This is a genomic window from Clostridium pasteurianum BC1 (genome assembly GCF_000389635.1).
Lineage (GTDB): Bacteria > Bacillota > Clostridia > Clostridiales > Clostridiaceae > Clostridium_I > Clostridium_I pasteurianum_A.
The window spans coordinates 2,766,539-2,881,881 of record NC_021182.1 but is presented as its reverse complement, the minus strand read 5'-3'; the positions used below and the strand labels follow the sequence as shown (position 1 = coordinate 2,881,881).

General features: G+C 28.8%; 133 protein-coding genes (2 of these 133 running past the window's edge). 124 read left to right on the top strand and 9 right to left on the bottom strand.

Features of this window, described 5'->3' with window-relative positions; all coding sequences use genetic code 11:
- The 7 genes from CLOPA_RS13680 to CLOPA_RS13650 form a co-directional block, all read left to right on the top strand.
- Positions 1 to 284, top strand: the 3' end of a protein-coding gene (locus CLOPA_RS13680; RefSeq protein ID WP_015616042.1) for a circularly permuted type 2 ATP-grasp protein. The gene continues 1,027 nt to the left of window position 1, outside the view; 284 of the gene's 1,311 nt are visible here — the last part of the coding sequence; its start codon lies off the left edge, out of view; the stop codon is at positions 282 to 284.
- The gene (locus CLOPA_RS13675) at positions 266 to 943 is read left to right on the top strand and encodes an alpha-E domain-containing protein (protein ID WP_015616041.1); all 678 of its coding nucleotides are present in this window, start codon (positions 266 to 268) and stop codon (positions 941 to 943) included. The genes CLOPA_RS13680 and CLOPA_RS13675 overlap by 19 nt, the downstream gene beginning before the upstream one ends.
- Positions 940 to 1,722: a transglutaminase-like domain-containing protein gene (locus tag CLOPA_RS13670; RefSeq protein WP_015616040.1), complete on the top strand. Its 783-nt coding sequence runs from the start codon at positions 940 to 942 to the stop codon at positions 1,720 to 1,722. The genes CLOPA_RS13675 and CLOPA_RS13670 overlap by 4 nt, the downstream gene beginning before the upstream one ends.
- A gap of 13 nt (positions 1,723 to 1,735) precedes the next feature.
- On the top strand, positions 1,736 to 2,728 hold the full coding sequence (locus CLOPA_RS13665) for a M14 family metallopeptidase (RefSeq protein ID WP_041711488.1): 993 nt from the start codon (positions 1,736 to 1,738) through the stop codon (positions 2,726 to 2,728).
- On the top strand, positions 2,706 to 3,653 hold the full coding sequence (locus tag CLOPA_RS13660) for a M14 family metallopeptidase (RefSeq protein WP_015616038.1): 948 nt from the start codon (positions 2,706 to 2,708) through the stop codon (positions 3,651 to 3,653). Before CLOPA_RS13665 ends, CLOPA_RS13660 begins: the two co-directional genes overlap by 23 nt.
- A gap of 431 nt (positions 3,654 to 4,084) precedes the next feature.
- Positions 4,085 to 6,385 (top strand): AAA family ATPase, encoded by a 2,301-nt coding sequence (locus CLOPA_RS13655; RefSeq protein WP_015616037.1) that lies wholly within the window; start codon positions 4,085 to 4,087, stop codon positions 6,383 to 6,385.
- Positions 6,386 to 6,447: 62 nt separating this feature from the next.
- On the top strand, positions 6,448 to 7,353 hold the full coding sequence (locus CLOPA_RS13650) for a fused DSP-PTPase phosphatase/NAD kinase-like protein (RefSeq protein WP_015616036.1): 906 nt from the start codon (positions 6,448 to 6,450) through the stop codon (positions 7,351 to 7,353).
- A 129-nt stretch (positions 7,354 to 7,482) separates the two neighbouring features.
- Here CLOPA_RS13650 and CLOPA_RS25650 read toward each other — a convergent pair whose 3' ends face one another.
- From CLOPA_RS25650 to ychF, 3 genes are all read right to left on the bottom strand, one after another.
- The gene (locus CLOPA_RS25650; RefSeq protein WP_015616035.1) at positions 7,483 to 7,650 is read right to left on the bottom strand and encodes a hypothetical protein; all 168 of its coding nucleotides are present in this window, start codon (positions 7,648 to 7,650) and stop codon (positions 7,483 to 7,485) included.
- A gap of 33 nt (positions 7,651 to 7,683) precedes the next feature.
- On the bottom strand, positions 7,684 to 7,815 hold the full coding sequence (locus CLOPA_RS26500; protein WP_015616034.1) for a hypothetical protein: 132 nt from the start codon (positions 7,813 to 7,815) through the stop codon (positions 7,684 to 7,686).
- Positions 7,816 to 8,214: 399 nt separating this feature from the next.
- On the bottom strand, positions 8,215 to 9,312 hold the full coding sequence (ychF, locus tag CLOPA_RS13645) for a redox-regulated ATPase YchF (protein ID WP_015616033.1): 1,098 nt from the start codon (positions 9,310 to 9,312) through the stop codon (positions 8,215 to 8,217).
- 233 nt (positions 9,313 to 9,545) lie between these two features.
- Between ychF and mraZ the strand changes: the two genes are divergently transcribed.
- The 21 genes from mraZ (at position 9,546) to pyrR (ending at position 29,303) form a co-directional block, all read left to right on the top strand.
- Entirely contained in the window at positions 9,546 to 9,974 is a 429-nt protein-coding gene (gene mraZ / locus CLOPA_RS13640; RefSeq protein WP_015616032.1) for a division/cell wall cluster transcriptional repressor MraZ, read from the top strand.
- 34 nt (positions 9,975 to 10,008) lie between these two features.
- A complete protein-coding gene (gene rsmH / locus CLOPA_RS13635) occupies positions 10,009 to 10,941 on the top strand; it encodes a 16S rRNA (cytosine(1402)-N(4))-methyltransferase RsmH (protein ID WP_015616031.1) in 933 nt (310 codons plus the stop codon).
- Between the two features lie 64 nt (positions 10,942 to 11,005).
- A complete protein-coding gene (locus CLOPA_RS13630; protein ID WP_015616030.1) occupies positions 11,006 to 11,494 on the top strand; it encodes a hypothetical protein in 489 nt (162 codons plus the stop codon).
- A gap of 216 nt (positions 11,495 to 11,710) precedes the next feature.
- Positions 11,711 to 13,903, top strand: a complete 2,193-nt coding sequence (locus tag CLOPA_RS13625) for a stage V sporulation protein D (RefSeq protein ID WP_015616029.1) — start codon at positions 11,711 to 11,713, stop codon at positions 13,901 to 13,903.
- Positions 13,904 to 14,281: 378 nt separating this feature from the next.
- Positions 14,282 to 15,730: a UDP-N-acetylmuramoyl-L-alanyl-D-glutamate--2,6-diaminopimelate ligase gene (locus CLOPA_RS13620; protein WP_015616028.1), complete on the top strand. Its 1,449-nt coding sequence runs from the start codon at positions 14,282 to 14,284 to the stop codon at positions 15,728 to 15,730.
- On the top strand, positions 15,731 to 17,128 hold the full coding sequence (locus CLOPA_RS13615; protein WP_015616027.1) for a UDP-N-acetylmuramoyl-tripeptide--D-alanyl-D-alanine ligase: 1,398 nt from the start codon (positions 15,731 to 15,733) through the stop codon (positions 17,126 to 17,128).
- A gap of 98 nt (positions 17,129 to 17,226) precedes the next feature.
- On the top strand, positions 17,227 to 18,183 hold the full coding sequence (mraY, locus tag CLOPA_RS13610; protein ID WP_015616026.1) for a phospho-N-acetylmuramoyl-pentapeptide-transferase: 957 nt from the start codon (positions 17,227 to 17,229) through the stop codon (positions 18,181 to 18,183).
- Positions 18,184 to 18,357: 174 nt separating this feature from the next.
- Positions 18,358 to 19,470, top strand: a complete 1,113-nt coding sequence (gene ftsW / locus CLOPA_RS13605; protein WP_015616025.1) for a putative lipid II flippase FtsW — start codon at positions 18,358 to 18,360, stop codon at positions 19,468 to 19,470.
- A 181-nt stretch (positions 19,471 to 19,651) separates the two neighbouring features.
- Positions 19,652 to 20,410, top strand: coding sequence for a cell division protein FtsQ/DivIB (locus CLOPA_RS13600; RefSeq protein WP_015616024.1), 759 nt, complete (start codon positions 19,652 to 19,654; stop codon positions 20,408 to 20,410).
- An 11-nt stretch (positions 20,411 to 20,421) separates the two neighbouring features.
- Positions 20,422 to 21,183, top strand: a complete 762-nt coding sequence (locus tag CLOPA_RS13595) for a DUF881 domain-containing protein (protein WP_015616023.1) — start codon at positions 20,422 to 20,424, stop codon at positions 21,181 to 21,183.
- Between the two features lie 61 nt (positions 21,184 to 21,244).
- The gene (locus CLOPA_RS13590) at positions 21,245 to 21,583 is read left to right on the top strand and encodes a small basic family protein (protein ID WP_015616022.1); all 339 of its coding nucleotides are present in this window, start codon (positions 21,245 to 21,247) and stop codon (positions 21,581 to 21,583) included.
- Positions 21,584 to 21,596: 13 nt separating this feature from the next.
- Positions 21,597 to 22,322: a DUF881 domain-containing protein gene (locus tag CLOPA_RS13585; protein ID WP_015616021.1), complete on the top strand. Its 726-nt coding sequence runs from the start codon at positions 21,597 to 21,599 to the stop codon at positions 22,320 to 22,322.
- A 172-nt stretch (positions 22,323 to 22,494) separates the two neighbouring features.
- Complete coding sequence (locus CLOPA_RS13580; RefSeq protein ID WP_015616020.1) at positions 22,495 to 23,160, top strand: YggS family pyridoxal phosphate-dependent enzyme; 666 nt, start codon at positions 22,495 to 22,497, stop codon at positions 23,158 to 23,160.
- Between the two features lie 16 nt (positions 23,161 to 23,176).
- On the top strand, positions 23,177 to 23,635 hold the full coding sequence (locus tag CLOPA_RS13575) for a cell division protein SepF (protein WP_015616019.1): 459 nt from the start codon (positions 23,177 to 23,179) through the stop codon (positions 23,633 to 23,635).
- Between the two features lie 179 nt (positions 23,636 to 23,814).
- A complete protein-coding gene (locus CLOPA_RS13570; RefSeq protein ID WP_015616018.1) occupies positions 23,815 to 24,585 on the top strand; it encodes an RNA-binding protein in 771 nt (256 codons plus the stop codon).
- Between the two features lie 14 nt (positions 24,586 to 24,599).
- Entirely contained in the window at positions 24,600 to 25,211 is a 612-nt protein-coding gene (locus tag CLOPA_RS13565) for a DivIVA domain-containing protein (protein ID WP_015616017.1), read from the top strand.
- A gap of 53 nt (positions 25,212 to 25,264) precedes the next feature.
- On the top strand, positions 25,265 to 25,954 hold the full coding sequence (locus CLOPA_RS13560; protein WP_015616016.1) for a 5'-methylthioadenosine/adenosylhomocysteine nucleosidase: 690 nt from the start codon (positions 25,265 to 25,267) through the stop codon (positions 25,952 to 25,954).
- Between the two features lie 150 nt (positions 25,955 to 26,104).
- Complete coding sequence (locus tag CLOPA_RS13555; RefSeq protein ID WP_015616015.1) at positions 26,105 to 26,716, top strand: TraR/DksA C4-type zinc finger protein; 612 nt, start codon at positions 26,105 to 26,107, stop codon at positions 26,714 to 26,716.
- Between the two features lie 385 nt (positions 26,717 to 27,101).
- Positions 27,102 to 27,560: a signal peptidase II gene (gene lspA, locus CLOPA_RS13550; protein WP_015616014.1), complete on the top strand. Its 459-nt coding sequence runs from the start codon at positions 27,102 to 27,104 to the stop codon at positions 27,558 to 27,560.
- Positions 27,547 to 28,464, top strand: a complete 918-nt coding sequence (locus CLOPA_RS13545) for an RluA family pseudouridine synthase (RefSeq protein ID WP_015616013.1) — start codon at positions 27,547 to 27,549, stop codon at positions 28,462 to 28,464. The genes lspA and CLOPA_RS13545 overlap by 14 nt, the downstream gene beginning before the upstream one ends.
- 305 nt (positions 28,465 to 28,769) lie before the next feature.
- Positions 28,770 to 29,303 carry a bifunctional pyr operon transcriptional regulator/uracil phosphoribosyltransferase PyrR gene (gene pyrR / locus CLOPA_RS13540; protein ID WP_015616012.1) on the top strand — a complete coding sequence of 178 codons (534 nt, stop codon included), beginning with the start codon at positions 28,770 to 28,772 and terminating at the stop codon, positions 29,301 to 29,303.
- 294 nt (positions 29,304 to 29,597) lie between these two features.
- Here the strand turns inward: pyrR and CLOPA_RS13535 are convergent, their stop codons facing one another.
- Positions 29,598 to 31,328, bottom strand: a complete 1,731-nt coding sequence (locus CLOPA_RS13535; protein WP_015616011.1) for an Rqc2 family fibronectin-binding protein — start codon at positions 31,326 to 31,328, stop codon at positions 29,598 to 29,600.
- A gap of 571 nt (positions 31,329 to 31,899) precedes the next feature.
- On the opposite strand from CLOPA_RS13535, the gene CLOPA_RS13530 reads away from it, so the two are divergent.
- The 4 genes from CLOPA_RS13530 (at position 31,900) to CLOPA_RS13515 (ending at position 36,381) form a co-directional block, all read left to right on the top strand.
- On the top strand, positions 31,900 to 32,985 hold the full coding sequence (locus tag CLOPA_RS13530; RefSeq protein ID WP_015616010.1) for a hypothetical protein: 1,086 nt from the start codon (positions 31,900 to 31,902) through the stop codon (positions 32,983 to 32,985).
- Positions 32,986 to 33,374: 389 nt separating this feature from the next.
- Complete coding sequence (locus CLOPA_RS13525; RefSeq protein WP_015616009.1) at positions 33,375 to 33,965, top strand: anthranilate synthase component II; 591 nt, start codon at positions 33,375 to 33,377, stop codon at positions 33,963 to 33,965.
- Positions 33,966 to 34,244: 279 nt separating this feature from the next.
- Positions 34,245 to 35,600 (top strand): aminodeoxychorismate synthase component I, encoded by a 1,356-nt coding sequence (pabB, locus tag CLOPA_RS13520; RefSeq protein WP_015616008.1) that lies wholly within the window; start codon positions 34,245 to 34,247, stop codon positions 35,598 to 35,600.
- A gap of 25 nt (positions 35,601 to 35,625) precedes the next feature.
- Positions 35,626 to 36,381 (top strand): aminotransferase class IV, encoded by a 756-nt coding sequence (locus tag CLOPA_RS13515; protein ID WP_015616007.1) that lies wholly within the window; start codon positions 35,626 to 35,628, stop codon positions 36,379 to 36,381.
- Between the two features lie 125 nt (positions 36,382 to 36,506).
- Here the strand turns inward: CLOPA_RS13515 and CLOPA_RS13510 are convergent, their stop codons facing one another.
- On the bottom strand, positions 36,507 to 37,670 hold the full coding sequence (locus CLOPA_RS13510; protein WP_015616006.1) for an iron-containing alcohol dehydrogenase: 1,164 nt from the start codon (positions 37,668 to 37,670) through the stop codon (positions 36,507 to 36,509).
- A 246-nt stretch (positions 37,671 to 37,916) separates the two neighbouring features.
- On the opposite strand from CLOPA_RS13510, the gene CLOPA_RS13505 reads away from it, so the two are divergent.
- The 12 genes from CLOPA_RS13505 (at position 37,917) to CLOPA_RS23840 (ending at position 48,297) form a co-directional block, all read left to right on the top strand.
- Entirely contained in the window at positions 37,917 to 39,476 is a 1,560-nt protein-coding gene (locus CLOPA_RS13505) for a GspE/PulE family protein (protein WP_015616005.1), read from the top strand.
- On the top strand, positions 39,463 to 39,867 hold the full coding sequence (locus CLOPA_RS13500; RefSeq protein ID WP_015616004.1) for a type II secretion system F family protein: 405 nt from the start codon (positions 39,463 to 39,465) through the stop codon (positions 39,865 to 39,867). Before CLOPA_RS13505 ends, CLOPA_RS13500 begins: the two co-directional genes overlap by 14 nt.
- Positions 39,868 to 40,013: 146 nt before the next feature.
- A complete protein-coding gene (locus CLOPA_RS13495; protein WP_015616003.1) occupies positions 40,014 to 41,144 on the top strand; it encodes a tyrosine-type recombinase/integrase in 1,131 nt (376 codons plus the stop codon).
- Complete coding sequence (locus CLOPA_RS13490) at positions 41,141 to 43,111, top strand: tyrosine-type recombinase/integrase (RefSeq protein WP_015616002.1); 1,971 nt, start codon at positions 41,141 to 41,143, stop codon at positions 43,109 to 43,111. Before CLOPA_RS13495 ends, CLOPA_RS13490 begins: the two co-directional genes overlap by 4 nt.
- The gene (locus CLOPA_RS13485) at positions 43,111 to 43,485 is read left to right on the top strand and encodes a DUF6262 family protein (RefSeq protein WP_015616001.1); all 375 of its coding nucleotides are present in this window, start codon (positions 43,111 to 43,113) and stop codon (positions 43,483 to 43,485) included. Before CLOPA_RS13490 ends, CLOPA_RS13485 begins: the two co-directional genes overlap by 1 nt.
- An 18-nt stretch (positions 43,486 to 43,503) precedes the next feature.
- On the top strand, positions 43,504 to 43,689 hold the full coding sequence (locus CLOPA_RS13480) for a hypothetical protein (protein WP_015616000.1): 186 nt from the start codon (positions 43,504 to 43,506) through the stop codon (positions 43,687 to 43,689).
- A 59-nt stretch (positions 43,690 to 43,748) separates the two neighbouring features.
- Positions 43,749 to 44,720: a DUF2971 domain-containing protein gene (locus CLOPA_RS23845; RefSeq protein WP_015615999.1), complete on the top strand. Its 972-nt coding sequence runs from the start codon at positions 43,749 to 43,751 to the stop codon at positions 44,718 to 44,720.
- 58 nt (positions 44,721 to 44,778) lie between these two features.
- A complete protein-coding gene (locus CLOPA_RS13470) occupies positions 44,779 to 45,693 on the top strand; it encodes a P63C domain-containing protein (protein WP_242834196.1) in 915 nt (304 codons plus the stop codon).
- A 27-nt stretch (positions 45,694 to 45,720) separates the two neighbouring features.
- A complete protein-coding gene (locus CLOPA_RS13465; protein ID WP_041710891.1) occupies positions 45,721 to 46,269 on the top strand; it encodes a hypothetical protein in 549 nt (182 codons plus the stop codon).
- A 103-nt stretch (positions 46,270 to 46,372) separates the two neighbouring features.
- Entirely contained in the window at positions 46,373 to 47,518 is a 1,146-nt protein-coding gene (locus CLOPA_RS13460; protein WP_015615996.1) for a hypothetical protein, read from the top strand.
- Positions 47,519 to 47,555: 37 nt separating this feature from the next.
- Positions 47,556 to 47,732: a hypothetical protein gene (locus CLOPA_RS25155; RefSeq protein ID WP_015615995.1), complete on the top strand. Its 177-nt coding sequence runs from the start codon at positions 47,556 to 47,558 to the stop codon at positions 47,730 to 47,732.
- A gap of 154 nt (positions 47,733 to 47,886) precedes the next feature.
- Entirely contained in the window at positions 47,887 to 48,297 is a 411-nt protein-coding gene (locus CLOPA_RS23840) for a hypothetical protein (RefSeq protein ID WP_015615994.1), read from the top strand.
- Positions 48,298 to 48,360: 63 nt separating this feature from the next.
- On the opposite strand, the gene CLOPA_RS13450 is transcribed toward CLOPA_RS23840, so the two are convergent.
- On the bottom strand, positions 48,361 to 48,876 hold the full coding sequence (locus CLOPA_RS13450) for a hypothetical protein (RefSeq protein ID WP_015615993.1): 516 nt from the start codon (positions 48,874 to 48,876) through the stop codon (positions 48,361 to 48,363).
- A 210-nt stretch (positions 48,877 to 49,086) separates the two neighbouring features.
- Between CLOPA_RS13450 and CLOPA_RS13445 the strand changes: the two genes are divergently transcribed.
- The 6 genes from CLOPA_RS13445 to CLOPA_RS25150 all read left to right on the top strand — a co-directional run bounded on the left by CLOPA_RS13445 (position 49,087) and on the right by CLOPA_RS25150 (position 52,801).
- Positions 49,087 to 49,371, top strand: coding sequence for a hypothetical protein (locus CLOPA_RS13445; protein WP_015615992.1), 285 nt, complete (start codon positions 49,087 to 49,089; stop codon positions 49,369 to 49,371).
- Between the two features lie 258 nt (positions 49,372 to 49,629).
- Entirely contained in the window at positions 49,630 to 50,178 is a 549-nt protein-coding gene (locus tag CLOPA_RS24435) for a type II toxin-antitoxin system PemK/MazF family toxin (protein WP_015615991.1), read from the top strand.
- A gap of 340 nt (positions 50,179 to 50,518) precedes the next feature.
- A complete protein-coding gene (locus CLOPA_RS13435; protein ID WP_015615990.1) occupies positions 50,519 to 51,232 on the top strand; it encodes an isoprenyl transferase in 714 nt (237 codons plus the stop codon).
- Between the two features lie 296 nt (positions 51,233 to 51,528).
- Complete coding sequence (locus CLOPA_RS13430) at positions 51,529 to 51,729, top strand: hypothetical protein (RefSeq protein WP_015615989.1); 201 nt, start codon at positions 51,529 to 51,531, stop codon at positions 51,727 to 51,729.
- Positions 51,730 to 51,762: 33 nt separating this feature from the next.
- The gene (locus CLOPA_RS13425) at positions 51,763 to 52,428 is read left to right on the top strand and encodes a hypothetical protein (protein WP_015615988.1); all 666 of its coding nucleotides are present in this window, start codon (positions 51,763 to 51,765) and stop codon (positions 52,426 to 52,428) included.
- A 223-nt stretch (positions 52,429 to 52,651) separates the two neighbouring features.
- Positions 52,652 to 52,801 carry a hypothetical protein gene (locus CLOPA_RS25150; RefSeq protein ID WP_015615987.1) on the top strand — a complete coding sequence of 50 codons (150 nt, stop codon included), beginning with the start codon at positions 52,652 to 52,654 and terminating at the stop codon, positions 52,799 to 52,801.
- 40 nt (positions 52,802 to 52,841) lie between these two features.
- Here CLOPA_RS25150 and CLOPA_RS13420 read toward each other — a convergent pair whose 3' ends face one another.
- Positions 52,842 to 53,066, bottom strand: a complete 225-nt coding sequence (locus CLOPA_RS13420; protein ID WP_431602555.1) for a hypothetical protein — start codon at positions 53,064 to 53,066, stop codon at positions 52,842 to 52,844.
- Between the two features lie 242 nt (positions 53,067 to 53,308).
- Between CLOPA_RS13420 and CLOPA_RS13415 the strand changes: the two genes are divergently transcribed.
- The 36 genes from CLOPA_RS13415 (at position 53,309) to CLOPA_RS25645 (ending at position 82,375) form a co-directional block, all read left to right on the top strand.
- A complete protein-coding gene (locus tag CLOPA_RS13415; protein WP_347460079.1) occupies positions 53,309 to 54,118 on the top strand; it encodes a type II secretion system F family protein in 810 nt (269 codons plus the stop codon).
- 155 nt (positions 54,119 to 54,273) lie between these two features.
- On the top strand, positions 54,274 to 54,657 hold the full coding sequence (locus CLOPA_RS13410) for a prepilin-type N-terminal cleavage/methylation domain-containing protein (RefSeq protein ID WP_015615984.1): 384 nt from the start codon (positions 54,274 to 54,276) through the stop codon (positions 54,655 to 54,657).
- 58 nt (positions 54,658 to 54,715) lie between these two features.
- A complete protein-coding gene (locus CLOPA_RS13405) occupies positions 54,716 to 55,177 on the top strand; it encodes a prepilin-type N-terminal cleavage/methylation domain-containing protein (protein ID WP_015615983.1) in 462 nt (153 codons plus the stop codon).
- The gene (locus tag CLOPA_RS13400; RefSeq protein ID WP_015615982.1) at positions 55,158 to 55,607 is read left to right on the top strand and encodes a pilus assembly FimT family protein; all 450 of its coding nucleotides are present in this window, start codon (positions 55,158 to 55,160) and stop codon (positions 55,605 to 55,607) included. The genes CLOPA_RS13405 and CLOPA_RS13400 overlap by 20 nt, the downstream gene beginning before the upstream one ends.
- Positions 55,608 to 55,707: 100 nt before the next feature.
- Positions 55,708 to 56,166, top strand: a complete 459-nt coding sequence (locus tag CLOPA_RS13395; RefSeq protein ID WP_015615981.1) for a prepilin-type N-terminal cleavage/methylation domain-containing protein — start codon at positions 55,708 to 55,710, stop codon at positions 56,164 to 56,166.
- Positions 56,139 to 56,582, top strand: a complete 444-nt coding sequence (locus CLOPA_RS13390) for a hypothetical protein (RefSeq protein WP_041710889.1) — start codon at positions 56,139 to 56,141, stop codon at positions 56,580 to 56,582. Before CLOPA_RS13395 ends, CLOPA_RS13390 begins: the two co-directional genes overlap by 28 nt.
- Positions 56,583 to 56,694: 112 nt before the next feature.
- Positions 56,695 to 57,432 carry a hypothetical protein gene (locus CLOPA_RS13385; protein WP_015615979.1) on the top strand — a complete coding sequence of 246 codons (738 nt, stop codon included), beginning with the start codon at positions 56,695 to 56,697 and terminating at the stop codon, positions 57,430 to 57,432.
- Positions 57,433 to 57,475: 43 nt separating this feature from the next.
- Positions 57,476 to 57,937 carry a hypothetical protein gene (locus CLOPA_RS13380; RefSeq protein ID WP_015615978.1) on the top strand — a complete coding sequence of 154 codons (462 nt, stop codon included), beginning with the start codon at positions 57,476 to 57,478 and terminating at the stop codon, positions 57,935 to 57,937.
- The gene (locus CLOPA_RS13375) at positions 57,934 to 58,356 is read left to right on the top strand and encodes a hypothetical protein (protein WP_015615977.1); all 423 of its coding nucleotides are present in this window, start codon (positions 57,934 to 57,936) and stop codon (positions 58,354 to 58,356) included. The genes CLOPA_RS13380 and CLOPA_RS13375 overlap by 4 nt, the downstream gene beginning before the upstream one ends.
- Before the next feature lie 313 nt (positions 58,357 to 58,669).
- Positions 58,670 to 59,737, top strand: a complete 1,068-nt coding sequence (locus CLOPA_RS13370) for a M24 family metallopeptidase (RefSeq protein WP_015615976.1) — start codon at positions 58,670 to 58,672, stop codon at positions 59,735 to 59,737.
- 76 nt (positions 59,738 to 59,813) lie between these two features.
- A complete protein-coding gene (efp, locus tag CLOPA_RS13365) occupies positions 59,814 to 60,374 on the top strand; it encodes an elongation factor P (protein ID WP_015615975.1) in 561 nt (186 codons plus the stop codon).
- A gap of 297 nt (positions 60,375 to 60,671) precedes the next feature.
- On the top strand, positions 60,672 to 61,601 hold the full coding sequence (gene spoIIIAA / locus CLOPA_RS13360; protein ID WP_015615974.1) for a stage III sporulation protein AA: 930 nt from the start codon (positions 60,672 to 60,674) through the stop codon (positions 61,599 to 61,601).
- The gene (gene spoIIIAB / locus CLOPA_RS13355) at positions 61,594 to 62,109 is read left to right on the top strand and encodes a stage III sporulation protein SpoIIIAB (protein ID WP_015615973.1); all 516 of its coding nucleotides are present in this window, start codon (positions 61,594 to 61,596) and stop codon (positions 62,107 to 62,109) included. The genes spoIIIAA and spoIIIAB overlap by 8 nt, the downstream gene beginning before the upstream one ends.
- 12 nt (positions 62,110 to 62,121) lie before the next feature.
- Positions 62,122 to 62,319 carry a stage III sporulation protein AC gene (gene spoIIIAC, locus CLOPA_RS13350; RefSeq protein ID WP_015615972.1) on the top strand — a complete coding sequence of 66 codons (198 nt, stop codon included), beginning with the start codon at positions 62,122 to 62,124 and terminating at the stop codon, positions 62,317 to 62,319.
- A 9-nt stretch (positions 62,320 to 62,328) separates the two neighbouring features.
- Positions 62,329 to 62,712 carry a stage III sporulation protein AD gene (gene spoIIIAD / locus CLOPA_RS13345; protein WP_015615971.1) on the top strand — a complete coding sequence of 128 codons (384 nt, stop codon included), beginning with the start codon at positions 62,329 to 62,331 and terminating at the stop codon, positions 62,710 to 62,712.
- A gap of 12 nt (positions 62,713 to 62,724) precedes the next feature.
- A complete protein-coding gene (gene spoIIIAE, locus CLOPA_RS13340; RefSeq protein ID WP_041711478.1) occupies positions 62,725 to 63,873 on the top strand; it encodes a stage III sporulation protein AE in 1,149 nt (382 codons plus the stop codon).
- 15 nt (positions 63,874 to 63,888) lie between these two features.
- Positions 63,889 to 64,482 carry a stage III sporulation protein AF gene (gene spoIIIAF / locus CLOPA_RS13335; RefSeq protein WP_015615969.1) on the top strand — a complete coding sequence of 198 codons (594 nt, stop codon included), beginning with the start codon at positions 63,889 to 63,891 and terminating at the stop codon, positions 64,480 to 64,482.
- 158 nt (positions 64,483 to 64,640) lie between these two features.
- A complete protein-coding gene (spoIIIAG, locus tag CLOPA_RS13330) occupies positions 64,641 to 65,258 on the top strand; it encodes a stage III sporulation protein AG (RefSeq protein ID WP_015615968.1) in 618 nt (205 codons plus the stop codon).
- A gap of 216 nt (positions 65,259 to 65,474) precedes the next feature.
- Positions 65,475 to 66,014 carry a SpoIIIAH-like family protein gene (locus tag CLOPA_RS13325; RefSeq protein WP_015615967.1) on the top strand — a complete coding sequence of 180 codons (540 nt, stop codon included), beginning with the start codon at positions 65,475 to 65,477 and terminating at the stop codon, positions 66,012 to 66,014.
- 140 nt (positions 66,015 to 66,154) lie between these two features.
- Entirely contained in the window at positions 66,155 to 66,544 is a 390-nt protein-coding gene (locus CLOPA_RS13320) for an Asp23/Gls24 family envelope stress response protein (protein ID WP_015615966.1), read from the top strand.
- A gap of 152 nt (positions 66,545 to 66,696) precedes the next feature.
- Complete coding sequence (gene nusB / locus CLOPA_RS13315; RefSeq protein WP_015615965.1) at positions 66,697 to 67,098, top strand: transcription antitermination factor NusB; 402 nt, start codon at positions 66,697 to 66,699, stop codon at positions 67,096 to 67,098.
- Positions 67,099 to 67,157: 59 nt separating this feature from the next.
- Entirely contained in the window at positions 67,158 to 68,006 is an 849-nt protein-coding gene (locus CLOPA_RS13310; protein WP_015615964.1) for a bifunctional 5,10-methylenetetrahydrofolate dehydrogenase/5,10-methenyltetrahydrofolate cyclohydrolase, read from the top strand.
- Positions 67,996 to 69,201, top strand: coding sequence for an exodeoxyribonuclease VII large subunit (xseA, locus tag CLOPA_RS13305; protein WP_015615963.1), 1,206 nt, complete (start codon positions 67,996 to 67,998; stop codon positions 69,199 to 69,201). Before CLOPA_RS13310 ends, xseA begins: the two co-directional genes overlap by 11 nt.
- 198 nt (positions 69,202 to 69,399) lie before the next feature.
- Positions 69,400 to 69,621 carry an exodeoxyribonuclease VII small subunit gene (locus CLOPA_RS13300; protein ID WP_015615962.1) on the top strand — a complete coding sequence of 74 codons (222 nt, stop codon included), beginning with the start codon at positions 69,400 to 69,402 and terminating at the stop codon, positions 69,619 to 69,621.
- A 2-nt stretch (positions 69,622 to 69,623) separates the two neighbouring features.
- Entirely contained in the window at positions 69,624 to 70,493 is an 870-nt protein-coding gene (locus tag CLOPA_RS13295) for a polyprenyl synthetase family protein (protein ID WP_015615961.1), read from the top strand.
- 887 nt (positions 70,494 to 71,380) lie between these two features.
- Complete coding sequence (locus CLOPA_RS13290; protein ID WP_015615960.1) at positions 71,381 to 71,938, top strand: CNNM domain-containing protein; 558 nt, start codon at positions 71,381 to 71,383, stop codon at positions 71,936 to 71,938.
- 2 nt (positions 71,939 to 71,940) lie between these two features.
- Entirely contained in the window at positions 71,941 to 73,803 is a 1,863-nt protein-coding gene (gene dxs / locus CLOPA_RS13285; protein ID WP_015615959.1) for a 1-deoxy-D-xylulose-5-phosphate synthase, read from the top strand.
- A 13-nt stretch (positions 73,804 to 73,816) separates the two neighbouring features.
- A complete protein-coding gene (locus CLOPA_RS13280; protein ID WP_015615958.1) occupies positions 73,817 to 74,629 on the top strand; it encodes a TlyA family RNA methyltransferase in 813 nt (270 codons plus the stop codon).
- A 12-nt stretch (positions 74,630 to 74,641) separates the two neighbouring features.
- Complete coding sequence (locus CLOPA_RS13275) at positions 74,642 to 75,496, top strand: NAD(+)/NADH kinase (protein ID WP_015615957.1); 855 nt, start codon at positions 74,642 to 74,644, stop codon at positions 75,494 to 75,496.
- Positions 75,493 to 75,951, top strand: coding sequence for an arginine repressor (locus CLOPA_RS13270; RefSeq protein ID WP_015615956.1), 459 nt, complete (start codon positions 75,493 to 75,495; stop codon positions 75,949 to 75,951). Before CLOPA_RS13275 ends, CLOPA_RS13270 begins: the two co-directional genes overlap by 4 nt.
- Before the next feature lie 11 nt (positions 75,952 to 75,962).
- Complete coding sequence (gene recN, locus CLOPA_RS13265; RefSeq protein ID WP_015615955.1) at positions 75,963 to 77,669, top strand: DNA repair protein RecN; 1,707 nt, start codon at positions 75,963 to 75,965, stop codon at positions 77,667 to 77,669.
- A gap of 162 nt (positions 77,670 to 77,831) precedes the next feature.
- A complete protein-coding gene (spoIVB, locus tag CLOPA_RS13260; RefSeq protein WP_015615954.1) occupies positions 77,832 to 79,055 on the top strand; it encodes a SpoIVB peptidase in 1,224 nt (407 codons plus the stop codon).
- Positions 79,056 to 79,462: 407 nt separating this feature from the next.
- A complete protein-coding gene (gene spo0A / locus CLOPA_RS13255; RefSeq protein ID WP_015615953.1) occupies positions 79,463 to 80,287 on the top strand; it encodes a sporulation transcription factor Spo0A in 825 nt (274 codons plus the stop codon).
- A gap of 126 nt (positions 80,288 to 80,413) precedes the next feature.
- Positions 80,414 to 81,406 (top strand): tyrosine-type recombinase/integrase, encoded by a 993-nt coding sequence (locus CLOPA_RS13250; protein ID WP_015615952.1) that lies wholly within the window; start codon positions 80,414 to 80,416, stop codon positions 81,404 to 81,406.
- A 6-nt stretch (positions 81,407 to 81,412) separates the two neighbouring features.
- Complete coding sequence (locus tag CLOPA_RS13245; RefSeq protein ID WP_015615951.1) at positions 81,413 to 81,595, top strand: hypothetical protein; 183 nt, start codon at positions 81,413 to 81,415, stop codon at positions 81,593 to 81,595.
- A gap of 636 nt (positions 81,596 to 82,231) precedes the next feature.
- Entirely contained in the window at positions 82,232 to 82,375 is a 144-nt protein-coding gene (locus CLOPA_RS25645; RefSeq protein WP_172638593.1) for a hypothetical protein, read from the top strand.
- A 157-nt stretch (positions 82,376 to 82,532) separates the two neighbouring features.
- On the opposite strand, the gene CLOPA_RS23835 is transcribed toward CLOPA_RS25645, so the two are convergent.
- Entirely contained in the window at positions 82,533 to 82,979 is a 447-nt protein-coding gene (locus CLOPA_RS23835; protein WP_015615950.1) for a hypothetical protein, read from the bottom strand.
- 210 nt (positions 82,980 to 83,189) lie between these two features.
- Between CLOPA_RS23835 and CLOPA_RS13235 the strand changes: the two genes are divergently transcribed.
- Together CLOPA_RS13235 and CLOPA_RS13230 are read left to right on the top strand one after the other, a co-directional pair.
- Positions 83,190 to 83,354 carry a hypothetical protein gene (locus CLOPA_RS13235; protein WP_155241915.1) on the top strand — a complete coding sequence of 55 codons (165 nt, stop codon included), beginning with the start codon at positions 83,190 to 83,192 and terminating at the stop codon, positions 83,352 to 83,354.
- A 44-nt stretch (positions 83,355 to 83,398) separates the two neighbouring features.
- Entirely contained in the window at positions 83,399 to 85,303 is a 1,905-nt protein-coding gene (locus CLOPA_RS13230; RefSeq protein ID WP_015615948.1) for an ATP-binding protein, read from the top strand.
- A gap of 32 nt (positions 85,304 to 85,335) precedes the next feature.
- Here the strand turns inward: CLOPA_RS13230 and CLOPA_RS13225 are convergent, their stop codons facing one another.
- Positions 85,336 to 85,548 (bottom strand): helix-turn-helix domain-containing protein, encoded by a 213-nt coding sequence (locus tag CLOPA_RS13225; protein WP_015615947.1) that lies wholly within the window; start codon positions 85,546 to 85,548, stop codon positions 85,336 to 85,338.
- A 186-nt stretch (positions 85,549 to 85,734) separates the two neighbouring features.
- Between CLOPA_RS13225 and CLOPA_RS13220 the strand changes: the two genes are divergently transcribed.
- From CLOPA_RS13220 to CLOPA_RS25640, 36 genes are all read left to right on the top strand, one after another.
- Positions 85,735 to 86,076, top strand: a complete 342-nt coding sequence (locus CLOPA_RS13220; protein ID WP_015615946.1) for a hypothetical protein — start codon at positions 85,735 to 85,737, stop codon at positions 86,074 to 86,076.
- Positions 86,077 to 86,089: 13 nt separating this feature from the next.
- Positions 86,090 to 86,305, top strand: a complete 216-nt coding sequence (locus CLOPA_RS13215; protein WP_015615945.1) for a hypothetical protein — start codon at positions 86,090 to 86,092, stop codon at positions 86,303 to 86,305.
- A 494-nt stretch (positions 86,306 to 86,799) separates the two neighbouring features.
- The gene (locus tag CLOPA_RS13210) at positions 86,800 to 89,373 is read left to right on the top strand and encodes a hypothetical protein (protein ID WP_015615943.1); all 2,574 of its coding nucleotides are present in this window, start codon (positions 86,800 to 86,802) and stop codon (positions 89,371 to 89,373) included.
- A gap of 51 nt (positions 89,374 to 89,424) precedes the next feature.
- A complete protein-coding gene (locus CLOPA_RS13205) occupies positions 89,425 to 89,616 on the top strand; it encodes a hypothetical protein (RefSeq protein WP_015615942.1) in 192 nt (63 codons plus the stop codon).
- Positions 89,617 to 89,870: 254 nt separating this feature from the next.
- Positions 89,871 to 91,325 (top strand): hypothetical protein, encoded by a 1,455-nt coding sequence (locus CLOPA_RS13200; RefSeq protein WP_015615941.1) that lies wholly within the window; start codon positions 89,871 to 89,873, stop codon positions 91,323 to 91,325.
- A 1,612-nt stretch (positions 91,326 to 92,937) separates the two neighbouring features.
- A complete protein-coding gene (locus CLOPA_RS23830) occupies positions 92,938 to 93,696 on the top strand; it encodes a phage regulatory protein/antirepressor Ant (RefSeq protein ID WP_015615940.1) in 759 nt (252 codons plus the stop codon).
- Between the two features lie 13 nt (positions 93,697 to 93,709).
- Positions 93,710 to 94,321 carry a GIY-YIG nuclease family protein gene (locus CLOPA_RS13190; protein ID WP_015615939.1) on the top strand — a complete coding sequence of 204 codons (612 nt, stop codon included), beginning with the start codon at positions 93,710 to 93,712 and terminating at the stop codon, positions 94,319 to 94,321.
- A gap of 113 nt (positions 94,322 to 94,434) precedes the next feature.
- Positions 94,435 to 94,668: a hypothetical protein gene (locus CLOPA_RS13185; protein ID WP_015615938.1), complete on the top strand. Its 234-nt coding sequence runs from the start codon at positions 94,435 to 94,437 to the stop codon at positions 94,666 to 94,668.
- Positions 94,669 to 94,716: 48 nt separating this feature from the next.
- Entirely contained in the window at positions 94,717 to 95,067 is a 351-nt protein-coding gene (locus CLOPA_RS13180) for a hypothetical protein (protein ID WP_015615937.1), read from the top strand.
- Between the two features lie 12 nt (positions 95,068 to 95,079).
- Positions 95,080 to 95,256, top strand: coding sequence for a hypothetical protein (locus CLOPA_RS25145; RefSeq protein WP_015615936.1), 177 nt, complete (start codon positions 95,080 to 95,082; stop codon positions 95,254 to 95,256).
- Positions 95,249 to 95,491, top strand: coding sequence for a hypothetical protein (locus CLOPA_RS13175; protein WP_015615935.1), 243 nt, complete (start codon positions 95,249 to 95,251; stop codon positions 95,489 to 95,491). Before CLOPA_RS25145 ends, CLOPA_RS13175 begins: the two co-directional genes overlap by 8 nt.
- Positions 95,492 to 95,573: 82 nt before the next feature.
- Positions 95,574 to 96,080, top strand: a complete 507-nt coding sequence (locus tag CLOPA_RS23825; protein ID WP_015615934.1) for a DUF4236 domain-containing protein — start codon at positions 95,574 to 95,576, stop codon at positions 96,078 to 96,080.
- 42 nt (positions 96,081 to 96,122) lie between these two features.
- On the top strand, positions 96,123 to 96,506 hold the full coding sequence (locus tag CLOPA_RS13165; protein ID WP_015615933.1) for a hypothetical protein: 384 nt from the start codon (positions 96,123 to 96,125) through the stop codon (positions 96,504 to 96,506).
- Between the two features lie 120 nt (positions 96,507 to 96,626).
- The gene (locus tag CLOPA_RS13160; protein ID WP_015615932.1) at positions 96,627 to 97,037 is read left to right on the top strand and encodes a hypothetical protein; all 411 of its coding nucleotides are present in this window, start codon (positions 96,627 to 96,629) and stop codon (positions 97,035 to 97,037) included.
- A gap of 569 nt (positions 97,038 to 97,606) precedes the next feature.
- A complete protein-coding gene (locus CLOPA_RS13155) occupies positions 97,607 to 99,400 on the top strand; it encodes a hypothetical protein (protein WP_015615931.1) in 1,794 nt (597 codons plus the stop codon).
- A gap of 22 nt (positions 99,401 to 99,422) precedes the next feature.
- On the top strand, positions 99,423 to 100,865 hold the full coding sequence (locus tag CLOPA_RS13150) for a phage portal protein (RefSeq protein ID WP_015615930.1): 1,443 nt from the start codon (positions 99,423 to 99,425) through the stop codon (positions 100,863 to 100,865).
- Positions 100,840 to 101,742, top strand: coding sequence for a minor capsid protein (locus CLOPA_RS13145; protein ID WP_015615929.1), 903 nt, complete (start codon positions 100,840 to 100,842; stop codon positions 101,740 to 101,742). Before CLOPA_RS13150 ends, CLOPA_RS13145 begins: the two co-directional genes overlap by 26 nt.
- A 130-nt stretch (positions 101,743 to 101,872) precedes the next feature.
- Positions 101,873 to 102,466, top strand: a complete 594-nt coding sequence (locus CLOPA_RS13140) for a DUF4355 domain-containing protein (protein WP_015615928.1) — start codon at positions 101,873 to 101,875, stop codon at positions 102,464 to 102,466.
- 81 nt (positions 102,467 to 102,547) lie between these two features.
- Complete coding sequence (locus tag CLOPA_RS13135) at positions 102,548 to 103,480, top strand: hypothetical protein (protein WP_015615927.1); 933 nt, start codon at positions 102,548 to 102,550, stop codon at positions 103,478 to 103,480.
- A 19-nt stretch (positions 103,481 to 103,499) separates the two neighbouring features.
- Complete coding sequence (locus CLOPA_RS25140) at positions 103,500 to 103,664, top strand: hypothetical protein (RefSeq protein ID WP_015615926.1); 165 nt, start codon at positions 103,500 to 103,502, stop codon at positions 103,662 to 103,664.
- 31 nt (positions 103,665 to 103,695) lie between these two features.
- Positions 103,696 to 104,085 carry a phage head-tail connector protein gene (locus CLOPA_RS13130; RefSeq protein WP_015615925.1) on the top strand — a complete coding sequence of 130 codons (390 nt, stop codon included), beginning with the start codon at positions 103,696 to 103,698 and terminating at the stop codon, positions 104,083 to 104,085.
- A complete protein-coding gene (locus CLOPA_RS13125) occupies positions 104,075 to 104,392 on the top strand; it encodes a hypothetical protein (RefSeq protein WP_015615924.1) in 318 nt (105 codons plus the stop codon). Before CLOPA_RS13130 ends, CLOPA_RS13125 begins: the two co-directional genes overlap by 11 nt.
- A gap of 18 nt (positions 104,393 to 104,410) precedes the next feature.
- A complete protein-coding gene (locus CLOPA_RS13120; protein ID WP_015615923.1) occupies positions 104,411 to 104,743 on the top strand; it encodes a hypothetical protein in 333 nt (110 codons plus the stop codon).
- Between the two features lie 3 nt (positions 104,744 to 104,746).
- On the top strand, positions 104,747 to 105,136 hold the full coding sequence (locus CLOPA_RS13115) for a hypothetical protein (protein WP_015615922.1): 390 nt from the start codon (positions 104,747 to 104,749) through the stop codon (positions 105,134 to 105,136).
- Between the two features lie 28 nt (positions 105,137 to 105,164).
- Entirely contained in the window at positions 105,165 to 105,722 is a 558-nt protein-coding gene (locus CLOPA_RS13110) for a hypothetical protein (RefSeq protein WP_015615921.1), read from the top strand.
- Positions 105,723 to 105,789: 67 nt separating this feature from the next.
- Positions 105,790 to 106,134: a hypothetical protein gene (locus CLOPA_RS13105; protein WP_015615920.1), complete on the top strand. Its 345-nt coding sequence runs from the start codon at positions 105,790 to 105,792 to the stop codon at positions 106,132 to 106,134.
- 50 nt (positions 106,135 to 106,184) lie between these two features.
- On the top strand, positions 106,185 to 106,505 hold the full coding sequence (locus CLOPA_RS13100; RefSeq protein ID WP_015615919.1) for a hypothetical protein: 321 nt from the start codon (positions 106,185 to 106,187) through the stop codon (positions 106,503 to 106,505).
- Positions 106,492 to 107,862 (top strand): phage tail length tape measure family protein, encoded by a 1,371-nt coding sequence (locus tag CLOPA_RS13095; RefSeq protein WP_015615918.1) that lies wholly within the window; start codon positions 106,492 to 106,494, stop codon positions 107,860 to 107,862. The genes CLOPA_RS13100 and CLOPA_RS13095 overlap by 14 nt, the downstream gene beginning before the upstream one ends.
- 21 nt (positions 107,863 to 107,883) lie before the next feature.
- Entirely contained in the window at positions 107,884 to 108,759 is an 876-nt protein-coding gene (locus CLOPA_RS25795) for a phage tail protein (RefSeq protein WP_015615917.1), read from the top strand.
- Positions 108,760 to 108,772: 13 nt separating this feature from the next.
- Complete coding sequence (locus tag CLOPA_RS13085) at positions 108,773 to 109,564, top strand: phage distal tail protein (RefSeq protein WP_015615916.1); 792 nt, start codon at positions 108,773 to 108,775, stop codon at positions 109,562 to 109,564.
- Positions 109,565 to 109,577: 13 nt separating this feature from the next.
- The gene (locus tag CLOPA_RS13080) at positions 109,578 to 110,615 is read left to right on the top strand and encodes a hypothetical protein (protein ID WP_015615915.1); all 1,038 of its coding nucleotides are present in this window, start codon (positions 109,578 to 109,580) and stop codon (positions 110,613 to 110,615) included.
- Positions 110,616 to 110,638: 23 nt separating this feature from the next.
- Positions 110,639 to 111,313, top strand: coding sequence for a gp53-like domain-containing protein (locus CLOPA_RS13075; protein WP_015615914.1), 675 nt, complete (start codon positions 110,639 to 110,641; stop codon positions 111,311 to 111,313).
- 84 nt (positions 111,314 to 111,397) lie between these two features.
- Positions 111,398 to 114,055 carry a BppU family phage baseplate upper protein gene (locus CLOPA_RS13070; RefSeq protein WP_015615913.1) on the top strand — a complete coding sequence of 886 codons (2,658 nt, stop codon included), beginning with the start codon at positions 111,398 to 111,400 and terminating at the stop codon, positions 114,053 to 114,055.
- Positions 114,056 to 114,129: 74 nt separating this feature from the next.
- A complete protein-coding gene (locus CLOPA_RS13065) occupies positions 114,130 to 114,354 on the top strand; it encodes a hemolysin XhlA family protein (RefSeq protein WP_015615912.1) in 225 nt (74 codons plus the stop codon).
- Between the two features lie 19 nt (positions 114,355 to 114,373).
- The gene (locus tag CLOPA_RS13060; protein ID WP_015615911.1) at positions 114,374 to 115,213 is read left to right on the top strand and encodes a GH25 family lysozyme; all 840 of its coding nucleotides are present in this window, start codon (positions 114,374 to 114,376) and stop codon (positions 115,211 to 115,213) included.
- An 11-nt stretch (positions 115,214 to 115,224) separates the two neighbouring features.
- Positions 115,225 to 115,343, top strand: the 5' portion of a protein-coding gene (locus CLOPA_RS25640; RefSeq protein WP_015615910.1) for a hypothetical protein. It continues 25 nt past the right edge of the window; 119 of the gene's 144 nt are visible here — the first part of the coding sequence; its start codon is at positions 115,225 to 115,227; its stop codon lies off the right edge, out of view.

The following is a 115,343-nucleotide window of genomic DNA, read 5'->3' as shown; positions in this document are numbered from 1 at the left end:
GACAAGAGCTTTCTAAAGAAGAATTAAATAATTTAAGAAATGTCATAATAGATAACCCAAGAAGATTTATAGCTCAGGAGGTTATAGACTTTTTAGATCTTATGGTTTTAGATGGAGACAAAACTGTTCCACGTAAAGCAGACCTTCGAGCCTTTGTAATCCATGGTAAAGATATTAAGGTATGGAAAAGTGGTTTAACTAGATTTTCACGTAATCCAGATTCTTTTGTAGTTAATTCTTCACAGGGAGGGGGGTTTAAGGATACATGGATAATATCTCAATAAACAAGGCAAATTATCTTTATTGGCTTGGCAGATATGCAGAAAGAGCATATACTACTATTGCATACCTAAGGCGTTTTTATGATGAAATGGTAGATAAGAACCAGGATGCTTATTTAGAATTTTGCAGCAGACTTGGGGTCATCAATAATTATAGAGATAAAAAGGATTTTGTAAAACGTTTTATTTCCGATGAAGAAAGCGAAATGAGCATAGCATATTATATTGGCAAGACTTATGATAATGGGATAGTGCTTAGAGATACACTTACAAGTAAAACTTTATCCTATATACAATTGGCATGTAATGATTTGAAAAAGTGCTATAATAGCCAGGAGTATGTAGTTGTAAACCTACAGCGTGTTACTGATGACTTAATTGCCTTTTGGGGAGCAGTAGATGACTACATATTAGAAAATGATGCCAGAGACCTAATAAAAGCGGGAAAATATATAGAAAGAGTGGAGCTTTACAATCGTTTTGATGAAAGTAAAAATCTTAAAAAAGCAGCGATAGAAAGACTTTGGAGATATGCAATTAATTTAAAAATCAACGAAAATACTTCTAGACAAGTTGATTTTATTAACAGTGAAGATATGTTAGAATATAATTCTATTAAAAATTATATTGATGAATTATCTAAATGGGGGGTAGGGCAATGAAAAGGTATGAATTTTCATTTGTAACTAGATTAAAATTTGAAGATGCTATTACCAATCAACACTTTATGTTAAGATGCCTTCCTGGTAATTATCAATTTCAAAAAATCTATGATGAAAAAATATCTATATTTCCAGAAGTACCTATTATTTTCAGCAAAGATTCTTTTGATAATAGAACTCTATTAGGAAGTATTAATTCTAAACATGAAGTATTTGAGTACGAAGTTTTTGGAAAAGCTTTGATTAGTAAATATAAATCTGCTGAAATACTTGATAGAATATTTCTATATGAAACTGCAATGACAAGTATCACTAGATCAATGGAGGATTTTGCAGCCAGTATTCCAAATGTTGAGAGTTTGAAGCAGCAAGCTGTTTTAGTAAGTCATGCTGTCTATAATAAAATGAAATACGTATCTGGCTCTACAAATACTGAAACTACTGCAGCAGAGGCCTTTAATCAGGGCGAGGGCGTATGTCAGGATTATGCACATATAACCATTGCAATTTTACGAAATTTTAAAATTCCAGCTCGCTATTGTGCTGGTTTAATGGAGGGAGAAGGAGAAACACATGCTTGGGTTGAGTATTATGACCAAGGTACCTGGTATGGAATTGATCCTACAAATGACAGGAGTATTGAATATGGTTATATAAAGATTTCAAATGGCCGTGATTCCTCTGATTGCACTGTAGAGAGAGGATGTTTTATTTCTAGGGACAAAGATGTTAAACAGAATATACAAATATCAGTTAGAGTTAGTGAACTTAATGAGTAAAGTTGGTGAATTAATGAGTAAGAAGGTAGAAACAATTTCCTCTATGCGGCTTCCTGTAGACGAGGTACTTGAAATTAAACGATGTCGTTATACTCCACAAGATACTAATAAAACAAATTCAAAGGTATTACCTAGAATTTGTATTGTTACAGGAACTCATGGGGATGAATTGGAAGGTCAGTATATATGCTATGAACTTTCAAGAAAACTTCAAGAAAATCCACAATATATCAAAGGCATAGTAGATATTTACCCGGCTTTAAATCCACTGGGAATAGATTCTATCTCTAGGGGAATTCCAAACTTTGATCTTGATATGAATCGTATATTTCCAGGAAGTGATGAAGGGTCTATAGTTAGAAAAGTTGCTCACAACATAGTGCAGAGCCTTAAAGATGCAGATCTTGTCATAGACATTCATGCAAGTAATATTTTTCTTCGTGAGATTCCTCAAGCTAGAATTAATGAGAATATGGTTGAGAATTTACTGCCACTTGCGAGTCTTTTAAATTTGGATTTTCTTTGGATTCATCCAGCTGCAACAGTACTGGAATCTACCCTTTGTCATTCTCTTAATGTTATTGGAACTCCATGCATTGTAGTAGAAATGGGTGTAGGTATGCGTATAACAAAAGAATATGGTGATCAATTTTTAACCGGTATTTTTAATGTAATGAAAGAGTTAAGCATATGGTCAGGAGATATTGAGAATACTTCTAAATCACACAAGGCTATTAATTCTATGAAGCATGAAGTATTTTTTATAAATTCAGCTGAGTCAGGTATTTTTGTTCCATCAATAGATCATTGTACTACTGTAAACAAAGGAGATAAAATAGGAGATATATTGGATCCGCTGGAGGGAAGGATAAAGGAACAGATTATTGCTCCCTGCAATGGAATGGTATTTACTTTAAGAGAATATCCAATAGTCTATACGGGGTCTCTTGTAGCTAGATTGATTGGAGAGGAGACTGCAGCAAATGAAAAGGGAAATAATATTTAAATTGGAATCTCCTTATAGGGATACTATGAGAATTTCAGCATTTAAATTTGGAGATTATGAAAATAACACATCAGAAAAGGCTTGTGCCATTGTAGGTGCTACCCGTGGAAATGAAGCACAACAAATATATGTATGTTCTCAACTTGTGGCGGTTCTAAAAAAGTTGGAAAGGTGTGGAAAGATAGTTCCAAACAAACAGATACTAATAATTCCAACTGTAAATAATTATTCCATGAACACTAATAAAAGATTTTGGTCTTTAGACAACACAGATATTAACAGGATGTTCCCAGGATATGGTTTAGGGGAAACTACACAAAGAATTGCCTATAATGTATTTGATAATGTTAAAAACTATACCTATGGCATACAATTTCCAAGTTATTATATGCCTGGTGAATTTGTGCCACATATTAGAATGATGCATACAGGTTATGAAAGGCCAGAGCTTGGCCGTGAATTTGGGCTGCCTTATGTGTATATCCGTGAAAGTAGGCCCTATGACACTACAACTTTAAATTATAACTGGCAATTGTGGAATACTTCGGCTTTTTCACTCTATGCAGGTAAAACTACAGAAATTGATGAGCCTGCTGCAGAAATGGCAATTCGTTCTGTAATTCGATTTTTAACGAAAATGGGTATATGTAATTGCTATATAGAAGAGGGTTTTGTTTCTCAAGTGATTACTTCTAAAGATGTTTCCTCTGTGATTTCAACAAAAGCTGGAATTTTACAGAGGGTAAAGAGAGCTGGACATCATGTAATTTATGGTGAATTACTAGGTAGAGTTCTTGATCCCTATGATGGGTCAGTTAAGGAAGAATTTTTTGCACCTGTAAATGGATTGGTTTTCTTTGTTCACGATAATCCTTTTATCTATGAAAGTACATATGTATATAAGATAATTCCAGGAGAGATATAGCACCACAGTGGTGGAGTGTTGAAATGAGATGAAAATATTTACACTCGTGGTGTAAATATTAGTGTTCATATGAATTGTAACTAATTACATTCCAGGGATGTGATTAGTTACATAAATGTAATTATATTACAATTTTAATTAAAAAAACCCAGGAGTATAATTATGCCACTGGGTTTTTTAATTTTTTGATAAAAATGTTCCTAAATATTAATAAGAAGAATATTAATATAGTATGGAATTTGTAAGCAACAGGTAGCTGATAAACCTATTTTATTGGAAGAAGTGTATTAGTATAATTTTTGTAAAGGACACTAAATAAAAAATCTTAAAATTTAAAATGAGTAAAATTTCAGTTAAATTGAAAATTATATTTTAAAAATTAATTATTAAACAGTTGAAGATTTGTTTATAAATAATGAAAGGGGAGTAGTATGAAGAGAGAATTAACTCCTGGAGAGATAATATATAATATAGATATAGTCAATAGTGATGAGTTTAATAATAGTATCATGCCTCAATATGAAGATATATATAGCAAGTTAACTCAGGTAATTGATATTGATAAATCTGGATATAATATTTATATTGTTGATGATTTTACAAAAGAGAAATTAGAGGATATTATACAATATATAAAAAAACTATATGTAAACAAAATTAATCCTAAGGATATTTGTTATGTGGTTAGTAAGGATGAAAAAGCACCTAAAGCTATTATTATTGACCATGGAAAGGGAAATTTTCTTAAGGAAACTGTTGAGGAAATCAAGAAATTGTATACAGATTTTATATATAATTTTTATAATAATAGTAGTAATGATAAAGAAAAAGAGGTAATAATAGACAGTATTCAGAAAAAGAAAAATGAACTCATAGATAATCTGATTGAAACTAGTCATAATGAGGGCTTTGAAATTAAAACTACTAATGAAGGTTTTAGCTTTATACCAAAGAAAGAAAATGAACTTATGACAGAAAGTGACTATGACGGGCTTAGTGCCTTAGAAAAAGATAATATATTAACTAAAATAAAAAAGCTTAGAGTTGAATCTAAAAATATATTAGATGAGCTTAAAATTATTGAAGATGTAGAAATCGAAAAAATAAAAAGTATATTTAGAGATTATTTTGAAATTAAATTAAAGAGCAAAAAAGAAGAATATGCTGAAAGATTTAAGGACAATAAAGAAGTATATGTATATATAGAAAGTATATTTGAAGATATAGAGAAGAATGTAATAGATAACTATAGTATAAATTATGATGAAGATGAAGAAAATATTATAAATACAATATCTAAATATTATGTAAATGTTATTGTGGATAATAGTAAAAATAGCACTGCACCGGTGATTTATGAAGAAGATCCTACCGTAAATAATCTTGTAGGTACTATTGAATATGAAAATCATAATGGAAATTATATTACAGATGTTAGTCTTATAAATGCAGGTTCAATTTTGAAGGCTAATGAGGGATGTTTAATAGTTAGAATGGATAATCTAGTAAATAATCCTTCAGCCTATTATTATTTAAAAAAGGTATTATTGAATGAAAAAGTTACCTTTGACTATAATAGAGGTTATTTAGAGCTCATATCATTAAATGGTTTAAATCCAGAACCAGTGAATATTAGAGAAAAAATCATTGTAATTGGAGATTATAATACCTATCACATGTTATATAATTATGACAGTGATTTTAAAAATATATTTAAAATTAGAGCAGAATTTAAACCAGATATAAAAATAAACAATAAGAATAAGGCCATTTTTTACAGTTATATAGAAAAATATCTGGAGAATAATAACATTAATTCTATAGCTCCTTCTGCACTTAATAAATTGGCAAAGCTTCTATCTAGAAAGGCTGAAAATAGAAATAAATTATTTATTGATGAGGTGGAGATAGATAAAATATTAATGCTGTCTAACAACAATGCAGAAAAAAATAAAAGAAATGAAATTACGGAAGAAGATATATTGAAGGCTATTAGCAGCTATAGCATAGTTGAAGATGAATTTTTAGAAATGTATAGAGAAAATAAAATATTAATGGACGTGAGAGATAGAAAAATTGGCCAAATAAATGGGTTATCTGTGATTGATACTGGATATATAAGTTTTGGTAAGCCCAATAGAATAACCTGTACCTGTTACAAGGGTGATGGAAATATTATTGATATTCAAAAGGATAGTAATTTAAGCGGAAGTATTCACTCAAAATCCATTAACATACTAAAGGGATGGATAAATAATATTTTGGGAGATTACAGAAAGCTAACTGTGGATTTTCATCTATGTTTTGAACAACTTTATGGAAAAATAGAAGGGGATAGTGCCTCTGTAGCAGAAGCACTGTGTATGGTTTCTTCTCTCAGCAAAATACCAATAAAGCAAAATATAGCAGTTACTGGCTCTATAAATCAATTTGGTGAGATACAGCCAATAGGTGGGGTTAATGAAAAAATTGAAGGCTTTTTTAATGTTTGTAAAATAATTGATACTATTGAAGATAAGGGGATTTTAATACCTGCCCGTAATGCTGATAGTATAATTCTTAAAGATGAAGTGGAAGAGGCAATAAAAAATAATAAATTTCACATTTATACTATGGAAGGCATAAATGATGCTATGGATGTAATGATGGGAAATGATTCCTTAAATTCATATAAAATTATAAAATTTGCAAAAGAGGAGATAGATAAATATAAAATAGGAAATGATGTATAGAGAACTGTAAAATGCTCATAATAGTTGTAAATAAAAATTTACTATGAGCAGAGGGATTGCATATGAAGAAAAGAATAAAATTATCGTGGTTTACTTTTTTTATATTTATTTTTACTTTAGGTTATGTTTTTCAAAATATTAATGTAATGGCATTTGCACCTAATGAATTGAGGCTAACTATAAATGCTAACAATACCGCTACATTGCCTAAAAATTTTAGAAAAACAACAGATAGCGACAAAATAAAAGATATTGATAAATCTGTTAATCTAGAGGGATTAAATAATCTAAATATATCTGGAAGTGCCCAATTTTCTGAAAAGGGATTAGATATTGCAAAGGAAAGTATTGGAGAAAAAATACCAATAACCGTTGTAGATTTAAGAGAAGAATCTCATGGATTTTTAGATGGAAATGCAATAAGTTGGACTGATGATCACAATAAGGCCAATAAAGGATTAAATAAGACTGAAGTTTTAGCAGATGAAAATGAAAGATTAAAAAAGCTTTCGGAACAAAAGACTGTTGATATTAAAAATAAAACTTTAGCTGTTAAAAATGTAGAAAATGAAGAAAGTTTAGTTAAAAGACATGGTATTAATTATGTGAGAATACCTGTAACAGATAAGGAGGCTCCTTCTACGGAAGCGGCAGATAATTTTATGAATTTTGTTAAAACTCTCCCTGAATCCAGTTGGCTCCATTTTCATTGTAGGGCAGGAAAGGGTAGAACTACTACCTTTATGGCTATGTATGACATGATGAAAAATGCAAAAAATGTCTCCTTTGAGGATATAATAAAAAGGCAATTTTTATTAGGTGGAGAAAACTTATTAAAAAATACTACTATAGAAAATATTAGGGGTAAAAGAGCAAAATTTTTAAAAAGTTTTTATGAATACTGCAAAGCAAATAATGATAATTATACTACTACATGGTCACAGTGGATAAAAAATAATCCTAATTAAATATATAAGAATAAATAATAAGTCAAAGATCAATAGCGATAAAAAAAGAGCTTTAACTAAAATCCATTAGGGCATTAGAAAGGGCTCTTTTTTTATATTTGGAGTTATAGAGATTAAATTAATGGGCTATCATTCATTTATTATGCAGATATCATTTTTTTGTGTTGCAACGTAAAGATAACAGGGATTTTGTATACAAAATATATAAGCCACATCTTTATGCATGTATTTAACTACTCCATATAATCCGTTCCATTCATTATTGTCATTTAATCTAACAATACTTCCTATGTTCATAACTATCACACCTTTTGTAAATATTTTAAATTTCTAGTTTTTCTCTTTCTGACTTCTTTCTTGCAGCATAGTTTCTATTCTTTTATCTGCATCACCTGAAGCTTTGCACAATGATAAAATAGTTAGTATAAAAAATGTAAGTACTGATATCAATAAATATTTCATATTATCACTCCTATAAATTGACTAACTATTTATATATATTGCCAGATATTATACTTTTAATACAATAATTTTAGAAAATTGAAATTATGCTGATATATACAGAAAAATTAAAATAAGCCTCTAAATAAATTATTTATCAAAAATAAAATTTTTGATAAATAATATAATTAAAGACTTAGGCATCTTAAATAAATAACTAGTCAGTATGTTAGTCTATTTTGTATCCTACTGTGTCAACAGAACCTTCAGATAGTATGCTATCATCAGAACATGTTTCCTTGTATGATTGAAAATATACGTCGCATCTTTGACTACTATTTATTTTCAGATGCCTTATTTAAAATTCAATTAGCAACTTGTTAATGCAAATTATATAGCTTAAATAGAATTATGCACAGATTATACATTAAATCTAAAGTTTACTACATCTCCATCTTGCATAATGTAATCTTTTCCCTCTAATCTAAATTTCCCTTTTTCCTTTGCAGCTGCTTCCGAACCACAATTAATCAAATCTTCATAGGATACAATTTCCGCTCTTATAAAACCTCTTTCTATATCTGTATGTATTTTACCAGCAGCTTTAGGAGCCTTAGTACCTTTTACTATTGTCCACGCTCTTACTTCATCAGCACCAGCAGTTAAAAAACTCATTAATCCAAGAAGCTTATAGCTGGAGTGGATTAATTTATCTAGACCAGATTCCTCCAAACCGTATTCCTCAAGCATTTCTTTTTCTTCTTCCTCACTTAAAGTGGAGAGTTGTTCTTCAAGGCTGGCACATACAGTAACAACCTCTGATTTTTCTGAAGCGGCTAATTCTTTAACTTTTTTAACAAATTCATTTTCAGAGTTTCCTGATAGTAAATCATCTTCTGAAATATTTGCAGCATATAAAACTGGCTTTGATGTAAGTAAAAATAATTCTTTAACAAATAGTTGCTCATCTTCTGTAAACTCCAAAGTTCTAACTGGTTTTCCTGCCTCCAGATGATTTTTTATTTTCTCCATAATTTCCATTTCTGCTTTAGCTGTTTTATCTCCGGAACGTGCCAATTTTATTGATTTTTCCATTCTTCTTTCTAGTACTTCTATATCAGAAAATACAAGTTCAAGGCTAATGGTTTCAATATCACGCATAGGATCTACGGAACCTTCTACGTGGACAATATTTTCATCTTCAAAACATCTTACCACATGAACTATGGCTGCCGATTCTCTTATATGTGATAAAAATTTATTTCCAAGACCTTCTCCCTTACTGGCACCCTTTACTAAACCTGCTATATCATAAAACTCAATGCTGGCGTGGACCTTACGCTTTGAGTTATACATCTTTTCGAGCATATCAAGCCTTTTGTCGGGAACATCAACTACACCTACATTTGGTTCTATTGTACAGAATGGGTAATTAGCTGATTCAGCACCTGCTTTAGTAATAGCATTAAATAAAGTGCTTTTCCCAACGTTTGGTAATCCAACAATTCCTAATCTCATTTGTGTACATTCCTTTCTCATGTTTATATAATTCTTAATAATTATACTCTACAATACCATACATTTCAATTTATTAATATATGATTAACTCTAATTAATAATATGGGTAAATTAAATAAAAAAATAAAAAATATTTTCATTAAGGAAGGATTTTGCCCTACGATTATAGAATAGTAGAGTAAAGTGGTTTAAAGTGGTTCAAAGTGGAGTAAAATAGCAGAGAGGTGTAAAAGATGTTCATAGGGGAATATCAGCATGCCATTGATAGTAAAAATAGAATTATAATTCCCTCAAAATTTAGGGAAGAACTAGGGGATGCTTTTATTTTAACGAAAGGCTTAGATGGATGTCTTTATGCTTATACTATGGAAGAATGGAAGCTATTAGAAAGTAAACTAAAAAAATTACCACTTACAAATCGCAATGCTAGAGCATTTGTAAGATTTTTCTTTTCAGGAGCTAATGAAGTAACTGTAGATAAGCAGGGTAGATCGCTTGTACCTCAGAATTTATTAGAATATGCTTCTATTAATAAGGAAATAGTAAGCATAGGTGTTTCTACAAGAATTGAAATTTGGAGTAAAGAAAAATGGAAGGAATACAATGAATCTGATATAGATATGGATGGCATTGCAGAGCAGATGAGTGAACTTTTGATTTGATGTTTAGTATGCTTTAGAGACAAGGAGATATAACATGAATTTTAAACATATACCAGTTTTACTAGATGAATGTATAGAGGGTTTAAATATAAAGGAAGATGGTGTTTACGTAGATTGTACATTAGGAGGCGCAGGGCATTCCAGTGAAATAATTAAAAGGCTTTCTAATAAAGGAAGGCTAATTGGAATAGATCAGGATGCAGAGGCAATTAAAGCAGCTTCAGATAAATTAAGTGATTATAATAATGTGACTTATGTTCACAATAATTTTTACAATATAGAAAAGATTCTAGATGAATTACAGATTGAGAAGGTAGATGGTATACTAATGGATTTAGGAGTGTCCAGCTATCAACTTGATGAAGCAGAAAGGGGCTTTAGTTATATGAACGATGCTCCCTTAGATATGAGGATGAATAGACAAAATAGTTTATCCGCCTATGAAATAGTAAACAACTATTCAGAAGATGAGTTATACAGTTTAATTAAAGACTATGGGGAAGAAAAATTTGCAAAGAGGATAGCAGCTTTTATTATGGAAAGAAGAAAAGAGGAGCCTATAAAAACAACTTTTCAGCTGGTAGATATTATTAAGTCAGCTATTCCAGCTAAATTTAGAAGAGAAGGTCCTCACCCTGCAAAGAGAACCTTTCAAGCAATACGTATTGAAGTCAATAGAGAGTTAGAAATACTTGATAAAGCCATAGAGGATGGAGTTAACAAACTAAGGAGTGGTGGAAGAATAGCAATAATTACATTTCATTCTTTAGAAGACAGAATAGTAAAGACAAAATTTAAGAAGCTCCAGAATCCTTGTGAATGTCCAAAGGATTTTCCTATATGTGTTTGTGGTAAAAAACCAAAAATAAATATTATAACGAGAAAGCCAAGAGAAGCTAGTGAGAATGAATTGGAGATAAATCCAAGAAGTAGAAGTGCCAAACTTCGAATAGGTGAAAAAATTTAATTTTATATAAACTAAAATAATAATAAATCAAATATATTTCAAATAATTTATAGGGGTGAATAAAGTGATAGTAACAGAAAAAAACTACATAAGTAATGGAAATACTGCATTGGCACCAGAGAGAAAACCTCACAGAGAAGATGACAGGCGTAGGTTAAAGCAGGAGGAAAATGAAAAGCTAAGAAGATTAAAACAGTCTAAACTTAGAAATCAAGCCAAAGTAATGATTGGTATAGCATTAACCTTTACCATAGGTTTCAGCGTAGTTTATAGGTATTCTACTATATATAATATGGAGAATAAATTATCAATTGCTACTATTCAAAATAACAATGCCGCTAAAGCCAATGAAAGCTTAAAATTACAGCTGATGCAATATAATCAGATACAGAATATAGAGGCTAAAGCCTCTAAAATGAATATGGTACAACCTGATAAAAGTCAGGCGGTTCAGGTGGATTATGATAGGACAACTATTAAAACTGATAAAAATGTAGTTAATGACAAAAAACATGAATCAGTCTTTCAGATAATAAAAGATAAGCTTTTTTAATTTCAACTAGCTTTAGTTGTTTTACAAGTTTCAATTGAAATTATACATTTCAATAATAATAGTTGATAAAATAATATTTAATTAAAATAGATGCTTTAACAGTAAAGATAATTATTGTATACATATAATTAATAAATTTCTAGTTATATTTTACTAGGATATCTAATAATTATTACTAATCATGAAAAATTGTTAGTGTAATGGAGGTATCTTAGTTTGGGTAAAAAAATGTACAGAGATAATGTAATAATAAAGAATAGGTTGTTTTTTGTATTACTTATTTTTATTTTAATATTTTCTTTACTTATTTGCAGATTATTTAAAGTTAATGTTATTTTGTCGCCAAAATACAAGAAAATGGCTATTGATCAGTGGACAAGCGAAGTAAAAATATCTGCTAAAAGAGGAAGAATACTTGATAGAAATGGACAAGAACTAGCGGTTAGTGGAAATGTTTATAGAATTGATTTGGATTTAAGTACTATAAGAACTGATTTAAATAGCACTAAGAAAATGGACATGAATACCTTAGCTCAAAAATTGGCAGAGGACACAGGGATGAAGCCAGAAGATGTAAGCAAATTGTTGAATTATAAACTTCCCAATGGAAGTCCGGCAGGCTCTGCAACTCTAATTAGAAGGGTTGAAAAGAGTGTGGCGGATAAGGTATCTCAATTAAAGGTCAATGGTATTATAGTTTCTCCAGATACAAAAAGATATTATGTAAATAATAATTTTCTGGCTCAGGTGCTGGGACACACTAATTCTGATGGTAAAGGATTAACTGGAGTTGAGCTTGAATATGACAACTATTTATCTGGAACTCCAGGAAAAAGAATTGCTGAAATAGGTAGAAATAGTTCAAATTTACCCTATACCATTTCAGATTATACAAAGCCTGTTAATGGTAAAGATGTAGTACTTACTATTGATGAAAATATTCAAGAATTTGCAGAGAAGAACGCAGAACAGGCACTTAGTGATAATAAAGCAAAAGCGGTTTCCATTGTGGTTGCTAATCCCAAAAATGGAGAAATTTTAGCAATGGTAAACAAGCCAGACTATAATCCAAACGATCCATGGCAAAAGGGTAAAAGTTTTAATGAGCTTCAAAGTGAGTGGAGGAACAGAGCAGTTAATGATGCTTATGAACCAGGATCAATTTTTAAAGTTATAACTGCAACTGCAGCTATGGAAGAAAAGGTAGTGAAAGCAACAGATCAGTTTAATTGTACTGGAAGTATTACCATTGCAAAAAAAATAATACATTGCTGGAAGCGCACAGGTCATGGGCAGGAGAGCTTCGTGGATATAATAAAAAATTCCTGCAACGTAGGTTTTGCCGCATTAGGGCAAAGACTTGGTGCTGCTAACCTTAATAAATGGATAAATGACTTTGGATTTGGACAGAAGACGGGTATTGATTTACCAGGAGAAGCAAAGGGCATAATTAAGCCTACAAATAAAATAAGCCCTGTAGATGTAGCTACTATTGCTTTTGGCCAGGCTAATACAGTTTCCATGGTTCAATATTTAAGTGCCTTTGATGCTGTAGCCAATAATGGAGTATGGGTAAAACCACATGTAATGAAAAAAATAGTTCATTATGATTCAAATAATAAAGAAATTGTCGATAAAAATTACGATGATTATGGTACTAAAAAGATAATGGATGAAAATGTGGCAAAAGAGCTTAGAGGATATCTTGAACAAGTAATATCTGATGGTGGTGGAAAAAAAGCTTTTATAGACGGATATCATATAGCAGGAAAAACTGGAACAGCACAAAAACCTAATCCAAATGGTGGTGGCTATGAGTCAGGGAAATATGTGGCGTCCTTTGCGGGAATGGCACCAGCAAATGATCCACAGGTTACTGTTATGATATCTATTGATGAGCCAGATCCTTCAAATTATTATGCGGGACAAATAGCTACTCCAGTTGCAAAACAGATGTTTAGTGATATATTTAATTATCTCAATATAAAGGCAGATGCACCTAGTGGCGATGTTGAAAAGAGTATGTTAAATGATGTAGTAGTACCAAATGTAAGAGGTATGAAATTGGCGGATGCACAGAAATTGTTAAAGGATAATAATTTGGCTTTTGACGCCGATCAAAATGGTGGCTATGTAACCAATATTACACCTCTGCCAGGTGCAACGGTTAAAGAGGGTACGAAAGTAATACTTTACACTGGAGGTAGTGCAAACTATAATAGTAATGATGTAGAAGTACCAGATTTGGATGGTCTAAGCAAACAAAAGGCTTCACAGATGCTTGAAGCTCTAGGACTTAAGGCAAATTTTGATGGGGATGGTATGGTATCTGACCAGGATATAGTAGAAGGAACTAAGGTTCAAAGGGGAACTACAGTAAATTTGGATTTAGAAAACATAGGAGATTAATGAAGCAGAAAAAATAATAAATTACAGAAATTTTATAAACAGCACAATACTTTAAAAAAGTATTGTGCTTATTTAAGGCATATTCAAATAAATAACTACTTAGTATTTATTTGAATAAGCCTAAATAACTTCAATTTATAATTTTAATTGACATTGTGATTAAACCACAAAAAACTGTAAATTAATTTTCATTAAACATTTATAGTGGTTTCAATGTGAAATTTTTACTATATTATGGTACATTTCTTTTATCAAATATATTTTTTGTGAGATAATTATATTGTAATTAATTGGCAATAATAAAATATAAAGAAATTTGTGATTTAATATTTATATAAATTGCATATTAAAAATTGAAGTTAAAGAGGAAGGGATATTATGGAATTAAAGATCATACTTGAAGGCATTAAATACAAGATTATAAAGGGCGATATTAATTTAGGTGTCAATAAGATAGAATATGATTCTAGGAATATAACTAATAAGGACTTATTTGTTTGTATAGAGGGTTTTAGTACAGATGGCCATAAATATATTGATAGCGCAGTAAATAGTGGGGCATCAGTTATAATTTGCACAAAGGTACCAGAAAGTTTACCAGATTGCACTGTGCTTCAGGTAGAAAACAGCAGAAGGGCATTGGCGCTGGCAGCGGCTAATTTTTATGGTAATACTCATAAAAAATTAAAGATGATTGGGATAACTGGAACTAATGGCAAAACTACATCTACATATATGATTAAAGCTATTTTAGAAGAGTGCGGCTATAAGGTTGGTCTTATAGGTACTATTGCCAATTATATTGGAGATAAAAAAATATTAACTCATAGAACCACACCAGAGTCTTTGGAACTACATCAGCTTTTTAAAGAAATGGTTAGTAGTGGAGTTCAATATTGTGTAATGGAGGTTTCTTCCCATTCCTTATATTTGGATAGAGTTTATGGAATAAAATTTAATGAGGGCATATTCACTAATTTGACAAGAGATCATTTGGATTTTCATAAGACCTTTGAAAATTATTATAATGCTAAGCTTATTCTATTTAAAAATAGTGAGAATTCTATAATAAACATGGACGATGATTATGGAAAAAAGGTTTATGATGATTTAGACGGCAATAAAATAACCTATGGTTTTAAAGAGGCTGAAAACGTAGGGGCAAAAAACATAAAGATGCATTCTAGAGGCATAGATTTCCACTTGAATTATCTACAGGAAAGTGTTCCTGTAAGTTTAAATATTCCAGGAAGATATAATATATCTAACGCACTTGGAAGTGCTGCAGCATGCATTTCAGAAGGATTAACCTTGAAACAGATAAAATTAGGGCTGGAAGCATTAAAGGCAGTACCAGGAAGATGTGAAGCTGTTGAAACAAATTTAAATTTAGGTTTTGATATAATTGTAGATTATGCACATACTCCAGATAGTCTTATGAATATACTTAAAACAGCTAGAGAATTTACAAAAGGAAGACTTATCAGTGTGTTTGGTTGTGGTGGAGACAGAGATAGGACTAAAAGACCTATAATGGGGGATATTGGGGCTAAAATGAGTGATATGGCCATAATAACTTCTGATAATCCTAGAACTGAAGAGCCAATGGCTATAATTAATGAGATAGTTAAGGGTATTAATAAGGAAAATTACATAACTGTGGAAAACAGAAGAGAAGCAATTAAAAAAGCAATTTCCATAGCAAAAAAAGATGATGTAATAGTGATTGCAGGAAAAGGACATGAAGATTACCAGGTTTTAAAAGAAGGTACAATTCACTTCGATGAAAGAGAAATTATTGCTGAAATTATAAAGGAGCTGTTTTAATTGGAATACATATCACTTAATTCTATTGTAAAGGCAGTAGAAGGTAAATTACTTATAAAAGGTTCTAAGGAGTTGTTTAATAGTATAAGTATAGATACTAGAAAAATAGAACCAGAGAGTATTTTTATTGCAATTAAGGGAGAAAAATTTAATGCAAATAATTTTACTGTAGAAGCAAGTAAAAAAGGGGCAGCTCTTTGTATCGTAGATGAAATAAAATTTGAAAAACAGGACATAAATAAAGATACCTCTGTTGTAATTGTAGAAAATACTAAAAAAGCATTACTGAAGCTGGCTGAATTTTATAGAAGTACTCTTAATATAAAAATAGTTGGCATTACAGGGTCTACAGGAAAAACTTCTACTAAAGATATGACTTACGCTATTCTGTCAGAGAAATATAAGGTATTTAAGACACAGGGGAATTTTAATAATGAAATAGGTCTTCCCCTTATGATTTTCAATCTGGACAACAGTTATGATATAGCTGTACTTGAAATGGGAATGAGTAATTTTTTCGAAATTCACAATATGGTAGAGGCTGCAAGACCTGATATTGCACTTATTACTAATATAGGCATATCTCATATAGAAAATTTAAAGACAAGAGAATATATACTTGAAGCCAAATTGGAGATAGCTGATTATTTTAATGATCATTCCACACTTATTTTAAATGTAGATAATGATATGCTTTCCACTGTAACTAGAGAAGATAAAATATATAAAATTATAAAAACCGGTATAGAATCATCCTGTGATGTTAAAGCTGAGAATGCAAGGTTGGAAGAAACATCGGTTATATTTGATATATTTAAGAATGATAAACTTATGTTTAAAGATTTTAAAATTGATTTGCCTGGAAAACATAATATATCCAATGCTCTTTTAGTAATTGCCTGTGGTGAATTGTTTGGACTAACCTATGAGGAAATGAATAAGGGTATAGAAAAACTCAACATGACATCTATGAGATTAGATATAGTAAAAGGAGAAAAATATACCATAGTTGATGATTGCTATAATGCTAGTCCAGATTCAATGATAGCAGCAATTGATGTTTTAAAAAATATAAGTGGGGAAAGAAAGATAGCAGTATTTGGAACTATGAGAGAATTAGGTGATAGGGCCTATGATGCTCATAAAGAGATAGGCGCCTATGCAAGAAAAAATTTGGTTGATTTATTGGTAGTATTAGGTGAATTTAAGGCTGCTTTTGAGGAAGGCTTTAAAGATAATGAAAAGATTAAATATTTTGTGTCTACAGAAGAAGCTGCTGAATTTTTAGAGAGCTTCCTTGAAAAGAAGGATGTAATATTGGTAAAGGCCTCCAGAGCAATGAAATTTGAAAAGATAGTGGAGCACCTGAAAAAGGGTAATAAGTTAATTGATAGATAGCTTTCTATGATAATGTTTTTATAGAAGTAGCTAATAGATTAACTATTTTATCTGATATGTTCTAAAAGATATAAACAATTAGAAAAGGAGATGCAATTATGAGTGCAATAATATATTCTGTATTAGTAGCATTTTTAATTTCTTTGTTACAGGGACCTATTTTAATACCTGTACTTCATAAGCTAAAATTTGGACAAAATATAAGAGAGGAAGGACCTAAAAGTCATAGAAAAAAAGCGGGAACCCCTACCATGGGTGGAATAATATTTATAATTACCACAGCTATAACTATGTTTATAATGAAGAACAATATATTATCAAATAAAACTACAATATTTGCATTCATATGTTTATTAGTATTTGGAATTATAGGATTCCTGGATGATTTTTTGAAAATAGTACATAAGAGAAATGAAGGACTTACAGCCAGACAAAAGTCTTCTCTTCAGCTTATAGCTTCCTGTATAATTGCATACTATTCTTATCTTAATATTGGAACAGATGTATATATACCATTTTTCAAAACAACTTTACAGTTGAATCCAATAGTATATATGATTTTTATAGTATTCTTTTTAGTTGCAATAACCAATGCTGTAAATTTGACGGATGGATTAGATGGACTAGCAACCTCTGTAACATTGCTGGTAATGACATTTTTTGCAATAGTTAGTTTTGCATGGCATTACTATGAGCTTGCTATATTTTGTGGTATCGTAGCAGGTGCTTTGCTGGGATTTTTAAAATATAACACCTTTCCTGCTCAAATTTTTATGGGTGATACAGGATCTCTGGCACTTGGAGGTGCAATAGGAGGTATAGCTATCATACTAAAATTTCCAATAGTGGTTATAATAGTAGGGGGGATATATGTACTGGAAGCAGCTTCAGTAATTATTCAGGTTACTTCCTTTAAGCTTACAGGGAAAAGAGTGTTTAAAATGGCCCCCATTCATCATCATTTTGAACAGCTTGGATGGCATGAAACTAAGGTAGTTGCTATATTCTCAATAGTTACTGTTATATTATGTTTGATATCACTTTTATCATTGTAGGTATTTTTCAGAAAATAATTAGAAATTGCTTTACTTTTGTGGTAGTGTAATTTCAGATAATATAATGTTTCTTATGGTGGTTTGACAATAATAGTATTTTTAAATAGTAAATTGATTAAATCTATTACTATTTATTTTGAGTTATTTGTATTAAGTAATTTTTGGAGGTATGTTATGAATAAACCTAAATTTTTCCAAAAGGTGGAGGTTGACTTTGTTTTATTGGCAACAGTTTTACTGATTTTGGCAATTGGTGTTGTAATGGTATATAGTGCAAGCTCTTATAGTGCACTTAATGATCCAACTATTCATGATGATATGTTCTTTTTAAAGAAACAGGGACTTTTTGCTATTTTGGGTATTGTTATAATGTTAGTTGTTGAAAAAATTGACTATCATAAAATTAAAGGAGCAACAAATATTATAATACTTATAACTGTTATTTTGCTAGGAATAGTTCTCTTTTGCCCTGCGGTAAATGGAGCTAAACGATGGATACCCTTAGGACCTTTAGGTAATCTTCAGCCATCTGAAATTGCAAAATATGCTGTGGTAATATTACTAGCAAAAGGTATAGAAAAAACAGGAGAAAATATCAAAAAGTTTTTTCCAACAGTAGTTATATATTTACTAGTAGCAGCCTTCTTTGCAGGCTTTGTATACATAGAAAAAAATTTAAGCATAGCAACTGTAATTATGCTGGTTAGCTTGATAATAATATATGTAGGTGGAGCAAAGGGGTGGCAGCTGGGATCAATAATTTTCTCTCTTGTGCCTTTAGGCTTTGTATTTATCAAAGCAGAACCCTATAGGTGGGCGAGACTTATGTCCTTTAGAAATCCATGGAGTGATGCTAAAAATGTAGGATATCAGCTTGTACAGTCACTGCTTGCTCTGGGTTCTGGAGGAGTAATGGGACTGGGACTTGGACAATCACGGCAAAAGGCTTATTACATACCAGAACCTCATAATGATTTTATTTTTGCAATTATAGGTGAGGAGTTAGGTTTTGTGGGCTGCGTGCTTATAATAATACTGTTTTTAATTTTAATACAGAGAGGTATTAAAATAGCAATTCATGCTAAAGATATATACGGTACATTAATAGCTGTAGGAATTACATCAGTGTTGGCTGTGCAGGCTATAATAAATATAGCTGTTGTTACAGGTTCTATACCAGTTACAGGGGTGCCTCTTCCCTTTATCAGTTACGGAGGTTCTTCTTTAGTAGTTAATTTGATGGCTGTGGGAATTTTGCTGAATATATCTTCTCAAACTAATAAATAGTAATTATAGCATTGCTTACAAGCAATGCTATAATTTTATAAATTTAAATGTCTTTTATTATTTAAATAGGTGATGTTATGTGGTATCATTAATTATAATATTAAATAAGGCATATTCAAAAAAATAGCTTGCAGTTTTGTGTTGTTATTTATTTTCAGGTGCCTAACTAACGGGTGAGTGTATGGAAGAAAGTAAAAATGAACTTATAGAAAAGAGAAGAAGAAAAAGAAGAATTAAAAAAGTTTTTTTTAGTATGATATTGCTAATTTCTGTGCTTATTACTTTATGTTTAAAATTAACATATTTTAATATAAAGTATGTCAATGTATTAAATAATAAAACTATAGATTCTAATGAAATAATTAAAGAATCAGGTATACAAAAAAATACAAACATATTTTATATGAATAGTACAAATATTAAAAATAATATTTTGAATAATCCCTATATACTTAGTGTAGATATAAGTAGGAAATTGCCAAACGCAGTGGATATAAATGTAATTGAAACAAAAGCAGTATTTTATATACAAAATGGTAATAAATTTAGTGTTATAGATAAAGATGGAAGGGTACTTGAGGTAAGAGATAATATTGATAATATGAATCTTGTAAAAATTATTGGTGTGGATGCATCAAAAACTTCAGTTGGGAAAGTAATTCCTTTTAATGATAATAAAGAACTTGATACTATAAATATTCTTACCAACATTATAATGGATAATGATGTATGTAAAAATATTAAAGTATTAAATGTCACCGACAGTATGGATTTGGAGGCTTATTATAATAATATGTGTATTAAACTTGGTAAAAGTGAAGATTTGCAGAAAAAGTTGAATAGGGCTATTAATATAATAAGTGATAGAAATTTATCTGCTTCAACGGGGTATGTAGATGTAAGTTTTAATGGAAATCCAGTATTTTTTGTTGAAAAATAGGAGGATACAATATGACAGGATATAATATAAATAGAGCAAAATCTCAGATAGCTGTGGCATTAGTCTGTTGTATACTTGGATTTATGCTGGCTTATCAGTTTAGAATAATAAGTCTTCAGGAATCCAATTTAAATATTCAAGGGGATAGTTCACAGATTACTGGACAAGTTGAACAATTAAAAAATGAAAAGGATGATTTAAATAAAAAGGTTAATGAGCTTCAAACTAAATTAAAGCAATATCAAGATGCAGCGGCTACTAAAAGTGGTGCAGATAAGCAGGTGTTAGATGAGTTAAATAGCTTAAATGCCCTAGTAGGTAGTGAAGATGTGCAGGGCCCTGGGATTATTGTAACAATAACACCTAGAAATAATACTATCTTTTCTTCAAATATTGACAGTATAAGTAGTGTCATTACAGATAAAGCTTTAATTAATGTAGTAAATGAATTGCGTTTTGCTGGAGCAGAGGCTATTTCTATAAATAATATAAGAGTGACATCTTATACTGGCATAAAGACTTCTGGTGGCGTTTCAAATATATTTATAGGAACCAGTGATAGAATTTCACCCTATGAAACAATTACCATAAGGGCTATAGGGAATAAGGATACACTTAATTCGGAAATGGTTTTTCCAGGAGTATTGTATAATAATCCAGATATACCTTCTTCAGCCTATACAGTTGCCACACCGCAAAAAAGTGATAATATACAGATTCCTAAATCTAATAAAGTTTTTAATTTTGAATATGCAAAACCTGTAAATAAATAATTAGAGCAAGGTATTTTTTACTAATGGTTATGACTACTATACTATTTAAGGAGTTGATTGTATGATAGCATTTTTTGGTTTGTTGATAGGAATTATAATAGGCGTATTATGGAATGTACCTATACCAGATCAATTTTCACCATATATGTCAGTTGCAATATTTGCCTGTCTTGACTCGGTATTTGGTGCTTTAAGGGCAGCACTTTCAAAGCAATTTAGAGCAGATGTATTTATTTCAGGCTTCTTTGGAAATGCAGTGCTTTCTGTGGCATTAGTATATCTAGGAGATAAATTGGGAATACCTATCTATCTTGCGGCAGTTATAGTTTTTGGAAGTAGAATATTTAATAATTTTGCATTAATAAGAAGAACATTACTGGATAGAGGTAAAACTCAGTGATGAGGTGAATAAAGTGAAAAATAATGAATCAACAGTATTTGTATTTGCAGCCTGTATAATAATTGGAATATTAATAACTTCAAATTTTAATTTTTCTAGAACTACTACAAGAGTTTTCTTAAATGCAAAGCAATATCAGGATCAGTATAATTATAAAAATAATTTAGTTAGTCAAATTAATGAATTAAGAGATAATTATTTTGATTTACAAAACAAGATACAGAAATTTGACAATACTAAAAGCAGTGAAGTCTTAGAGCAGGAATTAAAGCAGGAATTAAATAATGCTAAAGTTATTTCGGGAGAAATGGATGTAGAAGGCCCTGGGGTTAAAATACAATTGGATGATGGGACAGATAAATTTAATGGAGCTGTTATAAATTCTAATTATGACTTACGAAAATTGATTCATAATTTTGATGTAAGTTATATAGTTAATGATTTACAGTTAGCTGGGGCAGAGGCTATTTCTGTAAATGGTCAGAGAATAGCAAGTACTACAGAAATTTACTGTATAGGACCCTTTATCAGGGTTAATGGTGTGTCTCTTGGTTCTCCCTTTTATATAAATGCCATTGGAGACAAGGATAAGTTAAAGGATTATATGATGTCAAGTAATAATTATTTATACACTATGATAAATAGAGGTATTGATGTTACTTTATATCAAAGTGATAATATAAAAATTGGAGGCTATGATGGAGATCTTAGTCATAGTTATTTGAAAGCCAAGAATTAATTTTTATACAACCTGCAGGAGATCATTTTTATCCGGAAAATATGATGATGTATAATTAAATTAAAAAAATTACTTAATTTGTGAAGGATTTTTTTATTTTATGAAGAATAATATATTTATAGAGGTTAATTGCTAGAATAATATATCGATATTATAAGGAGACGGTGTAATTTTGTCTATAAAAGAAAATATTTGTAAGATAAAAACACAGCTGCCTGAAAATGTTACTTTAATAGCTGTATCCAAAACTAGGACTGTAGAAGAAATTCAAGAGGCATACAATGAGGGCATAAGAGATTTTGGAGAAAATAGGGTTCAAGAACTTATAGGAAAAACAGACAGATTTGATTCTTCCGTTAGATGGCATCTTATAGGTCATCTTCAGACTAATAAAGTAAAATATATTGTTGGTAAAGTTCATTTGATTCATTCTGTGGACAGTATTAAGTTGATAAATGAAATTGAAAAAAGATATGCTGCTAATAATTTAATAGCAAATGTACTGGTTCAGATAAATATTGGAAGAGAAGCATCAAAAACTGGTATATTTAAAGAAGATCTACCTGAAATTTTAGAAGAATGCGAGAAATGCAATAATTTGAAAGTTAAAGGTCTTATGGCTGTAATTCCAAAGGGATCAGAAGAAGGGTGCAGAATGTATTTTACCGAAATGAGACATATATGGAATAACGTAAAGGAAAAGAATTATAATAATATTTCTATGGAGTATCTATCTATGGGAATGACTCATGATTATAAAATTGCTTTAGAAGAAGAAGCCAATATGATTAGAGTTGGTGAAGGCATATTTGGTAAAAGGAACTATAATAAATTATAAATAGGAGGAAAACAAAATGGCAAAAATGTTTAATAAAATTATGGGTATTATTGGGCTTGATGATGGAAGCATAGAAGAGGAATTTGATGATCAGGAGGATATGAAGCTTCCGAGAGAAACGGATGAAGAATTGGATGAACCAATACTAAGCAGCAAGAAAAGTAATAAAGTTGTAAACATTCATACAGCCTCATCTGTAAGAGTTGTTATTTCAAGACCTAAGGATTATGATGAAGCAACGGCTATATGTGATGAACTGAAAAATAGAAGGATTATAGTTGTAAATGTTAGTGATTTAGAGCCTAAAACAGCTCAAAGACTACTTGATTTTATGGGTGGTGCTAGTTACGTACTTAATGGTGAATTGCAGGAAGTAGAAAAAAATGTATACATATTATCACCTTCAAATGTAGAAGTTTCTAATGAATTACAAACTGAACTTTCAGGAAAAAGTATGTTCATGTGGAATAAATAAGGCATATGAAAATAACTAGTAATTCAAAGATGCCACGTATATTTTGAATCATGCAAGAAAACAGGTGACCAAGATAGTGAGCTATCTGAGGGCTCTGTTGACGCAGTAGGATTTAAAATAGACTAGCATACTGGCTAGTTATTTATTTGAATGTGCCGAATATAGATTGAAGAGAGAAAATGAATAAAAATGAATTTTTAAATAGTATTTTCAGTGAAGATAAATTAACTTTATCCAATATTTTTGATAAAATTAATCTTGCAATTAAAATAAGAAAAACAGTGTATACTAATGAATTTTATACTCCTGATATTTGTAATGGTCTGTGTAGATTAGCAAATTCCTTAGGTATACAAATTATGCAGTATGGGATTTTTGAAAATAGTGAAAGAAATATGTTGGCTTTTTCTGAACAAGAAGTTGATTATTTTCCAGTAGGACTTATTAAAATAGAAAATAAGTCAAAATTTAACAATTTAACTCACAGGGACTATTTGGGAGCTATAATGTCCATAGGCATTAACAGAAATAAGTTTGGAGATCTAATTGTAGTAGATAATTCATGTTTTGTTGCAGTTAGCAAGGATATATTAAGTTATATAATAGATAATTTATCTTCCATAGGAAAATGTTCTTGTAATATTTATGAATTAGAACCTGTAAGTTATAATATACCAAAGATAAAATTTGAGGAATTTACCATTATTGTTTCTTCTCTCAGATTGGATTGCTTAGTAAGTTCCATATGCAATATATCTCGAAGTAAAGCAGTTGAGTTAATAAGTAGAGGCAATATATTTTTAAATTATACATTAGAGAAAGAAAAAGATTATGATGTTGCTTTTGGAACTACTATAACTATAAGAGGATATGGTAAATACAAATTAATAGGTGATATTGGTGTTACTGCTAAAAATAGAATAAAAGTCCTTATAAAAAAATTTGTTTAATCGGGGTGGTAAAGATGAGATTAACTTCAATGGATATAAACAATAAAGAGTTTAAAAAGGTATTAAGAGGATATGATCAGGATGAAGTAGATGAATTTTTGGATAAAATAGGAGATAACTATGAGGAAATATATAAAGAAAATTCTGCACTAAAAGAAAAAGTAGCTATTCTCAATGAAAAAATTGATCATTATTTAAAAATCGAGAATACTATCCAAAATACTCTTCTCTTAGCGCAAAATGCAGCGGAACAAGCTAAGCAATCTTCAAAAAAAGAAGCGGAATTAGTAGTGAGAAACGCAAATGATACCGCACAGAGAATAATAGATAAAGCCAATAGTGAAGTGCTTAGAATAAGTGATGACTACGAAACTATTAAACAAGAATTTATAAAGTTCAGAGCAAAATATAGGAATTTTATGAATACTCAGCTGGATATGTTCAATGATTTAGAAATGGATTTTGAAAAAAATTATAACATAATCAATACAGAGCAGGTTAAGGAAAAGGAAATAGAAGAGTATGATGATAAAGATTTATCCACTGAATTAAAGGCTTTAGATGACAAAGAAGAAAATTTTAATGATGATTTGAATGAAATAAAGAGTTTCTTTGTAAAAGAGTAAAAAAATCTCACCTGTAAGTGGGATTTTTTATTGATTAGTTTAGGAGGTTTACTATGATAATTGGAATAATTGGAGCAATGGATGAAGAAGTGGAATTACTTTTAAAAAAGATAAAGCTTAAGAGAAAAGAAAATAAAGCATCTATGGAATTTAATTTTGGTGAACTGTATGAAAAAGATTTAGTAATAGTAAGATGCGGCATTGGCAAGGTTAATGCTGCTGTATGCAGTCAAATACTAATTGATGATTTTAATGTAGATGCTGTAATAAATGTTGGAATCGCTGGAGGAATAGGAAAAGGCATTTTCCCAGGAGACATAGTTATTGCAGAAAATCTAGTGCAATATGATATGGATACTTCTGCTTTTGGTGATAAAATAGGCCAAATACCTAGACTTGACACCTATGATTTTAAATGTGATAGTGAGCTGATTGAACTAGCTAAAAAGGCTTGTGAAAGCTTTGAAAAAAACTTTTTTACAGGAAGAATAGCTACAGGGGATCAATTTGTGGCAGATATAGAAAAAATTAAATGGTTAAATAAGGATTTTGGTGCAGTTGCCTGTGAAATGGAAGGTGGAAGTATTGCACAGGTTTGCTATTTAAATAAAGTACCTTTTGTTGTGATAAGGTCTATATCAGATAATGCAAATAATGGTGCACATATGGATTTTGAAAAATTTACACCTATAGCAGTGAAAAATTCTACATATATACTAGAAAATATGATAAAAATAATGTAATAAAAAATTTTTCATTTGGCAGAATAACTTATAGGAGAACTTAAAAATCTATTGATTTTAAGCTACTTTAATATAAGGCATCTTCAAGAAAATATTGTAGTATATTTTACTTATTAATTGTTTTCAGATGACTTAGAAGGAGTTGTTATTATGCAAATGGAGAAACTTGAGCATTTTAAAAAAAAGCTTATAAATGAAAGAGAAAAGGTCAATGATCTTTTGAATTTAATGGTTAAAAATGAGACCATCGATTCAAAGAGTGAAATTTCTTCTGAATTATCTTATTACGATAATCATCCATCGGATATAGCAACTGAAATTAATGATATAGAAAAGGGCATGGCTTTTAGGGAAAATGAGAAATCTATCATCAGAAGAATAGATGATGCATTGACAAGAATTGAGGATGAAAGTTATGGAAAATGTAAATCCTGTGGTGAAGCCATAGATACAGGAAGACTTGAATTTATGCCCTATGCAGAAAATTGTGTAAAATGTGAAAACAAAATTAATAATTTAAAGCAGAGAGAAATACACGATAGACCTGTAGAAGAGAAGGTTATAGGACATCCTTTTGGAAAGGACTATAGGCATCAACTATATAGTTCAGAATTTGATTCCGAAGATAGCTATGAAAGCGTGGAAGCATTTAATAAAATGGAAAATATAGTGGAAATTTATGATTACGAAGATCAGCAAGGGTACGTGGAGCCTATAGAAAAAATAAGCAATGACCAGTATAAAAGTCAATTACCAGATTAATAAGTTTATCCGATGACTAGTGGCTGTAGTACTATAACAGTCACACGTCCCTGGATAATTCATCTAAACTTAGTGGAATCACAAGTTTCTATTAAGTAAGATTCATTGATGGCGGGAATAATTCCCGCCTAATTTAGGCAGTTAAGGCATGTGAAAATAAATAACAAGTCAAAGCTGGGATGTATATTTTGAATCATACAAGGAAATAGGTTCTAATGATAGTGGATGCTATCAGATGGTTCTGTTAACGGGGTAGCATGCAAAATAGACTAGTATACTGGCTAGTTATTTATTCGAAGATGACTAAAGAGAAATAACTAGTGAATATATGGAAATTTGTTATTTTTTATATGCCTTATTAGAGCAGAGATAAGGTGGGATAAATATGGAGCTAATTATAATTATATTAGTAAATATAATTGATAGATTCAGTAAGATTTGGGCATTAAAAACTCTAAAAGACAACAATGATGTAGTTATTATTAAGAATATATTTAGTTTGTCTTATTTAGAAAACAGGGGAGCTGCCTGGGGTATATTTCAGGGAAAAACCAATTTTTTATTAGTAATAACTATATTTGTAATTATAGGGATAATATATTTTATATTTAAGTACAAACCTAAAAACAAGCTTATAAGAATAAGCTTGAGCTTTATAATTGGCGGTGCTATCGGCAATATGTATGATAGATTGGTGAATAAATATGTAGTGGATTTTATATATTTTCACTACAAGGATGTTTACAGCTTTCCAACTTTTAATGTAGCTGATATGTCTGTGGTAGTAGGAACTATACTACTTGCGTTATGTCTATTAAAGGATGATAATAATGGAATACTTTAATTTTAAAGTAGAAAAGCCTGAAGAGAATACAAGATTAGATGTATTTGTTAGTACAAAATTGCAAGATAAGTCAAGAAGCTATATACAGGGGATAATTGAAGATGGCGGCGTTCAGGTAAATAATAAATGTAAAAAGAGCAATTACAAATTAAAAATTAATGATGAGGTATGTATTAATATTCCTGAAAATAAAGAATTAGACGTAGCAGCAGAAAATATAAAACTTGATATATTGTATGAAGACAGCGATGTGATAGTTATAAATAAACCTCAGGGTATGGTAGTGCACCCAGCACCAGGTAATTATACAGGTACTTTAGTCAATGCCTTATTATATCACTGCAAAGATTTATCAGGAATAAATGGAGTAAACAGACCGGGAATAGTACATAGAATAGATAAGGACACCTCCGGGGTATTGGTGGTAGCTAAAAATGATAGGGCTCATAAATTTTTAGCAGAACAATTAAAAGGGCATACTATGACAAGAGTATACTTAGCCTTGGTAGAAGGACTAATAAAAGTTGATGAAGGAACTGTGGATGTACCTCTTGCAAGACATCCGGTGGAACGGATCAAAATTAGCGTAGTGAAAGATGGAAGAAATGCAGTTACCCATTATAAAGTCATAGAAAGATTTAAAAATAATACATTAATTCAGTGCAGATTAGAAACTGGAAGGACTCATCAAATTAGAGTACATATGGCACATATGGGTCATCCTCTTGTGGGAGATGCTATTTACGGATATAAAAAGCAAAGATTTAATTTAAAAGGGCAAATGCTTCATGCAAAGAAATTAGGATTTATTCATCCTTCCAGTGAAAAGTATATGGAGTTTGAAGCTGCTGTGCCTGTTTATTTTACTAGAATTATAGATATTTTAAGAAATGAATTGAAATAAAAAATATTGTATGATATTATATCTTTATTCTCAATCAATAAATAGCCTTTAAATGTACCCGAGAGGTCATAAGGATATTATTAGTTTCATTTAGTTAATAATTTTCCTTAACCGTTTTTTGGTTAAGGTTTTTTAATTTTAACTGTAGAACTAATAAATGATAAATATGAGCATAGTATTTCTATATTTGTTTACAAAAAATATTTTTTATAAAGAGGATTTACTTTTAATAATGGGTTTGATGAATTGGTTGCGGGATTGAGGTTAAAAAAGATTTAGTGATAATCTAAAGGGGAGAATAATATATGAAGCTTAAAGCTGTATTATTAGATGAAAAAGCTATTAAGAGAACTTTAACTAGAATTTCTCATGAAATTATTGAAAAAAACAAAGGTACTGCAGATATGATTTTAATTGGTATAAAGAGAAGAGGCGTGCCTTTAGCAGAAAGAATTGCAGAAATTATAGAAAGCATAGAGGGTAATGCTATACCCGTAGCCAGTGTAGATATAACTTTATACAGAGATGATCTTAAAAATGATAATGAAACCATAGTTAATACAGAGGAATTAAAATTAGATATAAAAAATAAAAAGATTATATTGGTAGATGATGTACTTCATACAGGAAGAACTGCCAGAGCAGCCATAGATGCAATTATAGATTGTGGAAGGCCTAGGATGATTCAGCTTGCTGCATTAATAGATAGGGGACACAGGGAATTACCAATAAGAGCGGATTATGTAGGAAAGAACGTTCCAACTTCTAATAGCGAAGTTATAGCAGTTAGAGTTTCAGAACTAGATGGCAAAGATTCTGTAGGCATATATGAAATATAAAATTAGGTGGAATTGAAACATTATTATATATTGTCTGCACAAAGGCAAAATTACATGGATATATTGGATTTTTCTTTAAATAGTAAAAGTGAGTAAAATGAAAAAGAATTTGTATTAAAAAAATTTTTATTTTCAGAATTCAAATATATATTTGTAATAATAAGAACACTATGAAAATCATGCCAATTTCATAGTGTTCTTATTATTTTACATGTAATTAATTATATTTTATGCAAGCATGAATATTTAAGCTTTTGCAATAGGATTGCCTTCTATTATTTTATCCTCAATAACTTACTTGTGCTGATCAAGTTTTTTAGGCATAATATTGATAGTCTTATTTGTCAGATATATAACCATACCAGGTTTGGCACCGGAAGGCTTTTTCACATTTTTAACCTCTGTATAGTCTACAGCCACATTATTAGAATGTTTCGCTTTACTGTAATAAGCAGCAAGGCCAGCCGCTTCCTCTAGCGTCTTATCAGATATAGGACCATAATTTTTAATAATTACATGAGAACCAGGTATATTTTTAGTGTGCATCCAAATATCTCTTTTATCTGCAAACTTTAATGTAAGATAGTCATTTTGAAAATTATTTTTTCCAACATAAATGTCTATACCATCACTGGATATAAAATGATAAGGTTTTGAAGCCTTTGGTGATTTTTTATTATTTTTTTTATTGAATTTTATATATCCTGTTTCAATAAGTTCTTTTTTTATTTCTTCAATTTCATTATAGTCTTCACAGTTTTTAATGTTAGTAAATACAGATTGAAGATATTCAATTTCCTTAGAATTTGCTTCTAATTGTATTTTTGCCATCTTTTCTGTGGTTTTAAGCTTATTGTATTTTTTAAAGTAAATTTGAATATTTTCAGAAGGAGTTTTATTTTCATTTAATTTTATAGTTATATTTTCAAGTGCTTCACTGTAATAATTTTGCAAAGTTATATTTTTATTGCCTTTTTTTATGGAATATATGTTAGCAGTAAGCAATTCTCCATATAATTTGTATTTATCCTTACTTTCACATTCTATCAATTTCTGTTTTAGTATTTCATCTTTTTTAAGACATCTATCTAAATTAGTGTTAACAATTCTTTGAAGGTCTATACTGTGGTTATTTAGTCTATCAGCTCTATCCTTTTCAAAATAAAAGTTCTCTAATAATTCCGATGAAGAAAAGTATTCTGCTTCATCCATAGACTTTAAATTGGTTAGTTTTACACAGGAAAATTCCTTTATAATATCATTTTCAGAATAAGTATTATAGGAAAATTTGCGATCCTTTAAATCTTTAAAAAAATTATTTATGCAATCATAAGCCTTATCAGAGGTAATATTGTCTATTTCTATACTTAAGTGCAATCTAAACATAATTTCTCTTGAAAGTGGTTTGCTTACACCAATAAAGACTTTAGAACACATATTTTCGTCAATAGAGATATTATTATTAGATAGATAACCTAAAAAGTCCTCCTTTGAGAAATTAAAAGGATTTAGTCTTTCACTTTTTGGAGGATATATATACTCAATTCCTGGATAAAGGGATCTAAATCTATTTATTTCAGGAGTAATATGTTTTATACTATCCATGATAAGGGTATCTCTTGCCCTTACTAAGGTTATATTGCTATGTCTGCCCATTATTTCTACAATTAACGAATATATACTATTAAAACCTAAATCATCAACGCTTTCAAAGTCAAAAATTATTATTCTATCTGTGGATACCTGTCTTATGTCAACTATTTTTGCATTCAAAAGATATTTTCTAAGCACCATGCAAAACATAGGGGGAGTAAGAGGGTTTTGTTTACTGTTTTTAGTAATATGTATTTTAGGATAGCTGGAGCTAGCACTTATTAAAAGTCTATAATTTTTATTATCAATTCCTCTTATAAGAAAATTTAATTCATCCTTTTCCGGTTGATTTATTTTGCTTATTCTACTGCCAATGAATTTGTCCTTAAGTTCGCATAGAATGCTATATATATATATTCCATCTAGTGCCATTAAAATCATTCCTTCCATGTAAGGCATATTCAAATAAATAATCAATAAGTATGCCAGTCTATCTTGAATCATACTGTGTTAACAAAATGCAGTGATATACCACTATCATCATACAAAATATGTATCCTACCTTTAAATTGCTATTTATCCGTACATGTCTAAATATAGTAATATTTTTTATTTCAGTAAAATATTATTAAAAGTTGTATACATTAAGCATAAAATTTATTATTATTATTTTGTGAAAAAGAAAATTAATTATTAGTTTAAGATTAGTTTAATTAATATTAACCTTTTTAGTATAGCATTAATATTGAACATATTCAAATAAAACAAAGTGCTCTTGTTCTTTGTATTGTTGTTTATTTTTCTGTATCGTACTATATAAATTCTAATTGCAAATAACTCAATAATATTTTTTATAATTTTATAACTGCTAATAGATGTTTAGTAATGTAAATTATATAAAATAAATATACTGTGAAGGGGTGATATTTTAAAGTTGTAAAGATAAAGAGTGTAGGAAATATGATTTTATGTCAATTATTTTTGAAGGAGCAACTGAGTTTACATGAAATTTTTAAAGAAATCTATATTGTTCATGTTTATTGCAATTTTTATGTTGGAATTTACTGCTTGTGATGGCGGAAATAAAAAAGGTAATACGGAGAGAAGTGGTAATGCAGATGAGAGTATAAAATTTAGTGAAGTAATGGCGTTATCTAAAGAAGATGCGGGAGAAAAAATTTATAGTATAAATGATAAAGATTTTAAGGCAGTAGGAGTTTTAAATAATATTTCAAGTATTAATTACAATACAAATAATAACACAACAGTGTATACTAATATAATTTCTCAGGGAACTAATCTTACAAAAAATTATATTAGTATTGTCTACAAAGGAAAAAAAGATAGTATCAATGATGAGTATTCATATGGGGATTTACGGCTATCCCCTGATGGTAAAAGAATTGCACTTAGAAGTTTTTCACAGGATTCTCCTTTTGCTGCTGAAGGTTTAAGTGTTTATAATACTTCTACAGGAAAGAAAATTGATTTTGATAAGGAAGTAATAGTGTCTGGAGATTTATATAGGTGGGACTCTGAAAATAATTTATTGTATTATGGAGTTCAATCAGGAGAAAAGGATTATGGTAAAATTTATAGCTATGATTTTCAAAACTCTACAAGAAAGATAGTATTTGATAAATTTAATGGATACTGTACTTTTTTTGCTCCAACAATTAATGGAAGTTTTATTTATATAGAGAACAATATTGATACAAATAATATGTACTATTATGACAGTAACCTTAATAAGTCAATATTAATTGGAAATACTATAGACAAAATTGAAGATTATGTTATTGATAATAAAAATGGTATAATTTATTTTATTGGAAAAGAGAATAATATGAATGGCAGCTCTGTGTATAAATTAACTATAGGTAATAAGTCCTTAAAAAGAATAACCTATGATTTTCCTAAGTTGGTAGATGAAACCGGAGGAATGGCAATAGATGCTTCCGGGAAACTCTACTTCTGCGGATTAGATACTAACGGTAATAATATATACATGTACTTAAGTGAAAATAATTCAGTGAATCTAGTAACAAATAAAAGTGGAACATATCATATAATTCAAAATTTAAGATGAAAAAATTAGCAAGAAGAGAAGAAGTTGTTTTTCTTGCTAATTTTATTTTTTTAGTCTGACAAATTCAGTACTATATACTTTTGTGGTAAAATAGATTTATCCGATGACTACCCACTCTAATACTCCAATCACACTCTGTGAAAGTGATTCGCACAAAATCTAAGATTTTGGCTCTCTACTTGCACTCTGTGAAAGCGATTCACAAAAAATCGAAGATTTTTGTTCTCTGCTTTTCTTCAAGTGGGAGTAAAGAGTGGCTACGTTACTGGATAACTACTTCTAATTATCAGAGGTCATAAACAAAAATTCAATCTGATACCAAGAATTCTGTTTATCAATAAAGTCTAATAAAGTCTTTATATTTATATATTGAGGAGAAATAAAATAAAATGTTTTTAATGATTGATAACTATGATTCTTTTACCTATAATTTGGTAAGATACCTTGAAAATTTAAAGGAATATACACAAATTTATAGAAATGACAAAATTACTATAGATGATATAATAAATATAAAGCCGCAGGGTATAATAATATCTCCTGGACCAAAGAGACCAGAGGATTCAGGCATATGCATTGAAATAATAAAAAAATTCAGTGGTAAAATACCTATTTTAGGTATATGTCTTGGGCACCAGACTATTGCCTATGCTTTTGGAGGGAAAATAATAAAGGGTAAAAAACCTATGCACGGAAAGATATCTGAAATATATCATAATGGAAAAGGCGTTTTTAAAAATATAAAAAATCCAGTAAAGGTTACTAGATATCACTCCCTTGTGGTAAGTAAAGAAAATCTTCCTGATTGTTTAAATATAACTGCTGAAACCAGCGATGGAATAATAATGGGAATCAGACATAAAGATTTTTTAGTAGAGGGTGTTCAATTCCATCCTGAAGCAGAGCTCACTGAAGACGGATATAAAATGCTGGGAAATTTTATACAGGAAGCTAAGAATTATAAAAAAATAAATAATTAAATATAGACTATCCTTCTTATAATTATCCTTAATTTACTATTATTTCTAAGTGTATAGGTTGTAATTAAAATTATATACTTGCTTAACATCCCATATTCCACTGAATGGATAAAAATTCAAATGATTGAGGCAAAAACATAAATATCATTGTGTAGAATATGCGTTAATAATGGGTAATTAAAAAAAAATAGATAGTTTATTAGTAAAGATAATTAACTACAGTATGCATGTTTAATAGATAAAATGATGTATTAAAGTCGCAAATTATAAGAGGTAATTATGAATTTTTTAATGGAAGAAATGAGCACCTATTTAGATGCTTTTGATATATATTCGCTGTTCAAGGAAGATAAGACAGTGACTTTTCTGGATAGTGGTATAGACCATAATAATCTGGGGAGATACTCCTTCATAGGAATAAATGTCTTTAGCAGCTTCAAATACGAAGATAATAAATGTTTTATAGATGGTAAAGTGGTAGATACTGATGAGCCCTTTGAAGCTATAAAAAGAATAATGAAAAATTATAAGATAAATAATAATACTAGACTTCCATATATAGGGGGGGCTATGGGGTATTTTTCTTATGATTTAGGAAGAATATTAGAAAATATTCCAAAAATGGCATCGAATAACATGAAAATACCAGAGGTTTATTTATATTTTTATGATAATGCTATAATTAAGGATAATTTGGAAAATAAAATCTATATAACTGCTTTAGGTATATTAAAAGATTCAAAAGAAAGCATTAAGCACATAAAGGAAAGAATAAGCAGGGGAAATAAAATCACATATACATATTTAGAAGGAAAAGAAAATAAATTTGAAGCTAATTTTACAAAGGAAGATTATCTAGCTTCCATAGATAAACTAAGAGAATACATAGAAAACGGGGACGTATATATAGCCAATTTAACTCAAAGTTTTTCCTGTGAAACAAATAAAAGTCCCTATGCGGTATATAAAGAATTAAGATATATAAATCCTTCTCCCTTTGCGGCTTTTTTAAATATAGAAGATTTTAGTATAATTTCCTCCTCACCAGAAAGATTTTTAAAAATTAAAGATAAAATAATAGAAACCAGACCTATTAAAGGCACAAGGCCCAGAGGAAGAAATGCTAGTGAGGATTTGAAAAATGCAAAGACACTTGTTGAAAGTGAAAAGGATAAGTCTGAATTACTTATGATTGTAGATCTTGAGAGAAATGATTTAAGTAAAGTGTGCAACGCTGATTCCGTAAAGGTTACGGAGTTATTTAAATTGGAGAAGTATAGCACTGTATTTCATCTTGTATCTACTATAACTGGTGTATTGAAGGATGAACTTACAGCCTTAGATTGTCTTAAGGCCTGTTTCCCAGGTGGATCTATTACAGGAGCTCCGAAGATAAGAGCTATGGAAATTATAGAGGAACTGGAGCCTACAAGACGAAATCTATATACAGGTTGCATTGGATATTTGGGCTTTGATGGAAATATGGATTTGAATATAGCTATAAGAACCATAGTGATAAAGGATAAAAAAGCCTATTTCGGAGTAGGTGGAGGGATCACCTGGGAATCAATAAGAGAAGATGAATATCAGGAAACTCTAGATAAGGCAAAAGCTCTTATGAGATGTCTATCCTAAATATTTCGGAAGGAGTAAAAATTATATGCTTGTAAATGGTGAATTGAGAGAGGATAAAATATCTATTGATAATGGCTTTTATTTTGGAGAAGGCCTTTTTGAAACTATGCTGATTTACAATAATAGAATTTTATTTTTAAAGGAGCATATAGACAGAATAAATGAAGGATTAAAAACTATTGGAATAGATAAAAGAATAGAAGAAAAAGAAGTAATAAATGCACTGAAAGAATTAAAATTTAAGGATGGAGTTCTAAAATTAGTTGTCAGTGAAAAAAACAATATTTTTACCTGGAGAAAAAATAATTATACAGAAGCCATATATGATAATGGATTTAAATTAAAAATAAGCAGTTTGCGGAGAAATAAAGATTCTATTGTTACCTATTTGAAATCCTTAAACTATCTTGATAACATATTGGAGCATAGAAAATGTAAAGAAGAAGGTTATGATGAAGTTTTGTTTTTAAATTCAGACAATGAAATTGCAGAGGGAAGTGTATCAAATATATTTTTTATAAAGGATAATACAATATATACCCCTGATATAAATTGTGGATTGCTTAATGGAACCATAAGAAAGTATATATTTAAAAATTATTCTGTAGTAGAAGGTAAATTTAGTAAGGATGAATTGCTAAAATCCGATGAAATATTTTTAACTAATAGTGTTATGGGAATTATGCCAGTCTCTAAATTTGAAGGTAGGATTTTTAAAGAAAAAGAAGTCACCTATAATATTATAAATGATTACAAGTCTTATATTGGTCACGCAAAGTAAATTTACTCTGTGTGACCTTTTTTTATTTCCATTGAAGCAAAATAATAATTCTAGAGTAGTAAACAATATTCATAACAGTAAAGTGTGGATTTTAATGGGGAGTCTAAATTTTATTATATAGAGGTTTATAGAGCAGCCTTAAAGATATTAAGCACATCTTTATCATCTATTGGCTTCAAACTTCCTATTTTCCCCTTTCTTACAGCTTGCTTTGCCATTTTTTCAAGTTTATCTTCGTCTATGCCAACTTCACTTAATTTTGATGGAATTCCAAGCAAATCAAAGTATTCTCTAGTTCTATTGATAGCAGTATTTGCTACGTCATATTTATCTTTATTTGAATCTATACCCCAAACGTTTATGCCAAATTCTACAAATTTATCTACAGTACTGTCATCTAGAATATACTTCATCCAGTAGGGAGTTAAAATTGCAAGCCCAACGCCGTGAGTAATATCATAATAGGCACTGAGTTCATGCTCCATAGGATGTACACACCAGTTTTTATGCTTGCCATAGCCTAACAGCCCATTTATAGCAAGGCTGGAAGCCCACATTAGATTTGCTCGTGCTTCATAGTTTTCAGGTTCATCAATTGCCTTTTTTCCATAATTTATGCAGGTTTTAAGAAGTGCTTCAGCCATCCTATCCTGTAAAAATGCACCTTTGGTACTGCTGAAATATGTTTCAAAAATATGGCTCATAATATCAGCTGTTCCAGCTGCTGTCTGATTAGCAGGTACAGTAAAGGTATAGGTAGGATCTAATATTGAGAATCTAGGAACCATGTCCTCATGTCCAGTTCCTAATTTTTCGTTAGTATCCATGTTTGTAATAACTGCAAAGACATCCATTTCAGAGCCTGTAGCAGCCAAAGTCAATACGCTTGCAATAGGAAGTACTTTAGAGATCTTACTTGGATTTTTAACAACGTCCCAAGTATCTCCCTCATAAAAATATCCAGCAGCTACAACCTTGGCACAATCGATAGAACTGCCTCCACCCACTGCAAGTACAAGGTCTATTTTATTTTCTCTGCAAATTTCAACACCTTTTCTTACAGTTGTTATTCTTGGATTTGGTTCTACACCGGAAAGCTCCCAGAAATCAATAGAATTTTCCTTTAATTTATTGACTATATCATCATAGAGACCATTTCTTTTTATACTGCCGCCACCGTATACAAGAAGTATTTTTGAACCGTACTTTTGTATTTGGTCAGGCAAAACACTTATTTGGCCTTTACCAAAAAAAATTTTAGTTGGAATAGAATAATTAAAATTTAACATTAAAACACCTCTAGTTTTTTAATTTTAGAATTTGATTTTTTAGTCTATATGTAAATTTTACTATTGTGATATATGTAAAACAAGAGTTTATTTTTATTAACAGTGACCTATAATTTAACTTAAGTTTTAAAAGAAATTCACATAAGAGTATATAATAAAATTTATTTGTGAAAAAATTTTTATTTTTATTGATTAGGAAAATAAAATACGGTAAATAATAGAAGAAAATAAGCAGTTTAAAGGGTGATGATAATTATAGAAAATAAGTTTAAGAAGTCAACAGAAATTTATAATAACTCAGATGGATTTATAGATTTAGATAATTTTCAAATATCCACTGAACCAATAAAATTTATAAACAAGTCTATAGCTTGTAAGCACTGCGTTTTTCCATATAAAGAAAATGAAAGTGAATTATTTGTAGCAATGGAAAATCCATTAGATTCAGCAGCGTTGAATGATTTAAGATTTATTACGCAAAAGAATATAGTCCCCTTTAAAGCCAGTAAAGATCAAATACTTTACTATATAAAGCTTTTCTATGAGATGAAAGATAGTAAAAAAGCTATAAGGGAAATGGAAAAAGATATTGAAGTGAAAAGTTTAAATAACAATATTGATGATAGTGAAGTAAATGATTCGCCTTCTGTAAGATTGATAGATTCAATTATTACTCAAGCTATTGCAAGAAAAGCCAGTGACATACATATTGAACCATTTAAAAATTATTTATATATAAGAATAAGAGTGGATGGCAGATTACAGGAATTGATGAAGCTGCCTAAGGCTGCCTATAAAAGTATCAATATAAGAATAAAGGTCATGGCTAAAATGAATATAACCCTGAGAATGATACCTCAAGATGGTAAAATAGACTATATTAAAGATGAGTCAGGCTATGATTTTAGAGTATCTTCTATTCCAACTATATATGGAGAAAAATTTGTTATAAGAGTTCTTTACAAAACTATAAAAAATATTTCCTTAGATGAATTGGCCCACAGCAGTGCTAATATTATAAGAGATATTATATCCAAACCTAATGGGATAATTTTATTATGTGGACCCACAGGAAGCGGCAAATCCAGTACAGTTTATTCCATTCTAAAAGAATTAAATAAAGAAGAAAAAAACATTGTAACTATTGAAGATCCAGTTGAATTTACCATTGACAATATAAATCAAATAAATGTAAATAAAACAGCAGGACTCACTTTCCCATCAGGACTTAGAAGCCTGCTTAGGCAAGACCCCGACATTATATCTGTAGGTGAAATACGTGATGAGGAAACTGCTAAGGTTGCAGTTAGAGCGGCAATAACAGGTCATCTAGTAATAAGTACGCTGCATACAAAGGATGCACCAGGTACTGTGCTGAGACTTATGGATATGGGAGTGCAGCACTACTTATTGGCAGATGCATTAATAGCAGTTATAGCGCAGCGTTTAGTTAGGAAAATATGTCCACATTGCAAGGAAAAATATATGCCTGATGCTGTAGAAAGAGAAATATGTAATTTAAAAGAAAAACAATATTTATTTAAAGGTAAAGGCTGTCCAAAATGCAACAATACAGGTTACCTGGGAAGAATTGCAATATTTGAAATAATGAAAATAGATAATGAAATGAAGAAATTTATATATGAAGGCGTAAGTACGGAAAAATTAAGAGAATATAGTGTGAGAATAGGAATGAAAACCTTAAGACAAAATTGTGTGGCTTTAATTAAAGATGGAATTACTACTATCCATGAGTACAGGAATACCATATACAGCAATGAGGAGTATTCTGATGAAGTTATTTAAGTTTAGGGCAATTAATAATAGTGGAAAAAGTTTTAAGGGGTTAAATTATTATAAAAATGAAGATGATTTATCCTTTCAGTTACGAGAACAGGGTTATTATCTCCTTCAGTGCAAAAGCATTCATAAATTAGCGTATTTAAAGCATTTTTCAAAAATAAATCTTAAAGACATCTCTGTTTTTTCAAGACAATTATCCTCTATGTTGTCAGCAGGTTTTAACATATCAGAAGCGTTAAATATTTTTTCAGAAGAAGCCTATAGTAGAGCACTTAAAAAAAATATAAAAGATATAAAAGAAGATTTGGAAAAGGGAAACAGTTTTTACGATAGTATATCCAAATATAAAAATAGTTATCCAAACTTTTATATGGAGATGATAAATCAAATATAGTGTAGTAAAATAAATAGTATTTATAGTAGTTTAAGTTAGAATTATATATAAGATGATAACTATGATTATTACATATAAAGTTTGATTAATTATAGTGTATATAGTAAACTAAGTATAAGAAGAATCTTATAGAGGTGTACTATTATATGGAAGTAGTAAAGGTAAGAACGGAAGATAATAAAGAGAGATATTATGTAGCAGAAGATAGTGGACTACCCATAGAACCAATATTGAAGTTTATTAGATTTAAAGATAATACAGATTATGCAAGAAATACGTTGAGAATGTATTGTCAACACTTAAAATTGTATTTTGAGTATTTAGAAGAGCGTAAGCTTGACTTTAAGAAGGTTACTATTGATGATATATCTTTATTCGTAAATTGGTTACAGAATCCTTATAGGAGTATCAAAATCACTTTATTAAAACCTACGAATTCTGTAAGAAGTGCTAGAACAATAAATATGATAATAAATACTGTTTTAAGTTTTTATGATTATATATTGCGAAATGAGGAATATAGTAATAAAATATCAGAAAGATTAAAGAAATTTATTACAGTGCCAAGTAGAAATTTTAAAGGATTTTTATATGGTATTGCATATGAGAAAAAGAAATTAAGTAGTAATATTTTGAAATTAAAAGTACCAAAGTTCAGGCCAAGAATAATAAGTAAAGAAGATATAGAAAAGCTCGTAAGAGCCTGTAATAATTATAGGGACAAGTTCTTATTAACATTACTATATGAAACGGGTATGAGAATAGGCGAAGCTTTATCGTTATGGATAGAAGATATTGATGTAAGTGATATGATAATAGATTTAAAAGACCGCGGCCAACTTGAAAATAATGCTGAAATAAAAACAGTATCAAGTCCAAGAAAAATAGATGTATCTCAAGATTTAGCAGATATGTTTATGGAGTATATAGCTGAATATCATACAGAAGAAGTTGAGACTAATCATGTATTCATAAAAATAAGCGGAGATAACAAAAATAAGGCTATGAATTATGTTGATGCTAATAATTTATTTAGAAAGCTGGCCAAGAAAACAGAAATTCATGTAACACCACATATGTTTAGACATAGTTCATTAACAGTGCTAAGAATGGCAGGATGGCAGCCTGAGATGTTGAGAATACGTGCTGGTCATAAAAATATATATACAACATTAAATACATATATTCATCCCTCAGATGATGAAATAAGAAAAGAGTTTGAGAAAACTAAGCCAAATTTAAATTTAGATATTTATAATGAGGGAGATAACAAATGAAAAATTTACATGTAGTCAAACGTGGCCAAGTAAATAAGTATGAAGAGATTATTACCTATTTAAGTCAAGATGAGTGCTATTGGCTAAATAATGATGTATGGGATGTAACAAAGGAAATTTTTATAGGTGATAAAGTACATAATTGTAAACATATTAATTTTGAAAATTTTAATAATGTATTATTAAAGAATGAGATTAAATATTATTTATTATATAATTTTAGAAATAAAAATTTAACTGGCCAATACATGATGTCATTAGCTAATGGATTTAAACATTTCAGCAGTTTTTTAAATAAATATTATTATAATGTGAATAGTTTCAATGATATTGAGTATAAAGAAATAGAAAACAAATGGAAATTTTATTTGGCCAATAATAGTGTTAAAGTTAATATGCAAAAATCGGGTGGCCAGACAATAATTAGTATATTGCTTGTTATAAAATTTATTATAAAGTTTTACGATAATAGAGATGAAACAGAAAAAGATGTATGGTATATAAAAAACATTAAAGGAGTAAATGTAAGAGCAACTCAAAATATGAGTGCCAACAGATTGAATTTTAAAGATATTCCTGAATACTATAGAGAAACTGTAAAAAGATATTTCAAAACAATTATAACTAAAAAATCTTTTAGTCTTTGTTGTAATATTTTAACATATATAAGATATTTCTTTACGTCATTTTATTCAAGAGGATATAAAGATGGATTTGTTGAAAATTTACAAAGAGAAGATATTGAAATATATGTATATCTTTTATTAAATGATAGAAAAGGTAAGAGTAAATCACAGACTGCTTATTATATTTCATATTTAAGAAGATTTTTAGAATATATACAAATGGCACAATATGATAAAGCACCGAAAAAGGAAGTAGCATTTTTAATATTTCAAGATGATATACCAAATTATAGTATAGAATCAAATACTAAAAGGGCAGTGAAATTTATTCCAGAGCCAATATTAAAGCAGATAGATAATAATATTATGGATTTACCTCATCCTGAATTTATACCTATTTATATTTTATTAAGGGAAACAGGATGGCGTGGTACTGATATATTAAATCTTAGATATGATAATTGTTTAGAACAAATATGGAATAATAAAGAGCAGAAATATAACTATTATCTTTGTGGAGAAATAACTAAAACGGGTATAGCACAGCTAAAAATTCCCGTTAGGGATAAGGTTGCTGAGATGGTTCAAAAATGTATTGATAAGGCCAAGGAATTAAGTACAGAAGAGAATAACTCTGAAAAATATTTATTTAATACATATGAAGGTAAAGATAAAGGATATCCATTATCGAAAAGAATTTTAGTATATTCAATATATAGACTTATAAGTGATAAAAATATAACAGACGTAAAGGGTGATTTATATCATTTTAAGTTGCATTCATTACGACATACGAGAGCTAAAGAGTATGTAGAGCAAGGTATGGGTATAAGTGTAATACAACAGATTCTAGGGCATCAGAGCTTGCAAATGACGGTACATTATGCGACTGTAAGTGAAAATATATTATATGAGAAATGGAAGAAGACAGAGGATTTGGATTTATTTAGAGTTAATACAGAAACAAATGAACTAGAGCAAGTAGATTTAGATTCTGAAGACGGCCAAAATCTTGTAAGATATGAATATGTAAAGAAAAATTTAGATGCGGTAAAAGTACCATTTGGAGTATGTTTTAAGCTGGCCAAACTACCTTGTAAGCAGCAGATGAATTTTTGCTTAACATGTGCAAGTTTTTGTACTACGGTTGAGAACATTCCTGAATATGAGGAAGAAATAGAGAATGTTAAGAAACAGATTAACATTAGTGAGAGATGCGGCAGAGAATTATGGGCTGAAAAGAATAGAACATATTTAAAGCTACTCGAAGATACATTAGAAAAAGTTAGAGAACAGAAAATTGTTCATAAGAATGGTAAGTCAAGGGAGGAAGTACGATAATGGCTGGAAGTACTAAGGGATTAAAGGAATATGCAAAACAAAAAACTCAATTAACCTTAGAGAAAGTTGATAAGGCCATTAGGGAACTTTCTTTAAAAGGAGAAAAAATTAATTTTAATAGTGCATCTCAAGAGAGTGGAGTTTCAAAGACATTTTTATATAAAAATAAAGAAGTTAAAAAAAGAATTGAAGAATTAAGGCAGAAACAAGTTGATGTAGAAATGAATAAACATCTTAAGTATGATAAAACAGTTAAATCTAAGGATATCATAATAATGGCCAAAGACAAGAAGATTAAGGAATTAGAATTAGAAAATAAGAAATTAAAAGAACAATTAGAAATTTTAAGAGGAAAGTTATATGAAAAAATATAATTGTACAAGGAGAAAGTTATGATTGTTACTAAAAAGTATATACAAGATTTAAGAGAAAAGTCATTTTTAAATATATCAGAAATTATGGAAAAACTTATTCTTGAGAAGTTTGGTAAAGAGCCTAAACCAGATGAAAATGGACACATTTATGAATATACAGAACAAGATATTTTTGAACAAATAAGAAAAATGATTAGTAATTAAAAAGTAAATTATTAATTTAATCAAAGAATATAAGATTTTATACATTGGAGGTTAATTATATGGACAACAATAGTTCTGATATTATATATCATTATTGCAGTACAGACACATTTATGAAAATAATTGAGAACAAAACAATTAGATTATCAAATATATTTAAAATGAATGATCCTTTAGAGATAAATTATCTTTTAGATGATTTAGATAAGAAAGTATTAGATTTTTATAAAAAAAATTCTTATGAATTTGAATCACTTGATTTAAAAGATGATATTGAAATATCTGAGGAATTTTTATCAACTCTAATTTCAGATATAAAAGAAGAAATTAAAGAATTAGAATATATTTCATACATTGCATGTTTTTCAAGTTCAAGAAAAAAAGATTATCTATCACAATGGAGAGCTTATGGTAATGATGGATATGGAGTTGCATTAGGATTTGATAACAATGTATTACATAATATCGTAAAACAAGTTAATGAAAAAAATTTAAATTTTATATTTGGTATAACTAAAATAGGCTATTCACCTAATGAAAAATTAAACTTTATAAAAGATCAACTTATAAGAAGTATTTTTAGAAGCCTAAAAAATGGTGCTAGGAACCAAAATTATAAAAACGGTAACTGTAGTTACAAAAATATTGTCTTAACAGATGCATTACATAGCATATCAGCAATCCTTATCAATGCTATTAATTATAAAAATAAAGATTTTAAAGATGAAGATGAATGGAGAATATATTTGACTACATTTATTAATGGAATTTATTCGGAAAGTTTTTGTGATTTTAATGAAGATATTATATGTGGAGATTATACTTTCAAAAATCAAAGATTTAGAAACGATAATAATAAATTAATTTCATATATTGATTTTTGCTTTGGAAAAACAAAAATAATAAAAGAAATAGTAATTGGACCTAAATCAAGAATTGATAAGGATGATATTGATTTGAGAATGTTTCTTAGAAATAATGGATTTCAAGTGGAAAATATTAGGCTTTCTGAAATAAAATTAAATTTTTAATTGAAATATCAATCAATAATAAATATATAAAATATTTACCATAATTAGTTCATTGTATTTGTCTAATTATTATAATATTATATATAATAAGATAAAACAAAAGAAAGGTATGGTAATAATGACTACACCAAAAGTAATAGTATCAGGAGTGCTAGCTATTTTTAATGATTTACCTTGTTATGTTTTAGATGATGGACAAAGAGTATTTAGATTAAGTAATTTAACTAAAGCTTTAAGAGATAAAGAACACGGTAAGTTTGGTAATTATCTTGCAGCATCTAATATTATTAATTACTTACCTAATAGGCTTAAACCATTGAGCGATGAAGCACATGACAGAGTACCCCAAGGAACATTAGAATTTGATTGTGATGGTAAAATAGAAAAAGGCTATAATTCTGAAGATTTTATGGACGTGTGCAGTGCTTTTGTAACAGCTAATCTTAATAACGAACAGTTATCAGACGCTCAAAAGGAAATAGTTAAAAATGCTAATAAATTTATGTTGGCCACAGCTAAAATTGGTATTATTTCTTTAATTGATGAAGCTACAGGATATCAACAACAAAGAAAATCTGGCGAATTACAATTAAAAATGAAATACTTTTTAATTGACGAAAATAGTCCTGCTAGAGAATGGGAAAAAACTTTTCCAGATGAATTATGGTATCAATTTGGACGAATCACTAATCATAAAGGTAGTCTTAAATTAAGACCTAAATATTGGAGTAAGTTAGTAAACGCTTTGATTTACGGGTTACTAGATAAAGATATTGCTACATATTTAAGAAAAACTAAGCCTCCAAAATATACTGGTCAAAAGTATTTTCAATGGTTGAATGAGGGATATGGTATAAAAGAATTAACACAACATATTTGGCTAATGATAGGTATGGCAAAAACCTGTACAACTTTAAATGAATTAAGAGCTTTATCAGAAAAGCAATTCGATACGGTTATTAAGTTTAAATGATTTTATAGGAACTACGTGGTGATTTATATGAAAATTAGAGCAAAAGTTATTGAATTTATTGAAAATAAGTTAAATGTTGATTTTAATAGTTTAAAAAATAGTTTAATCTATGATTTAGGAAAAATAACAAGTAAGTATAATTCAGATATATCAAATCCAATTCTTTTATCTGAAAGAAATGAATTTTTTAGAACTACTTTATTAGATTTAATTAAAAAACAAATAAATCGTGTCTATTCAGAAGTAATTGAACTTAATATAAAACTTAATATAAAAGAATTGTTAGAAATAAAGAAATACATTAAAGAACAGAGTGATGGATTAGTAACTTCATACTTAGATATAAGAAAAAAATTTATTGGAGCTTATGGACATGAACCGTCTACTGATTTTGATGAACAATTAGAAAAAGAAATAAAAACGTATATTGATGAAGAAATAAATAATCTTTCATTGAAGATTCAAATTAAGCAAGATAAGCCAGAAGTCATTTACCAAAGAAAGTCATTTTATATATCAGTTGCAGCATTTATTGTTTCTATAATGGCAATAATCGTTAGTATGTTAAAAAAATAATATTGTCATTATTTACGATATTTCTACAATATATTTACTAACAATTAAATTTGATGTAATATAATAATTATTATTTAAATAAATATAAAGGGATACGTAAATAATGAAATTAAAAGATAAAAATAAGCAACTATATAATCCAACTTCAAATTTTATTATCTTTGTAGTAGGAACTTTAATTACATTACTTTTAGCTCATATTGCTCCATCAACGGTAAATGCACGTAGTAACCTATCAGATAAGATTTTATATGCAATTTTTCAATCAAATTTAAAATTTTTGTATTTAATTATAGGAGGATGGTTAGAATGGATATTTATTTATTCAAAATATTATCCGATTATTAATAGTAAGGAAATTGAAATAGATAATCTTACATATGATTTGAATGAAGCAAAAAATAATATGAAGACTGAAGCAGGTTTATTGTTAAATAGGTATAGTGACTTAACTAAATTTAAAGTAAAAGATATTTTAGAAGATAGCATGAGAAGATTTATTGATGGGAAAGATATTATACAATCAGTTCAACTATATAAGTATAGTTTTATTACAAATAAAGACACAACAAAAATAAAGGTTGAATATACAGGTGGTTATGTTAAACAAGATATTTGTATTAATTCTATAATGCAATCATATTTTATAATTCCTACATATATATTAAATAACTTATCAATAGTATTGGGATTGTATAATCATTTAGAGAATGATATTAGTGATGAAGAAGAATTGTTAATTATGGATATATTTAATAATATTGACAATATATCAAAAGAAATTATAAATGATATAAAAGATAAATTAAAATTAAAGGAAGAAAAAACAGAGGATTTTGACGATTATGATGCTGATTTATATGGAGTTTTAACTACTACTATTAAGTTATTATTTAATGATGATGATGAGAATGAATTAATTGATGAAGAAGATGATTATGATAAAGTTAGAAGTATTGGTAAAATTTTTACACAATCTTCAACGGAGGAAAACTTAAAATCAAAAAAAAGGCTTGGAATCTTAGAATCAATACTCACTAAAGAATATTCAATTTTTCAACATGATGGTGATAATGATAAAAATGGTAGATCATATATATCTAAATGTATTTCTTTAAATGGTGAGAAATTTGTACTAATGCTAACTGCTGATTCAAGTATTTCTCTAGATATTCAATGGAAAAATAAATTATTAGAATTAAGTAACGAACTTGAAGAAGTATTAAAAATATCATTTAATGAAGCATAAAATAATGGTATAATAGATATGAATGGAGGAGATTATAATGGCACTTTCATTAAGTATGAGAAAAAAAAGAAATAAACAAGTAACAAAAATGCTAAAAGATGATTTAGATATAAAAGTAGAATTTGTTTCTAGAGAAAATGCTATACGAAATGGTAATTGGTTTATTCCTACAAGAAAAGGGAAAGGTGAATTACGTTTATATACTAAAAGATAAAAAATTATAATTTTAATTGGAATACTCAAGGTTTAATAATCCTTGAGTATTTTACATTTGAATAAAATAATAATTATAGTCATTCAACAATTAAAGAATATTATAACTTTTAATAGAATATTATGTAGTAAAATATTTTATGGAAGTGATAGAAATGTCAAAATGTTATATTATAAATACTAATAAAAAATATGATTTTAATTCTGAACAGGAAATGATTCAATACAAGAAATGTTCTGCTTATGGTCATCCATGGACAGAACATATAGATAATTTACAATTAAATGATGTTATTTTTCTATACAGTAATAAAAATGGAATAATTGCAACGGGATTGGCATCAGGAATAGCTAAAGCTAAAGATTATAAAGGAAAAGTAGATGAAGAACATTATATGAAATTAAACAACTTTAAGATCTTAAAAAATCGTGTAAAATATAAACAAATTAACAATATACTTAACCGTAATGTAGTGTTGGGTCGCACACAGATAAAATTAGAATATGAAGATGGATTAAAAATTTGGCAATATATAACGAAAAATTGTTTGATAAAAGAGAGATAATTTAATATCTCTCTTTTATCATGCAAAAATTAATTATAAAATTACTAAAATATAAATTTTAGATTATTGATCAGCTTTAGATTGAGATTGATGCATACCTTGAGCTAAAGCTTCTTTTAAAGTCATACTTTGTATATTTTTACTTCTACTTAAAGTACCATCTGATTTACTTAAATGATATACTTTACTTCCTGGTACATAATATACAATTGTACTATCTTCGCTTGATACTGATGGTGTTGTTGGTGGTTGCGGTGTAGTTTCAGGCTTGGACTGTACAGGTGCTGATTGTACTTGTGGTTGAGATTGTTGATTATTATTACTTGAATCTTTAGTAGTGGTTGAAGTAGATTGTCCACTATCATTTGTAGAAGTATTATTAGAATTTTCATTTGATGTGTATGAATTTGTACTATTTGAGGAATTTGTAACTGCATTTGCTGTATTATTAGCACTATTATCTGTATTACTAGAACTACCACAACTACTAAATAATCCGAGCATTCCAATTACAATAATGCAACTAATAATAATTCTAAGTGATTTTTGTCTTATGGTAATATTTGTTGAGTTTTTCATTTTAACACTCCTTTGTAAAATACTAATATTATGTAATATTATATATGATTTTAGTAAATTATGAAATACTAATATGAATATTTTGTTAAAATCATATATAAATAATGAATAGATATTGATAATGTTAAAAGTCTTAAAAGATATGATATGGTATAATTTATAATATATTTATTGTAATAATAAATAATAATTATAAAAGGGGAGTATTGAATGAGCATTAATACAAATACAGTTATATCAGTTTTTATTGCTTTAATTTTATTTTATATTTTTATAAGAATTGTGGCGTCTATAGGTAAATTTATTGTATTAATATTTTTTGTAGGAGTGATTTTATTCGGTATTCAAAGTTTAGGAATATATAATATTCCAGTTGTAGATAAAGTCTATCCTCAAGTAGCTAAAGTAGTTCCATATAAACAAATATGGGCTAAAACTTCAGTTTATAAAGATGATTTTAATAAAGCTATGAAAATCAAAAATGATTTAAAATAAAAAATTACGGAATAAAATATTTTAGCTAAGAATCTTTTAATTATAACCTATTATCACCAGATAATAGGTTATTTATATGCAAAAAATTAAATTAACTATATTTACATTGAGTATAGGTAGTAGCGAATAGAATAAATATTTTAAAAATTGTAGTTGATGTGGGACTAGATAATAAATGATAGAGATGCCAAAATCTTTCATCTTATAACAAATTGTGGTATAATAAGACAATAGTTATAAAGGTGGGGAGAAAATAGTATGCCAAAACACATATCAAAAAAACAGATTGTAGATAATTTGTTAACTGAGATTACTAATATAATAGATAAAAGTAATGTCGATACGGCTATGCCGATTTTAAAGTGGACTAAAGAAAAAATTATCTTATCACATCAAGAAGTACTAAGAAATCAAAAATATAAAACATCATTTAGAAAAACAGGAAAACCAAGACATGTCAAACGTGGGTATATTTATTATGCTAAATTAGGAAGAAATATTGGCAGTGAGCAAAATGGGTATAGACCTGTGTTAGTTGTTCAAGATGGTGTTGCTAATATCACAAGTAATACTGTTATTATTATTCCCTTAACGGATGCTATTGATTCAAAAGGTGTTCCTAAAAGGATATTAGGTACACATGTTGAAATAGACCATAAAAATTTGACTAAGAAATCTATAATTAAAACTGAGCATGTGCATAATATTAGTAAGAATAGATTAATTGATGAAATTGGATATATTGGTGATACAAAAATGAACGAGATTGATATGAAATTAAAAATTAGTTTAGGAATAAATATTTGACAAAACAAAAAAAATCACATACAATAGAAGTAAAGAAAATTACTTAAACATACTTTTGTATGTTCACATAGGGAAAATAATTTTTCAGCACTAAGGTGAACTGGATAGTTACTCTATGGTATTTAAACTTATAAGACTTATGCTTTTAGCATAGGTCTTCACTCATTTTAAGTTAATTAATGCAAACAAGCACTCCGATTAATTTCGGGGTGTTTTTTATATTTAAATAAATAATTATAACTAAAAATATGGTATAATTTACACATATTTAATCGCAATGGTATAATTAAGGCGAAATAAAGATTATTTATATAAAATGCTCGATGGAGGAATATAACTGATGGATACTATAAAAATTCCAAAACATATTGCAATTATGATGGATGGAAATGGACGTTGGGCAAAAAAAAGATTCATGCCAAGAACGTTCGGACATAGACAAGGTAGCAAAACATTAGAAAATATATGCAAAGATACATATGATTTAGGAGTAGAATATTTGACAGTCTATGCTTTTTCAACAGAAAATTGGAGTCGTCCGAAAGATGAAGTTGAAGGATTGATGAATTTATTGAAGGAATATTTGAATAAAATTGTTAAAATGTCAATAAATAATAATATGCAAGTAAAAATAATAGGCAATGTCAAAAAATTGGATAATGAATTTCAAAGTTTAATAAATAATTTAGAGAAGGCAACAGCAAATTGTACAGGACTAAAATTTCAACTTGCATTAAATTATGGTGGAAAAGATGAAATTATACGTACAACTAAAAAAATAGCATTAGAATGTTTAAATAACAAGATAGATGTTTCAATAATTAATGAAGATTTGTTTGCTTCACACCTGGATACAACTGATATTCCTGAACCAGATTTATTTATTAGAACGGGCGGAGAAAAAAGATTATCTAATTTTTTACTTTGGGAAATGGCTTACACAGAATTATATTTCACTGATGTATTATGGCCAGATTTTAAAAAAGATGATTTGGGAAAAGCAATTTATGATTTTTCTAAAAGAGATAGAAGATATGGCAATGTAATTGAGTAATTTAGTGAGTATAATGGCAAGTTTATTAAACTGTAAATTTTTGCACAATATTCTTAAATTACGAATTTATAACCTATTATTTGATGATGATAGGTTATTTTGTTGTGCAAAAAATTTTTATTTACTATTGGATTAAAGGAATATATCATATGTAAAATGTAAACTGAAAAGAATATAAAAAATATGATGGATAATTCATGGAGTTATAAGGTAAATTGTATATGGAACTTATGATAGTTTGAGATTGAGTAAGTTTAGAAATTAATAATGGAAATTTTAAAGAGGAGGTTAAATAAATGGATTATATAGTAGAAAATAAAGAAGATAATAATGTAAATTTAACGATACACATATTCAATATAGAAAATGGATATAAAATATCTGAAATTTTAAATAAATTACAAAGTATAGGATATTTAAGAGAAATTGGAGGGACAGCTAATAGTAATAATACAATTAGTATAGATTTTGTAGTAAAAGAGGAAATAAGACAATAATGTAGAATATCACCTTAGAAAGAGGTGATATTTATGTCAATAGTTGCAACGGTATTTATTCCAGAAGGAATTATAATGTCTGCTGATAGTAGATTGACTGGAACTACTAAACATAACGATAGTGGAATAATAGATAGACATACTTTAAGCGATAATTCTCAAAAAATTTTTCTAATAAAAGATAATTTAATAGGTATATCATGTTGTGGAAATGCAACAATAAGCGGAAAATCTGTTGGAGATTTTATAAGAAGTTTTGAAATTGAAAAAGTTGAGAAACAAGATGATGTATGTTCTATAGCTATAAAATTAAAAGATTATACAATGTCTAATCACGGAGATGGTGTTATTTACCATGTATGTGGATACTTAAATGATGTACAATATATTTATGTAATAATTAACAAGGAAATTACTAGAATAAATATTGATTCTAATGAGAAAACAGTTTGGGCGGCCACGTGGCATGGAGAACAAGACATTTTACAAAAATTACTTTTAGGAGATAATCATTTACAATTTGATTGGAATTTTATGCAATTAAAAGATGGAATTGATTTAGCAGAATTCATGGTTGATTTGACATGCAAAACACAAAGATTTACTAGTGGATTAGCTACATGTGGAGGAGCAATAGATATATTGGTTATAACTAAAGATTATACTAAATGGATAAAACATAAAGTATTAAATCCATAAAAGTATAAAATTAACCTTCAAATTAATGAAGGTCTTTTACTTTGTCCAAAATTATATAAAAATTAATATGTGGCTTTAACAGATCTAAATAATAAAGTAAAAATAATATTAGATATTAAATTTAATTAAGAGCGAATTCAATCGCTCTTTTATTATGTAAAAAATTAATTTTATTACTTTGAATTCTAAGTGAAGTAAATTAATAAAATATGGGGGTGAGTTTATGGAAAATAATTTAAAATATATCATAACTAATAACGATGATAAAACAAGTATTGTATTAGAAAATATTCAATTCGATGAAAATAATAGAATTATTGGAAATGATAAGAGTATTATAAAGAACTGTTTATTCTTATTTGATAATAACTAAATTGGTAAAAGCATATGTTTTGAACATATGCTTTTTAAAGTTAATGAATTTCAGAACCTTTTATAGTGCCTTCTTCAGTGACAACAAGCATATTCTCTTTATTACAACCAGTAGGTCTTCCGCAAGTTGGACAAGTCATTGTATTTCCTGTCATTGTTGAAGTTGCTAATGATTGTGTATCACCAAAGAATATTGGGGAAGGTATTTTTGTACCACAATGAGTGCAGACTATTTTTATATCTTTTATTTTTGCCAAAATTACCACCACCTTTCAATATAATATTTCTACAAAAAATATTAAAATCCTTTAAATTATGTTAATAAATTGAAAAAATATGAACAAATAATATTAATTTTTGTAGTATTTGGGATAAGTAATAATATTTATTATCATAATTCCTTTATGTAAAAAATTAAATTTATTACATAATATTGATATATACATTAACTATATGTAGTCAATGTATAAAGTTAGTTATATATGGAGTTGTAGCGAGTGTGGACTAGATATATTCTATAGGTGAACAATCTGGAAATTTAGACGTGATATTAAAAAGTATGTCTAAATATTATCTTAAGGAATTTAAAATTAAAAGAAGCTTTAAATCTGCAATGGTATATCCAATAATATTATTAATTACATCTGGGACAATATTTTTTTATTTGGAAATTAACGTTATTCCAATGTTTAGAGATACATTTAAGAGCCTTGGACAGGATCTTCCTATATATTCAATGATACTTATGAATTTCAGTAAATTTTTAATTGAAAATAGGGTAAGTATTATATTTATAATAATATTTTTGGCATTTTTAATATATAAAGCACTTAATATTGAAAAAGTAAAGATATATATTGATAAAGTAAAAATATCAATACCTATATTGGGAAATTTCTATAAAAAAATTCTGGGTTCCAGATTTACTAGATGCTTTGGAATATTACAAAAAAGCGGGACTAATTTAATAAATTCTATAGATATAATAAGCAGAGTTGTAGATAATGCATATCTGGAAAAAGAATTAAAAAAAGTAATGGTAGATATACAGAAGGGAAATAGTATTGCAGAAACTATAGATAAATTAAAGGTATTTCCCAAGTTTACTATTTCTATGATTGCATTAGGAGAACAAGCTGGCAATTTAGAGGATATGATGCTGCTTGCAGCAGATATATACGATGATGATATAGAAGATATTTTAAGCAAGATTATAAGCAGTATAGAACCGGCTATGATAATAATATTATCTTTTATAGTTGGTATAGTTGTAATTTCAGTAATGCTGCCAATGTTAAAAATAATGCAAGCAGTTTAGACATCTGAAAATAAATAGTAAGTCAAAAATGCAAGGTATATTTTGAATCATACAAGGGAATAGGTTCTGATGATAGTGGTGCTATCTTAAGGTCCTGTTGAAGTAGTAGTATTCAAATAACATGCTTACTAGTTATTTACGATGCCTTAGGAGGGGTGATTAGAATTAATAGTATAAAAAGAGGTTTTACTCTAATAGAAGTGATTATAGTTATAGCTATCATAGCTATTTTAAGTGGAATTTTAATTCCCAAATATGCAACCTATATAAAAAAGGCAAATTCCACAAAAGCAGAACAAATTTCCAGAATGATTTTTGTATCAGCTATGAGGGTGTATACGGATAATGAGAGGTTTACAAAAGAAGAGGTTACCTCTGCAATAGGTGAAGATATGAATATTAATGATATTAATATTGATGTTAAAAGTCCATCTCCTGATGGCAATAGCATAACTACAGATTTTAATACTGGCGATGACAAATATACAGTAACTGTAAGAGGAGATAATAGTACTTTCACTTTAGGCATATTAAAATAAGTAATCTTTATTTTTACATACTTTAAATAAAAATTAAATGATAAGAGAGAATTGAAATATGTATGATAAAAATTTGATATTTAAGGGTTTTACTTTAATTGAAATATTAGTTGTAATGGCGATTATATCTATAATTACAAGTATTATGCTTATAGAGGTTAAAAATTATAAAGCTTTAAAAAATGATATAGAAGTTAAGCAGTTTAACTCTGAGATGATTTCCTTTATCAATAATATCAGAGCAGAATGCATACTTAAGGAGTCCTTTGCGGAACTCTCCTTTCAAAAGGGCAATGATGAAGTTAAGGTTTATGAAGGGCCTAATATAAAAAATAGATTAAAATTGCCTTCAAGCTTCATAATAAAAGAAAATAATGTTATAACATGGGATAAATTAATTTATATTGACAGTAGAGGTATGATAACTACACCTTGCAGTTTAAAGTATTTAGATAGAAATGGCAAAAATCATACTATTACAATAGGGGTTGGTACAGCTTATGCAGAAATTAAAGAGTAATAAGGCAGGGTTTACAATTATTGAAGTCATGTGTGCTCTTTCTATATTTACATTAATGTTTATCACTGGAATTTCTATAAGACTCTCTACAGTTAAAATGAAAGCTTATAATGACCAAATGGAAAAATATACGGTATATGTAAATCAAGTGAGAAGTGAAATCTTATCAAATGTATCGGATGAAGAAATAAAATCAATGCTAAACTTAGGAGAAGTGTACATAGAAGAGGCGAAGCTTAATAGTGAAGCTATTAAGCAGAATAAAATATTAGAAATTGTTACCATCACAGTACCGCAGAAAAAGCAGTATATGAAAATTTCACTTTATAGTGGAAGTTTAATAACTGTTAATTTAAATTTGTATATGAATATACTTGGAAAAGAAGAAAGTATAAGCTGCAAATTTTACAAATCCGTTGAAAAGAAATAATAAGTGAAAGTAGTTAAAATTTTTTACAAAGAAAATTAAATATTACTAAAGCTTTCATGGATCAAATTGCAAAATTTAAGCTTGAGATAAGAAGGAGGGGATAGGAATAAAAAAAGGATTTACACTAATAGAACTTATAGTTGCCATAGCAATTGCCTCAATAATGCTGTCATTTCAGTGTATTATTTTTGTAAAGCATTTAAATACATATAGTAAAGATATTAAGGTTATCAGGGACAGATCTTATTGTAACCAGAGTTTTATCATAATTGAAAATTTAATTTATGATGGAATGAAAGAAATAAATGTAGAAAATAATGATATAAAAATTGTTTGCAGTACTGGCGAAAATAAAAGGATACGTTTTGCCAGTACTACAAAAAAAATTCTTGTAGATTATTATGATAAATATGGAAATACCATTAAAGCATCTAATGTAGTGGGCACTAACATAAGTAAAATGGAAGCAACAAAAAAGGATAATGTACTTTATTTATCAATAACAAATAAAGAAGGTGAAACTGTTAACAGATGTTTTGGTGTAAAAAAAATTTATTAAAAAAAGGTTTTGTAATGATTTATACTCTCATCATAGGTTTGATTATTATACTTATTACAAGCTATGTTTTTATGCTGGAAGCTAGAAAAAAAGCTTATATACTAGATCTTAAAAAGAATATAACTGAGAAACCATATAGCAGGGAAACGAATGAGTATCTATTTTTAGAAATGAATAATTATATTTTAAGCAGTACCAGCAGTGTAAATAAAACAGAGTTGTATAAATTATTTTCCGCAAAGGCTGACAAGAATAAGGTTGGAAATGATGATTATTTTATATATTATGATATACCAACAGATAAATTTATCATAAGACAAGATTATAGACAGAAGCAAATTAAAAAGGACATATATGATTATAATTTCATTGATGGAAAAATAAAGTATATTTATACTTATTCAAGATATGATTAGGCAGTAGTTATGTCTATGAATGAAGCTTACTGAAAATTATTTTTCCTTTAAAAGGTAATCAAAGGTAATCATATTAAAGTACATTGAAATTACAGGGAGGATTTTAAATTTAATGTTTATCAATAAAAATAATATTTTTACAATAGATGGTAAGGCCATTGCAAAATTTTCATATAAAAAAAGTTTACTTACAGGAAAGCTTGATATTTTCTATGAAAAAAACTTAGATTATAAATTTGTAAATAAGGAATTTAAAAAGAATTCAACTATCATAATGGAAAATGAAGAAATTTATATTAAATATATTACTATACCAAAGATTAATAAGGATAAAGTAGAAAGAATAGTAAGAGATGAACTGAGATTTTATTACAGGACTGATGCTGATATAACATTTTCATATTCTATTTTAAAGAAGAGCAAAACTAGCCTTGATTTGATTGTATTTTATATAAATAGCAATATTTTAAATAATATAGATTTAAAGGATACAAAAAATATAAAGGCAATATATTTAATTCAATTTTGTTATGCCAAGTATTTAAAGGACATAAGTAAATATAACAAGTATATTATTGCATTTATTTATAACCAAAGACTTTATTTTATATTTTGTGAGAAAGGATTAATAAAATATAATTATATATTTAGAAATTTTAAGGAGTCAGCTGTTGAATTTGAGAAGTGCTTAGAGTACTTTGTAAATTTGAACAAAGATATGGAGGATAATTTTCAGATGATTTATATTTTAGGCTTTAAAGAAGAAACAGTATCCAGTATTAAAATTTCATATTGTCTTGAAAATTTAGGTGATATAAATCAAAATAAATTGTTTAAAGCAATTATATAAAGTATATTAAAGAAAATCAAGATTAAAAAGGGAGAAATATAATATGGAGTATAATTTTTTACCCTATTGGTATAAAGAAAAATATAATAATAAAAAAAAATATTTTGTTAATATTATTGCGGTATTTTTTATAATTATTAGTTTTATTTCTATCTATAGATTTATTAATATATATAATAAGACAAGTGTTTTAGAGGATTCCATTAAAAATGGTTATTATGCCAGCAGTGCTGAGAGTAAAAATAATTCTGTAAATAATAATGTAACTTTAGAAAATTTCAAAAATTTTTTTGAGTATGTAGATAAGAAGCTTAAATTTGAAAATATAAACACAGAAAATAAAATTGTAAATGCCAGTATAGTATTAAGTGACAAAAAAGAATATGAGGATGCTGTGAAATACATAGAAGATAATTCATCCTTCAAAATAATCAGATTATCACCACCACAGAAGGAAGCAGATAATATTTTTAAATTTCAGATAAGTGTAGAGGTAAATAAATGAAAAAAATTATATTGTACAGTATATTAATTTTATCATTGCTGTTTTCAGTGATTTTTGTAAATATACTGTATATGAGAACAGATTTAAAATATAATGAGTACAAGAATAAATTAAGTTTGCTGCAACAAAAGAATAAAAATAATCATAAAAATACTAATACATCTACTAGATATAATAACATAATTCATATAGTGAGCAAATATGATGGTGAAATAAAGGAATTTAAGAATACAAACAAAAATATAAATGCAATTATAAACATAAACGTTAATGGTAATTATATACAGAAATTTCTAGATGAACTAAAAGAAGAAAAAGCTCTATATAGAATAAATTCTATAACTTTAGACAATAAGAATTATAATTTGGATAACTCTATAATAGAGATAAATGCTGAGTTTGTAAGTAATGATTTATAACTTAATTTAATAGATAGTGTATTTTTGTACTGTAAATGTGCGCATAAGAAGGGTATGCTGTGTGAGAATAAGTTTGCAAATATCTTTAACTTTTGATAAAATAAATGTGTTCGACATTTTTTAGAAAAGTTAAACATAATATAGTAAATAAATACAACTTAATTAATTGTATGTTTATCCAATCACTAATCACTGTAATAAGCTAGGTCTATGGAGATAATAGTGGTATGTTCATGGATAATTTATCTAAACTTAGTGGGGTTACAAACTCCTCCTAGGTAAGATTAATTCATATATGTAAAGGGTGAGGTTAATGTTCGAAGACAGAATTAAAAAGTTAAGGAAGACAATGGAGTTAAAAGGACTAGATGCTGTTTTGGTTATTGGAGATCCAAACAGGAATTACCTAAGTGGTTTTACAGGAGATGAAAGTTTCTCAATAATAACTGAAAATAAAGCACTATTTATAACAGATTCAAGGTATACTCAGCAAGCTAGGAATGAAGTTAAGGATTATGAAATATTAGAGTATAAGGGAGCATTTCCTGATTTTTTTTCTGATACTATAAAAAAACTTAATGTAAAAAAAGTAGGATTTGAGGATAATATTGTTTCCTACGAACTATATAGTAAATTTGCCAGTAAAACAGAAGCACAGCTGGTATCACTGGAAGGTATAATTGAAGATATAAGGCTTATTAAAGATAAAAGAGAAATTGAAGCTATAAGAAAAGCAGCAGCAATTGCAGATGAAGCTTTTTCTCATATGTTAAAATTCATTAAAAGTGGAATGAGTGAAAGAGAAATAGGACTTGAGCTAGAGTTTACAATGAAAAAATTAGGAGCTAAGGATTTATCCTTCCCATCAATTGTAGCTAGTGGAGTAAGATCATCACTACCTCATGGAAGAGCTACTGATAAAATTGTAAATAACGGTGAATTTTTAACACTGGATTTTGGGTGTATATTTGAAGAATACTGTTCTGATATGACTAGAACAGTAGCTATAGGTGAGCCCGATGATAAGCTTAAAGAAATATATAATGTAGTTCTTCAAGCACAGGAAGATGTTTTAAAATTTATTAAACCAGGTGTGAACACAAAGGAAGCTGACAGCGTGGCTAGAGATAATATAACTCAAAAAGGCTACGGCAGTTATTTTGGTCATGGCTTAGGCCATGGGGTAGGCAGAGAAATACATGAAGCGCCAAGATTAAGCCCAATGTCTGACACTGTACTTAAGGAAGGTATGATTGTAACTGATGAACCTGGAATCTATATTCCTGACTTTGGTGGAGTTAGAATAGAAGACTTGGTACTTGTAACTGAAAATGGCTGTGAAGCTTTGTCAAAATCACCTAAAAATTTAATTTGTTTGTAATTTTGTAATATGGTATTAATTTTACCTAAAAAGGTTATAATATATAATGATTAAGAGATTTTTGGAGGGATACTAAATGATATCAGCAGGAGAACTTAGAAAAGGAACTACTTTTGAAACAGATGGACAAGTATATACAGTTATTGATTTTTTACACGTTAAACCGGGAAAAGGTGCTGCATTTGTAAGAACAAAATTGAGAAATGTAATATCTGGAGGAGTTACAGAAACAACCTTCAACCCAACTGCTAAGCTGCAGGAAGTTACTATTGAAAGAAAAGAAATGCAGTATTTATATAATGATGCTGACCTATATTACTTTATGGACCAAGAAACATATGAGCAGGTTCCACTAAGTTTTGAGCAAGTTGAAGGTGCAATTAAATTTTTAAAGGAAAATATGTTTGCAGTAATTAAATTTTATAAAGGTGAAGCTTTTTCTGTTGAAGCTCCAAACTTTGTTGAATTACAAATAACAGCTACAGAACCAGGAGCTAAAGGAAATACAGCAACTAATACTTTAAAACCAGCAACTGTTGAAACTGGAGCTATTGTTCAAGTACCTATTTTTGTTAATGAGGGCGAAGTAATAAAAATTGATACAAGAACTGGAGAATATATGGAAAGAGTTAAATAAGGCATATGAAAATAAATAATAGATCAAAGATGCGACGTATATTTTTAATTCAACAAGGAAACAGGTTCTAATGATAGTTATGCTATCAGAAGGTTCTGTTGACGTAGTAGAATTAAAAATAGACTAGCATACTGGCCTATTTATTTTTTGAATATGCCTAAAATCTAAAAAAGTTTTTGGATTCGTTTTGAATAGAATTATTAAGAGAAATTTCTGAACTCAGAAATTTCTTTTTTATTTTTTGGAATAATTTCAAAATAAATTAAATATGATTGAATTAAGAGAGGAGGATGAAAAATGGTTAACATAAAAGATATTTTAGATGTATTGCCCCAGAATATAAGAAATATAATTGCTAAAGTAAAAGAATTAGAAAAGCTTCAAGAGATACGATTGAAAGTAAATAAGCCTCTTATATTTCAATTTGGAGAAAGGGAAATTATAGAGGATTATAATGTGTCCTACGAAGATATAAATAATATATTAAAGAGAATGAGCAATTACTCTATATATTCCATAGAAGATGAGATGAAACAAGGATATATAACAATAAAAGGTGGACATAGAGTGGGTATATGTGGAAATTGCATTATTGAAAATAATATAGTGAAGACAATAAAAAATGTTTCATCATTAAATATTAGAATTTGCAGAGAAATAATAGGCTGTTCAGATAAGGTAATGCCGCGGATTTTAAAAGACAATAATGTTCTAAATACAATAATAATTTCCCCACCTAAATGCGGTAAAACTACTTTAATTAGAGATATTACAAGAAATATATCAAATGGAATTAATAGTTCTGGATTAAAGGGAAAAAATATTTGTGTAATTGATGAAAGAAGTGAAATATGTGCTTCTTCCAATGGAATTCCTCAGCTTAATGTGGGCATAAGAACCGATGTTATGGATAACTGTCCTAAGAGTCAGGGAATAATGATGGCCATAAGAAGTATGGCACCGGATGTAATTGTATGTGATGAAATTGGTACTTATGAAGATGTGAAAAGTATATTATCTGCTCTTAATTGTGGAGTTAATTTAATAACAACTATTCACGGCTTTGGAATAGAAGATTTAAAGAGCAGAGATGTATTTAAAGATGTGATTAATAATCGTATTTTTCAAAAAGCAATAGTTTTAAGCTGTAGAAAGGGTATAGGAACTGTAGAGTATATATATGACTTCTTTAGTGAGACAACCATAAGAGGGGCTGAAAATGCTTAAATTAATTGGCGGCATAATTATCATAGCAGCTTCTACACTGGGAGGATTTATATACGCTCAGTCCTTTATAAACAGAGTGAAGGAGTTAAACGAAATGGAAAGGTGTATATATCAACTCCAAAATGAAATTGTATATACCCATACTCCTCTGCCAGAGGCATTAACTAATGTTGCCATTAAAGCTAAAGATCCTATAGCAGATATTTTTAATAAAACTTCACAAGAATTAGAAAGTAATATATATGACAATGTTTATGAGGCTTTTAAAAATGCTTTTAAGGGAAATAATAATTTGAATTTGAAAAATGAGGATATTAATTTAATATTGGATTTGTCCAAGTCTTTGGGGGAATCTGATATTACGGGGCAAATTAATATTTTTTCACTAACTATGGAGAATTTAAAAAAGATTATTGCACAAGCAGAAATAACTATGAAAAAAAACGTTAAAATGTACAGATACCTTGGATTTGGGATTGGTGCAATGATAGTTATCATGCTTATTTAGGGGGTGCATTTTTTGTTGGATGTAAGTTTAATATTTAAAATTGCTGCTGTAGGAATATTGATAATTATCATAGATAAAATATTAAAATCCAGTGGAAAAGATGATTTTGCAGTTATGGTAAATTTGGCGGGTATAGTTATAGTGCTAATGATGGTAATAAGTCTCATAAGTAAATTATTTGACACAGTAAGAACCATGTTTCAACTGTAGGTGATTAAAATGGAAATAATAAAAATAGTAGCTTTTGCTTTTATAAGTTTGTTTTTAGTGCTTATATTAAGAGGCAGAAGAGATGAGTTAGCAGTACAGCTTAGTATTGCAGCAGGAGCTTTAATCTTTTTATTTATGGTCACCAAAATTACTGCGGTAATGGAATTGTTACAACAATTGGCTTTAAAGGCTAATATTGATTTTGTATATCTAAACACTGTGTTTAAGATACTTGGAATTGCTTATTTAGCATCCTTTTGCAGTGAAATATGTAAAGATGCAGGAGAAAATAGTTTGGCTTCCAAAGTTGAGTTTGCAGGAAAAATATTGATCTTAGTGCTGGCAATTCCAATATTAATGGGAGTTTTGAATTCTATTCTAAAGATTATGTAGAGGTAAGCTATGATGAAAAAAATAGTTATAATACTTGTATTATTTATCCTAATTACAAATCAAACTATAGTACAAGCATCTACCATTCAGGATAATACCCAAAAGGATACTAAGGAAGTAGAACAATTATATACTTATATTACAAATATGAAGACAAAATATGAACTACTTAAGGATCTAGATATTAAGTCATATATTCAAGATTTTATGAAAACTGGAGATGGTAAATTTTCTTTTCAAAAATTATGTAAAGCATTATTAGGTTATTTTTTTAGTGAAGTTATAGCCTCCTTTAAATTGATGATTATGCTTTTGATTATATGTGTAATCTGTGCGCTGCTTACAAATCTTCAGAGGGCATTTAGTAATGAGAGTTTGTCTAATATAGCATATTTTGCTTGCTATTCACTTATCATTATTATTGTTGCCAAAAGTTTTTATATAGGTGTGGATGAAGTTAAAACTGCAACTAATAACCTGACAGATTTTATGACTGCATTGGTACCGGTGCTGTTAACTCTTCTTGCAGCTAGTGGAGGAATAGTTCAGTCTACAATAATGGATCCTATCATAATACTTGCCATTAATGTGGCAGCTAGAATATTTATGGATGTGCTTTTGCCTCTTATATTAATAAGTTTTGTTTTGCAATTTGTAAACAATATATCTGAGGAGTACAAGGTTGATAGATTAGCTAAGCTTTTAAGTCAAATAGTATTGTGGATACAGGGGCTAGTTATGACTATATTTATAGGAATAGTAACTATAAGGGGGATAAATGCAAAGTCAATAGATGAAGTAACTGCTAAAACTGCTAAATTTGCTGTAGATAATTTTGTACCAATAGTTGGTAAAGCCTTGTCTGATGCCATATCCACTGTAGTAGGTTATTCAGTGGTACTTAAAAATGCTGTAAGTAGTATTGGATTAATAGTATTAGTTGCAATAGTAATTTTTCCTATTATAAAAGTCTTAGCCCTAGCGCTTATTCATAAGTTAACAGCAGCCTTAGTACAGCCTATAAGTGACAAGAGAATAGTAAATTGCATAAATGCAGCTGGAGATACACTTATATTATTGATGTCTTGCCTTATATCTATTTCAGTAATGTTTTTTATTATGATAGCAATAATTGCATCCAGCGGAAATATTATTCCCTAAGGAGGTGATTATAATATGATAAATTGGGTAAGAAGCTGGGTAATGAGTATTTGTGTAGCTGTGATTTTTATAACAGCAGTGGAGCTTATAATGCCAGGAGACAAATTTAAAAAATATGTTAAGTTTGTAATGGGGCTCATATTAATTGCTGTCATATTAAATCCTATAATAAAGATTTTCAATAATGAAGCCAATATAACTAGTTATATAAACCAGGCAGACAAATATGTAAATAGTGGCTCTTATAAAGACAATTTTCAAAAATATAAACAGCAGGATGAGGAAGATACAATAAATACATTTAAAACAAATTTACAAGATTCCTGTGCTAAAATGCTTAAAGATAAATTTCCTAATAATGATTATGAGGTTAAGGCTGAAGTTAAATTGGATAACGAAACTAATCAAATAGGTATAACTGGCCTTCACATTGGTGTTAAAAATAATAGCGTAGCAAAAATAGATAACATACACATAGATAGCAAAAGTGTCAGCACAAATCAGGGGGAGCAGGTGGATCCACAGGTTGGTAATGAGATTAAAAACTATCTAAATGACCAACTAAAAATATCCAAAAATAACATAGCCGTATATAAACAGTCTTCTTAGTTTCAGAGAACGCTTTTTCTCTGAAAGTTAGAAGACGTTATCTAGGGGCGTGATACTGTTATCGAAACTGAAAGTTGAGATATTACAGTATCTAGCCATCAGGCAAACAGTCTTCTTAAAATTGTTTTTTGCATTTTGTAAGACTAGGGGGTGAAGAAATGAATTTTAAAAAATTATTAGAAATGCTGAAAAATGGGGAGGGTAAAAATAAACAGCTAAACAATATTATTATAATAATACTAATGGGTATACTTTTAATTATAGCAGCTAGCTTTTTTAAAAGTAATACATCTACATCTACTTTTGCTAATAATAACAATAGCAATGGGACTATAGCTAGTAATACATCATCTAACAATTCAAGTGCTGAGGTCGATGCCGCTTATGAAAATGATCAGGAAAGTAAGTTAAAGGTATTACTTCAAAGCATACAGGGAGTTGGTAATACCAGTGTGATGATTTACTTTGACACAGGGGAGGAACAAGTACCTGCTTATAATGAAAATAATTCTTCTTCTGTAATCAATGAAACTGACAATTCTGGAGGAAAGAGAACTACCACTCAAAATAATTCTAGCAGCAGCGTAGTTCTTGAAAATAATGGAGATAAAACAAATCCACTAATTTTAAAAAAATATAAACCCAAGGTCACAGGGGTTTTAATTGCAGCAGAGGGAGCAAATAACTCAGATATAAAACTCAATATAACCAATGCAGTATCAAGTTTTTTTAATATTTCAGTGGATAAAGTAAATGTTTATCCAATGAAAAAATAACATATAATTATTTGAACAAGCATATAAATTTGTATAAGGCATAGGAGAAGAGATAACAAGGTGAGTATGTACAGGATATTTTGTGAGTAGAATTTATTATTTACTAATGTATCACAATATAGAAAAATTAAGTAATAAGCAATATACAAAGTAGACTAGCATACTTACTGGCAATTTCTTTGAGGATGACTAAAGGTTAAAATGGAGGGGAATTAAATGAATAGAAAACAAGCAGTTATTATTGTCACTTTACTAGTACTTATAGTTTGCGCTGGAGTATTGGCTACAAAGGTTAATAGCCCATTATATGTTAGTGATACAGATCTTGTTAATAGTAATAATAGTACAGCATCTACTAATAGCAGCGATAATAATGCAGCAAATGCAACTACAAGTAATAGTAATTTGAATTATTTTGCTGATGCTAGACTTACTCGAGAGAAAACCAATGCACAGACAATTGCCGCATTGAAATCTATAATTGATGACAAGAATGTATCTCAGGAAAGTAAACAAAATGCCACACAGAAATCCATAGATATTTCTACTGCCAGTACAAATGCAACAAAGGTTGAAAATATGCTAAAGGGCAAAGGTTACAAAGAAGCACTATGTACTATTAATGGTGATAAAGTAAGTGTTGTGGTAAAAAGTGATGCTCAGAAATTATCGGACGTTCAGCAGCGAGAAATAAGAGATGTGGTACTAAGTGTAACCAATCTTAGAAGTATAGAAATAGAGCCTCCTGTTCATTAGGTTATATAAAAAGAAATAGCCAGACTAACAGATTGTTTCTTTAAGATGCTTGACATTGTAAAATTTTATTGGTTTTGATATAATGTACATAAGACTAATAGAATTGTGCGATGTTGCAAAACTAAGGAGGTAAAGAGAAAATGGATAACGAGCTAAGAGATGACGTGGAAGTAGGTATTGTAAAAATATCTGACGAAGTAGTAGAAGTTATTGCAGGACTTGCCGCAGCTGAAATAAAAGGTGTTATGGGTATGAGTGCAAGCTTAGTAGGTGGAATTTCGCAAATGTTAAGTGGAAAAAAGAACCTTTCCAAGGGTGTTAAGGTAAACTTAGGAGAAGATAATGCCTCAATTGATTTATATTTAGTAGTACAGTATGGAATTAAAATACCAGAAGTAGCATCTTCTGTACAGAAAAATGTAAAAAAAGCTGTTGAATCAATGACAGGGCTTAATGTTTCAAGTGTTAATGTATATATTCAAAATGTAATTCTTCCAAAGGAAGAGGCAGTTATTGAAGGAGAAGAATAATGAGTAAACACCCTCTAAATTTTTAGAGGGTGTTTCTATGTCAATAATATTTTTATACTTTATAATTAAAAATTATAGAAGTTTAGGTTAATATATAGTAATATAAACTCATTATACAGTATATGAGGATGACTTAGGAGGAGACAATTTTAATGAATAGAAGGAAGAGCAGGGAAATAGCAATGAAATTGCTATTTGAGATATCCATAAATACAAAGGAAGTAAATGAAGCAATAGAAACTTATAAAGATAATAATGAAAAATTAGAAGATGTGGATTTTCAATATATTGAAAATATATTGGAGGGGATATCTAAAAATACAGCGTTTTTAGATAAGATAATTGAAGCTAATTCAAATAATTGGAAGCTTAGCAGAATTTCTAAAGTAAACATGTCTATTTTAAAGATTGCTGTTTATGAAATATATTTTGATGATGAAATTCCAGAAAAGGTTTCGGCTAATGAGGCAGTTAATTTGGCAAAAAAATATTCTGATGAAAAGTCTCCAGCATTTATAAATGGAGTACTGGGAAACATAATAAAATCAAAATAAGGACTATGAAATAATAATGAAAAGAGCTTAAGCATAAATTAAAGAGTTGAGGTGTAGAAATGGGAAACACAATACAAGGAAAATTAGTTGCAGAAGATTTTAGAAATAAAATTAAAGAGTTTATAAAATTTAGAATTGACAATGATTTAAGGGTTCCTGGATTGGCAATAATATTGGTAGGCAGTGATGGCGGTTCCCAGTACTATGTGAAAAATGCAAAAAAATTATGTGATAGTTTAGGTGTAAAGTGTGAAATATTTAATTTTGAGGAAGATGACTCAGAAAAAAATATTATAGGTATTATTGAAAAGCTAAATAATAGAGAAGAAATAGATGGAATAATGCTTCAACTTCCATTACCAGATAAATTTAATGAAAAGACCATAATAGATAAAATAGATTATAAAAAGGATGTAGATGGACTTACACACATTAATATAGGTAAATTTTATAGTGGTGAAGAAAGTTTTATTCCCTGTACACCTAAAGGAATAATAGAACTTATAAAAAGTACTGGTGAAGATATAAATGGTAAAAATGCTGTAGTTATTGGAAGGAGCAATATTGTTGGTAAACCTGTAGCACAGCTTCTTTTAAATAATAATGCTACAGTTACTATTTGCCATTCTAGAACAAAAAATATAAAGGAAATATGTAGTGAGGCTGATATTTTAATCGCAGCTATAGGAAAGCCAGATTTTGTAGATGAGTCTTTTATAAAAAAAGGTGCCATTGTAATTGATGTAGGAACTACTATGGTAGAGGGAAAACTAAAGGGTGATGTCTTATTTGAAAGTGTGATACATAAGGCTTCTTTTTTAACTCCAGTACCTGGTGGGGTAGGAGCTATGACAACCACAATGTTATTAATGAATACCTGTGAGGCGCTTAAGAATAATGTATATTAAAACTTTAACGGTTTCAGAAGTTAGTAATTATATTAAAAAGATATTAGATAGCGATTTTATATTAAATAATACACTTATAAAAGGTGAAATATCTAATTTTAAAATTCACAGCAGTGGTCATGCTTATTTTTCTCTAAAAGATGATTATGGAAAAATAAATTGTATAATGTTTAAAAGTAAAACAGAAAAGTTGAAATTTATGCCTGAAAATGGTATGAGTGTTGTTATAAAGGGAAAAGTTTCTGTATATGCTAAAGATGGAGTATATCAGATTTATTGTGAGGAAATAAAATTAGAAGGTATAGGAGAACTAAGTGAGGCTTTTAATAAACTTAAAAAGAAGTTGGAGAGCGAAGGCTTATTTGATGCTTCACATAAAAGGACTATACCAGCATTTTGCAAAAAAATAGGAGTTATAACTTCACCCACAGGGGCAGCTATAAGGGATATTATAAATGTTACTAAAAGAAGAAACAGAGGAACCAATATAACTATTTATCCTGCATTAGTTCAGGGAGCTAATGCACCGGCTGATATTATAAAGGGTATAGATTATTTTAATCAATTTGAGGATATAGATGTTATACTGCTCTCTCGTGGAGGTGGCCCCATTGAGGAGTTGTGGTCCTTTAATGATGAAAAATTGGCCTATGCTGTTTTTGATTCAAAAAAGCCTATAGTAACTGCGGTGGGGCATGAAACTGATTTTACTATTGTGGATTTTGTAAGTGATCTTAGAGCTCCTACTCCATCAGCAGGAGCAGAGATACTTTCTTTTAATCTAGAAGAGGCAAATGAAAAAATAAAGAATTATAAGTATACTATAGATAAGAATGTAAAAACCTATCTAGAAAATAAATTAAATACCTTAGATATGTATAGGAAAACTCTTGAACACAATAGTCCTATTGCTGCTATAGCCAATTCATATAATTACATAGACAGAATGAATGAGATTTTAAATGAAAAAATTAAAAACAAATTAGAAGCTGAAAAGCAAAAACTTAGTAAATTAAATGCTTTGCTGAATGCACATAATCCTTTAAATGTTTTAGATAGAGGATATGCTATAATAGAGGATGAAGGTAGTAACTTGATTGCAGAGATAAATACACTTTGTAGTAATAATAAGGTAAAAATTACATTAAAAGATGGTAGCTCATTTTTTGATATTAAGGTATCTTCAAAAACATAATTTGTATCTTTTATTTAGGCATATTCAAATAAATAACTAGTCAGCATGCTAGCCTATTTTGAATCCTACTGCGTCAACAGAACCTGTTTCCTTGCATGATTCAAAATATTCGTCGCATCTTTGACTTTCTATTTATTTTCACATGCCTTAACAGTTATTCTAAAAGTTCTAAAAATAATATTAAAAGTTGGTGATAATATGGCAGCTAAAAGTGAATCCTATGAAAACATGATAAAGAAATTAGATGATATTGTTTCTTCCATGGAGAATAAAGAACTTACTTTACAGGAAACCATGAAAAGCTATGAACAGGGAATTAAACTCTGTAATAAATTATATAAATACTTAAATGAAGCTGAAGGAAAAGTAAAAATACTGTCTAATGAACAAGAAGAAGATTTTTTGGGAAATGAGGAGTAGTTGTGAATATTGAAACCTTAAAAAACGAAGTAAATGAGTGGCTAAATAATTATTTTGAGAATAAAGGAACTTATAATAAGAAAATATATGAAGCTATGAAGTACAGCGTAGACATTGGTGGAAAGAGGGTAAGGCCAATACTACATTGCATAACCTATGATATGTATAAAGAAAATTACAGGGAAATAATATCTGTGGCCTGTGCTATAGAAATGATTCATACATATTCCTTAATACATGATGATTTACCTTGTATGGATGATGATGATCTTAGAAGAGGTCATCCTACAAATCATAAGGTTTTTGGTGAAGCATTAGCAGTATTAGCAGGAGATGGACTACTAAACGAGGCAATGAGCATTATGTTTGATTTTTGCAAAGATAGAGGAAGAGAAGAAGTAACTGCTTGTAAGATTATATCTGATAGTGCTGGTGCTAATGGAATGATTGGTGGACAGGTAGTAGACATCCTAAGTGAAGGTAAAAAAATATCTTATGACATTTTACAGTATATGCATAAAAAAAAGACTGGAGCACTAATTAAAGCTTCCATATTGTCTGGTGCCATACTTGGAAAAGCGTCAGATAGTGAATTGGATAGACTGTCTAGTTTTGGGAGTAAGCTTGGTCTTGCCTTTCAAATAAAGGATGACGTACTGGATATCACTGGTGATGAAAATATCATAGGTAAACCTGTAAATAGTGACATAGATAACAATAAAACAACCTTTGTAACCACTTTTGGATTAGAGGAGTGCAAAAATAAATGTAAAGATCTCACTAGAGAATGTTTAGATATTTTGAATAGCCTACCTAGAGATACATCTAACCTTCAGGAATTAACTAAATATTTGTTATATAGAGTGAACTAAAAGCGTAATATTTGGGATAAGTCTTTAATTTGTAATAGTGAGAAAGGGCGAACTAACTATAAAGATTGAACAAACTAATAAATGATAATTTTGCTCATTGACAAGTGAAAGCGTTCACTGGTTAATGAACAGGAACCTTCAAGTTAGTTCGCAATCTTCAAGTATTACGAATTTATATAGATGAAACATTTTGAATATTTAACTTGTCTATGGTATAATTGCTTTTGATATAATACTTGATAGTGGTGCAGTATTCTAGTCAGGTAAGCTTTTTTTAAAGGCGGGGCTAAAAATCCGTTACAGGGCATATCGATGAAGTTCTTGGTGCTTGCCTATGACGCCCAGTCATGGGTTTGTGCTGGGAGTAAGGAGGCTGGGGCAACCGCAATGGCATGCGCAACTGACCCTACCTTCGTGGAGACCATTATCTGTGAGCCAGGTTAGATACCTAGTTTACGGCAATGGGTTAAACCTGCATTGTGGTACAAAAGCTATGTGCAGTGTAGCCTGCCTTGAGTGAAGTGGGTAGAGGACAGGAAAAGTAAAATTTTAGGCCAAAAATTTTATTCAGATGCCTTCTGAAACCTATTTTGCAAAAGAGGCTAAGAAAGAGCCTAACTGTTGAGGAAAACTCCTAGACTGTTCGAAAGAGGTATGATGGGGATTGCAATGCGGACTTAGTGGTAATCTAGTCCTAATTATGGTGACGTGTTAGGTGAGTTATCAAAAGGAAACTGCCGTTACGGCGACGTTTCGGTTAACTCATGGGAAATCCTACTGGACCTATGCCGCAAGATTTACTCAACATACTGCCACTTCTTTTGTAATGCATTTTTAAATAAACACTTAATGCTTATTTTGAGATGCAAATGGGGGAATGAATAATAGTGTCAAAAAATAACAATAGAAAAAGCACTGCAAAGAGTAGAAGAAAGTGGATTTTAACAATTTTAATCTGGTCAGTTTTAATAAGCAGTGGTATTTCTCTTTTATCCGATTCGCTACTAAGTAAGGTTAACATGCTAGTAGCTTTTATTATATTGGCTTTTATTATAATTGTAGGCATAATTTTTGATATAATAGGTATAGCTGTTACAGCAGCAGATGAAACACCCTTTCATGCTATGGCCTCAAAAAAGATAAATGGGGCGAAAATTGCTATAAAACTTGTAAGAAATGCTGATAAGGTTTCTACATTTTGTAATGATGTAGTAGGAGATATTTCAGGGATAGTTAGTGGTTCTGTAGGATTTTTTATTGCACAAAAGCTTATACATGAGTTTACCAAATTAAATTCTACTAGTGTAAATGTGGCAATAGGAGCAATAGTTGCTTCAATTACAATATGCGGTAAATCCATTGGAAAAACTTATGCTTTAGAAAATAATAATATAATAGTTTCTAAGGTTTCTAAGCTATTGTATCTAATAGTAAAGGATAGATGATAATGACACATATACTTGATAAATACAAGGATATAGATGAAATTAAAAATATGAGTTTAGAAGAACTTAATATATTTTCAGAAGAAATAAGACAATTTTTAATAGAAAGTGTATCAAAAACTGGTGGACATTTGGCATCAAATCTTGGTGTAGTAGAATTGACCCTAAGTTTATACAAAGTATTTAATTTTAAAAAGGATAAACTTATTTGGGATGTAGGACATCAAGCATATGTACATAAAATATTAACAGGAAGAGTAAAGGACTTTTCACAGCTTAGAAAGTACGGCGGAATAAGTGGTTTTCCAAAGCGTGAAGAGAGTTCTTTTGATATATTTGATACTGGGCATAGCAGTACTTCTATATCGGCAGGTCTTGGAATTGCAAGAGCTAGAGATTTAAATGAAGATAATTATGAAGTGATATCGGTTATTGGAGATGGTGCACTTACAGGTGGAATGGCTTATGAGGCACTTAATGATTTAGGTTACAACAAGACTGAAATGATAGTGATTTTAAATGATAACCAAATGTCGATTTCACCAAATGTAGGAGGCATGTCTAAATATTTGAACAAAATTAGGATAGATCCAGCCTATAATAGATTTAAAGAAGAGGTAAATAATCAGCTGAGAAAAACAAATATGGGAATAGGACTTGCTAATTCACTGCAAAAGATAAAAGGTAGTTTTAAGCAGCTCTTTATCCCGGGAATGCTGTTTGAGGATATGGGAATTAAATATTTAGGACCTATAGATGGACATAATATAGATGAATTAATACAAGTAATAACCTTAGCTAAAAATATAAAGGGCCCTGTTTTAGTACATGTTATTACTAAAAAGGGTAAAGGATATGATTTTGCTGAAAAAAATTCAAATAAATTTCATAGTATTGGACCCTTTGACTGCGATAGTGGTGAAATATGCTCTATAAAAGGATTAACATATTCAAAAGTGTTTGGAAGTGAAATGATAAATTTAGCAAAGGAAAATAAAAAAATAGTGGCGGTTACTGCTGCTATGCCTGATGGAACAGGATTAAATAATTTTGCTGATAAATTTCCTAAACGGTTTTTTGATGTTGGCATAGCTGAACAACATGCAGTTACATTGTGCGCTGGAATGGCCACTCAGGGAATAAAGCCTGTTTTTGCTGTATACTCTACATTTTTACAAAGGGCATATGATCAAGTTCTTCACGATGTATGTATTCAAAAATTGCCTGTTGTTTTTGCAATAGATAGGGCTGGAATAGTTGGAGAAGATGGGGAAACTCATCAGGGAATATTTGATTTATCCTATTTAACTCAAATGCCAAATATGACAGTTATGAGTCCAAAATGTACTGAAGAGCTTATATATATGTTAAGATGGGCAGCTAATGATGCTTATGGACCAATTGCCATAAGATATCCAAGGGGAACGGATAATCCTAAGGTTAAATTAAGTCCTTTAAAAGAATTTTTTAGAGGAAAATGGGAGATTATTATAGATGAAGGTACTATTGCAATAATAGCTTGTGGTAAAATGGTTCAGACAGCCATAATGGTTAGAGAAAAGCTTTTAAAATCAGGAATTAAAGCTACTATTATAAATGCAGAATTTATTAAACCTATAGATAAAGATATAATTAAAAAATTAGTTCATAATGATTATAAAATAATTATTGTAGAGGATAATATTTTACATGGTGGATTGGGAACTTCAATTTTAGAATATGCCAACAGCTTGGGATATAAAAATGATATTTTAACATTGGGATACAAAGATAAATTTGTTACTCAAGGAAATGTGGATTTATTATATAAATTACATGGCTTAGATGTAGATGGGATTTTCCATAATGTTTTAAAATTTATCTGATTAAGGAGTTAAGATGGCTGAAGCAAAAGAAAGATTAGATGTTTTATTGGTTAAAAAAGGTCTTTTTCAATCGAGAGAAAGAGCAAGAGCCAGTATAATGGCTGGAGAAATTTTTATAGATAATGTAAGATATGATAAATGTGGTGAAAAGGTAAAGGAAACCTCAAATATAGTATTTAAAGGAGAAACTATGCCCTATGTAAGTAGGGGTGGATATAAACTTGAAAAAGCTATTAAATCCTTTATAATAGACCTAAAAGATAAAATATGTTTTGATATAGGAGCCTCTACAGGAGGTTTTACAGACTGTATGCTTCAAAATGGAGCTATAAAGGTATTTTCTATTGATGTAGGTTATGGTCAATTTGCATGGAAGCTGAGACAGGATCCACGAGTTGTCTGTATGGAAAGGACTAATGTAAGATATCTAAAAGAAGAAGATATAGGTGAAAAAGGAAACTTTGCAAGTATAGATGTTTCTTTTATATCCTTAAAAAAAGTAATTCCAGCAGTTTTAGATCTGTTACTAGATAATGGAGAAATTGTAGCCTTAATTAAACCACAATTTGAAGCTGGGAGAGAAAAGGTTGGGAAGAAGGGTGTCGTAAGAGATCCGGAAGTTCATAAAGAAGTTATTGAAGAAATAGTAATTTTTCTCATTGAGAAAAATTTAAATATAATAGGTTTAGATTATTCACCTATAAAGGGACCTGAAGGAAATATAGAATACCTTGTATATTTTAATAAAAGTGATAGTGTTCATAGTGACTTTTTGTTGAAAAATATAGAGCAGATTGTAAAAAAAGCTCATGGTCAGTTGGATTAGGAGAAAAAATTTATGAAAAATATAGGTATCAATATTAATATCAGTAAAGATAAGGATAGAACTATAACTAGAGAGATAGCTGATCTTATAGTTGAGAATATAAAAAATGTAAAAATAAAAATATTTGATGACCTTAGAAATTTTAATCAAGAGGATGCCAAAAAAATAGATATAATGATATCCTTAGGTGGTGATGGCACCATTTTAAGTACTGCTAGAAGAGTATGTAAATATAATATACCAATACTAGGCATTAATTTAGGTCATTTAGGTTTTCTAGCAAGTGCAGAATTATCAGAATTAAAAGAATGTATTATAAAATTGTCAAAATCAGAATATGAAATAGAAGAGAGAATTATGCTTCAGTGTAAAATCAAAAGAAATGAAGATGAAAAAATATATTATGCACTGAATGAAGTTGTTATATCTAAAGGAACTTTGGCAAGAATATTAGAATATAGCATAAAAGTTGATGGTAAATTTTATACAAAATTTATGTCAGATGGAATAATTGTTTCTACCCCTACAGGATCTACTGCTTATTCTCTTTCTGCTGGAGGGCCAATAATCTCTCCTACATTAAATTTAATTTCTATTACACCTATATGTCCTTTATCCCTTGGTGTGAGAACTATGGTTATAGATAGTAAAAATGAAGTCAATGTGGTCTTAAATAAAGTATATCAGCCTGTGTACTTAACTCTGGATGGCCAAGATTCTCAGCAAATTAGTAATATACATAAGGTTTATATTAAAGAGGCTCCATTTAAATGTAAGATAATTAGAATTAAAGGGTATGATTATTTTAAAATATTACGAAAAAAAATAATATCCAGAACAATAGAGTGTGAAGGTGATGAGGAATGAAAATATCGAGGCATGCTAAAATTTTAGAAATAATAAACTCAAAGGATATAGAAACTCAAGAAGAATTAGCAGATGAACTAAAAAAAGAAGATATTATGGTAACGCAAGCTACAGTCTCAAGAGATATAAAGGAATTGAAATTAATTAAAGTTTTGTCTACTAGTGGAAAGTACAAATATGCTTCAATAACTTCCACTGAAAGCTTTCTGTCAAATAAATTGATTAGTATATTTACTCAAACAGTTTTACATGTAGAACATGTAAAAAATTTTGTGGTAGTTAAAACTATTTCTGGATCTGCGCCAGGTGCAGCAGAAGCAATTGATACTCTTAATTTTGATGAAATAGCAGGTACTATAGCAGGAGATAATACTATATTTATACTTGTACGCAATGAGGAAAAGGCATTTGAAATAGTACAGAAATTAAAAAGACTGCTTAATGAAAATGAATAGGAGGACTTAACATGCTCCTTCAGTTAAATATCACTAATTTTGCCCTTATAGAATCCCTAACTATTTCCTTTGAAAATGGATTTAATGTGTTATCTGGTGAAACTGGTGCAGGTAAATCTATATTAATTGATGCTATAAACTATGTACTTGGGGTAAAGTTTGCAAAGAGCTCCATTAGAACTGGTGAAAAAAAGACTTTTGTAGAAGCTGTTTTTACTACTAAAAACAGTAAGACCATAGAGGTACTAAAAAGTTTAGAAATTGATTATAATGACATTTTAATTATTTCGAGGGAAGCATTTCAATCAGGTAAAAATATAACTAAAATAAATGGTAAGACAGTTTTACTTGCTCAATTGAGAAAAATTAGTGAGACGTTAATGGATATACATGGACAGCATGAGAATCAAACTCTTATGAATTCAGAAAATCACATTGTTTTTTTGGATTCTTTCGGATATAATTCTTTAAAAAAAGAAAAAGAACAATATAACATATATTATAATGAGTTAAAAGATATTGATGCAAAAATAGATGAATTTTCTAAAAAAACAGGGGACAAAGATAAAATTATAGATTTTTTAAAATATCAAATTGATGAAATAGAAAGGGCAAAATTAAAAGAGGGCGAAGATATTGATTTGGAAGAAAGATACACTATTATATCAAATAGTGAGGTTATAAATAAGGTCTTATGTAATAATTACCAAAGATTGTATACTGGAAAGGAAGGATTTTCATCCATATTTGACAATTTAGGAATTGTTATTAAAGAGCTTAAATCTATAGAGGAACATTCTAATGAAATAAAGTCTGTGGTAGATTCTTTAGAGGAATGTTATTATAATATAGAAGAAAATATATCAATTATCAGAGATATTAAAGATAAAATTGAATTTGATGATAAAGAACTTGAATATATAAATAATAGATTATATACAATTGATGGATTAAAAAAGAAATATGGAAAAACTATTAAAGATATAATTAATTATAGAGATAAGATAATAAGTCAGTATGAAGAACTTGTTCATTTTTCTGAAATTATAGAACAATTATCAATTGATAAAAAAGAAATTTGTATAAAAGTAACTAATCAAGGTAAAAAAATTCATAGTATAAGGGAAAAAGTTGCAAAAATTTTAGAAGGAAAAATTTTAGATGAATTGAAGTATATAGGTCTTGATAAAAGTTTATTTAAAATAAAAATAGAATTTAATGAAAATAATATAAATGAAAATGGAGGAGATAAAGTACAATTTTTTATAACTACTAATCCTGGAGAACCATTGAGGGAACTGGAAAAAGTTGTTTCTGGCGGTGAATTGTCTAGGATCATGTTAGCATTTAAAACCGCTTTCATTGATAAGGATAATATACCTTCCGTAATTTTTGATGAAATTGATACTGGGATAAGTGGTAGAATTGCCCAAAGTGTAGCAGAAAAAATGTACGCTATATCAAATAATCATCAGGTTTTTTGTATAACACATTTGCCACAAATTGCGTGTATGTCAGATGTGCATTATCTTATTGAAAAAAAGATATTAAATAATAAAACTTTTACTTTTGTAAATAGACTTACCTTAGAAGAAAAAGAGAAAGCTATTGCTAAAATGATTAGCGGTAGTGAAGTTACAAATTTAACTTTGGAAAATTCTAAGGAAATGATTCTATTGGCAGATAATAAAAAGAAAAAATTAAGGAAGAATTTATAATAAATATCAATAAAAAAACCCATAATATAAATTATGGGGTTTTTTATTGATATTTTTCGTATATTCAAAGTATTAACTAATAATGCATCGTTATAATAGCATAATAAAAATTCAGAAGGGTAACTTAAAGTTATAATCTTAGGAAAACAGGAGGTTAAAAGCATGAAAAATAAAAAGTTAAAAATAATATGCTCTATTTTAACTCCTATTATTATTTTAACTTTAGTTACCTTTATGAGCTTAAGAGATATACCTGAAACCATATATGTAAGGCAAGGTGAAAATATAAATTATGGCTCATTATTAAAGGTAAATAATGATGATATTTCAGTACTAAAGCAAAATGTCAATAAAGGATATGGAACAAAAATAAGGAAATCTATAAATTTATTAGGTGTTTTTCCAGTTAAAAATGTAAATTTAGAAATAGTACCGCCTATAACTGTTTATCCTGGAGGTCAGCCGGTAGGCATAAAGTTAAATACTCAGGGAGTTCTAGTAGTAGGACTATCTGATATTGACTCACAAAATGGAAAAATTAGTAGTCCAGCGGCACAAGCAGGTGTACAAATTGGTGATAGTATAATAAAAATTGATGGAGAAAATGTAAATAATTCTAAAAGTGTTTCAGAAAAACTAAATAAATATAAGGATTCAATTATGAAAGTCACCATAGTAAGAGAAGGGAAAAATATTGATAAGGAAATTAAAGCAGTAAAAAGCGATGTAGATAATGGTTACAAATTAGGACTTTGGGTGAGAGATTCCACTGCTGGTGTAGGAACCCTAACCTTCTACCATGAAAAATCAGGAAAATTTGCGGCACTAGGTCATCCTATAACGGATGTAGATACTGGTACAATGCTTACAGTAAAAGATGGCAATATAATAAATTCTTCCATTATATCTATAAAAAAGGGAACTAAGGGTAACCCTGGAGAAGTTAGAGGGATTTTTGTAAATGAACAAGATCCTCTAGGAAATATAAAAACTAATACTGTTTCGGGAATTTATGGTACTTGTGTTAAAACATTAAAAAATAGTAAGTTTAATAAACCTATGGAAGTGGGACTTAGAAATGACATAAAAGAAGGAGATGCTCAGATACTAACTACAATAGATGGTGAGCAACCTAAATTATATAATATAAAAATTGAAAAGCTTCTTTCACAGGAATCACCAGGACCTAAAAGTATGGTTATAAGAGTTACAGATCCAGAATTATTAGAAAAAACAGGTGGTATTGTTCAAGGAATGAGCGGTAGTCCTATAATACAAAATAATAAAATTGTAGGTGCTGTAACTCATGTTCTTATTAATAAACCTGATGTAGGATATGGAATATATATGGAATGGATGCTAAAGGATGCTGGGATTTTAAATTAAAAACAAAAGGGTTTGTCTCAAATGTATTATATGCGGCATTAGAGACGCCCTTTTTCTCTATCAATGATAGAAGTGTTAATGCCATCAAAATATTACTTTTAAATGTTTTTTACAAATTAACGTATGTTTATTTATTTGTGTCTTGTATAAGGTGTTTATTTTGAGACAGTGATTTTTATAATTAATGTTAAAATAAATTATTATAGTAAAATTTTACAAAATATCTTGCTTTTTAGTTGATTTAATAATAAAATAGAACAGAAATATAATTTATTTAATAAAAATATAAATATAAAATAAATTTAATAAAAAAAATAATTTATATAATAAAGAAGGTTTTATTAAAGATTTGTCGAATACTTTAACTGTAAACATATGGAAATTAGAAATATAAAGGGGAGTAAAAAATGGAATATTCTAAAATAAGTGTATTGATAGCGGATGATAATAAAGAATTCTGTAACATTCTAAATGATTATTTATTAAATCAAAGTGACATAGTAGTAGTGGGGATCGCTAAAGACGGGATAGAGGCTTTAAAATTAATTGAAGAGAAGAAGCCAGACTTAGTTATATTAGATATAATAATGCCACATTTAGATGGCTTGGGAGTTTTAGAAAGACTTGGGAATATGGATATAAACCCTGTACCAAATGTAATCGTATTGTCAGCTGTAGGTCAGGATAAGATTACGCAGAGAGCTATAACTTTAGGCGCAGATTATTATGTTGTAAAGCCTTTTGATATGGATGTATTTACAAAGAGAATAAGACAAATGTTTAATAATACAATTTTAGATTCAGATACGAAAAAGACAATGCCTACTGAGAAAGCTGCAGAAGTAAAAGTTTCCGAATCGGAACCTTTAGATTTAGAAGCTGAAATAACAAGTATAATTCATGAAATAGGAGTACCTGCTCATATTAAAGGCTATATGTATTTAAGAGAAGCTATTAACATGGTAGTAGAGAATATAGAACTTTTATCAGCTGTAACTAAAGAGTTGTACCCATCTATAGCGAAAAAATACAATACAACTGCCAGTCGTGTTGAAAGAGCAATAAGACATGCAATTGAAGTAGCCTGGTCAAGAGGTCAAGTTGATACTATAAATAAATTATTTGGCTATACAATACATAACGCAAAAGGTAAGCCAACTAATTCGGAATTTATTGCAATGATAGCAGATAAGCTTAGACTTAAGAACAGAGTTAAGAATGTTGCTCAGTAAATGGTTTAGCGGTAGTTCGCTTTTTATGCTAGAAGCAAAAATGTAAGAAATTGTGTATAAATCTATAAATAAAATACTGATAGACTTTTTTCATTCATTAGGTGAATGGAGGAGGTCTATTTTTTTATGAAAAATATGGATATTCTATTAGATGAATTTATGATTTATTGTGAATCTAAGAACTTATCTAAAAAAACTATGATGAGCTATGAGCAAACACTCAGATTATTTTTCAATTATTTAAACGAAGAAAAAAAGATAGTTAATTTATCAAGTATTTCAGAAAAAATAATAAGAGAATATATAATCTATATAAAAGACAGAGGTAAATATACTGTTGTAGGTGATAAGAATAGTTTAAAAATTAATAAACCAGAAATTAGAAATGACTATGGTAAAAAAGTATCTTTGACAACAGTTAATAATTATATTAGAAACATTAAGGTGTTCTTCAATTATCTAAAAGATCAAAACTATATTAAGAAAGACATAGTCAAAAATATTAAGCAATTCAAAAATGATAGAAAACCAAAGGGTTTTATTTCTGATGAACAAATGTCAGAATTACTTAGGCATATCGATACAACTAAATTCCATGAATATCGTGATTATATTATTATTCAACTATTACTTGATACAGGTATGAGAATATCTGAATCTTTAGCAATAAAAGTTACAGATTTAGATCTCAATTATAGAAGTATATTTCTAACAGCAGAAAATACAAAGGGTAAAAAGAATAGATATGTATATTTCAGTCAGATCATGCAGAGAGGACTTAAAAGGTGGCTACAGTATAAAGATAGGTATGTAGAATCAGAACTGTTATTTTGCACTTCAAAGGGCACACAGCTATTAATAAGAACTTTTGAAAAGAAATTAAGAGATTATGGTAAAAGAATTAGTCTAAATGATATTTGTCCTCACCAATTACGTAATAATTTTGCTAAAAGATTCCTCATGTGTGGAGGTAATATATATACTTTAAGTAAAATTTTAGGGCATTCATCAGTGAAGGTGACGGAATCAGCATATTTAGATCTAACAGATGCTGATATAAGAAAGAATTATCAAAATTTTAGTCCTTTAGAAAATATGAACTTAAAAAATAAGAGGTGATTTATTATGTCTGCAAAAGAACTATTTAATTATTATTATAAATTACAATCCAAGGAAATGAGAGAAGATATTGAAAGTTATAAAAAATTAGCAATGAAAAATAAACGAGTTGCTATTAAAGTGATTTTTAAAAATGGTCAATGGCTACGAGTATATCAGAAATTAGATGGATCAGTAGAATGGTATTAATAAAAAAATAAGCTATATGTCCCGACAACATTAGCTTATAGAAATTTAAATTTAACAACTCAACAACGACTTTAATTGAATATTGCTAAATTAAACCTTACAATTATTTTACTAAAAAAATAATTTTTTTGCAAGGTCTAGTTTCTTATTGCCGTTTTTAAGGTAATATGTGAGTTGTCCAAGCACTAGAGCAACTTAAAATAATTCTAGTGGTGTGGTCGAGCCAATGCTGAAAATCGTACTCGGTTATATATTATTTCTGTTATTGTGGCATATACCCGTCAAACGCCTGTATCTATGCGTTAAATAAATTAGATAGGTAGGTTTTACTGGTCGCAAGGCAGCTATTAATATAAGCCATATAGGCACATATAAGGGCAGTAATTTATATGTTAAGTATTAATAACAATAGCAGTTACTATACTCAGCAACTTCATCATAAACAAAAATATAAGAATTACCATTAGTTTGGTAGTTCTTTTCATTTATGCTCTTTTCTAGGGCAAACTATATCTTCCTCACAATTGCTTATCATTCCAAAAATATAAGCAGTTTAGTTCGGTAAGTCAAGAGATTTATTAAAAAACTGAATTAAACAGGAGTTGAGATTATGAGAACAATAAAACAGGTATGAGTATGGGATCGATAATAGATGTATCTAAAAAGAATAGAGCATGGCAGAGAAAAGGTAAGGCAAGATGTACTGAATGTATTTACCTGGAGTTTGGATACTATTGCAGGAAGAAAATAAATAAACCTTATGTTTATCACAAAACATAAGGTTTATTTCTAAAGAAAGGGTAATTTTTATAATAATATATTGCTTATACATATTATACATTGTTATACACAAAATGTAAATAAATACTTTTATTGCATTTTAACAGCTAAACTTTACACTATAAATTATACTTTGAATTAACATAAATATTGCTTATCAATTTTTTGTAGTAGATTCATGCATACCTGATGCTTTAGCTTGCTTTAAAGTGGTATTTAATATATTTTTACTATTTTTTAAGGCTGTATCTGTCTTACTTAAATAGTATGTTTTACTACCTTTTAAATAGTATACAACTGGATTACTATTCACTGCTGATGATGTAGTATTTGAAGTAGTTTTAGATGTAGTATTTACAGCATTATTTTGTTGTGATGAATTAGTAGTATTAGCTTGTCCGCTATTACTTGAGTTGTTGTCTGTTGCAGTAGTATTATTTGATGCAATAGTATTAGTAGCATTATTAGTAGCATTATTAGTAGTATTGTTTTTACCATTAGATCCACAACCACTAAATAAACTTACAATACCTACTGCGATAATACAGGCGGTAATTATTCTAGATAATCCTTTTCTTTTTAGCATACTTGTTTTGTTATTCATATTAACACTCCCTTGTAATTATTTTACAATATATATTATACACTTTATTGGAAAAAGATGGTAATATGCATATAAAAGTTTACAAAAAAATAAATAAACCCTATGTGTGGACATAGGGTTTATTAAAAAAGGGGTACCATTTAGCACTTTTGTTCTATGCATATTATATATTATTATGTAGAAAATGTAAAGAAATTATTGTCAATTTTTTTGTCTAAAATACTTATATTATTAATAGAATTTAATTTTATATTAAAAGAGTTAACGAAAAAGAGAGTCATTAGTGATATTATAGCAGAAAAGGTTGGTATTGGTTCTGGCAGAACTTATGAAAATATTGTTATTTACATTTTAGTTGAAATAAATAAAATATAATAGTACAATATATGTAAAATATATAAATAAATGGGTGGTATCATATGGAATATAGTAAAAAATATAATCGAACACCAAAGATAAATAATGGATATGAATTATATCAAACAATTACTGATTTTAGTAATCCACTTGAAATATTTAGAGAAGCATTTCAAAATGCTGTGGATGAAGATGCTACTGAGATTTATTGTAAAATTTATTGTTCTAAGGAACTTTCTCAGTCTGACTTATATATTGATATTTTAGATAATGGAAAAGGACTTAAAAAAAATAGAATAGACGATTTTTTTGGACTAGCTAATTCCTCAAAAATAGATAAAAATAAATCCCCTATAAAAGGTAAGTTAGGATATAAAGGGCATGGAACAAAGATTTTTTTTAATTCTGAACAAATTAAAATTTGCTCTAAAGTTGAGGGGGATTATTGGGCTGCTGAAATGATTGAAGCTGTAAAACAAATAAAAGAAAACGATACATATAAATATAGTGATCCTATGAATCCTAAAGACTTGAATATTGAAATTCCATCAAAATATAAAACAGGATTTTTTATGAGTATTAAAAATCCAAAATATTTTAATTTAAGTCTTACAAAATATATGTTAACACATATTTATATAAGAGATTATATTAAATGGTTTACAGTTTTTGGAACGGTTAGAACCTATTTTGATTCTAATTTAGCCGATAAAGGAATAAAACTATTCTTACAAGGTCTTGATATAGGAGATTTCAAAGAAAAATATAGTAGTATAAAATTAATTGAACCTTTACCTGTATTTAAAAAAATAGATGGAGAATTATATGAAGAAATAAAATTAGGGCATTATTTTATAGAAAAAAATAGAACTAATGAGACAGATTTAAGAAAATATAGAAATAAAATTGAAAGTAATAAACAATATTATGATTTCTATAGTAAAAAAATATATCCTAGTAGTATTGAAAGCGTAGTTTGTGATGATAATCAAACAAAATTCAATTTAATAATATATGTTGAGGGATATGAAACAAAAAGAAGATACGATGTTTTATTAAGTAGAAAAGGCGCAACTTCAATAAATAAAAATCTTCTTCATAGTGATGGAGAAAGATATGGAATATGGGCATGTAAAGGTGGTGTACCAATTGAAAAAGTTGATGATTGGATTGAAGGTGGAAAAGGAATTAATACTTATACATATTTACATGCATTTTTAGATTGTGATGAATTTGAATTGACAGCTAATAGAGGATCAATAAGAAATACTGATTTAGAAAAACTACAACTAATAAAGAAGAAATTAAATGAAATTTTTGAGACAACAATTGTAAAAAATGCTATCAAAGAAAGAACAGATATAGAAAGAGATGAAAAAAATAAAAATGATGCTGTTGAAGATAAAAAATTTCTTAAAGAACGATATAAAGCTTCCCAAAATAAAAGCTTAATTAAATTACCTATAGGTAACAAATGTATATTTGAGCCAGCTAAGTTAAAAAAGAATAAAAGAAAAAAGGTTACATATTATTCAGAATCAGAGACATTGGTTTTTTTAATAAATTTAATAAACATATATCCTTTACTATTTGATTTTACCTTATTAGACTATAATACAACAAAAGGTATTGATTTAGTTGTAGAAAATAATAGTAATCCTAAATATATAGAATTAAAGGGAACTATGACTGAAAATATAAATCATGGTCTAGCAAATATATTTAAATTTATTTGCTATAATATTGATTTTAGCAAGGGAGATACAATAACAGATGGGCAATATAGTGTAAAATTAGAGATTATTAGAGATTGTAAATTTTCATCAAATGACCCAAGATTCAGAGATAAAAAATATACAAGATATATTTTAAAACCAGAAGATAAAGATTTAACAGTAATTAATCCTATAGAAATTATAGTGCTGGAAAAATTATTAACCGAAGTATTAGATGCTGATGTTAACTAAATTAAAAGCAAAGGTAGTGGAATTATATCTCACTACCTTTTTTCTTCATCTACAAAATCAATAATATCAGTTAATTTACATTTAAACAACTTGCATAAAGCATCTAAAGTATTAAAACTTATAGATGTAGTATTGTTATTATTTAATTTATGTAGTGTAGAATAAGCTATACCAGTTTTAATTGATACCCAGTTTAAAGACCTTTCTTCTCTATTTAATATGTTTTGTAATTTTATTTCTATCATGTATATTTCCACCTTATATGTATTTATTATCAATTATTATAGCATATGTAAAATAATTTATAAAGTGTATAAAGAATTATAATTATAGTGTTGACAATATAATTACTATAGTGTAATATACAATTATGAGGTTCAACAAGATATAAATTAGCTTTACAAAATAAATCCAAGGGGGAAAATAAAAATATGTTTTTAAAAGATGGTAATTATAAAGAATTTGGTGTTGAGGTTGGGTTTCAAGAATTTGAATTATATTTAAATGAGGTTAGTGAGGAAACTATTACTTTAGATATACATGGAGTGGTACAAACCCAGGTGACATTTGAAGATTTTGGCTGGTATATAGATGAGTATAAGCATAGTAATAAAAGAGTTTTAATACTCGATGATTTAACTGAACAAATATGCTCTGTATTAATTGATATGAAGGATATTAATAAGATTATACAAGGTGTTGGATTTTACGAGGGTAGTTATATACTTATTCTTAAACATAATATCATGTATAGATTTATTGTGGAAGAATAGGTTGGTGATTATTATGATAGAAAAATTTAAATTAAAATTAGCAGTATTATTAATGAAAGTAGCAACTAAATTAATGCAAAGAAAAATAGTAGAGCATAGACAAGCAATTCAAGAAGCATATGCAGATGCAGACTTGGATTATCTAGATGATTTTTATGACGAATGCAATAATTATAATTGGGAGAAGGACTATCAAGAGTATTTACAAAGTCAATCAATAACTCAATAAATCAGATATTTTATGGAAACACAAAAAAACATAGAAATTTTTCAAAAAACTATGCATAAATTATTGACATATTCAAAAAAAAGAGTAATATAGTAATTGGACGGTGAAAAAGGTCTGACACACCTTTTAACTGTTCTAGTACATTTATATTTTAATTTTAACCACTTACTTTATTTTTATTCACCAAATATGAGGTAGTGATTTAAAACATAATTTTCATACTTTTATGATACATCATATTTGGTAATAAGTCAATAGGTTTTTTAAAAATAATTTTAGTTGGGAGGTGTTAGTTTAAAAAATAATAAATTGATTGTCGCAAATTGCGAAGAACAAAAATAATTCAATTATGAAAAGGGGGATGTTTTATGGAAGATGGTATTAAAATAATGATTTTGGAAGGTGCAGACATATTAAAAAATAACTTAGAAGGATTACCAATTGAAAAAGATTATAAGGGTGTATTTGCAAATAGTTTATTATAAGATAAATTAATGGAATTAGGATTAAATGTTAAAAATGCTACAACAAAAGATATTATTACTATAAATTTTAAGTTCGGATATACACCAAACTTTGAGAAATCTTTGGATAGAATTAAAGAATTACAAAAAGATAATAAAGAAATGTTTGAAGAAAATAAAAACCTAGAGAATCAAAAAAAATCAATAAGTAAGAGGGTAGAAAAGAGACCAATATTAGATTCAATTAAAAAAAATAAAGATTCAATTAGGAATAATAAGGCAGAAATAAAAAGTATAAAAGAAGATAATAAAAAATCTGCTATAACTAAAAATGTAGTAAGAGATAAACTATATAAAGATGGTTTTAAATTAGACTTCTATAAAAAGGATAGAAAAACCAAAGAATATAAATTGGATGGAACAATATATTATAAATTTTGGTTTAGAACTCCAAGTAAAAGTCGTGTTGGTGATGTAATGTTCATTAACACTAAATTATTGGACAACATCAGAGTATGGCAAAGAATGGGATTAAAATTACCAAAAGGTAAAGCTAAAATAGTAGAAATGATGGCTTATGAATCTTTAACAAGCAGTCATATTGAAAGCAAGATTACTATAAATCCAAGCAACATTTTATGTGTAAATGATATAGATTCTTTCTTTAAAACTAATTGTGCTATCGTAAATGTTAATGAAAATGGAGAATGTTATGTAAAACATGGACTGAATGAAGTAAAAAACACTCTGTTTGATGGTCAAGCACTTCTTGAAGATGAATTATTTACTGGCAATGAAGGTATGATGCTCTTACGTCAACATTTTTTCAAAGCTTGCGGATTCAGAACTCGAATCAGACAATTTATGAAGGATTGGTGTGAAGCCAATGGCAAAGATTATAATACATATACTGTTCCTGATAGATACAACAATGATATAAAAGTTAAAGATATTCTAATGATAACAACAGAAAATGCCATGAAGTGGGAAAAGTTCTCCGATTTAGGTGCTAATTATGATTATTGGAAACAAAAGGTAAATGAAGATAATAATGTTTTCGGGATATGCAAAGTAGACCATGCCAGTAAATGGAATGATAAACAAAGAATGAGTTACCAGATGGTCAATACGTTATTTATAAACCAATCACAAACAGATGAATTAGCAGATTATACTATAAATTATGTTGATGATATTAAAGATAGTAATGATAAATATATGGATTTTCTAAAAATAACTGCTAGTACAATAAATGGAAATGATATGATAACAGATTTATGTAAAAGAAATAAATTATTTGAAAAATCTTATTTCTATAGAGAATATAAAAACAAGGATATAAGCAAATATGTAAAAACTTTACGTAACGGAAAACTTTTAGCAGAAGGAGATAATTTAACAATTTGTGGTAATCCATATGTTATGTTGTTGCATAGTGTAAAACAAGTTCCAGTTCAATATGGAGTGTTAGATAAAGATTTTGAAGACCCAACATTACCAATTAGTAAAAAATACATAAGTGTGTACACGAAGAGATTTGAAGATGGAGAAATGCTCTCAGCCTTTAGAAACCCACATAATTCGCCTAATAATATAGGATATCATAAAAATTATAGAAATCCATTAATGGAGAAATACTTTAACTTTAGCAAAAACATTATGGCAGTTAACCTAATTTCCACAGAAGAACAAGATCTTAAAAATGGACTTGACCAAGATAGTGATTTCTGTTATGTGACAAATGAAAAAGTGATTTGTGAAGCAACAAAGAAAGTATTTAGAAAATTTCCATGTATTGTAAATAAAATACCAAAGAAAAATAAACCTTATGAAAATACAATAGAAAATTATTCTAAAGTAGATAATGATTTAGCACAAGCAAAATATGATATTGGATTAAGCAGTAATCTAGCACAATTAGCTATGTCATGGTATCACGATAAACCAAGTGAAGAATTAGCTGATATAGTATGCATTATGAGTGTACTTGCTCAAGTAGCAATTGATAACTCTAAACGTCAATATGCAGTAGTAGTTTCAGATGAAATTGATAGAATTAGAGATTTAGAGTATATGCAACGTACTACTACAAATGATAAAGACCATGAAGTTAAAGCAAGACCATATTTTTGGCAGTATGTTAGTAAAAAAGTTAAAAAAGATAGTTTAATTTGGTGTGATTGTCCAATGAACTATTTACAAAATTCACTAGATAAAATTAAAAATGCTGATAGACCAAAAGATTCAATCGATAATACTAAATTTATACAAATACAAAAAGGTAAAGAAAATGATAGGCAATTAAATAATATCCAAGAAGCAATAAAAAAATATGATGATAAAGTAAAAAAACATAATGATTTAATTGCAGATGGTACTATAGAAGAAGATGAAGAAAAGTGGACAAAGAAACAAACAATAATGCAAAAAGATGTTGTAGATTATGTTAAAGGATTAGAAATAAAAGAAAAAACAATGCAAATATTAATTGGTAGAGCATTAAGTGAAAATGGTATGGATACTAAATATAAGAAGAAATTATTAAATGCTCTATATCAGGCACATAAAGATACATTTTTAACATGTTTTATAGAAAATAAATAATAATGGTGGTGTCGTGTTCTGCGACATCCCAATAATTTGGAGGTGTGATTTATGGATTATGTAGTAACATCAGAAAGATTAAAACAGTATTTATTTTTATTGGGTTTTACATATAGACAAGCTCCAGACCGTAGTGGTAGACAAAAGTATGTTTGGTTATTTCCAAAAAATGATATGTTATTTGATGCTCTTACATTTTTTACTCGAAATAAGCAGAGAATGATTCAGTTAAAAAAAGGGTAAAGTTAGCTAAATAATTACGGTAGGTAAAAACATCTACCTTGAGGTTAGCTATTAGCTAAATTGAGGTAGGTAAAAACATCTACCGTAATAAGGTGTAACAATAGAGAATAAATAAATAACAAGAGAGAATAAAATGTTTCAAGGGTACGCTAAACGCTACCCCAAAATCCTATTTCTTTTTCTTATTTTTTATATATTTATTTTTCTTATACAATAATTAAAATTTTTATAATACGAAAGGGTGTATGTATATTATGTTCAATTTTATTAAATTACCAAATAAACTTTTTTACTCTATAGATAATGATTCTAAAAGTATTTTACAGGAGGTTAAAAATGATAAAGTTATTCTTATATTAGATTATTTATACAATTGTGTTGATAGAAAAGATATTATTAGATTTACATTAGAAGATGTAATTGTTTCTTGTGGTTTTAAACCTAATACTAATGTAGGTAAATCCAATGAGCAGTTTAGAAACATATTAATTAAACTTCAAGATTTACATATTATTTCTTTTTCAGAAGGTATTGATATAAAAACTGTTAAACCTAAAAATCTTATTAAGTGTGAGTTTAATAAATATATAGAAACTAAAGTTGATAAAGAAACTGGAGAAATAAAGGATAGTTTTTATATTCAATTGTCTGACCAAGACAAAGATAAAATAATGAATTATGCTAAAGAAAAAGTTGATACATTAAAATTATTAATTTACTATTGCTATTTGAAAGCTAGGATATATAAACGTCCTAGTGGAGATTTAGGATTAGCAGCATCAGGTGGTAGAAGTGAAACTTGCTTTTTAAAATATAATAGAATTACTGAAGATTTAGGAATTGTGGATAAGAGTATCAAAAAATATAATGATATATTAATTGAATTAAATCTTATTCGTATAAAAAATCCTGGATTATGGTATTATTTAGGAGATGAACTTATAAATAAACGTGAAAGTCCAAATTTCTTTACTTTGTATTTTAGTGATAAAGATTATGCAAGACATAATTTAAATGAAGCAATTAAGTCATGGAAAGGAATGGATATAAATAAAAATAAAATATTTCTTGATACTAGAGAATATAAAAATAATAATAGAAGCCTTAATGGTAAAATTGGTAGGATTATTCGTAAAGAAAATGAGGGTACAGCTACAGAAGAAGATTTAGCACTTAAAGAAAAGATATTAAATAGTATGAATCCTAACCTTGAAAGAGAAAAACTTGAATCTATTCTTGATGCTAATTTAGGTGAATCATTATACAATATATATGATGACAAACTGAATGATAGTGACAAGGCTGAGTATTATGAAGATATTGAAAATAAATTAGGACTTTATGATGATGATACTAATACTTTGACAGTTGATTGGAAATATTATAGATGGGTTATGGTTGATTATCAATTTGGAGATTTAAATGGAGATCATAAAGGTGATATTGAATATTTTAAAAATTGTGTTACTAAGAAAATTAGAGAAAATAGTTCCAAGCCAAAAGAAATAATAGAAAATAAAGTTGATAAAAATATTTCTTATGAAGATACTATGAAAATAGTTGATGATGATATTGCAGATGATAATAGTTATATAGAAACATTGGCAAAAGAACATGACGAAGCATATGCAAAAAAGAAAAAAGCTTTTGGAGGATTTTACGATAATATAACACTATTTGAAGAGCAAAGACAAAGACCAAAATTTTAATATAATAAGTGTACATTAATTATGTTATTGGTGTACACTTATTTGTATATTATATTATAACTTTGTATATATTTTCATGTTATTGTATCTTATTGGATAACTCGTGTAAATCCACTTGATGAATTATAGTTCATTGAGTTAATCTCATGTAATATCCTTTAAGGACTTTACTGGATATGCATAATATACAAAACTGAATGGAGTCTTAAAATTATTTGAAGATTCCAACACAACTGGATACAATATAGTTCACTAAGTTGTTGTAGTTATTGTTGTCCTTTACTGGGACAGCAACATATTGTAGTATAGCCACTTTTGGCACGCTATATATGGTAATTTTAGAATGTAGGGTATATTTTCCAAGAATGGCTTGAATAAAGGGTTTAAAGGGTGTCACATAATCCGTATAGGATATATAAATAATTTTTTTATTATTATATCAGTTATAATTATAACGTTGTGAAAGTATCACAGATATGAGTAACAAGACCGCTGAATGGCAATTGCGGTATATAAATATGCAATAAGCTTAAAGGGTAGATTAATTTCTATCCTTTTCATAATTTTGCTTCTTTCAAATTTTAATTTTTTATATATAATTAGTGCCGACCAATAAAGTCGGTACAATTTATTTTTTATTAAAATTGCTTATACTTATTTACAGTATAACATATATAATATTATATTACAATAGGTTTTAGGTGAAAAAATATAACTTTTTCTTATTGATTTTGTAATTTCCTATCAGGAGATTACATTAATTATTTTTGGTAAATTCAATACTTATAATCAGATAGGTATTGTTTTACATAGATGTTTATTTTCATAATTCATAATAATATAATTTCTCCTTTTGGATAGTGATGGTGTTCAGATTCCTCCTGGCATCATCACTATTTCTTTTAAGGAAAAAACTATTAAATCGAAAATTTAGCACCGCCCTTAAAAGGCATTGCAATATATAAACTTCCATTCGTGGGTTGTGCTAACCTAGGTAAGTGTACAATCAAAAAACATCTTATAGGATGATAAGTGTACCGTATGATACATACCTATAGATTCTTACCTGTTTTTAACGTGGTTTTTGGGGTGAGACAATACAATTTACATACTTTCCCATGTTGCTGTATAAATATGATATCGTTATTATACGGAAAAACGAATGTGTACACATTTATGCTACTGTTTCGAGCAAAGGGTTTAGAGTAGTATATGACAATTGAGTTGTGTGGGAGATATAGATTCAGAACCATATTCTCCTACGACCTATATTATTTTTTAAATTTAAAAAAGGTTATAATTATTCAATTAATTTTATCATGAATTATAACACAAGTCAATAGATTTATATAAATATGAACAAACTGTAAATATCAAAGGAGGTATCACATTTCTAAAAAATTAGAAATGCTTAAATTTATATATCGCATGGTGGACTTCATCAACCCACTAAATAGTAGTATATAGTTTTAAGGCTATAGGTAACGGAATATCTATAGCCAACTTTTTATTATTATTTAGGTTTTCACCAAATCGGGGGAAAAGTGAAATCTAGCATGGGGTATATAAGAAATTTATATACTACTATTTTTTTATATAGGAGGTTTTCGTGATGGAAAACATATTAACAATCAAAGGAAATGAAACAGGAGTATTTACAATTGACAGCAGGGAAGTAGCAGAAATGATGGGGGTTACACACGACCAAATATTAAGAAAACTAGATGGTGCTAAAGACAGAAGAGGAATTATTGAAATTTTAACTGACAACCAAATGGTGGCGAGTGAATATTTTATTGAATATACTTATATTGACAATAGTGGAAAAGAAAATAAATGCTACTTATTTACTAAAATGGGTTGTGAATTCATAGCAAATAAATTTACTGGTGAGAAAGGTATTTTATTTACAGCTAAATATGTTCAAAGATTTAATGACATGGAAAAGCAAACAAATAATCCATTACAAAATTATCTAAACATGAGTGAAGAAGATAGAGCAATAGCTTTCTTTACAAAATCAAAAGAAGCAAAAATGTTACAGGCAAAACTTGAAGAAAATAAGGAAAAGGTTTCATTTGCAAATAATATAGAAAGTGCTAAATCTAATGTTAGTATGAAGCAGTTTGCAGATTTATTAAACATAAAGAATTTTGGTAGGACTAAATTGTTTGCTTGGTTGAGAAATAATGGATATTTAAATAGTAATAATGAACCTTATAGAAGATATGTTGAGCAAGGTATATTTGAAACAAAAGAAAAAGTTGTTCAAATGGGTAATTTTGAAAAGATAACAATCACTACTTTTGTAACGGGCAAAGGTCAATTATATTTGCATAATAAAATAATTGATGACTTGAAAGTTGCTTAGGGAGGTAGTGGATATGAAAAAAATAAAAGGAATTTACAAAATAACATATATAAAAAATGGTAAGGTGAGAATTGGACATAGTAGTGATATTCATAAAAGATGGAGTTGTTATTTAGCAGAGCTAAGGAATAATACATATCGTGGTAAAGAAATGCAGAAGGATTTTGATGAATATGGAGAAGATGCTTTTAAATTTGAAACTCTTAAAGAATGTGATGCAACAGAATTCAAGAAACTGGAAAATAAATACATATTAAAATATGATGCAATTAAAAACGGTTATAATAAATATTTAAATGATTTATCTAAAGAGAAAAAAATTAGATCTGGTGATGAAGCTGAAGAATATCATGAGTTTAGAAGTGAAATTACAAGCGGTATAAATAATGGTCATTGCTTAACGGATATTAGAATTATTGAAGAAATTAGATGGCTCAAAGATAATACGAAAATGAAACAAGTTGATATAGCTAAACATTATGGTAAAAGACCATCTTATGTAAGTAGAATTGGTAAAGACCGCTGGGATGATGTACTAGGTGTACAACCAGTATGGTATAAGAATGAAAATAAGGCTGTAAATTTTGGAGAAGATACAACCTTGGGTATTAATTTAAATGCATAAAATACATATTTTCGTAAGGGTATATTGGAGTATATCCTTACTTATTATTATACACAAAAACATAGAAATTATGCAAGTAAATATAAAAAAATATTTAAAGGGAGAATGATATTATGAATTATTATCCAGGAAAAGAAGAGTTATATATACAAGCAATGTTGGAAGAATGTCAATGTGATAATTTATGGGTAGAAGAAGGTATTTTATATAATAATGTTATAGGTTTTGATTTAGATTTAGTAGAGAAAATGGAAATAGATATTATAGCATGTAAAATTGCATTTTTATTATCTACAGATGAAATTTATGTTGTGGATTTTAAAAATGAAACAATTATACGGGCTTAAAATCGGTTGGTTAACGTAAAAGTTAAGCTGGTTAAAGGGGAGAGATATATGATACATCTAAATAAAAAGGAATATAAATTTTGCATAGATACATTTAAGGATAATATAAATCATTTAAGTAAATTAAATGGTAAGGATTTATTAAATTATGTTAATAGTGTTGGACAGGATAGTATAAATAATGCCGTAGAGCTTATAACATGTAGCAGGAAAGATATAAATAATAATGAAGAATTAAATGAAAAATGTAAACAGTCGGTGTACTGGCTTAACGGTATGTGGGTTTGGGTAGATTCATATATGGAAACAGCAGAAGAAGTTTCACAATATGTAGGTGACGAACAATATTGTAGCATATTTGAAAAGATAATAGAAGACGATAAACAATTTGAGGACTAAGGAGGAATTGTTATGACAATTAGTGGTGAAGATGCTAAAAAAATATTGGAAGAAGCACATACAATTACAAGCGATAAGGCTAAAAATAACGGTAAGAAGTTAATGAAAAAATATAAGACTTTAGCAGAATCTAAAAAGTTATGGGAACAATGGCTTAAAGAGTTGGAGGAGGAAGATAAAAATGAATGAAAATAAAGAAATAGAAGAATTGTTAGTGCAAATGGATAATTTAAAATATGAAATATTAGAACACGAAGTAGAATTAGGAAATGAAAGGCTCGACCATATTATGGCTATAAATAATAGAGATATTGAGCAACAAATTGAGACGAATGATAGAATGGTTGATATTAATAATGAAATGATAGATTTGTTCCAACGTGAGATAGAAATAAATAATAAAATATTAGAAAAATATAAATAAAAAACCTTTTTTTTGCTAGTCTAAATGTGATATACTTAATTACATAAAGAAGTTAAATATATTATGTAAAGGGATGTTTATTATGGGGTTAATATTTAAAAGAAGAATTAAAATATGCAAAGGTATTACACTTAATCTAGGCAAAAAAGGAATTAATAGCGTTAGTGTTGGGAGACGTGGTGCTCATGTTACTATTGGTAAACAAGGTGTAAGAAAAACTGTAGGAATACCAGGCAGTGGATTGAGTTATACTGATTATAAAAAATATGATAATAATAAACTTAGTAATAGTAAAACTAGTAAGATGATTAGTGATACTGCTTATACTAAAGAACAATTAAAAGCTAATGATAAATTATTACAAAAACACAACAATAAAATTGCTAATAAAGCAGTAATAAAATTAATAAAAAAATGTTTGATATGGTTTTTTATTTTGGCAATTGCTGATGGTACTACTATAAAAAGTGATATATTGTTATGGCTAATAGTTATAGGTGTTAATATTGTATGTTGGAGCAATATGTTTTATATTGTTAAAAAATGGTCGAAAGCAAATAAAGAAAATAAATTAATGGATGAAGGCTAACAGAAAATGTTGGTCTTTTTTATATTTAGGAGGGAAATAATTATGATGAATGATAAAATAGGTGAATTATTAAAGGAATTAAATTGTGAGTTTGTTTCTGAAAATGACCATGAATTTAGATTTACATACCATGTAGGTAAAAATGAATATAGAGAATTTATGTTAGATAAATTAGATTTAGATGATGATAATATAATGAATTCAATTAAAAATGTAGTTTATTGTTCTAAAATACAAATAGATGCAAGAATAAATTATAGAAATAAATTAATTAAAAAATTAACTGATGAAGGTATAATAGAAAACAATAAAATTGCTTCAATGATAGTAAAAGATGGAATAGTAGAATGTAAATATGAAAATGTTGATTATATAAGTAATGAAGAATTAAAAAGTATATTAGTAAGAAATGAACATAGTAAATAAATTATTGGGGTTTGAAAAATAACCCCACACTATATATTTTTTATGTGTATGAGATATGCAATACACTAAATATGTAAATATGTAAAGTAAACTTGACATTAAAATGGAGGTGAAATGGAGATGATAAATGATATTCAATCAAAGGCGATTGATATGTTAATTGAGGGAAAAGCAAACAAAATAGACATTGCTAAGGCATGTGGTAAGAGTAGAACATGGTTATATGATAGTGTTATAAATGATGATGAATGTAGGGCAAACATGGACGAACGCTTACACGATTTAAAAATTGATGGTGAAAAGAAAATAATGTCGAAAGTTGACATGTATATTGCTGAGTTAGATAGGATTGCATTAACTTCTAAGAGTGAGAATACAAAGAAAGATGTACTCATGTATCTATTAAATAGAATCTATGGTAATCCAACAAGTAAATTAGAGACTAATGACAATAGTAAAGAGAATGAATCTATCAATGAAGATATATTGCAAAATGAATTAGAATTATTCAAAAAGAAGAAGATAGACTAGATAAAATAAAAGTTTTATGGTAATAATATCCATGTATATTTAATGTATATCTACGTATATATTGTACTATATATGAATAAATATACCACATATAATGTATAACTATATATATAATATAATTAATAACTATATAATGTACTATAAACGTGTCAACCATGCGGGTTGTAGACATTATTATATATACAATATGAACTGCATCAACTTCTACAAAATTTAATTTGACGCAGTTCGTTAAACGTATATGGTTACTATGTTATATGTAGTGTGTATTAGTGTGATAGTATGTATGATGCAAGTGTATACAATGTATAATGTATGGTGATATGAGTAGTGAGTGAGTATAGTTGATAGTTATATAGTTATATATAATTAAATAATAATAATTATTAATAAGACATGGGTATACCATATCTTATTTTTATATACTTAATCATTACAATATTCGACAAAATGAATAGGGGGTGGCTTTCTTTTTTGCGAATTCCCAGATACCCCCACAATTGACTCGTTATATTTTTTAAAATTTTTTAGACTTTTTAAAAAAGAAATTAACCCTAAATAGGAAGAAGGTGAGAATTATAAAATTTGATAATATAGAATTTAACGATAATGACCAATTTAACCGTTATCTATTATATAAATATTTAAAACAGGAATATATTTCCAATAATTTAACAGAAGATGAAGCAGAGCAGATATCATATCAATTAATACTTAAATATAAAGACAATTTATTTGGAAAAAATGGATTGTCATATCAATTAGGTAAAAGAAACCTTAAATTTTTCTGTATGTATTATTTACAGCAGATATTTTGTGGTCATGGATGTGCAACTATAGCACCAATACATAGAAAATTATGGAAAGAAATACAAGATATAATATTATATCAGCATATAGACCAAAAGGGTTATATATTACCTAGAGGTACTGGAAAATCTAGTTTTGGAACATTAGCAGTTAGTATATGGACAGCCTGCTATGGTACTAAAAAAATGATAGTAATATGTTCATCTACAGGAAAACTAGCAAAGAAATTTTTAAGTCAAATAAAAGAAACTATACAAGGTAATAAATTTATAGAAAAATCTTTTGACACATTAATAAATATAAAAGATAGAAATTTTAAGAACAATGAAGACGTTTTACAACTATCTAATGATACACAAATTGAAGCTTATGGTTCTGAATCTTCTTTAAGAGGTGTTAAGAATGAAAAACTTAATATGAGACCAGATTTAATTTTACTTGATGATTATCAGGACTCTAAAATTGATGTTAAGACCGAACAAGGTAGAGATAATAAATGGGATAGATATAGTTCTGACTTAAAATATTGTAAACAAAGAACTTTAAGGAATGATGATGGAGATATTATTGTAAATGGTACTGTTATATTAGCGTTTGGCACGATACAACATCAAGAAGATTTCTATATGAGATTATATAATTCGCTCACTTGGAGTTTTACTCTTGAAAAAGGAGTGCTAGTAGATAATATAGATGAATTATTTGAACAAGACTTATGGCAAGAATATAAAAATATTCTAAAAGATACTTCTATAAAAAATGATGACATTAGAGTTAAAAAAGCAAAAGATTTTTATATTTCACATAAATCTGAAATGAGTTATCCAGTATTATGGGAAAGTTTTTGGGATAAAACAGAATTAGCTAAAGATTATTTTGAGAATCCATCTAAGTTTAAACAAGAGGTACAATCAGATCTTAATTCTATAGGAACTAAATTATTTACTACTATAATATCTAAACCAAAAGACTATATAGAAGATAGAAAATTTAGTAAATGTATACTCGGCATTGACCCTGCTGGAATAACTAATAAAAATACTAAGAAAGCAGATAGTTTTGCATTTTGTGTATTAGGAAAAAGTGGAGAAATTAAGTATGTCCGAAAAGGAGAATTGCTTAAATTCAATAACAATTCTGCTATAGGATATGAGGAATATATACAGCATACTTTGCAATTATTAAGAGATTTTCCTGAAATTAGCGTAGTATATGTGGAAAAAAATACTTACGGTGGTTTCGATGTTAATAAAATGAAAGATTATATTAGTAAAGATAGTATTTTAAGTAATAGAGATATCCAATGGGTAAATGAAGGGCAACACAAGAATAAAGATGATAAGATACAGACCATTGTATCAGATATTAATATGGGAAAAATTATATTTAATACAGAAGATAAGGATTTTATAGAGCAAATACATGAGTTTGCAGGATGTAATTTTTCAGAACATGATGATGCTCCAGATATTTTAAGTGAAGTGTCTCGGCGTATTGATGATATACAAATATTATACAAAGTAACAAGTATGGATATAAGAAAATTATTTTAATTAAGAGAGGTGATAACATAGAATGTTTGATATAGAAGCAAATAGAAGTATATTAGAAGCATGTTTTAGTCAATTTCAAACTCAATGGAGAATATATCAAAGAATGTATTTTTATTATATGGGAATAACTGATATTAACCATAATTTAGCATGGCAAATGGACGGAAACTATGATGATATTATCTTTAATAACTATGCAGATGCCGAAGGTGGTGGATATAGTTTTATTAATGATAGAAGTCACAATAAAATTAATACTAACTTTATTAAAAAGTTTATTAAAGAAGAAATAAGTTATAGTGTTGGTAATCCTATTACATATAGTTCAAAAAGTGCTGATAAGAATATAGTAAACATTTTAAAAGAAAATACATGGCATTGGGATGAAAATACAGATGCTAGTTTAGCAAAGAATATGTTAATTTATTCTACTGCATTTGAATTATATTACATAGACAAAGATGCTCAATTTTGCAGTAAGATTATAAGTCCAAGACATGGAATAATGTATAATGATGATTTTGGAAATCCTATATTTTTCCTACATATATATAGGAAGACTTACGATAGTCAAATGTATATTGACATTTATGATAATAGCCAAATTATTCACTGTAATGAAGCATTTGCAGAAATATCACCTAGACAAAGTCATCCATTTGGAATTGTTCCAGTAGGTACAGCACAAATAAGTGAAGAATCATGGCTTGATAGTATTTATCAGGATATGAAATCATTACAAGATGCATATGAAAGAAATTTATCAGATATTTCCAGTGAGATAACGGAATTTAGAAATGCTTATTTATGTTTCATCAATTGTGAATTAGATGAAAATGAATTAGATAAAATAAGAAAAGATGGAATAATGAAATTTAAAGGTAATGGTTCAACTACTGGTAGTGCTCAATGGTTAACAAAACAAATCAACGATACTTTCATCCAAAATACATTAAATACCATTATTGACCTTATGTACCAAATAAGTGGACACATAAACCATAACATAAAGGAAAGCTCGAATACCTCGTCATTGGCACTCAGGGCTAAATTAATTGGATTAGAAGATAAATGTAAATTAAATCAAAAGAGTTTACATAATTGTGTAAAAACAAGATTACAATGTTTATTTACCTATTTAAATAGCTTAAAGGGTTCACAATTATATGATGTAAAAGATATATTGGTAACATTTACTGCTAATATTCCTCAAGACGATTTGCAAAATGCGAATATGGTTAATACATTAGGTAATAGATTATCTACACAAACAGCATTAAGTTTATTTAGTTTTGTATCTGACCCAGAACGAGAAATGCAACAAGCACAAAAAGAACAAGAAGCAAGTACAGTTGGTAGTGATTTATTAGACCAAGCAAGAGCACAAAGTAATCAAAGTTCTAGTCAAGATAAGAATATGATGAATAGTGGTGATATGAATGGCAAAGATAAACCAGCAGTATAGGAAAACTATAGAGCAAATTAGACTTGATAGTGAAGATTATGCTGATGAACAAATGCAAGGCATTTATCAAGACCAAAATGATAAACTTGATGAAGTTCATGCCATGATTGGTTTAATTTATATTAAATATGCTGTAGATGGACTATTAAATTTAAGTGGTAAGCAAAAGACAAATATATTAAATGATGTACAAGTCAAACTAACTAAAATAAGTAAAGATTTAGGTAATGCAGAGGTTGATAAGGTTACTTCTATTTTAGGCGATACCTACAAAACAACCTATTATAAAAATGCTTTTGTATTTGATAAGTTAGGAATAAATTCTAATTTTAATATACTTAAAAAACAATTTATAGACCAAGCTATTAATCGTGTTTACAAAGAAGAAACATTTTCAGATAGAATCTGGAATAATAAGGCTAGTATGGTTGATAGATTATACAATCTAATAAAGGATGCTTCTACAGGTGGAACAACAATTGACCAAATAGGTAAGCAAATTAAAGATGCTTTTGGAGTACAAGCCTATCAATCACGAAGGTTAGTGAGAACCGAGGTTGCTCGTAATGCAGTATCAAGCCAAGAACAAATAGGTAAAGATGCAGGGTGTGAGCAAGTTCAATGGTCAAGTGTACTAGATAATCGTACTGCCGAGTATGATGCGTCACTCGATGGACAAGTATGGGGAATTAATGATGACCACCCATATCCAGTTGAAAATACACATCCGAACTGTAGGTGTATTTTGCTAAATATCTCATATAAAGGATGGACACCAGATAAACGTATGGATAATGAAACACACCAATTAATTGACTATACAGATTATGCAACATGGGCAAAAAATAAAGGAATTAATGATAACACTCCTGATTAGTAGTGTTTTTTTAATGCAAAAAAATATGTAACAATGGCATCTTTTAAGTAGAGCAGATGTAAAAGAATACTAAAAAAATTTAATTGCGTTTCTAGTCTTAGGGTTAGAAGGGCGAAAGGAGTAAATACAAATGGCAATAGAAAATTTCGATGAGGTAAAAAGTTATTTTGAAACAAATAAAGATAATGATGAGGTTAAAAATTTCTTAGGTGGGTATAGTTCACTAGACGTATTTAAGGAAAAAGTTAATACAGACCCTAATTTTAAATCCTATATGGATAGTGCTAAAGATTCACATTTCTCAAAGGCACTTGATACTTGGAAAACCAATAATTTAGAAAAATTAGTTGATGAAAAGGTTAATCAATTATATCCAAAGGCAGACCCAAAAGATTTAGAACTAAAAAAGCTTCAACAGCAAATAGATAAAATGCAAAAAGATACTTTACATAAGGAATTAACTAATCAAGCTTTAAAAATGGCTACAGATAAAAAAATACCTACTGATTTAGTTAGTTATTTAGTTGGACAAGATGAAGATTCTACAAATGCAAATATAGAAAAGTTTGCAGAAATATTTCAAGCACATGATGAAGTAATTAGAACTGAATTTGCAAAGGGTAATTCTTATACACCACCAGAAAATAAAAATTCTGGCAATCTTAGTGAAGATGAAAAACTAAGAGAACAAATTAAAAAAGCAATGGGAACATTTAAAAAATAATAAACAGACTTTTTGTTATTGCAGTCTTTAAAAAACAAGAATTAAAAAATAAAAATAAATATAAGAAAGAGGTAATTTTTAATGGCTTTAAATACAATAGCATTGGCAACAATGTTTCAACAGGAATTGGATAATCAAATAGTAGCAAAATCAACTTCAGGATGGATGGAGCAAAACGCAAATAACTTAATTTTCACAGGAAACGCTACAGTAAAAGTACCCAAAATGACTACAGATGGATTAGGTAACTATGACAAAAGTAATGGATATGCTAGTGGTGGAATCACAACTTCATATGAAACGTTTACAATGGGACAAGATAGAGCAAGAAAATTTTATTTAGATAGTCACGATGTTACAGAATCTAATTTCGTAGCAACTGCATCTAATGCAATGGCTACTTTTCAAAGAGTATCAGTTATTCCAGAAATTGATGCATACCGTTACAGCAAAATAGCAACAACTTTAATAGCAGGTAGTAGAGCAAGTGGTGGTTATACTCCATCAAAAGCAGATATACTAACTACTTTAAAAACTGATATAAATAATATTCAAGATGTAATAGGTATTGATACTCCATTAGTAGTTGTAATGAGTACAAAGACTTTAAATACATTAGAATTATCTTCTGAAATAGTTAGACAACTTCAAGTTGGAGATTTCCAAGGTAACAATGACTATGTAACACCTTGTAAATTTGTGGATGAATGCCCAATCTTAGAAGTACCTTCTGCTAGATTGATGACTGCTTATACATACAATGATGGAATTACTGTTGGGCAGACACAGGGGGGATTCGTACCTGCTGGAACAGCCAAGCACATAAATTGGTTAATAATGCCTGTAGACGCACCTATAGCAATTCAAAAAACTGATACAATTCGTATATTTGACCCTTCTGTAGTACAAAACTTAAACGCATGGCAGTTAGATTACAGAAAATACCATGATTTATTTATAGAAGATAACAAACTTCCTGCTATGTTTGCCAATATTGAAGAAGCATTATCTTAATCTTTAGGGGATGATTGGTATGTTTACATTACAGAAGTTAAATGTGGTAAGAATTGTTGATAGTGAGATTAAAAAATCAAGACTTATTGACGAAGGGTTCAAATTAGTTAAGGACAAAGTAGAAGAAGTTGAACAGGAAGTTAAAAAAATTGAAGAAAAAGTAACTAAGGGTAAGACTAAATAGTCTACCCTTTTTTAAATTAAGGGGGTAAACTATGGCAGTTTTAGATGATACAAAAACTTTATTAGGCATTGGTGATACATCAATGGATGGTGTTTTAAACATTTATATTCGTAGGGCAGTAACAAAAATAACTACATATTTAAATATTTATACTACACAGCAAACTTATACAGATTGTTGGGGTAATACGACTACAGTAGACCCAATTGATGTAGAGCTAACTTATCCTGATGCAGTTATAGAAGATACAATAGAAAATTTTAGAAAACGTGGTAATGAGGGTATTAAACAGGGTTCAGAGGGTCCGAGAAGCCAAACTTATGATAACTCATTAAGTGATGCGACAAAATCACTATTACCAGTACCATTTGTACGTATGCAGAGTGCTAGACCAACGGATGGTGGTTATTATGGTTACTAATTGTACATACGCACTTTGGAATAAAACAGGTGGTAGTGTAAATAGTCATGGAGATTATGTTACTACTCCAACTTTTATAAAAAATATAAGTGGGGATTTACAACCATATTCTACAGCACAATTGCTAAAATCATATGGTGAAACTATAGAAGTAAATAATGTACTTTTTTATAACCATTTTGGAATAGATACTGATATTAAAATAGGTACAATTTTAAAAAATAGTGATGATACGCAAGAATATGAGATAAGAAAATTTATTCCTTGGGATACATATACACAGATATTTGTATTTAGAATTAAATAGAAAGGATGGTGATATAATATGGGACTGAATTGGTATGGAGAAGCAGTTAAACAAGCTATAAATGGAAGTAAAAAGGAAATTTGTACTGAATGGGGAGTGTTACTTCAAGCAGCATATCAGGCAAGAACACCAGTGATTAGTGGAAATATGAAGGCTCATGAAACTTTTCAAGTTCACGATGATAATTCAGGTGTCGATATTGGGACAACAGAGGTAAATTATTCAATAGATGTTGAGTTAGGAAGTTCTAAACAGAAAGCACAACATATATTAGAAAATACAGTAAATGGTAGCACTGGAAAAATAGTAGATGTAGCAAGTAAAATTATATCATCCAAAATGGGTGGCTAATTTATGCTCAATATGTATGATTACTTAATTGAACAGATTCAACCCATTGTAACTTGCTATAGTGATGAGTACCCACAGGACAAGCAATCAGCTGAAGGTTCAAAAGTATATCCATATTGTACGGTTTTAATGTACAGTGCCATTCCAAACAATGAATATAGCAATAATAATCTAGTTTACATAGATGTATGGAGTAATCAACATGGAATTGAAGAAGTTGAAACTTTGACAGACCAGATTTATCAAAAACTTAATAAAACAACAATAATGAAAGATGATATGTTTATACAAATAAGTAGGTATAATCCATGTCGTCTTAATTTAAATGATCCAGATATAAATTTGAAACGTAGGCAATTACGTTTCTTAGTTAAAACATATGAAATAAATTAATAAAAAATGAAAGGTAGGTAATACATAAATGAATAGTACAGATACAAATTCGTTTACAAGTAATACAGTAAAAAATCTGGCAATCGATGCAGGATGTTTATATATTAATTATGGAGATCCAACAGAAAGAAAATTAGGAGCAACTTCTTCTGGCTCGACATTTACGGTAAAAGCGACAACACGTCAGTGCAAAGTGGATGGGGTCAAAGGAAGTGCAAAAGGTCTAGAATTTGTTACTAATACAGATGTAACCTTGGCGACAAATATATTAGAAATGTCTAGTTCAACTATAGCAACATTAATAAGAGGTGATGTTGATACAACTGATCCAGACTATGACATAATTACTGGAAGAACAAGTATAAGTAATAGTGATTATTTGATAAATATAGCTCTCGTTGGTAAGATAAGTGGGTCATTGAAACCTTGCATAATTATAGTAAAAAATGCAATGTCAAGTGACGGTTTGAAATATGTACTGAAGGACGATACAGACAATGTGGTTCAAGCAACTTTTACTGGATACATCGATCCAGCAACTCCTGACGTATTGCCATATGAAATTAGATATCCAAAGATAGTATAATAATTAGCACTCTATAAAAGGGTGCTTTTTTAATTCAAAAATAAAAAATAGAAAGAGGTAATAATATATGAGAAGTTTATTAACACAAGATTTATTCCCATTAACCAGAATAGTTAAAAAAATGAATATTAAAAATGATATAAAGGCTATAGCAAAGGATTTATCAGGTCTTAGTGATGAAGAAAAACTTAAAGTAAAAGATTCTTTAAATATAGATTTAATGATGCTCTTCATTGAAAATATTGGAAGTGCAGAGAAAGAGATATATAAATTACTATCAAATTTAAGTGGTAAAACCGAAAAGGAGATAGCAGAACAAAAATTAATAGAAACAATTGATATGTTAAAAGAAATATTCAATGATGACCAATTTGACGATTTTTTCGGTGTTGCAGTCAAGTCACTACACTAATTAATCTTGGGGTTAATCTCCAACTATATGATTTTGATGAAGTTGACTGCATGGATATGTTATTAAATCGATACAACGATATCACTTATGTCATGGATTTAAGTTTTGTACAAGGTGTTGAACTTATCGGAAAAGCAAAAATAAAAATGGCGGAAGATATGTTATTTGCACAGTGGAATATGGAACATATCTTTATGGATGAGAAAAACTTCATAGCTTTTGAAGATTATAAAGATAAAGCTTTTAAAGGTGTAAATAAAAAGAAATTGAGCAAAGAAGAAATACATAAAATGGCAGTAAAAGCTATGGAAGAAGCAGATAAAATTAAAAAAGAAATTGAGGAAGGAGGTTATGTAAGTGAAACTATTTAGTGTATTTGGAGAACTGCTTTTAAAAGATTCTATGAGTTCTGGAATAGATAAAGCTGGAGAGAAGGCAAAAGGATTAAGTGGAATATTTAGTGCATCTTTTGGTTCTATTGCAGGTGCGGCTTTAAAACTTGGTGCTATATTAGGCGTAACAATGGGATTTAAGGATTTGTTTGCAAAGGCAGAAGCAGGTCAACAAACTATGGCTCAAATGGGAGCAGTTCTTCAATCGACAGGTGGAAAAGCAGGTATGACACAAGATGCCTTGGTTAAGCTTGCAGATGCACAAAGCAAAGTTACTACATTTAGCAAAGGCACTAATATAGCAACAGAAAACCTACTTTTGACATTTACTAATATAGGACAAAAGACGTTTCCACAGGCTTTAACTGCTGTAAACGATATGTCACAGGCATTAGGACAAGATACTAAAAGTTCAGCTATTCAGCTAGGTAAAGCATTAAATGATCCGGTAAAAGGTATCACAGCATTGCAAAAAGTTGGTGTAACATTTACAGCACAACAAAAAGACCAGATTGCAGCTATGATGAAGACTGGAAATGTTGCAGGAGCACAAGCAATAATATTAAAAGAATTAAGTACAGAGTTTGGAGGAAGTGCGGTTGCAGCAGGAAAGACTTTTGCAGGTCAGTTAACTATTATCCAAAATCAATTAATTGGTGTGGGTGTTGGAATAGTAAGTAAATTATTACCTCCTTTGACAGAGTTTATTACACAAATTAATAATCACATGCCACAGATACAGAACATTATAGGTAAAGTTGTTAATTTTATAGGACAAGCAATAACAACTTTAACACCTATAGCTAAATCTATTATTCAAGATGTTATACAAATAGCAAGTGATCTATTTCCTAAAATGGGTAATTCGGGAAGTGATTTAGGTAATCAGCTTTTAGGACTTGCTAAAGGTGGATTAACAGCTGTCAAAAGTGCGTTAGATTGGTTTGCACAGCATGGGCAAACTACAAAAGATATAGTAATTGCTATAGGTATAGCTTTTGGTACATGGAAAACAATAGAAGGTATAGTTGCCACTATAACTAATGTTAAAAATGCTATAACTACAGTAACAACTACTATCAATAATGTAAAAAGTGGAATAGATACAGCCAGAATAGCATTTATGTATATGGGCGATGGAGTTTTGTCCGTAAGCACTAGAATAAGCAATTTTGGTTCTAGTGTCCTTGATACATTGGGAAATGGATTAACCAAAATTGGTGGACTTGCAAAAAGTGCTGGAAGTGCAATAATCGATTTTGGAAAAGCAGCAGTAGATGGAGCGGTTAGTTTAGGTAAGATGACACTGGAATTAGGTAAACAAGCTATTGCATGAATAGCACAGAAGGCTCAACTTGTGGCTTCCACTATAGCAGAGGGAGCAGCAACCGTAGCACAAACTGCTTTAAATTTAGCTATGTCATTAAATCCTATCGGTATTATCATTATAGCCATAGCTGGATTAGTAGCAGCCATAGTAATTCTATACAATAAAAACCAAGCTTTTAGAGATTTGGTAAATAGTGTATGGAATACAATAAAATCCGTTGTCGGTGGAGTTATAAATGCAGTAATTGGATTTTTCCATAATTTAGTTAGTGGAGTTGAAAGTGCTGGAAATGGAATAAGAAATGCTTTCAATGCAGTTTTAAGTTGGTTTAGTAGTTTACCAAGTAGATTTGTACAATTTGGTTCAAACATGATAAATGGATTACGCAATGGTATATCATCCGTAATGGGTACTATAGGTGGAGTTATCCAAAATGGATTTAATTCAGCTATAAGTTTTATTACTTCATTGCCTGGTAAAGCTTTACAGTGGGGTGCTGACTTTATAAATGGATTAACAAGTGGAATTACTGGAGCAATAGGTGGAGTAGTAAATGCTGTTAGTGGTGTAGCAGATAAAATTAAAAGTTTCTTACATTTTTCTGTTCCAGATGAGGGCAGTTTAACCGACTATGAGCAATGGATGCCAGATTTCATGGGTGGACTTGCTCAAGGAATTGATAAAAATAAATTTAAAGTTACAAATGCAATTAAAGGACTTGCAGGAGATATGAAAGTAGGATTAAACACTAATGGATTAAATGGAACACAGGTGACTAATGGTAATAACCAGGCACAAAATAAAACAGTCAATATAAATATGTATGGAAATATGAATGTAGCTGATAAAGGTGGACAGGATAAAACCTTAGCACAATTAACATTTCTATCAAGTGGAGTTTAGGGGGTGAGTATAAATGCTTTATTGCAGTGAAATTACAGTAGATGGTTTTAGTTTAATTAATAATAAATATAAGTTCTTTATAAATAATTTATTCGACATAGATAATGATGTAGTAGGAACAGACCTACGAGATAGTGGTCAGTCCTATGACCATACTCATATGAAACCTAAAACTCCACTATTAATGGGAAGTGTTACAAGTGAGAGTATAACGGACTTTTTAACATTAAGAAGTGTTTTATTAAGACAAGGTTTAAAAAAATTTGTAGTCAACTTAGCAGGTATTGGAGAAGTGTACTTCATGGCTGAAATTGTAAATTGGTCACATGATGATTTAGATTCTTATGTGAGTTGCCAGTTATCAATGCCAGACCCTCATTTATATATGCTTAGTCCATCTAGTGTTCAACTTGGGAGCATATCTGGGAATTCACTGACATTTCCTTTTGTGTTCCCAATTGTGTTTGGTGCTATCAATGGTGGACAAGGTATAGTAACCAATGTCGGAAATTGTACTAGTTTTCCCTTGATAACAATTACAGGAACGTGCAGTAGCTTAACAATTACAAATACTACTACAAATGAGAGTATTTATATTGACGTAGAATTATTGGAAGATGATGTATTAGTAATAGATAATCGTCCAACGTCCAGAGGGGTATTCCTTAATGGTGTACCACATATGGAACTGAAAACAGGTCTATGGATTTCGTGTGCTGTAGGTGATAATAATTTTACATTCCAAAGAAGTTCGGTGCAGGATAAGAGACACTGTACAGTAGAACTTCAATCATCATTTATATAAAAGGGGGTATTTCATGAAAATAATAAGAATTTTTAATAAAGACCATGTAATTTTGGACGAACTATCGGAGTACAGTAATTTAACCTATACATGGACTCTTAATGGCTTAGGTTCAAGTGAATTTGATATTCCTTTATCGTCTTCTAAATCTAATGAGGTAAATCTACGTTTTAAAAACCATATTGAGATAATAGACGAGAATAACTCTATAACATGGGGTGGAATTATTACGGATAGAGAATTTCAGGATAATAAGATACATGTTAGTTGTTACGGTTATTTAGGTTTGTTATGGAAACATAGAATGCGAGCAACAACCTATCCAAATATGAGTTATGGAAGTTTGTTGCAACAAATGATAATTGATACAAATACGATAAGTCTCAGTGGTGTGTCTATAGGAAATATCGAAAATGGATCACTCTATACTCAAAGAAGTTTTACAAATAATGATATGCTTTTAGATAAGGTAAATGAAATTATAGGTGATACTAATAATAATATAGAGGTGGACAATAATAGAAATTTTAACTTTTATTTACATAAAGGTAGTGATAAATCTTATTATACATTGCAGTATGGCACTCAAGGTGCGGATAATATATTAGTTGCACCAACACTGCATACAAGTATCTTAAATTCTGGTAATAGCATTTATAGTGAATGTACTGTAGATTCCAATACATTAACATCTACGGCACAAGACCAAACTAGCATTGATACTTATGGACTTATAGAAGATGCATATTCTGCACCTAATAATATAACAGACCAGTCGACACTTAATAATGTTGTAAATGGAGTTTTACAACGAGAGGCATACCCAATTAATAATATTACTCTTAGCATTAAAGATAGTGCGTTGTGCCCATACAATAATGTTTTTGTGGGTGATACTGTAAATGTTTACTTGAGACCTTACTGGGAATTTGAGCAAAAATCAAGAATTTTAGAAATAAAACATAATGAATCTAATGGACTTAGAGAAATAACAGTTGGTGGTAGCATTTTTAGAAATGCAAAACCACAAATAAAATTATATAGTAAATAAATCGAAACGGGAGGTAATAATATATGACAATTAAAGTTAACTTTAAACCAGGCGGAAGCTATGACCAGACCGACCTAATTAACCAATTTATGAGCCTGTTCTCAGATGGTGTAAATCAAGGATTACAAGTAGTAGAATGTTCACCCGCCAGTCTAAATGTAAATGTAGCGTCAGGAAGTTTAATGTGCAGTGGATATTTCTTTTATAATGATGCAACAGTAACAGTGCCTATACAAACTAATACCAGTGGGTATACTAGGATAGATACTTTATGTGTAAGTATAACCGATGAGAATTTTACAGTAGTACAAGGCATACCCTCATCATCTCCCGTAGCACCTACAATTAGCGATAGTATGTTATTCCCACTAGCAAACATTACTATAGGAAATAATGTGTCAGTACTAAATAATAATACCATTCAAATAGTAAGTCCTCCTAATGAATTTAGAATTGGAGGACTTACTTTTAAGTTTGGGAAAAGTCCATTCAACACTAATCCAACAGGACAAGCAACTGCGAATGTTACATTTGATACGCCATTCAGCAATGGTTGTAAATATGTTTTAGCCATTGACAATGGTGGGGCAGCTTACAGTTATGGAACTACGGGTTATTCTAAAACTGGGTTTACATGGTGGGCGTCTGTATCTAACACTTTGACAGTCGCACCAATTTATTTAGCAATTGGATATTAAAAATATTAACTAATTAAGCACTCTAATTATAGGGTGTTTTTTTAATACATAAAAATAAAAATTTAAAACAGGAGGTAATACATAATGACAGCAATTCCTTATAATATAACCTTAGATTTAAAAGGAAATAATTCAAAAATTGAACAAATTAGAGCCACAGTTGGTGATAGTAAATCAATTCAACTTAATATAAGTGTAATAGTCGATACAATACCATTCGATTTGACAGATCATACAGCAAAAATTACATTCACAAAAGCAGATGATACTGATGTAGTTGATGATTTAGTTATAGATGGTGACCCAGTAAATGGTAAACTTTCATACATAGTTAAAAATCAAGCCTTTTCTTACCCAGGTCAAATAAAGACAGAAATCGAAATATTTGACGCCATAGATGGTAGAATATCAAGTAACAGTTTTTGTTTCACCGCTAGAACAGGACAACTTGAGGGCACTACGATTGTGAGTTCTGACGAATTCCCAATGCTAACACAGGCTTTAGCTGAGGTTACAGATTTTGCAAATTATAGAACAGAATTAACTAATGCTAGACAAGGTTATTCAGATTTACAAGCTAACTTAACAAATAAAGATGCTAGATTAGACCATTTAGGTTTTGACTTTCTTCAACAAGGTGGAGTAGCCGATGGTGTAACAGACAACAGAGCATTATTACAAAGTTTAATGGATACTCTTCAAACTATGGGTGGAGGGAATATCTATATTCCAGATGGCACATATTATTTTAGCCAAAGTGGGTCAAATGAATGGTCTATACAAAGTCATTCAAATGTTAATGTATATGGTGCTGGAATAGGGAAAACAGTACTAAAAATTGGAGGAAATGATGATCATTATTCATTGTTTTGGTATAAACCTACAGTTATGGATGGGACACAATATATCAGTAATGTAACTTATAAAGATTTTACTGTAGATGGTTATGATGTATCTTTAGTTGTTTATACACATCAAAGTAAAGCCTTCTATTTCCAAGCAGTAAAAAATTCTATATTTGAAAATCTTGAATTAAAAGGATTGCCATCTACAGCGTTAGGGGTTGACTTTTTAGAAAATGTCCATATTACTAAAATTCATTGTATAGATTGTGGACGTTTATGGGAAGAAAATTGGACAGATGGTGGAACAAAACCAGCTCAATTAGCACCAGGAGGAGCAGGTATAGGTATCGGGACAGGATTCTTTGCAGATGAAAACTTTACTATTTCAGATTGCGTATGCACAAATAGTGGTCATTATGGCATATTCTTGGAACATCAAGCTTTGTTTGATTCAAGCACATATACACAGCCAGCAAAAGGTGTAGTAATTTCTAATTGTATAACTAAAAACGGAAGATTTGGTGGAATTGGTATTAGAGGTGGTTCTAATATTTCAATAGTGGGCTGTCAGTCTTTTGGTAATAAACATGGTATGTATTTTGATTGTGGAGATGGAACTCATTCAGGCACAATACAATTTAAAAATGTAAATGTATCTAATTGTAGTATGACTGATAATACAAACTACGGATATTATTTGGCTGGAAATATTACTTCTGAAAACTTTACAATTGATAGTAATATAATTAGTAACAATGGAGCAGAGGGTTTAGTTCTAGGACGAAATGGTACTGGGGGATATACTAATTTTGGTACTACTGTTTCAAATAACACTATAAGACATAACACATTAGATGGTATTTATATAGATAATAATACTATTTATGAAGAAATTGAATTAAAAAATAACAAAATATCATATAGTGGTGGCAATGGCATAAATGACGTTAGTAATCAAATTCGACATGGAAGATTTATAGGTAATTTTCTGCTTAATAATACTGGTAGTGGAATACAATTAACTAATCAAAAGACACATCTTGAAATAAAAAATAATTATGCTAGAGATAATCAAGGCACAAAAACCCAACAATATGGATTAAGTTATACTAGTGGTAGTGGTGGTTTAGGTTATTCTACAATTGCTAATAATGACTTTAGAAGAAATGGAACAAAGTCTATAAGTATTGTTGACTCTGCAATCGGTTCTACATCTTATATAAGGGATAATTTAACAGATGATACTGGAATGTTAAATATGGGAACCAATACTTATGTTTCATTCCCATCAAGTTTAGCTAACTTTAGTGGTGTTAGTTCTATAACTATAGAAATGAAATTTAGGCTTGTTGTAGGTATAATAGGCGGTGTAGAAGTTTTCCATATGATAGTAAGTCATACTGAAGATACTCAACCAACTAATCCAAAAGGTTGGGATTTACATGTTAGAAATACAGGAGTTTTAGTATTTGACGTAAGACAATCTACGGGAAGTACGTTACTGCAAAGAATTGGAACTACTGTATTAACTACAGGAGTAACTTACGATTTAGTACTTACTATAAATGGTACAAGCACCACAATTACTTTAAATGGCGTAAATGAAACATTTTCATCCAGTACAGGAACAGATGCTGATATATTAACTGCAATGCAAAATAATAATACTACTTTTCCAGTTTATTTAAAAGGTAGATATTACAATGGGACTGATAAAACAGGCGGAGCAGCAAGAATAGGAATGTTTAATATGACTACTGTTACAGGTGGAGTTACAACTAACTATACGTTTGCATTTGATAACTATGGTATAAACAAAACTATATATGATACAAATATAGGTGCGGTAACAGGTAGTTGTATTGGTGGTGTTAAACAAATAGATAATGTTTTATAATAAATATTAAATTCAAAGGATTTAGATTAATTTCTAAGTCCTTTTTTTATGTAAAAAATTACAGGAGGTGTTTTATGAATAACGAAATCGTAGAAATAAAAATTCAAGAACATGATAAAAAAATTAAAGAACACGATACAAAAATAAATAACTTAGAAAAATGTGATATTAAACATGATGATAATATAAATCAGCTTTGTGAAAAAATTGATAATTTAATTTCTCAAAACAACAAATGGCTTTATTTATGTCTTACAGGCATGGCAGGACTATTAGTAAAATTATTATTCTTTAAATAATTTATGGGAGATGATTTAAATGAAAGGAATAGATATTAGTCCATATCAAGGCAATATAAATTTCCAGGCAGCAAAAAATTCAGGTATAGAAATAGTATACATAAAAAGTACTGAAGGCAGAACATGGCAATCAGAAACTTTTAGAAATTATTACAATCAGGCTATAAATTGTGGCTTAAAAGTTGGTGTATACCATTTCTTAAGAGCCAATGCAATGATTGACGAGGTAAATAACTTACTTAGTATGATTAGTGGATTACATTTTGATTGTAAAATTGCTATAGATTGCGAGGTAATTTTAGGTCAATCCAAACAGCAGATAACATCAAATATAAGACAATTTCACGATATATTAAAAAGTAAAGGATATGATTCAGTTTTATATACATATTCTTCATTTTTACAAGATAATATAGATTATTCTCAACTTACAGATGTTGAAATTTGGATTGCAAATTATGGACATAATCCAAGCGTTACTAATCAGATAGGTTGGCAGTATTCAGAAACTGGAAGTGTAAATGGAATCTCAGGAAATTGTGATTTAGATGATTTTTCAGAAGGTATATTGATAGGTGGATCAAATGCACCGCAAGCAATAAATATAAATAACATACAAGGGAGTGTTACTATGAATCCAATAAAACAAGGGGAAAATAGTGGACGAGTAAGATTATTACAATCAATACTAAGTGTTTTAATAGGTGGTATTACAATTGATGGAGCATTTGGTCAACAGACTTATAGTGCTGTAATTAAATATCAACAAATAATGCATTTAGTAGCAGATGGAGTAGTTGGGATAAACACAATTACAACTTTATTATCAGATATCCAGCACAACTGGTTTAAGGCATAGGAGATGATTTTATGGTAGAAATAATTTTAGGTGTTTCTATCTTTTTTAATATAATTTTATACTATAAAAAACAGCATTATATTAATCAAGTAATAGAAGCACAAAGGTCATTACAAGAAAAAGAATTAGA

Bases quoted from the DNA above. Each gene is read 5' to 3' on its own strand.
- CLOPA_RS13675 (WP_015616041.1), top strand. From the start codon at position 266: ATGGATAATATCTCAATAAACAAGGCAAATTATCTTTATTGGCTTGGC.
- CLOPA_RS13670 (WP_015616040.1), top strand. From the start codon at position 940: ATGAAAAGGTATGAATTTTCATTTGTAACTAGATTAAAATTTGAAGAT.
- CLOPA_RS13665 (WP_041711488.1), top strand. From the start codon at position 1,736: ATGAGTAAGAAGGTAGAAACAATTTCCTCTATGCGGCTTCCTGTAGAC.
- CLOPA_RS13660 (WP_015616038.1), top strand. From the start codon at position 2,706: ATGAAAAGGGAAATAATATTTAAATTGGAATCTCCTTATAGGGATACT.
- CLOPA_RS13655 (WP_015616037.1), top strand. From the start codon at position 4,085: ATGAAGAGAGAATTAACTCCTGGAGAGATAATATATAATATAGATATA.
- CLOPA_RS13650 (WP_015616036.1), top strand. From the start codon at position 6,448: ATGAAGAAAAGAATAAAATTATCGTGGTTTACTTTTTTTATATTTATT.
- CLOPA_RS25650 (WP_015616035.1), bottom strand. From the start codon at position 7,650: ATGAACATAGGAAGTATTGTTAGATTAAATGACAATAATGAATGGAAC.
- CLOPA_RS26500 (WP_015616034.1), bottom strand. From the start codon at position 7,815: ATGAAATATTTATTGATATCAGTACTTACATTTTTTATACTAACTATT.
- ychF (WP_015616033.1), bottom strand. From the start codon at position 9,312: ATGAGATTAGGAATTGTTGGATTACCAAACGTTGGGAAAAGCACTTTA.
- mraZ (WP_015616032.1), top strand. From the start codon at position 9,546: ATGTTCATAGGGGAATATCAGCATGCCATTGATAGTAAAAATAGAATT.
- rsmH (WP_015616031.1), top strand. From the start codon at position 10,009: ATGAATTTTAAACATATACCAGTTTTACTAGATGAATGTATAGAGGGT.
- CLOPA_RS13620 (WP_015616028.1), top strand. From the start codon at position 14,282: ATGGAATTAAAGATCATACTTGAAGGCATTAAATACAAGATTATAAAG.
- mraY (WP_015616026.1), top strand. From the start codon at position 17,227: ATGAGTGCAATAATATATTCTGTATTAGTAGCATTTTTAATTTCTTTG.
- ftsW (WP_015616025.1), top strand. From the start codon at position 18,358: ATGAATAAACCTAAATTTTTCCAAAAGGTGGAGGTTGACTTTGTTTTA.
- CLOPA_RS13600 (WP_015616024.1), top strand. From the start codon at position 19,652: ATGGAAGAAAGTAAAAATGAACTTATAGAAAAGAGAAGAAGAAAAAGA.
- CLOPA_RS13595 (WP_015616023.1), top strand. From the start codon at position 20,422: ATGACAGGATATAATATAAATAGAGCAAAATCTCAGATAGCTGTGGCA.
- CLOPA_RS13590 (WP_015616022.1), top strand. From the start codon at position 21,245: ATGATAGCATTTTTTGGTTTGTTGATAGGAATTATAATAGGCGTATTA.
- CLOPA_RS13575 (WP_015616019.1), top strand. From the start codon at position 23,177: ATGGCAAAAATGTTTAATAAAATTATGGGTATTATTGGGCTTGATGAT.
- CLOPA_RS13570 (WP_015616018.1), top strand. From the start codon at position 23,815: ATGAATAAAAATGAATTTTTAAATAGTATTTTCAGTGAAGATAAATTA.
- CLOPA_RS13565 (WP_015616017.1), top strand. From the start codon at position 24,600: ATGAGATTAACTTCAATGGATATAAACAATAAAGAGTTTAAAAAGGTA.
- CLOPA_RS13560 (WP_015616016.1), top strand. From the start codon at position 25,265: ATGATAATTGGAATAATTGGAGCAATGGATGAAGAAGTGGAATTACTT.
- CLOPA_RS13555 (WP_015616015.1), top strand. From the start codon at position 26,105: ATGCAAATGGAGAAACTTGAGCATTTTAAAAAAAAGCTTATAAATGAA.
- lspA (WP_015616014.1), top strand. From the start codon at position 27,102: ATGGAGCTAATTATAATTATATTAGTAAATATAATTGATAGATTCAGT.
- CLOPA_RS13545 (WP_015616013.1), top strand. From the start codon at position 27,547: ATGGAATACTTTAATTTTAAAGTAGAAAAGCCTGAAGAGAATACAAGA.
- pyrR (WP_015616012.1), top strand. From the start codon at position 28,770: ATGAAGCTTAAAGCTGTATTATTAGATGAAAAAGCTATTAAGAGAACT.
- CLOPA_RS13535 (WP_015616011.1), bottom strand. From the start codon at position 31,328: ATGGCACTAGATGGAATATATATATATAGCATTCTATGCGAACTTAAG.
- CLOPA_RS13530 (WP_015616010.1), top strand. From the start codon at position 31,900: ATGAAATTTTTAAAGAAATCTATATTGTTCATGTTTATTGCAATTTTT.
- CLOPA_RS13525 (WP_015616009.1), top strand. From the start codon at position 33,375: ATGTTTTTAATGATTGATAACTATGATTCTTTTACCTATAATTTGGTA.
- pabB (WP_015616008.1), top strand. From the start codon at position 34,245: ATGAATTTTTTAATGGAAGAAATGAGCACCTATTTAGATGCTTTTGAT.
- CLOPA_RS13515 (WP_015616007.1), top strand. From the start codon at position 35,626: ATGCTTGTAAATGGTGAATTGAGAGAGGATAAAATATCTATTGATAAT.
- CLOPA_RS13510 (WP_015616006.1), bottom strand. From the start codon at position 37,670: ATGTTAAATTTTAATTATTCTATTCCAACTAAAATTTTTTTTGGTAAA.
- CLOPA_RS13505 (WP_015616005.1), top strand. From the start codon at position 37,917: ATGATAATTATAGAAAATAAGTTTAAGAAGTCAACAGAAATTTATAAT.
- CLOPA_RS13500 (WP_015616004.1), top strand. From the start codon at position 39,463: ATGAAGTTATTTAAGTTTAGGGCAATTAATAATAGTGGAAAAAGTTTT.
- CLOPA_RS13495 (WP_015616003.1), top strand. From the start codon at position 40,014: ATGGAAGTAGTAAAGGTAAGAACGGAAGATAATAAAGAGAGATATTAT.
- CLOPA_RS13490 (WP_015616002.1), top strand. From the start codon at position 41,141: ATGAAAAATTTACATGTAGTCAAACGTGGCCAAGTAAATAAGTATGAA.
- CLOPA_RS13485 (WP_015616001.1), top strand. From the start codon at position 43,111: ATGGCTGGAAGTACTAAGGGATTAAAGGAATATGCAAAACAAAAAACT.
- CLOPA_RS13480 (WP_015616000.1), top strand. From the start codon at position 43,504: ATGATTGTTACTAAAAAGTATATACAAGATTTAAGAGAAAAGTCATTT.
- CLOPA_RS23845 (WP_015615999.1), top strand. From the start codon at position 43,749: ATGGACAACAATAGTTCTGATATTATATATCATTATTGCAGTACAGAC.
- CLOPA_RS13465 (WP_041710891.1), top strand. From the start codon at position 45,721: ATGAAAATTAGAGCAAAAGTTATTGAATTTATTGAAAATAAGTTAAAT.
- CLOPA_RS13460 (WP_015615996.1), top strand. From the start codon at position 46,373: ATGAAATTAAAAGATAAAAATAAGCAACTATATAATCCAACTTCAAAT.
- CLOPA_RS25155 (WP_015615995.1), top strand. From the start codon at position 47,556: ATGGCACTTTCATTAAGTATGAGAAAAAAAAGAAATAAACAAGTAACA.
- CLOPA_RS23840 (WP_015615994.1), top strand. From the start codon at position 47,887: ATGTCAAAATGTTATATTATAAATACTAATAAAAAATATGATTTTAAT.
- CLOPA_RS13450 (WP_015615993.1), bottom strand. From the start codon at position 48,876: ATGAAAAACTCAACAAATATTACCATAAGACAAAAATCACTTAGAATT.
- CLOPA_RS13445 (WP_015615992.1), top strand. From the start codon at position 49,087: ATGAGCATTAATACAAATACAGTTATATCAGTTTTTATTGCTTTAATT.
- CLOPA_RS24435 (WP_015615991.1), top strand. From the start codon at position 49,630: ATGCCAAAACACATATCAAAAAAACAGATTGTAGATAATTTGTTAACT.
- CLOPA_RS13435 (WP_015615990.1), top strand. From the start codon at position 50,519: ATGGATACTATAAAAATTCCAAAACATATTGCAATTATGATGGATGGA.
- CLOPA_RS13430 (WP_015615989.1), top strand. From the start codon at position 51,529: ATGGATTATATAGTAGAAAATAAAGAAGATAATAATGTAAATTTAACG.
- CLOPA_RS13425 (WP_015615988.1), top strand. From the start codon at position 51,763: ATGTCAATAGTTGCAACGGTATTTATTCCAGAAGGAATTATAATGTCT.
- CLOPA_RS25150 (WP_015615987.1), top strand. From the start codon at position 52,652: ATGGAAAATAATTTAAAATATATCATAACTAATAACGATGATAAAACA.
- CLOPA_RS13405 (WP_015615983.1), top strand. From the start codon at position 54,716: ATGTATGATAAAAATTTGATATTTAAGGGTTTTACTTTAATTGAAATA.
- CLOPA_RS13400 (WP_015615982.1), top strand. From the start codon at position 55,158: ATGCAGAAATTAAAGAGTAATAAGGCAGGGTTTACAATTATTGAAGTC.
- CLOPA_RS13390 (WP_041710889.1), top strand. From the start codon at position 56,139: ATGTTTTGGTGTAAAAAAAATTTATTAAAAAAAGGTTTTGTAATGATT.
- CLOPA_RS13385 (WP_015615979.1), top strand. From the start codon at position 56,695: ATGTTTATCAATAAAAATAATATTTTTACAATAGATGGTAAGGCCATT.
- CLOPA_RS13380 (WP_015615978.1), top strand. From the start codon at position 57,476: ATGGAGTATAATTTTTTACCCTATTGGTATAAAGAAAAATATAATAAT.
- CLOPA_RS13375 (WP_015615977.1), top strand. From the start codon at position 57,934: ATGAAAAAAATTATATTGTACAGTATATTAATTTTATCATTGCTGTTT.
- CLOPA_RS13370 (WP_015615976.1), top strand. From the start codon at position 58,670: ATGTTCGAAGACAGAATTAAAAAGTTAAGGAAGACAATGGAGTTAAAA.
- efp (WP_015615975.1), top strand. From the start codon at position 59,814: ATGATATCAGCAGGAGAACTTAGAAAAGGAACTACTTTTGAAACAGAT.
- spoIIIAA (WP_015615974.1), top strand. From the start codon at position 60,672: ATGGTTAACATAAAAGATATTTTAGATGTATTGCCCCAGAATATAAGA.
- spoIIIAB (WP_015615973.1), top strand. From the start codon at position 61,594: ATGCTTAAATTAATTGGCGGCATAATTATCATAGCAGCTTCTACACTG.
- spoIIIAD (WP_015615971.1), top strand. From the start codon at position 62,329: ATGGAAATAATAAAAATAGTAGCTTTTGCTTTTATAAGTTTGTTTTTA.
- spoIIIAE (WP_041711478.1), top strand. From the start codon at position 62,725: ATGAAAAAAATAGTTATAATACTTGTATTATTTATCCTAATTACAAAT.
- spoIIIAF (WP_015615969.1), top strand. From the start codon at position 63,889: ATGATAAATTGGGTAAGAAGCTGGGTAATGAGTATTTGTGTAGCTGTG.
- spoIIIAG (WP_015615968.1), top strand. From the start codon at position 64,641: ATGAATTTTAAAAAATTATTAGAAATGCTGAAAAATGGGGAGGGTAAA.
- CLOPA_RS13325 (WP_015615967.1), top strand. From the start codon at position 65,475: ATGAATAGAAAACAAGCAGTTATTATTGTCACTTTACTAGTACTTATA.
- CLOPA_RS13320 (WP_015615966.1), top strand. From the start codon at position 66,155: ATGGATAACGAGCTAAGAGATGACGTGGAAGTAGGTATTGTAAAAATA.
- nusB (WP_015615965.1), top strand. From the start codon at position 66,697: ATGAATAGAAGGAAGAGCAGGGAAATAGCAATGAAATTGCTATTTGAG.
- CLOPA_RS13310 (WP_015615964.1), top strand. From the start codon at position 67,158: ATGGGAAACACAATACAAGGAAAATTAGTTGCAGAAGATTTTAGAAAT.
- xseA (WP_015615963.1), top strand. From the start codon at position 67,996: ATGTATATTAAAACTTTAACGGTTTCAGAAGTTAGTAATTATATTAAA.
- CLOPA_RS13300 (WP_015615962.1), top strand. From the start codon at position 69,400: ATGGCAGCTAAAAGTGAATCCTATGAAAACATGATAAAGAAATTAGAT.
- dxs (WP_015615959.1), top strand. From the start codon at position 71,941: ATGACACATATACTTGATAAATACAAGGATATAGATGAAATTAAAAAT.
- CLOPA_RS13280 (WP_015615958.1), top strand. From the start codon at position 73,817: ATGGCTGAAGCAAAAGAAAGATTAGATGTTTTATTGGTTAAAAAAGGT.
- CLOPA_RS13275 (WP_015615957.1), top strand. From the start codon at position 74,642: ATGAAAAATATAGGTATCAATATTAATATCAGTAAAGATAAGGATAGA.
- CLOPA_RS13270 (WP_015615956.1), top strand. From the start codon at position 75,493: ATGAAAATATCGAGGCATGCTAAAATTTTAGAAATAATAAACTCAAAG.
- recN (WP_015615955.1), top strand. From the start codon at position 75,963: ATGCTCCTTCAGTTAAATATCACTAATTTTGCCCTTATAGAATCCCTA.
- spoIVB (WP_015615954.1), top strand. From the start codon at position 77,832: ATGAAAAATAAAAAGTTAAAAATAATATGCTCTATTTTAACTCCTATT.
- spo0A (WP_015615953.1), top strand. From the start codon at position 79,463: ATGGAATATTCTAAAATAAGTGTATTGATAGCGGATGATAATAAAGAA.
- CLOPA_RS13250 (WP_015615952.1), top strand. From the start codon at position 80,414: ATGAAAAATATGGATATTCTATTAGATGAATTTATGATTTATTGTGAA.
- CLOPA_RS13245 (WP_015615951.1), top strand. From the start codon at position 81,413: ATGTCTGCAAAAGAACTATTTAATTATTATTATAAATTACAATCCAAG.
- CLOPA_RS25645 (WP_172638593.1), top strand. From the start codon at position 82,232: ATGGGATCGATAATAGATGTATCTAAAAAGAATAGAGCATGGCAGAGA.
- CLOPA_RS23835 (WP_015615950.1), bottom strand. From the start codon at position 82,979: ATGAATAACAAAACAAGTATGCTAAAAAGAAAAGGATTATCTAGAATA.
- CLOPA_RS13230 (WP_015615948.1), top strand. From the start codon at position 83,399: ATGGAATATAGTAAAAAATATAATCGAACACCAAAGATAAATAATGGA.
- CLOPA_RS13225 (WP_015615947.1), bottom strand. From the start codon at position 85,548: ATGATAGAAATAAAATTACAAAACATATTAAATAGAGAAGAAAGGTCT.
- CLOPA_RS13220 (WP_015615946.1), top strand. From the start codon at position 85,735: ATGTTTTTAAAAGATGGTAATTATAAAGAATTTGGTGTTGAGGTTGGG.
- CLOPA_RS13215 (WP_015615945.1), top strand. From the start codon at position 86,090: ATGATAGAAAAATTTAAATTAAAATTAGCAGTATTATTAATGAAAGTA.
- CLOPA_RS13210 (WP_015615943.1), top strand. From the start codon at position 86,800: ATGGAATTAGGATTAAATGTTAAAAATGCTACAACAAAAGATATTATT.
- CLOPA_RS13205 (WP_015615942.1), top strand. From the start codon at position 89,425: ATGGATTATGTAGTAACATCAGAAAGATTAAAACAGTATTTATTTTTA.
- CLOPA_RS13200 (WP_015615941.1), top strand. From the start codon at position 89,871: ATGTTCAATTTTATTAAATTACCAAATAAACTTTTTTACTCTATAGAT.
- CLOPA_RS23830 (WP_015615940.1), top strand. From the start codon at position 92,938: ATGGAAAACATATTAACAATCAAAGGAAATGAAACAGGAGTATTTACA.
- CLOPA_RS13190 (WP_015615939.1), top strand. From the start codon at position 93,710: ATGAAAAAAATAAAAGGAATTTACAAAATAACATATATAAAAAATGGT.
- CLOPA_RS13185 (WP_015615938.1), top strand. From the start codon at position 94,435: ATGAATTATTATCCAGGAAAAGAAGAGTTATATATACAAGCAATGTTG.
- CLOPA_RS13180 (WP_015615937.1), top strand. From the start codon at position 94,717: ATGATACATCTAAATAAAAAGGAATATAAATTTTGCATAGATACATTT.
- CLOPA_RS25145 (WP_015615936.1), top strand. From the start codon at position 95,080: ATGACAATTAGTGGTGAAGATGCTAAAAAAATATTGGAAGAAGCACAT.
- CLOPA_RS13175 (WP_015615935.1), top strand. From the start codon at position 95,249: ATGAATGAAAATAAAGAAATAGAAGAATTGTTAGTGCAAATGGATAAT.
- CLOPA_RS23825 (WP_015615934.1), top strand. From the start codon at position 95,574: ATGGGGTTAATATTTAAAAGAAGAATTAAAATATGCAAAGGTATTACA.
- CLOPA_RS13165 (WP_015615933.1), top strand. From the start codon at position 96,123: ATGATGAATGATAAAATAGGTGAATTATTAAAGGAATTAAATTGTGAG.
- CLOPA_RS13160 (WP_015615932.1), top strand. From the start codon at position 96,627: ATGATAAATGATATTCAATCAAAGGCGATTGATATGTTAATTGAGGGA.
- CLOPA_RS13150 (WP_015615930.1), top strand. From the start codon at position 99,423: ATGTTTGATATAGAAGCAAATAGAAGTATATTAGAAGCATGTTTTAGT.
- CLOPA_RS13145 (WP_015615929.1), top strand. From the start codon at position 100,840: ATGGCAAAGATAAACCAGCAGTATAGGAAAACTATAGAGCAAATTAGA.
- CLOPA_RS13140 (WP_015615928.1), top strand. From the start codon at position 101,873: ATGGCAATAGAAAATTTCGATGAGGTAAAAAGTTATTTTGAAACAAAT.
- CLOPA_RS13135 (WP_015615927.1), top strand. From the start codon at position 102,548: ATGGCTTTAAATACAATAGCATTGGCAACAATGTTTCAACAGGAATTG.
- CLOPA_RS25140 (WP_015615926.1), top strand. From the start codon at position 103,500: ATGTTTACATTACAGAAGTTAAATGTGGTAAGAATTGTTGATAGTGAG.
- CLOPA_RS13130 (WP_015615925.1), top strand. From the start codon at position 103,696: ATGGCAGTTTTAGATGATACAAAAACTTTATTAGGCATTGGTGATACA.
- CLOPA_RS13125 (WP_015615924.1), top strand. From the start codon at position 104,075: ATGGTTACTAATTGTACATACGCACTTTGGAATAAAACAGGTGGTAGT.
- CLOPA_RS13120 (WP_015615923.1), top strand. From the start codon at position 104,411: ATGGGACTGAATTGGTATGGAGAAGCAGTTAAACAAGCTATAAATGGA.
- CLOPA_RS13115 (WP_015615922.1), top strand. From the start codon at position 104,747: ATGCTCAATATGTATGATTACTTAATTGAACAGATTCAACCCATTGTA.
- CLOPA_RS13110 (WP_015615921.1), top strand. From the start codon at position 105,165: ATGAATAGTACAGATACAAATTCGTTTACAAGTAATACAGTAAAAAAT.
- CLOPA_RS13105 (WP_015615920.1), top strand. From the start codon at position 105,790: ATGAGAAGTTTATTAACACAAGATTTATTCCCATTAACCAGAATAGTT.
- CLOPA_RS13100 (WP_015615919.1), top strand. From the start codon at position 106,185: ATGGATATGTTATTAAATCGATACAACGATATCACTTATGTCATGGAT.
- CLOPA_RS13085 (WP_015615916.1), top strand. From the start codon at position 108,773: ATGCTTTATTGCAGTGAAATTACAGTAGATGGTTTTAGTTTAATTAAT.
- CLOPA_RS13080 (WP_015615915.1), top strand. From the start codon at position 109,578: ATGAAAATAATAAGAATTTTTAATAAAGACCATGTAATTTTGGACGAA.
- CLOPA_RS13075 (WP_015615914.1), top strand. From the start codon at position 110,639: ATGACAATTAAAGTTAACTTTAAACCAGGCGGAAGCTATGACCAGACC.
- CLOPA_RS13070 (WP_015615913.1), top strand. From the start codon at position 111,398: ATGACAGCAATTCCTTATAATATAACCTTAGATTTAAAAGGAAATAAT.
- CLOPA_RS13065 (WP_015615912.1), top strand. From the start codon at position 114,130: ATGAATAACGAAATCGTAGAAATAAAAATTCAAGAACATGATAAAAAA.
- CLOPA_RS13060 (WP_015615911.1), top strand. From the start codon at position 114,374: ATGAAAGGAATAGATATTAGTCCATATCAAGGCAATATAAATTTCCAG.